The organism is Desulfosporosinus fructosivorans, from assembly GCF_004766045.1.
GTDB lineage: Bacteria > Bacillota > Desulfitobacteriia > Desulfitobacteriales > Desulfitobacteriaceae > Desulfosporosinus > Desulfosporosinus fructosivorans.
In genome coordinates this window covers 173,015-288,357 of record NZ_SPQQ01000002.1, presented here as the reverse complement: position 1 = coordinate 288,357, position 115,343 = coordinate 173,015, and the positions used below count along the sequence as shown (strand labels likewise).

The 115,343-nt window shown below is 41.1% G+C and carries 112 protein-coding genes, 1 tRNA gene, 1 pseudogene and 2 riboswitches (2 of these 116 running past the window's edge); of the genes and pseudogenes, 98 read left to right on the top strand and 16 right to left on the bottom strand.

The window, feature by feature from the left end; genetic code table 11:
* The 13 genes from E4K67_RS05645 to E4K67_RS05585 all read left to right on the top strand — a co-directional run.
* A protein-coding gene (locus E4K67_RS05645; RefSeq protein ID WP_135545449.1) for an SAM-dependent methyltransferase crosses the window boundary here: on the top strand, positions 1-440 show its end. Its footprint begins 754 nt before the window's first position; only the last 440 of its 1,194 coding nucleotides appear in the window; its start codon lies beyond the left edge, outside the window; its stop codon occupies positions 438-440.
* A 344-nt stretch (positions 441-784) separates the two neighbouring features.
* A complete protein-coding gene (locus E4K67_RS05640) occupies positions 785-1,480 on the top strand; it encodes an epoxyqueuosine reductase (protein WP_135545448.1) in 696 nt (231 codons plus the stop codon).
* 307 nt (positions 1,481-1,787) lie between these two features.
* On the top strand, positions 1,788-3,050 hold the full coding sequence (locus E4K67_RS05635; RefSeq protein ID WP_135545447.1) for an aminotransferase class I/II-fold pyridoxal phosphate-dependent enzyme: 1,263 nt from the start codon (positions 1,788-1,790) through the stop codon (positions 3,048-3,050).
* Between the two features lie 318 nt (positions 3,051-3,368).
* Positions 3,369-6,230, top strand: coding sequence for a response regulator (locus E4K67_RS05630; protein WP_158408399.1), 2,862 nt, complete (start codon positions 3,369-3,371; stop codon positions 6,228-6,230).
* 14 nt (positions 6,231-6,244) lie between these two features.
* Complete coding sequence (locus tag E4K67_RS05625; RefSeq protein WP_135545445.1) at positions 6,245-7,345, top strand: HD-GYP domain-containing protein; 1,101 nt, start codon at positions 6,245-6,247, stop codon at positions 7,343-7,345.
* A gap of 354 nt (positions 7,346-7,699) precedes the next feature.
* The gene (locus E4K67_RS05620; RefSeq protein ID WP_158408398.1) at positions 7,700-8,794 is read left to right on the top strand and encodes a GGDEF domain-containing protein; all 1,095 of its coding nucleotides are present in this window, start codon (positions 7,700-7,702) and stop codon (positions 8,792-8,794) included.
* A gap of 16 nt (positions 8,795-8,810) precedes the next feature.
* Complete coding sequence (locus E4K67_RS05615) at positions 8,811-9,434, top strand: C40 family peptidase (RefSeq protein ID WP_135545443.1); 624 nt, start codon at positions 8,811-8,813, stop codon at positions 9,432-9,434.
* A gap of 132 nt (positions 9,435-9,566) precedes the next feature.
* Entirely contained in the window at positions 9,567-10,811 is a 1,245-nt protein-coding gene (locus E4K67_RS05610) for a hypothetical protein (RefSeq protein WP_135545442.1), read from the top strand.
* Between the two features lie 83 nt (positions 10,812-10,894).
* Positions 10,895-11,326, top strand: a complete 432-nt coding sequence (locus E4K67_RS05605; RefSeq protein WP_135545441.1) for a DUF2695 domain-containing protein — start codon at positions 10,895-10,897, stop codon at positions 11,324-11,326.
* Between the two features lie 382 nt (positions 11,327-11,708).
* Positions 11,709-14,456: a response regulator gene (locus tag E4K67_RS05600; RefSeq protein ID WP_135545440.1), complete on the top strand. Its 2,748-nt coding sequence runs from the start codon at positions 11,709-11,711 to the stop codon at positions 14,454-14,456.
* A gap of 9 nt (positions 14,457-14,465) precedes the next feature.
* A complete protein-coding gene (locus E4K67_RS05595) occupies positions 14,466-15,356 on the top strand; it encodes a CheR family methyltransferase (protein WP_135545439.1) in 891 nt (296 codons plus the stop codon).
* 46 nt (positions 15,357-15,402) lie between these two features.
* Entirely contained in the window at positions 15,403-17,382 is a 1,980-nt protein-coding gene (locus E4K67_RS05590) for a response regulator (protein ID WP_135545438.1), read from the top strand.
* 55 nt (positions 17,383-17,437) lie between these two features.
* Positions 17,438-17,902, top strand: coding sequence for a DUF1801 domain-containing protein (locus tag E4K67_RS05585; RefSeq protein WP_135545437.1), 465 nt, complete (start codon positions 17,438-17,440; stop codon positions 17,900-17,902).
* A 208-nt stretch (positions 17,903-18,110) separates the two neighbouring features.
* Here E4K67_RS05585 and E4K67_RS05580 read toward each other — a convergent pair whose 3' ends face one another.
* Complete coding sequence (locus E4K67_RS05580; protein ID WP_135545436.1) at positions 18,111-18,824, bottom strand: 4Fe-4S binding protein; 714 nt, start codon at positions 18,822-18,824, stop codon at positions 18,111-18,113.
* 102 nt (positions 18,825-18,926) lie between these two features.
* On the opposite strand from E4K67_RS05580, the gene E4K67_RS05575 reads away from it, so the two are divergent.
* Entirely contained in the window at positions 18,927-19,622 is a 696-nt protein-coding gene (locus E4K67_RS05575) for a Crp/Fnr family transcriptional regulator (protein ID WP_135545897.1), read from the top strand.
* Between the two features lie 105 nt (positions 19,623-19,727).
* Positions 19,728-20,612 (top strand): phosphatidylserine decarboxylase, encoded by an 885-nt coding sequence (locus tag E4K67_RS05570; RefSeq protein WP_135545435.1) that lies wholly within the window; start codon positions 19,728-19,730, stop codon positions 20,610-20,612.
* Here the strand turns inward: E4K67_RS05570 and E4K67_RS05565 are convergent.
* Positions 20,604-21,548 carry a DMT family transporter gene (locus E4K67_RS05565; protein ID WP_135545434.1) on the bottom strand — a complete coding sequence of 315 codons (945 nt, stop codon included), beginning with the start codon at positions 21,546-21,548 and terminating at the stop codon, positions 20,604-20,606. The two genes, E4K67_RS05570 and E4K67_RS05565, sit on opposite strands and share 9 nt — an antisense overlap.
* A 175-nt stretch (positions 21,549-21,723) precedes the next feature.
* Here E4K67_RS05565 and E4K67_RS05560 point away from each other — a divergent pair, with 175 nt between their 5' ends.
* Complete coding sequence (locus E4K67_RS05560) at positions 21,724-22,752, top strand: 3-deoxy-7-phosphoheptulonate synthase (RefSeq protein WP_135545433.1); 1,029 nt, start codon at positions 21,724-21,726, stop codon at positions 22,750-22,752.
* 180 nt (positions 22,753-22,932) lie between these two features.
* Complete coding sequence (locus tag E4K67_RS05555; protein ID WP_135545432.1) at positions 22,933-23,478, top strand: ferritin family protein; 546 nt, start codon at positions 22,933-22,935, stop codon at positions 23,476-23,478.
* A 61-nt stretch (positions 23,479-23,539) separates the two neighbouring features.
* Here E4K67_RS05555 and E4K67_RS05550 read toward each other — a convergent pair whose 3' ends face one another.
* Genes E4K67_RS05550 through E4K67_RS05540 form a run of 3 tightly spaced genes read right to left on the bottom strand, consistent with a single transcriptional unit; the run spans position 23,540 to position 26,314 of the window.
* Entirely contained in the window at positions 23,540-24,712 is a 1,173-nt protein-coding gene (locus tag E4K67_RS05550) for an ABC transporter permease (protein WP_135545431.1), read from the bottom strand.
* Positions 24,712-25,395, bottom strand: a complete 684-nt coding sequence (locus tag E4K67_RS05545) for an ABC transporter ATP-binding protein (RefSeq protein ID WP_135545430.1) — start codon at positions 25,393-25,395, stop codon at positions 24,712-24,714. The genes E4K67_RS05550 and E4K67_RS05545 overlap by 1 nt, the downstream gene beginning before the upstream one ends.
* Positions 25,388-26,314 carry an efflux RND transporter periplasmic adaptor subunit gene (locus tag E4K67_RS05540; RefSeq protein ID WP_135545429.1) on the bottom strand — a complete coding sequence of 309 codons (927 nt, stop codon included), beginning with the start codon at positions 26,312-26,314 and terminating at the stop codon, positions 25,388-25,390. Before E4K67_RS05540 ends, E4K67_RS05545 begins: the two co-directional genes overlap by 8 nt.
* A 613-nt stretch (positions 26,315-26,927) precedes the next feature.
* Here E4K67_RS05540 and E4K67_RS05535 point away from each other — a divergent pair.
* The 3 genes from E4K67_RS05535 (at position 26,928) to E4K67_RS05525 (ending at position 33,356) form a co-directional block, all read left to right on the top strand.
* Positions 26,928-29,606, top strand: a complete 2,679-nt coding sequence (locus E4K67_RS05535; RefSeq protein WP_135545428.1) for a calcium-translocating P-type ATPase, PMCA-type — start codon at positions 26,928-26,930, stop codon at positions 29,604-29,606.
* Between the two features lie 203 nt (positions 29,607-29,809).
* Positions 29,810-29,956, top strand: a riboswitch (FMN riboswitch).
* Between the two features lie 128 nt (positions 29,957-30,084).
* Positions 30,085-30,738, top strand: a complete 654-nt coding sequence (gene ribB, locus E4K67_RS05530; RefSeq protein WP_135545427.1) for a 3,4-dihydroxy-2-butanone-4-phosphate synthase — start codon at positions 30,085-30,087, stop codon at positions 30,736-30,738.
* A gap of 300 nt (positions 30,739-31,038) precedes the next feature.
* Positions 31,039-31,131: riboswitch (cyclic di-GMP riboswitch) on the top strand.
* Between the two features lie 164 nt (positions 31,132-31,295).
* Positions 31,296-33,356, top strand: coding sequence for a methyl-accepting chemotaxis protein (locus E4K67_RS05525; protein WP_135545426.1), 2,061 nt, complete (start codon positions 31,296-31,298; stop codon positions 33,354-33,356).
* Positions 33,357-33,453: 97 nt separating this feature from the next.
* On the opposite strand, the gene E4K67_RS05520 is transcribed toward E4K67_RS05525, so the two are convergent.
* Positions 33,454-34,602 (bottom strand): DUF2087 domain-containing protein, encoded by a 1,149-nt coding sequence (locus E4K67_RS05520; protein WP_135545425.1) that lies wholly within the window; start codon positions 34,600-34,602, stop codon positions 33,454-33,456.
* Between the two features lie 235 nt (positions 34,603-34,837).
* On the opposite strand from E4K67_RS05520, the gene E4K67_RS05515 reads away from it, so the two are divergent.
* The 3 genes from E4K67_RS05515 to E4K67_RS05505 all read left to right on the top strand — a co-directional run bounded on the left by E4K67_RS05515 (position 34,838) and on the right by E4K67_RS05505 (position 38,108).
* On the top strand, positions 34,838-37,246 hold the full coding sequence (locus tag E4K67_RS05515; RefSeq protein ID WP_135545424.1) for a cyclic nucleotide-binding domain-containing protein: 2,409 nt from the start codon (positions 34,838-34,840) through the stop codon (positions 37,244-37,246).
* Positions 37,247-37,447: 201 nt separating this feature from the next.
* Positions 37,448-37,864, top strand: a complete 417-nt coding sequence (gene mscL / locus E4K67_RS05510) for a large-conductance mechanosensitive channel protein MscL (protein ID WP_135545896.1) — start codon at positions 37,448-37,450, stop codon at positions 37,862-37,864.
* 49 nt (positions 37,865-37,913) lie between these two features.
* Positions 37,914-38,108: a YwbE family protein gene (locus E4K67_RS05505; protein ID WP_135545423.1), complete on the top strand. Its 195-nt coding sequence runs from the start codon at positions 37,914-37,916 to the stop codon at positions 38,106-38,108.
* A gap of 374 nt (positions 38,109-38,482) precedes the next feature.
* On the opposite strand, the gene E4K67_RS05500 is transcribed toward E4K67_RS05505, so the two are convergent.
* Positions 38,483-39,403, bottom strand: a complete 921-nt coding sequence (locus E4K67_RS05500) for an RluA family pseudouridine synthase (protein ID WP_135545422.1) — start codon at positions 39,401-39,403, stop codon at positions 38,483-38,485.
* Between the two features lie 152 nt (positions 39,404-39,555).
* On the opposite strand from E4K67_RS05500, the gene E4K67_RS05495 reads away from it, so the two are divergent.
* The 7 genes from E4K67_RS05495 to queG all read left to right on the top strand — a co-directional run bounded on the left by E4K67_RS05495 (position 39,556) and on the right by queG (position 46,424).
* On the top strand, positions 39,556-40,674 hold the full coding sequence (locus tag E4K67_RS05495) for an aminopeptidase (RefSeq protein ID WP_135545421.1): 1,119 nt from the start codon (positions 39,556-39,558) through the stop codon (positions 40,672-40,674).
* Between the two features lie 56 nt (positions 40,675-40,730).
* Positions 40,731-41,669: a D-2-hydroxyacid dehydrogenase gene (locus tag E4K67_RS05490; protein WP_135545895.1), complete on the top strand. Its 939-nt coding sequence runs from the start codon at positions 40,731-40,733 to the stop codon at positions 41,667-41,669.
* 28 nt (positions 41,670-41,697) lie between these two features.
* On the top strand, positions 41,698-42,579 hold the full coding sequence (locus E4K67_RS05485) for a diacylglycerol/lipid kinase family protein (RefSeq protein WP_135545420.1): 882 nt from the start codon (positions 41,698-41,700) through the stop codon (positions 42,577-42,579).
* A 124-nt stretch (positions 42,580-42,703) separates the two neighbouring features.
* Positions 42,704-44,317, top strand: a complete 1,614-nt coding sequence (locus E4K67_RS05480) for a tRNA nucleotidyltransferase/poly(A) polymerase-related protein (RefSeq protein WP_135545419.1) — start codon at positions 42,704-42,706, stop codon at positions 44,315-44,317.
* 147 nt (positions 44,318-44,464) lie between these two features.
* Entirely contained in the window at positions 44,465-45,112 is a 648-nt protein-coding gene (locus E4K67_RS05475) for a flavin reductase family protein (protein WP_135545894.1), read from the top strand.
* A gap of 19 nt (positions 45,113-45,131) precedes the next feature.
* A complete protein-coding gene (locus E4K67_RS05470) occupies positions 45,132-45,269 on the top strand; it encodes a rubredoxin-like domain-containing protein (RefSeq protein WP_135545418.1) in 138 nt (45 codons plus the stop codon).
* A 147-nt stretch (positions 45,270-45,416) separates the two neighbouring features.
* Positions 45,417-46,424 (top strand): tRNA epoxyqueuosine(34) reductase QueG, encoded by a 1,008-nt coding sequence (gene queG, locus E4K67_RS05465; protein ID WP_135545417.1) that lies wholly within the window; start codon positions 45,417-45,419, stop codon positions 46,422-46,424.
* Here the strand turns inward: queG and E4K67_RS05460 are convergent.
* The gene (locus E4K67_RS05460) at positions 46,405-46,890 is read right to left on the bottom strand and encodes a flavodoxin domain-containing protein (protein WP_135545416.1); all 486 of its coding nucleotides are present in this window, start codon (positions 46,888-46,890) and stop codon (positions 46,405-46,407) included. The genes queG and E4K67_RS05460 overlap by 20 nt on opposite strands.
* Before the next feature lie 138 nt (positions 46,891-47,028).
* On the opposite strand from E4K67_RS05460, the gene E4K67_RS05455 reads away from it, so the two are divergent.
* The 8 genes from E4K67_RS05455 (at position 47,029) to E4K67_RS05420 (ending at position 55,707) form a co-directional block, all read left to right on the top strand.
* Positions 47,029-47,736 carry an ABC transporter ATP-binding protein gene (locus tag E4K67_RS05455; protein WP_135545415.1) on the top strand — a complete coding sequence of 236 codons (708 nt, stop codon included), beginning with the start codon at positions 47,029-47,031 and terminating at the stop codon, positions 47,734-47,736.
* The gene (locus tag E4K67_RS05450; protein WP_135545414.1) at positions 47,736-48,974 is read left to right on the top strand and encodes an ABC transporter permease; all 1,239 of its coding nucleotides are present in this window, start codon (positions 47,736-47,738) and stop codon (positions 48,972-48,974) included. Before E4K67_RS05455 ends, E4K67_RS05450 begins: the two co-directional genes overlap by 1 nt.
* A gap of 477 nt (positions 48,975-49,451) precedes the next feature.
* Positions 49,452-50,366, top strand: coding sequence for a polyprenyl synthetase family protein (locus E4K67_RS05445; protein ID WP_135545413.1), 915 nt, complete (start codon positions 49,452-49,454; stop codon positions 50,364-50,366).
* Positions 50,367-50,476: 110 nt separating this feature from the next.
* On the top strand, positions 50,477-50,644 hold the full coding sequence (comX, locus tag E4K67_RS05440) for a competence pheromone ComX (protein ID WP_135545412.1): 168 nt from the start codon (positions 50,477-50,479) through the stop codon (positions 50,642-50,644).
* A 54-nt stretch (positions 50,645-50,698) separates the two neighbouring features.
* Positions 50,699-53,041, top strand: a complete 2,343-nt coding sequence (locus E4K67_RS05435; RefSeq protein WP_135545411.1) for a sensor histidine kinase — start codon at positions 50,699-50,701, stop codon at positions 53,039-53,041.
* Between the two features lie 16 nt (positions 53,042-53,057).
* Positions 53,058-53,717: a response regulator transcription factor gene (locus E4K67_RS05430; protein ID WP_135545410.1), complete on the top strand. Its 660-nt coding sequence runs from the start codon at positions 53,058-53,060 to the stop codon at positions 53,715-53,717.
* A gap of 335 nt (positions 53,718-54,052) precedes the next feature.
* On the top strand, positions 54,053-54,964 hold the full coding sequence (locus tag E4K67_RS05425) for an ABC transporter ATP-binding protein (RefSeq protein ID WP_135545409.1): 912 nt from the start codon (positions 54,053-54,055) through the stop codon (positions 54,962-54,964).
* Positions 54,961-55,707, top strand: a complete 747-nt coding sequence (locus E4K67_RS05420) for an ABC transporter permease (protein WP_135545408.1) — start codon at positions 54,961-54,963, stop codon at positions 55,705-55,707. The genes E4K67_RS05425 and E4K67_RS05420 overlap by 4 nt, the downstream gene beginning before the upstream one ends.
* Positions 55,708-56,193: 486 nt before the next feature.
* Here E4K67_RS05420 and E4K67_RS05410 read toward each other — a convergent pair whose 3' ends face one another.
* The 3 genes from E4K67_RS05410 to E4K67_RS05400 all read right to left on the bottom strand — a co-directional run bounded on the left by E4K67_RS05410 (position 56,194) and on the right by E4K67_RS05400 (position 59,911).
* A complete protein-coding gene (locus E4K67_RS05410; RefSeq protein ID WP_135545406.1) occupies positions 56,194-57,363 on the bottom strand; it encodes an aminotransferase class I/II-fold pyridoxal phosphate-dependent enzyme in 1,170 nt (389 codons plus the stop codon).
* Positions 57,360-57,857, bottom strand: a complete 498-nt coding sequence (locus E4K67_RS05405) for an Lrp/AsnC family transcriptional regulator (protein ID WP_135545405.1) — start codon at positions 57,855-57,857, stop codon at positions 57,360-57,362. The genes E4K67_RS05410 and E4K67_RS05405 overlap by 4 nt, the downstream gene beginning before the upstream one ends.
* Positions 57,858-57,991: 134 nt before the next feature.
* A complete protein-coding gene (locus E4K67_RS05400; RefSeq protein WP_135545404.1) occupies positions 57,992-59,911 on the bottom strand; it encodes an aconitate hydratase in 1,920 nt (639 codons plus the stop codon).
* Positions 59,912-60,135: 224 nt separating this feature from the next.
* On the opposite strand from E4K67_RS05400, the gene E4K67_RS05395 reads away from it, so the two are divergent.
* From E4K67_RS05395 to E4K67_RS05300, 20 genes are all read left to right on the top strand, one after another.
* The gene (locus tag E4K67_RS05395; RefSeq protein ID WP_135545403.1) at positions 60,136-60,351 is read left to right on the top strand and encodes an FmdB family zinc ribbon protein; all 216 of its coding nucleotides are present in this window, start codon (positions 60,136-60,138) and stop codon (positions 60,349-60,351) included.
* Complete coding sequence (locus E4K67_RS05390) at positions 60,326-60,838, top strand: tRNA (cytidine(34)-2'-O)-methyltransferase (RefSeq protein ID WP_135545402.1); 513 nt, start codon at positions 60,326-60,328, stop codon at positions 60,836-60,838. Before E4K67_RS05395 ends, E4K67_RS05390 begins: the two co-directional genes overlap by 26 nt.
* A gap of 76 nt (positions 60,839-60,914) precedes the next feature.
* Positions 60,915-61,988 (top strand): glycosyltransferase family 4 protein, encoded by a 1,074-nt coding sequence (locus tag E4K67_RS05385; RefSeq protein WP_135545401.1) that lies wholly within the window; start codon positions 60,915-60,917, stop codon positions 61,986-61,988.
* Positions 61,989-62,260: 272 nt separating this feature from the next.
* Positions 62,261-62,470, top strand: a complete 210-nt coding sequence (locus E4K67_RS30495) for a hypothetical protein (protein WP_243454337.1) — start codon at positions 62,261-62,263, stop codon at positions 62,468-62,470.
* 145 nt (positions 62,471-62,615) lie between these two features.
* Entirely contained in the window at positions 62,616-63,062 is a 447-nt protein-coding gene (locus tag E4K67_RS30490) for a glycosyl hydrolase family 18 protein (RefSeq protein WP_243454372.1), read from the top strand.
* Positions 63,063-63,070: 8 nt separating this feature from the next.
* Positions 63,071-63,769 carry a metal-dependent hydrolase gene (locus tag E4K67_RS05375; protein WP_135545400.1) on the top strand — a complete coding sequence of 233 codons (699 nt, stop codon included), beginning with the start codon at positions 63,071-63,073 and terminating at the stop codon, positions 63,767-63,769.
* 239 nt (positions 63,770-64,008) lie between these two features.
* Complete coding sequence (locus E4K67_RS05365; protein ID WP_135545398.1) at positions 64,009-64,200, top strand: alpha/beta-type small acid-soluble spore protein; 192 nt, start codon at positions 64,009-64,011, stop codon at positions 64,198-64,200.
* A gap of 69 nt (positions 64,201-64,269) precedes the next feature.
* Positions 64,270-65,598, top strand: coding sequence for a DRTGG domain-containing protein (locus E4K67_RS05360; RefSeq protein ID WP_135545397.1), 1,329 nt, complete (start codon positions 64,270-64,272; stop codon positions 65,596-65,598).
* 395 nt (positions 65,599-65,993) lie between these two features.
* Positions 65,994-69,506, top strand: a complete 3,513-nt coding sequence (locus E4K67_RS05355) for a DNA polymerase III subunit alpha (protein ID WP_243454336.1) — start codon at positions 65,994-65,996, stop codon at positions 69,504-69,506.
* Between the two features lie 79 nt (positions 69,507-69,585).
* Positions 69,586-70,092, top strand: coding sequence for a pantetheine-phosphate adenylyltransferase (gene coaD, locus E4K67_RS05350; RefSeq protein WP_135545396.1), 507 nt, complete (start codon positions 69,586-69,588; stop codon positions 70,090-70,092).
* A gap of 79 nt (positions 70,093-70,171) precedes the next feature.
* Positions 70,172-70,372 carry a putative signal transducing protein gene (locus E4K67_RS05345; RefSeq protein WP_135545395.1) on the top strand — a complete coding sequence of 67 codons (201 nt, stop codon included), beginning with the start codon at positions 70,172-70,174 and terminating at the stop codon, positions 70,370-70,372.
* A 2-nt stretch (positions 70,373-70,374) separates the two neighbouring features.
* Positions 70,375-71,274, top strand: coding sequence for an acetyl-CoA carboxylase, carboxyltransferase subunit beta (gene accD / locus E4K67_RS05340; protein ID WP_135545394.1), 900 nt, complete (start codon positions 70,375-70,377; stop codon positions 71,272-71,274).
* 1 nt (position 71,275) lies between these two features.
* The gene (locus tag E4K67_RS05335; protein WP_135545393.1) at positions 71,276-72,262 is read left to right on the top strand and encodes an acetyl-CoA carboxylase carboxyltransferase subunit alpha; all 987 of its coding nucleotides are present in this window, start codon (positions 71,276-71,278) and stop codon (positions 72,260-72,262) included.
* A gap of 56 nt (positions 72,263-72,318) precedes the next feature.
* Positions 72,319-72,404: transfer RNA gene (locus E4K67_RS05330), tRNA-Leu, on the top strand.
* 274 nt (positions 72,405-72,678) lie between these two features.
* A complete protein-coding gene (locus tag E4K67_RS05325) occupies positions 72,679-73,107 on the top strand; it encodes a VOC family protein (protein ID WP_135545392.1) in 429 nt (142 codons plus the stop codon).
* A 135-nt stretch (positions 73,108-73,242) separates the two neighbouring features.
* Positions 73,243-73,761 carry an anti sigma factor C-terminal domain-containing protein gene (locus E4K67_RS05320; protein ID WP_135545391.1) on the top strand — a complete coding sequence of 173 codons (519 nt, stop codon included), beginning with the start codon at positions 73,243-73,245 and terminating at the stop codon, positions 73,759-73,761.
* Between the two features lie 260 nt (positions 73,762-74,021).
* Positions 74,022-74,483: a DUF2975 domain-containing protein gene (locus E4K67_RS05315; protein WP_135545390.1), complete on the top strand. Its 462-nt coding sequence runs from the start codon at positions 74,022-74,024 to the stop codon at positions 74,481-74,483.
* Between the two features lie 13 nt (positions 74,484-74,496).
* A complete protein-coding gene (locus E4K67_RS05310) occupies positions 74,497-74,715 on the top strand; it encodes a helix-turn-helix domain-containing protein (RefSeq protein WP_135545389.1) in 219 nt (72 codons plus the stop codon).
* 17 nt (positions 74,716-74,732) lie between these two features.
* A complete protein-coding gene (locus E4K67_RS05305; protein WP_135545388.1) occupies positions 74,733-76,268 on the top strand; it encodes a DUF4153 domain-containing protein in 1,536 nt (511 codons plus the stop codon).
* 129 nt (positions 76,269-76,397) lie between these two features.
* Positions 76,398-76,580: a hypothetical protein gene (locus E4K67_RS05300; RefSeq protein ID WP_135545387.1), complete on the top strand. Its 183-nt coding sequence runs from the start codon at positions 76,398-76,400 to the stop codon at positions 76,578-76,580.
* A gap of 105 nt (positions 76,581-76,685) precedes the next feature.
* Here the strand turns inward: E4K67_RS05300 and galE are convergent, their stop codons facing one another.
* Complete coding sequence (galE, locus tag E4K67_RS05295) at positions 76,686-77,675, bottom strand: UDP-glucose 4-epimerase GalE (protein ID WP_135545386.1); 990 nt, start codon at positions 77,673-77,675, stop codon at positions 76,686-76,688.
* A 251-nt stretch (positions 77,676-77,926) separates the two neighbouring features.
* Between galE and E4K67_RS05290 the strand changes: the two genes are divergently transcribed.
* The 5 genes from E4K67_RS05290 (at position 77,927) to E4K67_RS05270 (ending at position 82,698) form a co-directional block, all read left to right on the top strand.
* The gene (locus tag E4K67_RS05290; RefSeq protein WP_135545385.1) at positions 77,927-78,607 is read left to right on the top strand and encodes a response regulator transcription factor; all 681 of its coding nucleotides are present in this window, start codon (positions 77,927-77,929) and stop codon (positions 78,605-78,607) included.
* Entirely contained in the window at positions 78,607-80,079 is a 1,473-nt protein-coding gene (locus E4K67_RS05285; protein ID WP_243454335.1) for a sensor histidine kinase, read from the top strand. The genes E4K67_RS05290 and E4K67_RS05285 overlap by 1 nt, the downstream gene beginning before the upstream one ends.
* Before the next feature lie 194 nt (positions 80,080-80,273).
* Positions 80,274-81,227: a hypothetical protein gene (locus E4K67_RS05280; RefSeq protein WP_135545384.1), complete on the top strand. Its 954-nt coding sequence runs from the start codon at positions 80,274-80,276 to the stop codon at positions 81,225-81,227.
* A 284-nt stretch (positions 81,228-81,511) separates the two neighbouring features.
* Positions 81,512-81,895 (top strand): DUF4405 domain-containing protein, encoded by a 384-nt coding sequence (locus E4K67_RS05275; RefSeq protein WP_135545383.1) that lies wholly within the window; start codon positions 81,512-81,514, stop codon positions 81,893-81,895.
* Between the two features lie 206 nt (positions 81,896-82,101).
* Complete coding sequence (locus E4K67_RS05270; protein ID WP_135545382.1) at positions 82,102-82,698, top strand: hypothetical protein; 597 nt, start codon at positions 82,102-82,104, stop codon at positions 82,696-82,698.
* A 149-nt stretch (positions 82,699-82,847) separates the two neighbouring features.
* On the opposite strand, the gene E4K67_RS05265 is transcribed toward E4K67_RS05270, so the two are convergent.
* Positions 82,848-83,765 carry a DMT family transporter gene (locus E4K67_RS05265; protein WP_135545381.1) on the bottom strand — a complete coding sequence of 306 codons (918 nt, stop codon included), beginning with the start codon at positions 83,763-83,765 and terminating at the stop codon, positions 82,848-82,850.
* A 234-nt stretch (positions 83,766-83,999) separates the two neighbouring features.
* A complete protein-coding gene (locus tag E4K67_RS05260; RefSeq protein WP_135545380.1) occupies positions 84,000-84,305 on the bottom strand; it encodes a FlxA-like family protein in 306 nt (101 codons plus the stop codon).
* Positions 84,306-84,538: 233 nt separating this feature from the next.
* Here E4K67_RS05260 and polA point away from each other — a divergent pair, with 233 nt between their 5' ends.
* The 6 genes and pseudogenes from polA to E4K67_RS05230 all read left to right on the top strand — a co-directional run bounded on the left by polA (position 84,539) and on the right by E4K67_RS05230 (position 91,384).
* On the top strand, positions 84,539-87,163 hold the full coding sequence (gene polA, locus E4K67_RS05255) for a DNA polymerase I (RefSeq protein WP_135545379.1): 2,625 nt from the start codon (positions 84,539-84,541) through the stop codon (positions 87,161-87,163).
* A gap of 11 nt (positions 87,164-87,174) precedes the next feature.
* On the top strand, positions 87,175-87,996 hold the full coding sequence (mutM, locus tag E4K67_RS05250; RefSeq protein WP_135545378.1) for a bifunctional DNA-formamidopyrimidine glycosylase/DNA-(apurinic or apyrimidinic site) lyase: 822 nt from the start codon (positions 87,175-87,177) through the stop codon (positions 87,994-87,996).
* 377 nt (positions 87,997-88,373) lie between these two features.
* Positions 88,374-88,880, top strand: coding sequence for a hypothetical protein (locus E4K67_RS05245; protein WP_135545377.1), 507 nt, complete (start codon positions 88,374-88,376; stop codon positions 88,878-88,880).
* A gap of 100 nt (positions 88,881-88,980) precedes the next feature.
* A complete protein-coding gene (locus E4K67_RS05240; RefSeq protein ID WP_243454334.1) occupies positions 88,981-89,583 on the top strand; it encodes a dienelactone hydrolase family protein in 603 nt (200 codons plus the stop codon).
* 126 nt (positions 89,584-89,709) lie between these two features.
* Positions 89,710-90,400, top strand: a pseudogene (locus tag E4K67_RS05235) (aspartate/glutamate racemase family protein).
* A gap of 171 nt (positions 90,401-90,571) precedes the next feature.
* A complete protein-coding gene (locus E4K67_RS05230; RefSeq protein ID WP_135545375.1) occupies positions 90,572-91,384 on the top strand; it encodes a metallophosphoesterase in 813 nt (270 codons plus the stop codon).
* A gap of 103 nt (positions 91,385-91,487) precedes the next feature.
* On the opposite strand, the gene E4K67_RS05225 is transcribed toward E4K67_RS05230, so the two are convergent.
* Positions 91,488-92,375 (bottom strand): AraC family transcriptional regulator, encoded by an 888-nt coding sequence (locus tag E4K67_RS05225; RefSeq protein ID WP_135545374.1) that lies wholly within the window; start codon positions 92,373-92,375, stop codon positions 91,488-91,490.
* Positions 92,376-92,600: 225 nt separating this feature from the next.
* Here E4K67_RS05225 and E4K67_RS05220 point away from each other — a divergent pair, with 225 nt between their 5' ends.
* The 29 genes from E4K67_RS05220 (at position 92,601) to E4K67_RS05085 (ending at position 113,808) form a co-directional block, all read left to right on the top strand.
* Complete coding sequence (locus tag E4K67_RS05220; protein WP_135545373.1) at positions 92,601-93,029, top strand: GNAT family N-acetyltransferase; 429 nt, start codon at positions 92,601-92,603, stop codon at positions 93,027-93,029.
* A 142-nt stretch (positions 93,030-93,171) separates the two neighbouring features.
* Complete coding sequence (locus tag E4K67_RS05215; protein ID WP_135545372.1) at positions 93,172-93,681, top strand: hypothetical protein; 510 nt, start codon at positions 93,172-93,174, stop codon at positions 93,679-93,681.
* A 73-nt stretch (positions 93,682-93,754) separates the two neighbouring features.
* The gene (locus tag E4K67_RS05210) at positions 93,755-94,228 is read left to right on the top strand and encodes a VOC family protein (protein ID WP_135545371.1); all 474 of its coding nucleotides are present in this window, start codon (positions 93,755-93,757) and stop codon (positions 94,226-94,228) included.
* 431 nt (positions 94,229-94,659) lie between these two features.
* Positions 94,660-95,145: a GNAT family N-acetyltransferase gene (locus tag E4K67_RS05205; RefSeq protein WP_199242490.1), complete on the top strand. Its 486-nt coding sequence runs from the start codon at positions 94,660-94,662 to the stop codon at positions 95,143-95,145.
* 218 nt (positions 95,146-95,363) lie between these two features.
* Positions 95,364-95,675, top strand: coding sequence for a hypothetical protein (locus E4K67_RS05200; RefSeq protein ID WP_135545369.1), 312 nt, complete (start codon positions 95,364-95,366; stop codon positions 95,673-95,675).
* A gap of 222 nt (positions 95,676-95,897) precedes the next feature.
* Positions 95,898-96,509, top strand: coding sequence for a GNAT family N-acetyltransferase (locus tag E4K67_RS05195; RefSeq protein ID WP_135545368.1), 612 nt, complete (start codon positions 95,898-95,900; stop codon positions 96,507-96,509).
* A gap of 329 nt (positions 96,510-96,838) precedes the next feature.
* The gene (locus tag E4K67_RS05190; protein WP_135545367.1) at positions 96,839-97,468 is read left to right on the top strand and encodes a LysE family translocator; all 630 of its coding nucleotides are present in this window, start codon (positions 96,839-96,841) and stop codon (positions 97,466-97,468) included.
* A 165-nt stretch (positions 97,469-97,633) separates the two neighbouring features.
* A complete protein-coding gene (locus E4K67_RS05185) occupies positions 97,634-98,023 on the top strand; it encodes a YkvA family protein (RefSeq protein WP_135545366.1) in 390 nt (129 codons plus the stop codon).
* 40 nt (positions 98,024-98,063) lie between these two features.
* Positions 98,064-98,702 (top strand): class I SAM-dependent methyltransferase, encoded by a 639-nt coding sequence (locus E4K67_RS05180; protein ID WP_135545365.1) that lies wholly within the window; start codon positions 98,064-98,066, stop codon positions 98,700-98,702.
* 15 nt (positions 98,703-98,717) lie between these two features.
* Positions 98,718-99,446: a hypothetical protein gene (locus tag E4K67_RS05175; protein WP_135545364.1), complete on the top strand. Its 729-nt coding sequence runs from the start codon at positions 98,718-98,720 to the stop codon at positions 99,444-99,446.
* Positions 99,447-99,539: 93 nt separating this feature from the next.
* Complete coding sequence (locus E4K67_RS05170; protein ID WP_135545363.1) at positions 99,540-100,331, top strand: lipid II flippase Amj family protein; 792 nt, start codon at positions 99,540-99,542, stop codon at positions 100,329-100,331.
* 189 nt (positions 100,332-100,520) lie between these two features.
* Positions 100,521-100,649 (top strand): hypothetical protein, encoded by a 129-nt coding sequence (locus E4K67_RS31025; RefSeq protein ID WP_274594835.1) that lies wholly within the window; start codon positions 100,521-100,523, stop codon positions 100,647-100,649.
* 515 nt (positions 100,650-101,164) lie between these two features.
* Positions 101,165-101,518 (top strand): hypothetical protein, encoded by a 354-nt coding sequence (locus tag E4K67_RS05165; protein ID WP_135545362.1) that lies wholly within the window; start codon positions 101,165-101,167, stop codon positions 101,516-101,518.
* 219 nt (positions 101,519-101,737) lie between these two features.
* Complete coding sequence (locus tag E4K67_RS05160) at positions 101,738-102,277, top strand: nitroreductase family protein (RefSeq protein ID WP_135545361.1); 540 nt, start codon at positions 101,738-101,740, stop codon at positions 102,275-102,277.
* Between the two features lie 661 nt (positions 102,278-102,938).
* Positions 102,939-103,337 (top strand): ribosomal maturation YjgA family protein, encoded by a 399-nt coding sequence (locus E4K67_RS05155; protein ID WP_135545360.1) that lies wholly within the window; start codon positions 102,939-102,941, stop codon positions 103,335-103,337.
* Positions 103,338-103,488: 151 nt separating this feature from the next.
* Entirely contained in the window at positions 103,489-105,330 is a 1,842-nt protein-coding gene (locus tag E4K67_RS05150; protein ID WP_135545359.1) for an ABC-F family ATP-binding cassette domain-containing protein, read from the top strand.
* 67 nt (positions 105,331-105,397) lie between these two features.
* Positions 105,398-106,057 (top strand): sporulation membrane protein YtaF, encoded by a 660-nt coding sequence (gene ytaF, locus E4K67_RS05145; protein WP_135545358.1) that lies wholly within the window; start codon positions 105,398-105,400, stop codon positions 106,055-106,057.
* 10 nt (positions 106,058-106,067) lie between these two features.
* Entirely contained in the window at positions 106,068-106,658 is a 591-nt protein-coding gene (gene coaE, locus E4K67_RS05140; protein WP_135545357.1) for a dephospho-CoA kinase, read from the top strand.
* Positions 106,659-107,025: 367 nt separating this feature from the next.
* Complete coding sequence (locus tag E4K67_RS05135) at positions 107,026-107,604, top strand: lytic transglycosylase domain-containing protein (protein ID WP_199242469.1); 579 nt, start codon at positions 107,026-107,028, stop codon at positions 107,602-107,604.
* 33 nt (positions 107,605-107,637) lie between these two features.
* Entirely contained in the window at positions 107,638-107,916 is a 279-nt protein-coding gene (locus E4K67_RS05130; RefSeq protein ID WP_135545355.1) for a metal-sensitive transcriptional regulator, read from the top strand.
* Positions 107,913-108,257: a glutaredoxin family protein gene (locus tag E4K67_RS05125; protein WP_135545354.1), complete on the top strand. Its 345-nt coding sequence runs from the start codon at positions 107,913-107,915 to the stop codon at positions 108,255-108,257. Before E4K67_RS05130 ends, E4K67_RS05125 begins: the two co-directional genes overlap by 4 nt.
* Before the next feature lie 132 nt (positions 108,258-108,389).
* The gene (locus E4K67_RS05120) at positions 108,390-108,875 is read left to right on the top strand and encodes a DUF134 domain-containing protein (RefSeq protein ID WP_135545353.1); all 486 of its coding nucleotides are present in this window, start codon (positions 108,390-108,392) and stop codon (positions 108,873-108,875) included.
* A gap of 35 nt (positions 108,876-108,910) precedes the next feature.
* Entirely contained in the window at positions 108,911-109,288 is a 378-nt protein-coding gene (locus tag E4K67_RS05115) for a NifB/NifX family molybdenum-iron cluster-binding protein (protein ID WP_135545352.1), read from the top strand.
* 133 nt (positions 109,289-109,421) lie between these two features.
* Positions 109,422-110,276 carry an Mrp/NBP35 family ATP-binding protein gene (locus E4K67_RS05110; RefSeq protein ID WP_135545351.1) on the top strand — a complete coding sequence of 285 codons (855 nt, stop codon included), beginning with the start codon at positions 109,422-109,424 and terminating at the stop codon, positions 110,274-110,276.
* A 201-nt stretch (positions 110,277-110,477) separates the two neighbouring features.
* Positions 110,478-110,909 (top strand): MOSC domain-containing protein, encoded by a 432-nt coding sequence (locus E4K67_RS05105; protein WP_135545350.1) that lies wholly within the window; start codon positions 110,478-110,480, stop codon positions 110,907-110,909.
* 107 nt (positions 110,910-111,016) lie between these two features.
* Positions 111,017-111,388 (top strand): NifB/NifX family molybdenum-iron cluster-binding protein, encoded by a 372-nt coding sequence (locus tag E4K67_RS05100; protein WP_135545349.1) that lies wholly within the window; start codon positions 111,017-111,019, stop codon positions 111,386-111,388.
* Positions 111,389-111,501: 113 nt separating this feature from the next.
* Positions 111,502-112,377, top strand: coding sequence for a nucleotide-binding protein (locus E4K67_RS05095; protein WP_135545348.1), 876 nt, complete (start codon positions 111,502-111,504; stop codon positions 112,375-112,377).
* Complete coding sequence (locus tag E4K67_RS05090; RefSeq protein WP_135545347.1) at positions 112,374-113,297, top strand: ATP-binding protein; 924 nt, start codon at positions 112,374-112,376, stop codon at positions 113,295-113,297. Before E4K67_RS05095 ends, E4K67_RS05090 begins: the two co-directional genes overlap by 4 nt.
* A 73-nt stretch (positions 113,298-113,370) precedes the next feature.
* Positions 113,371-113,808, top strand: coding sequence for an iron-sulfur cluster assembly scaffold protein (locus tag E4K67_RS05085; RefSeq protein ID WP_135545346.1), 438 nt, complete (start codon positions 113,371-113,373; stop codon positions 113,806-113,808).
* 68 nt (positions 113,809-113,876) lie between these two features.
* Here the strand turns inward: E4K67_RS05085 and E4K67_RS05080 are convergent, their stop codons facing one another.
* Positions 113,877-115,343 carry the 3' portion of a (Fe-S)-binding protein gene (locus E4K67_RS05080; protein WP_135545345.1) on the bottom strand. 150 nt of this gene lie beyond the right edge of the window, so only the last 1,467 of its 1,617 coding nucleotides appear in the window; its start codon lies beyond the right edge, outside the window; the stop codon is at positions 113,877-113,879.

Below are 115,343 nucleotides of genomic sequence, written 5' to 3'. Positions count from 1 at the left end.
GCAAGGAACACCTAGAGGAATATTTTTCAACAGTAAAAAACCTCCTGAGTGAAGGTGGAGTATCTCTCTTACACTGTATTACAGGATACGAAGAATCGGCAATTAATAGCTGGTTCAATAAATACATTTTTCCCGGCGGATATATTCCTGCTGTGCAAGAACTGGTTTCGCTGATGGCCTCCAATAGGTTCTACCTTATAGACTTAGAGAGTCTTCGTGAACACTACACTCGAACCTTGGAGCATTGGGCCCAAAACTTTGAGAAGTCTCTCCCCATAATCCAGAAAATGAAAGATGAAACTTTTATCCGGATGTGGCGTCTCTATCTCAATTCCTGTGCTGCTTCTTTCCACTGCGGTAACATTGATCTCCATCAGTTCTTGTTTACTAAAGGAGTAAATAACTCGTGGCCTTTGACACGCGAGTATTTATATCCTTGATCATTTAAATTATGGATAATAATAACTAAATGATAATAGGACTATATAAAAATATAGCTTTTCAATATGATAGGGTACGTAGATTGTATGGTAGTGCATATCGTGATTGATGGAATGCATGACCAAACGGCTTTAATCAGTTCATTTTGAATCCTTTTTAGACAGGTGGCGTAAAGGGAAATATATTTTGATTTAAATGGCTTGACGTTAATAAATAAAACCCTCTTTCCGAATTCTAATTGGAAAAGAGGGTTTTTCTATTTCATGAAGAATTTTAAATTTAAGAAATTAAAGAGAAGGTATCTTAATGAATCTGAATTGGTTCAATTAGTGGAGGTATTAAAGTGATTGCATTAGAAATTAAGCAAAAGGCTATTGAACTAGGGGCAGATTTGGTCGGGATAGCAGACTTACGGAGTGTGGAGGGCCTTCCAACCTTACCTCATGGACTTATGGAACCGTACACTCATGCTATCGTTATTGCTGTTGCACTTTCGCCAGATGTTTTTGAGCAAATAAAGAATGAACCAACGCCACTATACCTTCATCATTATCTGGCTGCGAATATTCTCTTAGATGACATTAATCTACGACTGCAAAGGAAAATCATTCAAGAGGGCTTCCGAGCCCTTGCCATCCCCGCTTCACAAACTGTAGATAAGGTTAACTGGATGGGGCATTTATCTCATAAAGCAATGGCTAAGGCTGCAGGTCTCGGTTGGCAGGGAAAAAGCCTTTTGCTTATTACTCCAAAGTACGGCCCACGCGTACGTTTGGCTACATTACTGACAAACGCACCACTTGAGGAGGATCATTTACTACACAATCGATGTGGTAAATGTCGAAAATGCCAAGATGCATGCCCCGCCAATGCTATAAAGGGCGGTTCCTGGGAAGACCATCCTCAAACGAGAGATGAGGCCCTTCATTTTTCGCGATGTGTGGAAAAAGTAAATGAAGATTTTGCGAAACGGCCCGAAATCGGCAAACCCATCTGTGGAGTTTGTATAAGTGTTTGTCCCTGGGGAAAACCGAGATAGTGGACGTCTTTACATCAGATGAATTGTATATGTCAATCAAAAGGCTGTGTAGATAGGGAGCAGTAAACAAGTAAATGATAAACCAAATAGAAATAGGCTAGGTCGTCTTTTGGACGGTCTGGCCATATTTGTTTTATCTTGGTTTTCTTTGTTATCTTTAGAGGAAATGGAAGAATAATGTGGAATATACTATGTATTTAGAAGGGGATTATTTAAAAAGTATCAGGTGGAATCGGAGTTTTTATCCGAACTCTTTAAACAAAATATTAACATTGATAATATTTCTATTTATAAGGAGCTGCTGTAAATGGACTGTGAATTTATTTCTATCGGAGAAGTATTAATGTATCTAAAAAAAGAAAAAATCTCCAATATTGAGGAAAGGGCTAAATTAATTCAAGCTTTTATTGATAAGGAGAATAAAAGCTCTGGTAATGCATATGATCGATATCTGGAAAATGGGGCATCAACTTTTATGAATGTCGTTACTGAACATTCCGGTACTAAAAAAGAATGTATTTTATGGTGTGTTAATCATTATCTTAGTTTAAATAGAAATGCGAATGTTATTGAAAAAGCTTGTTCTGCCCTTCGTCAATTTGGAACTGGATGTGGTACAGCTGCGTCATCATGTGGTATGAGTTCTTTACATAAAGAAATAGAAAAAAGAGTTGCGAAACTTGTAGGAAAAGAAAAGGCTGTTCTTTTCCCTACCGGATTTAGTGCAAATCTTGGAGCGATCTCTTATATAGTTGGTAGCAAGGATTTAATTATTTTCGATAGAGAATGTCATTCATCAATATTAAATGGGATTAAATTATCTGAGGCTAAATGGATTTCCTTTAAGCATAATGATGTAGCTGATTTAGAAATAAAGTTAAAAAAATATGAAAGTTCATATGAAAATATTTTTGTTGTTGTTGAATCTGCATATTCTATGAGCGGGGACTTATCTCCATTGAAAGAAATTACTAGTCTAAAGAAATCGTGTAGTTTTTATTTATATGTTGATGAAGCACATACTTTTGGAATCTATGGTGAAAAGGGACAGGGATATTGTTACGAACAAGGTGTAACCGATGAAGTAGATTTTATTATGTCAACACTATCTAAGGCTACGGCTTCCATAGGGGGCTTCTTTGCGGCAAAACAAAAATATTGTTCATTATTGAGATGGTCAGATGCTTATCTTTTTCAAGCATGCTTAACACCAGCAGATGCAGCTGTAGTTCTAGCATCTCTAGATGAAATCGAAAATGATCCTTCGTTAATAAAAGAACTGCACGCTAAAAACCAGTATATGAGGAATTCTTTAATTTCAAAAGGATTTAATTTAGGAAATAGTAAAAGTCCAATTATTCCTATATTTATTGAAGATCATAATAAATTAAGAATGGTAGTTGATGAACTTTATCAGAAAGGTATTTATTCAACACCGGTTGTTTTTCCTGCAGTTAAAGCAAATGAAGGAAGAATAAGACTTCTAGTAAATTATGCACACACAAAGGAACAAATAGATTACACGGTTGAGGCCTTAGAAAACATAAGTAATAAATATCAAATAATTTGAAAAAGACAACTTAATAGCAAGCAGAATTTGTTAGTTGATCAATATACTTGGACTATTTCAAGACAGAAAAAAGTGTCTTTATGCCGGAATGAAGTCTATTTAAACTGGTTCGTAGGAAGGCCAGGGAGGTGGACTGGAGGTCGGCTCTGAAGCGATTCGAAAGATCGTTTTGGCAATATAACCCTATGGAGTAATGGTTTAAAAAATAAACTGCTCTATAGGGTACCTTTGTTATAAAGAAAAAAATAATTGCTGAGCTGAACTATCCGAGTAGCGAAGAATATTTAAAATATGCTACCTAAGGACAGGGGGTTAAAGATGCGGCTTCATCCATTGAGCTTGAGTTTCAAGGACTTAGAATTAGAAAACGAGTTTAAATATTCCTATGACTACGAAACCCGTGTGTTTAACCGAATTGGTATTTCGCTTTCCTTTCTCGGGTGGTTCGTTCTGAATATATTTTGTTATCTAAACTATCCCCAAAATTTTCTTCACATGACGTTGGCCATAGTCATCCTTTTGTACCCGCTATTCACCCTTATCTTACTAGTAACATCCTCTCCACGTTATATAAAGTATTTTCAACCATTAACTGCATTGGCCAACGGCCTTGCGGGCTTAATGTTTATTTATGTGGGGCATTTTGAGTTAAAAAATGACATTCTCACTATTTGTGGCGAAATTGCGGTTGTTTTATTTGCCTTTTTTATTTTGCGCCTTAGGTTTAAAATTGCGCTATTTACCACACTTTTCTATGTTATTGCTTACCAAGGTTCGATGTTGATACCAGTAGTCCATGAAAATGCCAATATTGCCCTACTCTCCGTTATTGTATGGCTGATTGAAATCACTTGCATCGTAGGTGGCAACAGTTTAGAACGAGCTTCCCGCAAAATGTTCTACCAAAACAAGGTGATTAAACATCAGCAACAAGTGGCAGAAGCGGCAACACGGGCCAAAAGTGAATTTCTGGCTAACATGAGCCATGAAATTCGTACGCCTATGAATACGATCATCGGGATGGCATATTTGGCGTTGCAGACCGATTTAAGCTCTAAACAACAGGATTATATAGGGAAAATCCAGTTCTCAGCTCAGGCTTTGTTGGGGATTATCAATGAAATCCTAGATTTTTCCAAAGTCGAAGCCGGCAAAATGGTTCTCGAGGTAGTAGACTTCAGTTTGGATGAAATACTGATCAATTTGGCCAACATGCTCAATATGAAGGCCAACCAAAAGGGCATCGAGCTACTCTTCCAATACACGGCAGATGTGCCGCAAGGGTTGAGGGGAGATCCGCTCCGACTCGGACAAATTATGACTAACCTGACCAATAACGCTATCAAGTTCACGGACAAAGGTGAGATTGTTGTCAAGATTGAGCTTTTGCTAAAGGATGAGCAAGAGGTCACCCTGCAGTTTTCGGTCAGTGATACCGGTATTGGTTTGGCCCAAGAGCAACAAAACAAGCTGTTCCAGGCTTTTAGCCAAGCGGATGCTTCCACCACTCGCAAATATGGTGGTACGGGTCTGGGGTTGGCTATTTGTGAACGGCTGGTGAAACTGATGGGTGGCAGGATCTGGGTAGAGAGCGAGCTCGGCAAAGGGAGCACTTTTATCTTTACAGCAGTATTCGGCTATGGTCAACCAGTAGAACGCAATCAAACAGTGCTTACTCGTCGGAACAATAAAAATATTAAGGTTTTAGTTATTGACGACAACCCTATTGCGGTGGAGATCTTGATAAATATGCTAGAAACTATGCATTTCTCAGCTGTGGGCGTTGGCTCCGGGGAGCAAGGACTGGCTGCACTTAAGAAAGATCAGGCTAACAGGTTCGATTTGGTGCTTATGGACTGGCAAATGCCCGGTATGGACGGTTTGGAAACATCCCGCCGGATTAAGACCATGGCTGAAATAGACTATAAGCCGGAGATCATCATGATTACGGCCTATGAACTATCAGAACTGGCTGATAAAGCTAGTCAAATCGGGATAATTAAACGTCTCACCAAGCCGGTAACACAATCCCAGCTGTTTGATGCTGTGATGGATGTATTTAGTTCTGACAGGGACAAATCCATTGTGTCAAGTCATGATTGCCAAGTGGGTTTGATTTCGGATCGGTCTGCGGATATCAAGGGGGCCAAAATCCTGTTGGTTGAGGACAATGAAATCAGTCAGCAGGTAGCAATGGAAATATTGCAGCAAATGGGCTTGGAAGTAGATATTGCCGCAAATGGATTGAAGGCTTTAGAAGCTCTGGAAGAGATTGAATACGACGTAGTACTTATGGATGTGCAGATGCCCGTGATGGATGGCTATGAAGCTACGTATAAAATTCGGAGCAACCTCCGTTGGGCAAATCTGCCGGTGATTGCCATGACCGCATATGCGATGAGCGGAGATCGGGAAAAGAGCCTTCAGGCTGGCATGAACGATCAAATAACCAAACCTATCAATCCAGATGAACTTTTGAGGGCCATGTCAAAATGGATCGAGACTTGTAGCTGGCCACCCTCCGGCACCAGCAAATTAAACCACGAGTGGAGCAATACGGACGATCTGCCCTGGCCGGAATTACCTGGTATAATGCTCGCTCCCGGATTGGCCAGGTTGGGTGGCAACCGAGAACTTTATAAGAAGCTTCTCCTTCAATTTCGCGCTGGTAATGTCGATACACTGGATAACATCAAAATTGCTCTAGCCAAAGGTGATGACCTGTCAGCGGGCAGACTGGCACACACCGTGAAAGGGGTGGCTGCCAATATAGGGGCAGATCAATTGGCAACTGCCAGTTCGGAATTAGAGGCGTCACTGACACAAGGAAGTATTGCTGGTACTGATGTTCTGCTCGCAAAGTTTACTGCGTCCCTTACCATTGTAACTGACGGGATAAGAGCATTTGAAGAAGGGTTTGCTTCCATACCGAAGGCAAAAATGATTATGGGTGTCGTCGATGCAGCTATTGTACGGCCCCTATTGATTAATCTAGCGCAAATGCTGGAGAGCGGCTCGCTAAAATCTGTGAAACAAATTTCAGTTTTAGATAGTCATTTAAGTAATACCAAAGTAGAAAAACAGTTTCAACAACTTAAGAAAGATGTGGATATGTTTGATATGGACAGTGCCTTATGTAAATTGAAAGCGATTGCCTTGGCCTTGGAAATTTCTTTATAGATGGGACTGAAAAAATGACATCGTTTGCGGAACAACAAAAGGTACTAATTGTCGATGATACGCCGGAAAATATTTATATCTTGATGGAAATTTTAGGGGATCGCTACGATGTGTCGGTGGCGATCAACGGAGAGAAGGCCTTAAAAATTGTGGCGATGGAGCCATCCATAGACCTAATATTGCTAGATATCATGATGCCAGAAATGGATGGCTATGAAGTATGCGCTAAACTTAAAGCCAATCTGAAAACCGCAAACATTCCCGTTATCTTTGTGACGGCTTTAACCGCCGATGAAAATGAAGCGATTGGTTTAGAGCTAGGGGCTGTTGATTATATCACCAAACCGTTTAATCCAGCTTTGGTTAGGGCTAGAGTGAAAAATCACCTAGAAGTGAAAAACTATAGAGATAAACTAGAAGAGATGGTGCGGGAAAAAACAAGCGAACTAATGATCACTCGTGATGTCACGATTGAAACGCTAGGTTCTTTGGCGGAATACCGTGATCCCGAAACAGGTTGTCATATTAAGCGCACCACACATTATGTCCGTCTTTTGGCCGAAAAACTCCAACACCATCCAAGTTTCAAATCCTTCCTGAGTGAGGAAATGATTGAACATCTCTGGAAATCGGCCCCTTTACATGATGTCGGCAAAGTAGGAGTGCCGGATAGTATTCTGCTGAAACCAGGTAAGTTAACCCCGGAAGAGTTTACCGAAATGCAAAACCATGCTGTCCACGGACGGGATGTTCTTACTGATTCATCATTGAGGCTGGGTCCCAATTCATTTCTCAAGATCGCCCAGGAGATGGCTTACACTCATCATGAAAAATGGGATGGTTCAGGCTATCCCCAAGGTCTTAAAGGCGCAGAAATTCCTGTTTCCGGACGGCTAATGGCAGTGGCCGATGTATACGATGCCCTAATTACTCGACGCGTATATAAACCTGCCCTTTCCCATCACCAAGCTGTAGATATAATTAGGGAGGGTAGGGGAACTACTTTTGATCCCGAAATTGTAGACTTATTTCTTCAATTTGAGGATGATTTTCGTCGTATTGCACTGGAATTTGCTGATTTCACGGATGAAGGTGAAATGCTTAAGAAATGTTAGATAGAGTATTTCTTAACGAGAAAATTTGAGAATTATAATTGGAATTAATTTGGATGATCCCGCCATGGAAAAGCTTCAAACAAATAAGTTATCATTTTCGATTTGCGACAAAATTCTCATAATATATATGGTATTATTTGTGTTATGTTATTATTTATAAAAATAGCCAGAAAGTTATAGATTTATGTACAGACTGTGTTAGGTAGATAGTATAAACGCAGCAAAGACAGCAATCTTTAGTCAAAAAAAGGTTTTTATCATGGCATATTTCGATGTCGAGAAAGAATACATTTGACAATTTGTCGAATATTTATTACCATAGCATGCTTTCAAATGGGGTGGAGGTGTTCATTCTTGAAATTTGCATTAAATCAGATCCCAAATGAGCATCAAGAAGAGTTTCGTGAACACCTATTTTCTATGAATTCTGCGAGAATGATTACTTTGTTTTTAATTATCGCAGCTATAGAGATGATTCTCTTTTTGGGTGAAATGTTTTTTGAAGCTAGTACAGAAGGTATTCAGATAATTATGTTGATTAAATTATTATTTGTTGCTATATGTTTACTTCTTGCATTTCTACTATGGCTATTTAAAAAGTATAAATTGTTTAAGATTTCTAGAGGTATCGTTGTATTTGCCTTATTTGGCACAACAGTATTAGCTGTAGCCAATACTTTAGCAGCCCAAGCCTTGGTTTCTGATATTTCAATCTATATTATGGCGCTTTATATTTCTACAGCTATTATTAGAATTTCCCATAGATATTATATAATTATTAATAGTTTATGTTTTATTTATTTTGCAATTGGTATGCGAATTGTACAACCAAATACACAGTTTGTAAAATGGTCCATCATTAATGCGGTTATCTTGAATATTATTGTAGTTATTATTGCTAGAATGTTATATATGCAGAATGTTACGATCTTCTTAGACAAGATTAAAATCAATAATCAGCTTCGAACATTAAAATACATGGCAGAACATGATGGGTTGACCAATCTTTATAATCATCAGACGATCTCTTGCATTATTGAAAGACAGAAGGAGTTAAGTAGAGCGTCCAAAGGCAATTTATGCTTAGCTGTCCTAGACATCGACAATTTCAAGAAGATTAATGATCAATATGGACACGTTATGGGTGATCAAGTTCTGAAAAGCGTTGCGAAAATAATAAAAGAAAATGTTCGAGAGCACGATTTTGTGGCCAGATATGGCGGAGATGAATTTCTAATATTATTTCCAGGTGTTACGGTAGCTGAAGCTAATATTATTTGTATAAGAATTCTTGATTCGGTTCGTCAAGTTGGACCAACTGGCACTAGTATAACGGGGAGTATCGGGTTAATAGCTTTAACTGAAAATAATTACAATGACTTTGTTGAAAACGCTGATATGACAATGTATAAAGCCAAAAATGGCGGCAAAGCCCAAATTGTAAGTTAGAATAGAGGAGAATGTTATGCGCTACGATGAACTCAAGAATAAAATGAATACAGGGGATTTGATTTTATTTGAAGGGGAATATCCTATTAGTAAAACCATAGAAAAGCTTGAGAAGTGCCCATACTCGCATGTTGGAATGGTCATTCGCGTGGAAGGTTTCGCTGATCCATTATTTTTGGAATCAACGACTTTGACGAATCTAGAAGATCTAGTAACAGACAACCCTAATAAAACTATGGCAGGCCCCAAAATTGTGAATCTCTATGAACGACTTAATCATTATGGTGAAGATGTTAAACCTTATGTTTCTCCTAAGTTTGCCTATAGACCTTTGCAAGTAGAAAGAGTTGGTATGACAGATACAATATTAAACTTACATAAAAAATACTACGGTATTGCTGATCCCAAAGAGACAAAGATGATTTGGGAAGTGATAATTGGTAGATGGTTTAGAATAAAAGCCAATAAGGACAACTTTTTTTGTAGTGAATGGATTGCCCTTGTTTACCAAGAACTGGGGCTTATAAATACAAAGTACCCATATAATGCCTATATGCCAAAGGATTTTACATCTAAGGGCAAGTTTTTGAAGTTGCAAAAAGGATTGTTTGAGAATGAAGTCCCTATGACTTTAGTTTGAAGTAAGGAATTGCCGAAAAGCGCAGCGGGTTGTTTTGCTATAATTTTCTAGTTATGTTATAATTATTAAATTATTATAATGATATCAAACTAGACTTTACGGCTATTTTTTTATTTGAAAGGGAGTGATTATATGCATGGAAATAAAGCTATAAAACTTGGAATTGGTTTTGCGACTGGAAGAAAGAGTTTTCAAAAGGTTCTAAGAACCTACATCCACACTTGGAAGGAATCCGGTCTAGTAGATAATCAAGAGATTAGTTTAAATCTTTTTGTTGCATATGATCTTATTTATAACAAAACGGAAATAACGGATTACACTGATGTAGATCCAGAACTCGTTGAGCAAATTGATGGTAGTACATTTATTGGAAGCGTTGCTATTAAAGAAGAAATTGACTATTTGATTCGAGAAAACGTCATCAATATTAATGAAGTTCGCATGATTTTTGGCAAGGGGTATGCAGCCAAACGTAATGCTGTGCTCTATAACGCAATAAAGCTGAAGATGGACTATCTCGTTTTTCTAGACGATGACGAATACCCGATGGCAGTGACCAATACTCGAAATACTGCAATTTGGGGAGGTCAGGAGGTCCTGACAAACCATCTTAAATATATTACTCAAGCGGACATCACTCACGGAAATCACTGTGGTTATATATCACCAATTCCTTATATTGAGTTTAATGATACGATGACTGAAGAGAATTTCCGTTCATTTATTGAGGCGATCAGTAATGATATCGTTAACTGGGATACCTTGAAAATTGTTATGAAAAACGGCGGGGTAACGTATGCCGATACAAAAATATTGACTAGCGATGAGGCTATAGAAGTACAGGAATCAAACCATGCCAAATTCATCTCAGGAGCTAACTTAGGCATTAACCTTACCAATCCTCGCCGGATATTTCCGTTTTACAATCCACCAGGAGCTAGAGGAGAGGATACTTTCTTAAGTACATGTCTAAGTGAACGAAAAGTTTTGCGCGTACCATGCTACACATTCCATGACGGATTCTCTACATATAATGACCTTTTAGAAGGTGTTCTCCCCCTCCGCTTGAAGTTCATCAAAGCTGACACAGAGCAGGTTACCACCCGCTTTTACAAGGCGTGTATAGGCTGGATTCGTTATAAGCCATTACTGCTTTATATCACTCAGCGGGACCAATATGAAGAAAAGATCGAAGAGATGCGGGAACAGCTCAAGGAGACATTGCCAAAAATCTGCGCTTATTTTGGAAAGCCAGAGTTTATGGAAGTCTTGGCTGATTTAGAGAAATATCATGGAAATGTCGAAAAGCATTATCGTGAATTTCTAGACACGCAACGTATTTGGGCAAAGCTCATGGAGCACTTTGCAAGGCGGTAATTCGCAGAGGGAATTGTAAAATTTGGAAAGTTCCGAGGCGGCAACGCTTAGGGGCTTTTTCTACAGAACGGAGGACAATGTTCATGTCTTTAGGGAATGGTAAAAGGACGGCTAATAGAGAAAAACGTAGAGAACTCCAAGAACAGCTAACCTCTGAAACAGAAGTTTTAAAGGACAAAAAATTAATTAGAGAAGAGGTTAATCATAGAATTGTCTCTGGAATAAAAACAATGCCTCTAGAGTACGACTCAATTTTTAATGAGGAGAAGGCAAGGCAAAACAAGGATTCCGATTTATTGATCCTACTTTTTCAGAGAATGTTCTTTTATAGATTGAATGAGAAACTTTCAGCATTTGAATGCGACCATACTCTCCACTTGAGTGAACAGATTCTAACTCAGATGCAGTTTAGTCGAGGTAAAATGAACGAGGTCTTAGAGGTATTGAAGAAAAATGGTGGGATTTGTGACTGCGAGATCATTTACAATGTCGAGAGTCAATTAATTGGAAAGTGACCCTGAGTCATTTCCATCTCCGTTATCGGTCGAACAACTGGTATTGCATTTTCATAAACATTATTGGTGAATTCAACGAAGAGCCAAGTCCTTATTTAATAGGATTTGGCTCTCTTTGCGATAAAAGTATTCAATTGGACTTTTGACCGGGATTTGATCAACATTCACTCATGGTTTTTAGGATATGGTTTGCTGGAACATTATAGGCTTTGAGGTTAGTTTATATGTGTGTATATAGACATAAAGCGACATATTTACCGAAGAAATTAGGACATTCAATGTTGAATAATTTCATTGGATGTATTAACTAAAATCAATGCGATGAATTCTTTTGAACTGTCTGCGTTAAAGTTATATACATCATTTGTAAGGAGGGGGAGGCTTGAAGCTTAAGACAAAGTTATTCATTGGATTTCCTTTCATAATAGTTATGATGGCTGTACTTTTTGGGGTATCAATCCAGACTTTTGATCTATCAAACAAAAACGTAGAACAATCTCAACGGGAGCGCTATCAAAAGATTGAGTATTCCAACACAGTGCAAAATGAAATCAACAATATTAGCAGGTACACTAGGGATCTTGTCTTACAGGATGCGAACAGTCCTGATTTTTTACAGACTGTTGAATCGATTCGGGCTTCCAGGCGGACGGTTTTATCGGCGCTCGATTCCCTTGAGGCTTCGGCTATCCGTGAGGTAAAGAAAGATCTAATCCGCCAAATAAAAACTGAAAATATCGATTACACTGATTTGCAAGAAAACTGTATTGCTTTAACTTCTGCAGGTAAGAAAGCAGAGACCATCCAGGTTATAAATGAGGCAGCGGTGGAACGGGGTCACGTATTCAAGTTAGTTGAGGAATTGAAGAATCTAGAGAATGTGGCACTGGACGACTTACTTAAGTCGACGGCCGCCGCCAATAATCAATCGCTCGTGGTCTTTTTCTTTTATCTACTGCTAACATTGCTTGTTGGAGCAGGGATAACCCTTTGGATAACACAGAAGGTTACGAGAGACATTCGCAAAGTCACATCGGTTATGAACGGTTTCTCGTCGATTCAGGAGCACATTGATTTGCCACGCATTGATATCCGTGCAAAAGACGAGATCGGGGAAATTGCTGCGTCCTTCAATGCGATGGCCCAGTCGCTGGAAGAACACGCTCGGCATGAAAAAGAATTCATTGAAAAAATAGAGGCACAGAACTGGTTGGAGTCTGGGATTGCCGAAATCACCGCCCTGTGCCAGGGAGTACAAGACTTAAAAATCTTAGCGCAATTTTTGATTACAAAAATAACCCCTATGGTTGAAGCAAGTTACGGCGTTTTTTATATCAAGGAAGGTAACGAGAAAAAGCAGTACCTTAAAAGGCTTGCCACATATGCAGGTAACCCACAGGAAACGACCGGGGAGGTTTTCCGCCTGGGGGAAGGTCTGGTGGGGCAGAGCGCTTTGGAAAACAGAACTATAATGCAAGAGCAAGTCCCTGGCGATTATATCAAGATTACCTCAGGCCTGGGCGCTACAGTACCGAAAAACATCGTCCTGCTTCCTGTGGCGTTTGAGGGGGAGGTAGTGGCTATCATGGAACTGGCATCTCTCTATTCGTTCAGCACCACCCAACAGGAATTTTTGGAACAGGTTGCCAAGAATATCGGGATTACTATCAATCGGGTTGAAGCCCATATGAAGGTCGGAACACTGCTGAAGGAATCACAGGTCTTAACTGAAGAACTTCAGTCCCAGTCCGAAGAGCTTCAATTGCAGCAAGAAGAGCTTAAAACCTTTAATGAAAAGCTAGAGGATCAGTATAAACATTCTGAAAAGAGGGCAGCGGAACTAGAAACCATGAAAACAAGCCTGGAAGAAAAGGCTGTGCAGCTCGAAGAAAGCTCAACCTATAAATCAGAATTTCTATCTAATATGTCACACGAGTTACGGACGCCACTGAACAGTTTACTGATCCTTTCGCAAATGTTGACAGAGAACAAGGAAGGCAACTTGACTCCCAGTCAAGTAGAGTATGTGAAAACTATCTTTTCTTCAGGAAATGAACTGTTGACCCTGATTAATGAGATATTAGATCTTTCTAAGGTAGAAGCGGGCAAGGTATCTATTAACCCTGAAGTAGTAGATCTGAAAGAAATGAAGGAGTATGTCGAACGGTATTTTCTTCCTGTAGCTCGCCAAAAGAACTTGGACTTTATAGTAATTTTTAGTGAAAGTCTGCCGAGTAAAATTACTGTTGACGATCAACTGATACTGCAAATTCTAAAGAATTTATTGTCCAACGCTTTTAAATTTACGGAGCATGGAAGTGTCTCCCTGCGGGTCCGAGAGGCAGAAGAACATGTTTTCACGAAAAACCCCAAATTTAGGGACGCGAAGTGGGTCCTCGCCTTTTCAGTAACGGATACAGGCATCGGAATTTCTGAGGACAAGCAGAACATGATTTTTGAGGCCTTCCAGCAGGCGAATGGGACAACCTCTAGGAAATACGGGGGCACGGGTTTGGGTCTGACGATCAGTCAGAAAATTGCCAGGTTGATGGGCGGATTTATTGACCTCAACAGTACCGAGGGCAGGGGAAGTACATTTACCTTATATCTGCCCAGCCAAGATGTTGAAAAAGAGGTCTCTAGAATATCCTGCGTCGAAGCGGCAGTATCCCTCGATAATTCCCCTACTCCAGGGGCTGAACCGGTTGGGGTCGTTTCAACAGTCTTGCCGGCGACGAATGAATCTCAAAGACGCTTGGAAGGGAAGAAGATACTGGTTGTGGACGATGACATGCGGAACGTGTTTGCCCTCACCACAGCCCTTGAAAATCAAAATATGGAGGCGGTGTTTGCGGAGAACGGCAGGGAGGGAATCGAGGTTTTACAAAGAAACCCGGACATTGATCTGGTTCTGATGGACATCATGATGCCCGAGATGGATGGGTACGAAGCGTTACGCTGCATCCGCCAAATGCTTGAGTACACAAGTTTGCCGATTATCGCCCTGACGGCGAAAGCTATGAAAAATGATCGGGAAAAATGCATCCAAGCGGGCGCGTCAGATTATATCAGTAAGCCAGTAAATCTGGAACAGCTGTTTTCATTAATCAAGATCTGGCTTTATAGATAGGATGGTATTATGGGTACAGAGGAAAATGGGGAAAGTTCGGAAGTGGAAAGCTGTAGTGAATTAGAAAAAATCGAAATACATTTACTGCTCGAGGGGATTTACTCATATTACGGTTATGATTTTAGAAATTATGTATCCGCTTCTATAAGACGTAGAATTTGGTACCGCATCCGAGCTGAGAGGATACAGAATGTGTCTAGCTTGCAGGAAAAGGTCCTTCATGATCCCAGTGCGATGGCAAGGTTGCTCTCGGACTTCTCGATTCACGTATCTGAAATGTTCCGGGATCCGCGCTTTTTTGAGTCTTTTAGGAAGAACGTAGTCCCGCTTCTCAAAGAACTTCCTTTTGTCAGGATTTGGCACGCGGGTTGTTCCACCGGAGAAGAAGTTTACTCCATGGCAATCATTCTGTACGAGGAAGGTTTATACAACAAAACAAAGATATACGCCACGGATATGAACGAAGATTTGTTAAAGAAGGCTAAGGAAGGTGTATACTCTTTAGACAAAATGCGGACTTATATGGACAATTATCAGACAGCAGGCGGATTGAATGAGTTTAGGAAGTATTTTGAAGTCAGTAACGACAAAGTTATCTTTCATCCGTTTTTAACCCAAAACGTGATATTCGCACAACATAACTTAGCTATAGATCATTCATTTAATGAATTTCATGTAATTATCTGTAGGAATGTTATGATTTATTTTGACAAGGTACTACAAAACCGAGTGCACGGGCTATTTTATGAGAGCCTATGCCCGTCCGGTATCTTAGGCTTGGGCGATAAAGAGGACATCGCTTATAACCATTATTCCCATTACTACAAAGCCTTTGATCACGAACAGAAAATTTACCAGAAGGTGAAGTTGCTAGACTCTTTAGACACGATTACAGGTTAAAGTATAAAGAAATTTGGGGATTAGAGTGTGCAGAGATGAGGACAAAATGAATATTTTACTTGTTGACGACCGCCGAGAGAATTTGCTGGCTTTGGAAGCGGTGCTTAAATCGCCAGACTATAATCTCATTTTTGCCAGTTGCGGAGAAGAGGCCTTGAAGTGCTTGCTGAAAGACGATTTTGCTGTTATTCTGCTGGACGTGCAAATGCCGGGCCTGGACGGTTTTGAAACTGCCAAGCTTATCAGGGCAAGGAAAAAGAACAAGGATACCCCGATTATTTTCATAACAGCGATTTACCAGACCACGGAAAATATCGTGAAAGGGTATACCCTAGGTGCGATCGACTATTTGTTTAAACCATTCGACCCGCAAACATTAAAGCTTAAAATAGAGGCATTTGTAAAAATACATCTTAACCAGAAACAAATGAAGCTCCAAAATGAATTGTTGACGCAGTGGGCTTTCGATCTAGAAAAAATGAACGAATGCCTTGAGCTTACCACTTCGAATTTGCGCAGGGCAGAAGCGTTAGCCCGCGTGATTGGAGAAACCTCCACTGATACTGTTATTACTATGGACGGGTTGGGCTATATATTAAACGTCAATCCAGCAGTAACGGAAATGTTCGGATATGGACATGAGGAATTGCTAGCCCAGCATGTCTCTGGCCTCTTTCCTGGTAAAAGCTTTTCAATTCAAAAAAGCTTCCGAGGCGTGAATAATCGCAGCAAGGTCTTAGACGCGACTGCCACACGTAAAGATGGGGTGGCTTTTCCCGTAGAGGTTCAGATCAGTGTGGCTAATATTGAGGGGCAGCAGATTCATGTCTGCTCCGTGCGGGACATTACAGAGCGCAAACTGTTGGAGGAGGAACGAAAAGACCAGAACAATACCCTTCGAAAACTTGTTCAAGAGCGTACTTGCGAACTCTTCCAAGCCAATGAAAAACTTAAAGAGGAAATATTAGGGCGCAAGAAGATCAGTAAACGGCTCATTAAGACCAGCCTGAAACTCACTAATATTCTCGAAAGCATAACTGATGTTTTCTTTACACTAAATCATCAGTGGCAGTTTATCTTTGTCAACAAAGAAGCAGAGAAATATTGGCAGAAAGGGAGAGATGAATTAATTGGACGAAATATTTGGGCATTCTTCCCAGAATATCTCCCTGAGTATTACCCTCTTTTTATGAAGGCCATGAGCAGGAGGGCAGCCTCTCACTTTGAGATTAAGGGCATTCATTCTGATGAGTCGTATGAAGTGCATGTTTATCCGTCTGACGAAGGTTTGTCCGTATACTACCACAACATTTCCGAACGAAGGATGTTCGAAAAAGAAATGGCTCGCCTAGAACGATTGAATCTTGTGGGACAAATGGCGGCGGGAATCGGTCACGAAATCAGAAACCCGATGACCACCGTCCGGGGTTTCCTTCAATTACTGGGGGCCAAAGAAGAATTCCAACAATCCAAGGACTATTTCCAACTAATGATCGAAGAGCTTGACAGGGCAAATTCCATCATTACTGAATTCTTGAGCCTTGCCAAAAACAAGACAGTAGATTTGAAGCCTTTAAGTCTGAACTACATGATTGGAAATCTATTACCGTTGCTCCAGGCGGATGCACTGGTCAGTGACAAGGACATAATAATGGAACTTCAGGATACTGTTGTCTTGCTTTTAGATGAGAAAGAAATTCGCCAGCTCATTTTAAATTTGGTCCGTAACGGGCTGGAAGCGATGCCTGCTGGTGGGAAGTTGACTATTAGAACGTTCATGGATGGTGTTGAGCCCGTTTTGGCCGTCGGAGACGAGGGGTGTGGCATCAAATCCGTGGACTTAGAGAAGATTGGTACTCCCTTTTTCACTACCAAAGAGAACGGTACCGGTTTGGGGCTGGCCACCTGTTTCAGCATTTCTGCCAGGCACAATGCCGAAATTCAAATTGATACTGGGCCGTCGGGCACGACCATTTTCGTGCGATTTAAGTTGCCAATAGATACCCCATTCGCCATGGTGTTGTAGGGCTAAATTAATATACGATATATAGAAATATATCTTGTAATAATAGAGGGATAGCTTGAAGTATAAAGCAAATAGCCCAGAAGAATATATCAGACAATTACCAGAAGATAGGCAGGAAGCGATAGAGAAGTTAAGAAAAACAATCAAGGAGAATCTTCCAAAGGGTTTTGAAGAAACAATGTCTTATGGAATGATTGGTTACGTCATCCCCCATAGTATTTATCCGTCAGGATATCATGTCAATCCCAAGGAACCTCTACCATTTATGAGTATCGCTTCTCAGAAAAACTTTATAGGCCTTTATCATATGGGGATTTATTCTTATCCAGATATTTTAGCATGGTTCCAACAGGAATATCCTAAATATGTTAAAACAAAGCTTGATATGGGAAAGGGATGTATTCGCTTTAAAAAGATGGGTAACATCCCATATGACCTGATTGCAGAGCTTTGCAGGAAGATAACATTAGAGGATTATCTCAGGAAGTATGAGACTGAAATAATAGGTATAAAGAAATAAATATGAGCCAAAGAAAAGAATGCTCAAAAAAACAGGTGGCTAGATGTAAGCTTTAAGCTTATCTAGCCACCTGTTTTAGCGCTATCTCACTTTAATCTAAGCGTGCGACTCCCACTTCTACAAGCGGGAGTGGGATTTCGTACTCCACTTCTGTGGGGATAATAGTCCCTGCCAAAGTCTCGAGGTCAACTTTAGTTGAACGAGTTCACTAATCTTCGAGAACTCTTCCATCGGTCGATATTGTTACCACATTCCAAGGAATCATTTTTCCGCTGTCTGACAAGGCTTTCTTCACAGCTTGAAGAATTCCTCCACAGCAGGGTACTTCCATTCTTAAAATTGAGACGCTTTTGATTTCGTTCTGTTTTAATATAGCCGTTAGTTTTTCTGAATAATCAACGTCATCAAGTTTAGGACAGGCTATCAGAGTGATTTTATTGCGCATAAACTGGTGAATGTTCGGGTATGCATAGGCTGTGCAGTCAGCTGCGATCAGCAAGTGAGCGTTATCAAAGTAAGGGGCGTTTACAGGAACTAATTTTAACTGGCAAGGCCACTGCCCTAGTTGAGATTGAGAATTTTCACTGGAGAGAACAGGTAGGACTTCAAGTTGTTTTTTGGCAAGAAGTTTTGCTTGGGTACCAGGGCAACCGCAGGGGGGCGTAGTTTTTGCTTGAGGCTTGTTTTTCTCCATATGCTTCTTGACAGCCTCCTCGTCATACTCGGCTGTTTCTCGTTCTTCAAGAACGATGGCTCCCGTCGGGCACTCAGGTAGACAGTCGCCTAGACCGTCACAATAGCTTTCAGAAACAAGACGTGCTTTTCCGTCAATGAGTTGTAAGGCTCCTTCGTGACAGCCAGTCACGCAAAGGCCGCAGCCGTTACATTTGGATTCATCTATTTTTACAATATTTCTTTTCATGGTTAGAACCCCCTTCAGTTGATTTGTTTTACTAGGTGCATTATATTACAATGAAAGAACTAAGTCGGTATCTGAGGATACATAATTAAGGGGGTGATGGAAATTCTTGAAAAATATCTCGAGGCAGTCTCGAAAACGAGCTTATTCCAAGGAATTGAAAGAGAAGAGATTCAAGCAATGTTTAATTGCTTGAAGCCTAGGGTGTACGATTATACCAAAAATGATTGTATAGTAACTGGTGGAGAGGCTTATTCTAGCGTTGGTATAGTTCTTAAGGGTGCTGCAACGGTTAGTAAAGAGAATGCTAAAGGGGATAGAATTGTGATGACAATTCTAAAGCAAGGGGATATTTTTGGCGAGATAATAGCCTTTTCTAGCCAAACGACTTGGCCCGCAACTGTTCAGGCACAAGAGGCTTGTGTTGTGCTCTTCTTGCCGAGAGGGAAAATTGTCGGGGAATGTGACAAGATGTGCTCATGGCACAGAATACTTATTAAAAACTTTTTAAGGATAATCTCTGAGAGAGCTATAATGTTAAACAAGAAGGTAGAATATCTTACGATTAAGAGTATGAGAGGGAAAATTAGCACATATTTACTGGAGCAATATAGTAGGCGAGGAGATCTAAATATCACGCTACCTTTAAATCGCAATGAACTTTCGGATTTTCTAAATGTCTCCAGACCCTCCATGTCCAGAGAAATGAGTAAAATGAAAGATGAGGGTATTATAGACTTTCATTTGACCGCAGTCAAAATCATAGATCTAGAAGGGTTAAGACAGATGAGTGCGTTATAAGGCGCTGTTTGAATCTAGGATTGACTTTTATATAGTGTTAAGAAACGACGATGGTGTAATAATGATGAAGATGCACTACAAAAAAATAAGAAAAATGAGGGCAGCATGATCAATTTTTATAATAGAAAAACGGGAAAATACGAGGTTGAACAAGTCGCAGGAGAATCATATATTAATTGGATATACTCCTCCCCTCTGGGAATGAAATTCCTAGAGCTGTTTCTTAAGAAAAAAATGACTTCTAGAATCTTTGGGTATTATTGCGATAAGGCCATAAGCAAGACTAAAATTCAGAAATTCGTAGATGAATTTAAGGTTGATATGTCTTGCTTTGATATTCCAGAAAAAGGTTATAAGACCTTTAATGAATTCTTCTATCGAAAATTCCAGAAGGGGAAAATCCAGATAACGAGTGATAAAAATAGTTTTATATCCCCCTGTGAGGGGAAGGTTCTGGCTTATGAGAACATTGATGTAAAGAGGCTTATCCAAATTAAAGGAATAACCTATTCCTTGGCAGAGCTTATCGGTAGTGATACCATCGATTCAAGCTATGCCGGAGGAAGCTGCCTAATTTTTAGGTTGTGTCCCTCTGATTACCACAGGATTCATTTTGTGGATCATGGTACATGTAGTCCAACCACAAAAATAAAAGGATTTTACTATTCTGTAAATCCAACCTCCCTAAGTCGAATCAATAAGATATTCTGTTCAAATAAACGCGAATGGAGCATTCTGAGTTCGGAAAATTTTGGGGAGATTCTGTATGTCGAAGTAGGCGCTACTTTTGTAGGCTCCATTATCCAAACTTACCCTATCAATGAAATAGTAAAAAGAGGCGATGAAAAAGGCTATTTCAAGTTTGGTGGTTCGACAGTCATATTGTTTCTAAAAAAAGACGTCTGTAAAATTGACAAAGACATATTAGATCAAACGTCAGAAGGCATGGAATGTAGTGTGAGTATGGGAGAAAGAATTGGTTCAAGGTGAGGTCAGTGGATCAATTCTTTCATTTGTACTCCTGGGCCATAGACATAAGCCAATACCAACGAGGACAAAAATAAATCCAATCCAGTGGTAGGAGGACAAACGTTCTCCAAGGAAAATGTAAGCTAACAAAATACTGAACACAGGGGCCAGATTTCCAAAGATGGCGGCTTTTCCGCTGCCAAGTCGACGGATTCCCTCAAAATTAAGCAAGACCGCAATACCTGTAACAACACATCCCATATACAGTAAGACAAACATACTCGTACTCGTGAAATGCCAGCTTTTGTGGAACATTTCCCATAATCCATAGGGTGCCAGAAAAACTGTACCGAAAAAGAGAGAATAGACACTTGTAACGATCGGCGAAAATTTTGCCATTACCCCTTGACCTAGGATTGTAAAGAAAGAAACTGACAGAACATTGATCAGCATAACAAGGTCACTGGGATTTAAGTTCAAAGAGAGTAACCGTGTAAAAGACCCTTGAGCAATAACGATTAAGAGGCCTGAGAAGGAGAGGACAATCCCAAACACTCGTAGCTTTGAAGGAATGATTCCCCAGACGAGAGCCAAGAGTATAATAGTAATGGCCGGGGTTGTAGCGAAAATAATCGACACATTGGTGGCTGAACTATATTGTATCGACCATAAAAATGTAATATAAGCGACCGTTATCCCAAGGAAACCCATAAGTGCAAAGCGGTATAAATCTTGTCTACTTGGCGTTGGATTTTCACGTAGTGAACGTCGAGCCAATGGAAATAACACTATTAACCCGAACAGTCCCCGCAACACAGCTAACGCGACGGGCGGAATATCCCCTGAAATGAGACGAGCGACTACAACATTCCCTCCATAGAGGAGAGAAGAAAATAACAGTACTATATATCCTCCGATTTTCAAGTCTCTTGTTTTAATATTTGATGGTTCAATCATTATTAACCCTCTTTTTCATTAGCACTACAGAAGTATTATTAACTTTAATTGCTTCAATTGCAATAACATAATAAAGATGCTCCTTTGTAAATACAATATACTTTATTGAAGGTATTGCCAGTCCAGTAGAAAAATACTATACTCAAAAATATGACGTTTATGAAGGAGCATGGAAATGAGTATTAAATTTATTAAACGTATCCCGACTGCAGATGAAATTTTAGAGCAGATTCCTTTGCCTAAGCACATTAGAACAATCAAAGAAAAAAGAGATAGAAATATCAGAGATATCTTTGAAAATAAAGATGACAGATTTATCCTAATAATAGGGCCCTGTTCGGCGGATAATGAAGACTCTGTCTGTGAGTATATTGAGAAACTTGCAGTCGTTCAAGAGAAGGTCAAAGATTCGATTTTAATGATTCCTAGAATTTATACAAATAAGCCTCGAACTACGGGCGAAGGCTATAAAGGAATGGCACACCAACCAGACCCAAGTAAACAACCAGATTTAGTCGAGGGAATAATAGCTATCAGAAAAATGCATCTAAAATCATTATGTGAATTTCACATGCCTGCAGCTGATGAAATGCTATACCCAGAGAACTATTCCTATCTTTCAGACGTATTGGGATATATCGCAATAGGTGCTCGTTCAGTAGAAAATCAGCAACACAGACTAGCTGTGAGTGGCGTCGACATCCCGGTTGGTATGAAAAATCCTACAAGTGGAGACCTGTCCGTAATGTTAAATTCGATCATAGCTTCACAACAAGGTCATACGTTTAAATATTCTGGATGGGAAGTTGAAACCACCGGAAACCCCCTTACACATGGCATTTTAAGAGGAGCTGTGGATCCTTATGGTAGGAATATCCCGAATTATCATTATGAAGATTTAATTCGCATTACGAAAGAGTATGAAAAACTACAGCTCTTAAATGCGTCAATTATTGTCGATACAAACCATGCAAACTCTATGAAATGTTATTCTGAGCAGCCAAGAATAGCTAGAGAAGTATTGATGAGTAGAAAATATGATGATCTACTCAAGAAAATGATCAAAGGTCTGATGATTGAAAGCTACCTAGAAGAAGGTAGGCAAGGTGTCGGTGAAAATATCTATGGAAAATCAATAACGGATGCCTGTCTAGGATGGGAAAGTACAGAAAAATTAATCTATTATATTGCGGAAAATCTTTAAACAATAGGCGCTTACTTTGATGGCAAACAAAGGGGCGCTTTCCTTTTGACAGGAAATGGGCGGCAGTTGGTTATGCAAAAATAAATTTATAAGAATTTCATTTTAGTAATTGACTTTTGTTTATAATTATTATAATATAGATACATCGGAAGTTACAAATTTTGAGGAGGAGTTATTTAAATGAAAAAATTTATTTGTTCAGTGTGTGGGTATGCTTTTGAGGGAAATGAAGCGCCGGACCAGTGTCCACAGTGTAAAGCTGCCAAGGAGAAATTCGCTGAGAAAAAGGATGGTATAATGCAGTGGGCAGATGAACACAAAATCGGGGTTGCCGAAGGTGTTGACGCTGAAATACTTCAAGGCTTAAGAGATAATTTCATGGGTGAATGCACAGAGGTCGGTATGTATCTAGCAATGAGCCGACAAGCGGATCGAGAAGGGTTTCCCGAGGTTGCAGAAGCATACAAGCGGATAGCTTATGAAGAGGCGGATCATGCTGCTAAATTTGCTGAGTTACTGGGCGAAGTGGTCTGCGCTGATACCAAAAAGAACTTAGAGCTAAGAGTTGAGGCTGAATATGGCGCCTGCCAAGGTAAAAAAGATATTGCTACAAAAGCTAAGCAGTTAAACTACGATGCGATCCATGATACAGTTCATGAGATGTGTAAGGATGAAGCAAGGCACGGGGCTGCCTTTAAAGGGTTACTTGATCGTTACTTCAAATAAGTCGTAAATTCAAGAGAAGACCCATTCCAATCAAAACGGTTGGAATGGGTCTTCTAATTATCTAAACGTGTCTGAGTGCATCGATAGGATTTAATCTGCTGGCTTTTCTTGCAGGAGCAAAGCCAAATATAATCCCTACCGCTGCCGAAAATCCAACGGCTAGGATAATTGTCCAAGCTGTTATTGTAAACGTAAATTTCATTGCAATAGCCGCAACTAAGGCGATCAATATCCCTATGATCAATCCCAATATGCCACCAAATAGGGAAATAAATATGGATTCAATTAAAAACTGCAATTGAATTTGGGCAGGCTCTGCGCCTAATGCCTTCCTGAGTCCTATTTCTGTGGTGCGTTCTGTAACGGATACTAGCATCATATTCATAATTCCAATACCACCTACAAGCAAGGAAATTGAGGCGATTCCAGCCAATAAGAGCGTGAGCATACCGGTTATATTACCGATAACATCGATCATATTTTGCATATTAAGCACACTGAATGAGTTTTCACGGTAGTTAAAGGCGGAATTCAAGATAGTGGTCAGATCATTGGTAATGCTCTCTGACTTAGTGGCATCACTCATATATACATCAAGGTTGGTAATGTTCCTGACTCCAAGGGTTTTCATAGCCGAAGTATAGGGCATCATTACAGTATTGTTTGTCGACCCCATTATTGAACCGCTCGTCGTCTTTAACACACCTACCACCGTAACTGTATTGCCATTAATCAGCAGGTGTTGATTAATGGGATCTACCCCGAAGAACAGCTCTTTTGCAAGATCGCTACCTATTACCGCAATTTGATTTTTATTGCTAACATCAAGACTATTGACCCCTCTGCCTCTGGCTAAAATGTCTTTTTCTCTTAGGAAATAAACATCGTTTTTACCTTGTACAGAAACGTCTGTTTTGACCTTATTGTTATAAACAAGTGAGGTTTTACCCGATACTGTTGGTGAAACTCCACTGACATTATTAACCTGTGATAGCTGGACCATATCTTTTTCACTAAGCCCTTGCTTTAACCGCGTGCCCAATGCCTGAACGGTAATTTTATCGGCACCAAGCGACGATATCTGGCTTGTAATGCTTCCTGTTGCGCCCTGTACGATAGTAATAAGTGCAATGATTGAGGCTACCCCTATTAACACACCTAGAACCGTTAAAAATGAACGCATTTTATTATGACTAATATTACTCCAAGCCATTTTCATACTTTCTTTAAGCATTAGTTTACAGCTCCCTCGCTTAAACGTCCGTCAAGGATGTTCAAAATTCTTTTTGAATGTTTTGCAATATTTGTGTCATGAGTAATCATAATAATTGTTCTCCCTTCAGCGTTAAGCTCTTTGAAGAGTTGCATAATCTGTTGTCCGGTCTTTTGGTCAAGTGCACCTGTCGGTTCATCTGCGAGCAGGATTGTCGGTTCAGTCACAACAGACCGAGCAATTGCGACTCGCTGCTGTTGTCCGCCTGAAAGTTGGTTTGGATAGTTGTTCAATTTTTCGGCGAGACCCACGCGTTCAAGGATGGCAACAGCTCTTTTATGACGTTCTGCTGGCGATACTCCGGCATAAATCATCGGCAGTTCTACATTTTTGAGGGCGGTCAATCTTAGCAGGAGTTGAAAACTCTGAAAAACGAAGCCGATTTCTCGATTGCGTATTCGTGCTAATTCTTTTTCGTTCAAATCTTCAACGTTATTATTTGCCAGAATATATTTTCCGCTTGTAGGTACATCAAGACAGCCAATAATGTTCATAAGAGTAGATTTGCCAGAACCAGAGGGTCCTAAAATTGAGACAAACTCTCCCTCGTTAATTTTTAGATTGACATTATTTAGCACTACCAGTTCTTCAGCATCTAAATAATAGCATTTGACAATATCCTGCATAGTTAAGATTTCACTCATTGACTCTGGCACCTCCAGAGCCTTCTTGAGGAGTTTCGGTTTGTGTTTCGGGTGTGCTTTGCCGCATTTGTGAACCTGGACCAAAACCAGTGGGTGTTACGATCGGCGGAACTAATACTGTGTCATTGGCAGTTACACCGCTTTTAATCTCTGCGTGCACACCATCATTAAGACCAAGGGTTATTGCGACAGTTCTTGGCGCATTGTTGCTATCTTTTATCAATACGTAAGGGCTGTTGTTTGCGTCAAACTGTATTGCAGTCATCGGTAGAAGGACTACATTAGTAACACTTTGATTTAAAACCTTAGCCTCTGCCGACATACCAACGCGCAGATTGCTATCATTGGCGAGAGATATGGTAGCTGTAAAAGTCGTGACGCCGTTAGCATATTCTCCCTCTTTAGATACAGTAGTAATCTTTCCATTAACATCCTCTTTAATTGAATGGATGGTAACAGTTGCGTCTTTGCCGTTGGAGACGGCTGAGAGGTCGTATTCATCAACTTGTACTTTCAGTTGTAGGTCGGAATAATCAACAATATCAAGCAGCTTTGCACCAGGCATGATCTGTGCATTTTCATCCACATAAATACTTGATACTTCTCCGGCTATCTTTGACTTCATTTCTCCGCCTATTATTGTCGTCATTAAAACAGTATCAGTTGAAACTTGTTCTCCCTCCTGAACCTTAATTGTTTTGATTTGCATAGTCTTATCCGCAAAAACTGTCTGCCGGTTTTTTGCTTCGATGCTGCCTGAAAAGCTGTAATTCGTCGCCAAGTTGCCAGTCGTAGTTTTAACTTCGGTATAGCTTGTTTTTTGGGGCATAGCATATAGTGTAATACCTGATGCCACAGCCAATAGTCCTATGACTGACCATATAATGACCTTTTTATTTCCCGTTTTTTTATTTTTCATTATCTTTACCCCATCTTTTGTTTTTAACAGTTTGCCTATTAATTGCGGTAATATTCCATGGAACTAATTAACGGTGCCCAAAAGAAGTGCTCGCAATTGTAAGTTTAAAGAATATAACAATATACAGTGATAGTAGCAATCCGTAAGCATTATGAGTGTTCTTTCTATCTTTAGTGAGGAATAGTTGTCTTCGCTTTTTTATTAGCGCTGATAATAGCCTCAATTTTCGCGGTTAAACTAAAATTTGACAAGTTGCCATTATTGTTGTACACTAACGTTGTTAAGAGGGAGTAGTTGAATTACAAAGGCAACATACCCGGTAGGGAAGCCTACCTGACTTTGTAAACCTTGAAGGTAACGAGACTTTTGACATGGCCTATTTAGGTCGTGTCAAAAGTCTTTTTTGTTTACTTTCTCGCCAGCGTTCCCACTCGCTATTATGGCTTAAGGACGCTCGGCCTTTAATGGCCAGCGTTCTAATCTCGAACATTCTTGTTCGAGTAAATGGCCAGCGTATAAGTAAGGAGTGGTTGTTAAAGCTTATATAAAGAAACTTAGCTAATGCCAAGCTGAGAAACTATCAAACAGAAAAATATAAGGAGGAAAACTAACCGTGGATTTTTACCAAAAAGAAGCCCAAGTGGTTATTGATGAATTAAAGAGTAATGAAGAACTGGGATTATCAACCGCTGAAGTTGAAGCGAGAATTTTACGTTATGGAAAAAATATATTTACCCCCAAAGAGAAGGGGAATATCTTTGAAAAGATATTTGATAGTCTGAAAGAACCGTTGATCGTCATTCTCTTAATTTCAGGATTGATTTCCCTGGCAATGGGCCATATAGCAGATGGAATAGGAATCTTTGTTGCTGTCTTAATTGCTACTTCGATTGCCATCATTCAAGAGGGTAAATCGGATAAAGCCTTTGAAGCCCTATCGAAGCTAAGTGAAGATGTTCATGTGAAGGCAGTACGAGATGGTAAAATAGCCTATATAGCTCAGAGCGATCTTACCATAGGGGATATAATTCATCTGGAAACGGGAGATAAAGTTCCTGCAGACGCTAGGGTCGTGCATTCTTCGAGTCTCGGAATCGACGAATCGATGCTTACAGGTGAACCTGAAGCGGCTTCTAAGAATTCCGCTAAAATTGAAAGAGAAAATTGTCCTCTTGCAGAACGAAAAAATATGCTCTATTCAGGGACTATGGTACTTGAAGGTAGGGTTGTTGGGATTGTCACTTACATTGGTGACGAAACTGAAATGGGTAAAATTGCGAACGAACTCAAGTCAGAAGAGACTTCTCAAACTCCGCTTCAACAAAAATTAGCGGATCTTGGAAAAAGAATTTCCATTATCGGTTCAATAGCGGCAGCAGCGATCTTCCTCTTCGAATTGTTCACTATGTACCGGCATGGAATCCTAGTCCTGGATAATATCAGCGCAGCTCTGCCTGGTATAAAGGATGCTTTTGTTACTTCCGTAGCCCTGATCGTGGCGGCAGTACCTGAGGGATTGCCAACCATGGTGGCCATTACCCTGGCCTTTAACATGCAAAAAATGGCTAAAAATAATGCCTTAGTTCGGAAACTGATTGCCTGTGAAACGATAGGCTCTGTGAATGTTATTTGTTCTGATAAAACAGGAACTTTGACTGAAAACAGGATGACCGTGATGGATGTTTGGTGTGATGGCTTAGACGTTCCGATCGACAAAATACCCTGTGATGTAATGCTTCAGAATTTTTGTTTAAACTCTACGGCCGATATTTCGAAAAAGGATGATAAGTACGAATTTCTGGGAAATCCCACAGAATGCTCGTTGCTTGTCTGTGCCGATAAGAATAACATCAACTATCTGCATTATCGCAAAGAGTTCAGTGAGCCTGTAGCTGATTATAATTTCACGTCGGCAAGAAAAATGATGTCGACAGCCTATCAAAGAGACAATGGCTTTAGACTCTATACCAAGGGTTCCCCTGAAAAAGTGTTAAACATTTGTAATCGGATTCTCTATAATGGAACGATTATCCCGATGACCCAAGAACACAAAACTGCCATTGAAGAGAGTATCAAACAACTTCAGGATAAAGCCAGACGAGTATTAGGCTTCGCCTATAATGATTTCACGGATGAGCCTCAATGGGAAGATATCTATAACGTGGAAAAAGATCTTATCTACACAGGCTTTATAGGCATCGAAGATCCCCTTCGTTCGGATGTTAAAGAGGCTATTGATCACTGTCGACAAGCCGGCATAACCGTCAAAATATTAACGGGCGATAATATTAATACCGCAAGAGCCATCGCCAATCAACTTGGAATCGTTAAAAAGGACTCTTTAGTTCTGGAAGTCACGGATATCGATGAGATGAGTGATCAAGAGTTAAAGAGTAAGCTCGACAAAATTGTGGTCATTGCGCGCTCAAATCCTACCGCTAAAATGAGAGTTGTCAAACTCTTGAAGGAAAACAATAACTCGGTGGTTGTAACGGGGGATGGTATTAATGACGCTCCTGCCTTAAAAGCTGCGGATGTTGGAGTTGCTATGGGGATAGCGGGTACGGAAGTGTCCAAGGAAGCCGCGGATATCGTACTATTAGACGACTCTTTTTCCACAATAGTTCAAGCTATTAAGTGGGGGCGAGGAATTTATGAAAACTTCCAACGGTTCATTCAGTTCCAGCTTACCGTCAATGTGGTCGCGTTTGTCACGGTTATCGCGGCCGAACTCTTAGGGTTTAAAATGCCCTTTACGACCCTACAGTTGTTATGGGTGAATATTATCATGGATGGACCACCAGCCTTAACCTTGGGTCTAGAACCTCCACGTGAGCATTTGCTTGAAAAACAACCCATCAGGAGAAATGCTTCAATTGTTACCAAGGACATGCTGTTTAAAATCCTTACCAATGGTTTATTTATCGTAACTGCCTTGCTCATGCTTATGGAAACAGAGGTGCTCGGTGGTACCGATGCTCAACAATCGACCATTGTCTTTACTTCGTTCGTCTTGTTCCAGTTATGGAACGCCTTTAACAGTCGGGAATTTGGAGTAGCGAGCATTTTCCCCAATCTCCTTAGAAATAAAGTTATGGTAGGGGTCGTGTTTTTAACCTTCCTCGTTCAGATCTTAGTCACACAATTCGGTGGAGATGTATTTAAAACAGTGCCTCTTGAATTTGATCTGTGGATGAAGATTATCGGATTCACATTTAGTGTTGTGATCTTTGGTGAATTGCTAAAACTTCTGACGAGAGCCTTTCGTGGGATGTTCTCGAAAGATGTATAAGATTAGATTTCTTACCAAAGATTAATGTAGAGACGCTTAAATTAAGGGACTTCGCTATCAGCGAAGTCCCTTTAACAGTTATGATTGGAGGAACAGGCCAGAGTGTTAGAGCAAAAATCATTTGCGCCAGCAATAACTAGGTGATAAATTTGGAAAAAAGAAGCTAGACAAATGTTAGCATAGGGGTATACTAAAGGTAAATGACTTATTCTCAGGGCGGGGTTAGAGGCCCCACCGGCGGTATCCTAGTTAGTCTAGGGAGCCCGCGAGCGCTCTTCTTCATTGAAGGGGTCAGCAGAACTGGTGAAAGGCCAGTGCCGACGGTATAGTCCGGATGAAAGAGGATAAGGCGGTCAGTATAATCGATATCAAATTAACCTCAAATAATGTTGAGGGGATGTTTAGTTGTTTTTATATGGCTGTCTGTCTCATTGCCCTGATTCAAGTAAGTCAACTACCACATAGGAGGCGTACTATAATGAATCAGACTGTTCTTAATCAATTCGGAAACTCAGTCGAGAGAGTAGAAAATGCTCTTAGCGCGTTGCGTAATGGCCAAGGAGTGTTGGTTACGGATGATGAACAAAGGGAAAACGAAGGAGATATTTTTTTTGCTGCCGAAACTTTGACGAATGAACAAATGGCCATGCTAATTCGAGAAGGTAGTGGCATTGTCTGTTTGTGTCTTCCAGAAGAAAAGGTACTAGCCTTAGGGTTGCCCATGATGGTGGTCAACAACACGAGTAGTTACCAGACACCGTTTACTGTATCAATCGAAGCGGCAATCGGTGTTACTACAGGTGTGTCAGCCGCCGACCGTGTCGCAACTGTGAAAGCGGCGATTACGGATCATGCGTGTCCCGACGATCTCCGTCGGCCAGGGCATGTTTTTCCCCTGAGGGCCAAGCCATTGGGGGTGCTGGAACGTCCAGGACATACAGAAGCCAATGTCGATTTAATGCGACTTGCTGGACTAAAGCCCTATGGCGTACTGTGTGAACTTACAAATCCCGATGGTACTATGGCGCGTTTGCCTGAAATTATAACCTTTGCCGAGAAAAACGATATGCCCGTGGTTACAGTCGATGATTTAATTAGCTATCGCAAAGCGAGAGAAGAGCGAGTAAGTTAAATTAAGTGCGCGGATAAAGATGTGACAACAGACAAAACCATTGCGATGATATAATGTGTCATCGCAATGGTTTTTAGATTTTAACAATAAAATAACATTTAATTCATTAGAATTTTACAAATTGATACTATTATATAGTAAGGATATACAATCTAGAGTTGTTTGTGATGGAACTCAGAAATCGGCTGATAAAGAAATTCATCGGACTGGGGGGAGACCTAAGTACAAGCTTAGAGATCTGCAAGTTAGAAGATCAAGCTTATATTAACGTACGAAGTTTTATAAGCAAAAGGTTCGCAGAATCATAAGGAGCAAATCTATCGAAAGGTAGAGACGCAAAGCCACGGGTCTTAAGATAGTACTGATTCTATCAAAGATAGCCGGGTTGCAGAAACGTACATTATAAATGTCCGTCTGCTGAGTGTTGGTAGATAGACATTTTTTGTTTGTGATGAATTAGAGGTTGATTGATACTGGGATCAAAATAAGTTATAAAAGTTGCGAGGGTTAAAAAATAGAGTACTATTGTTTTCAAAGATTACGAAGGAGTTGATGTTATGTTGAAGAAATTATTTAATATCTCTAGTGTTCGTGCTAAGACACTACTTACCATTTTACCCTTAATAATACTAACCCTTGTGGCGATGACGACAATAAGTTATAAATATTCGGAATCACTGCTTAGCAATGAAATACAAAATAAGATGAGTGCTGAGTTAGAGGGAACAATAAAGGATATCGAGAAACAACTAACGGAACATGGTACTTTGATTAAAGGCATAGCCAGTACAGTAAGATCTGCTGATGGTAGCTTTAGTCCAGAACAGTATACTAGTTTACTTGAAAACAATGTAACGAATAGTGACGTTACCTTTGGAAGTGGCTTGTTTTATGAGCCTTACGCCTATAGGCAAGACGTTAAATACTATGGACCCTATGCTTATAAGGATAATGACAAGATAATCTATACGGATGAATATAGTGATGAGAAGTATGACTATCCTAACCAAGATTGGTATAAAACTGGCAAGAACTCAACAGAAAAGATTGTTTGGACAGCTCCCTACTACGATGAAGTAACTGATGTTACAATGATCACAGCCTGCGTACCGTTGCGTGATAAGCAAGGAGCTTTTATAGGTGTAGCCACTGGGGATCTCGATTTTGTCACTCTGCAGAAACTAATTCTTGATATTCAGTTGAATATTAAGGCTGATGTTTACTTAATCAATAAAGAGGGGCAGTATTTAGCGAATCCAGACCAAGAGAAAGTAATGAAAGCTAAAATCACTGAAGATCCTAACCAGAGCTTGAGTGAAGCTGCCAAAACTATGTTTAATGGCCAAGAAGGAACGTTTACCTACTCCAAAGATGGATCAAGAAGGGTTTATTATGCGCCCATTCCGGGATTCGGCTGGACACTGGCTATTGATGTTTCGGAGACCGATCTATTTGCTCCTTTAAGTGCTTTATTGTACCGAATGCTCATGATCTTTGGTGTGGCAATTGTGGTCATAGGGGCGGTACTGCTTCTCTATAGTCGATATATTGTTGAAAATATTAAAATGGTCAACCAGTTCGCGACAGCTATTGTTCAAGGGGACCTTAGTAAAAGTATTGTCGTTCGATCTAAAGATGAGTTTGGTCAGATGACAGAAAATCTTAACACGATGATGGGGAATTTTAAGGGAATCATTGAGGGAATCGTAAACAGTTCACAGCAGTTAGCTGCCTCGGCAGAAGAGTTGACTGCCAGTGCTGACGAGGGCAGTAGGACCACGGAACAAATTGCTGCTTCTATTCAGGAAGTATCTGACGGGGTTAAACAAAAACTCGAGGGTGTCGATGCTACAGCACAGTCTGCTCAATTAGTTTCTGAACATATGCATATGATCACCCGAGATATCCAATCGGTTACTGAAGGTTCTCTCACAACATCCGAAAAGGCTGCTACGGGGAATAGTGTAGTTCGAAAAGCCGTCGACGAGATGCAGGCGATTCGTAGTAAAGTCACAGAGGCTGCAGATGTTGTGAATAGCCTAGGGATAAAATCCGGGGAAATTGGGGAAATAGTAGCACTAATAACCAACATTGCGGCTCAAACAAATCTCCTGGCTTTAAATGCAGCGATCGAAGCGGCTAGGGCCGGAGAGCAGGGCAGAGGATTTGCAGTTGTTGCAGATGAAGTACGAAAACTTGCTGAACAGTCGAGTGATGCAGCCGGAAAAATTAGTGGATTGGTAGGCGAAATCCAAAAGGAAACCACAAAGGCCGTTAAGACGATGAACGATGGAACGGCTGCGGTCCAAGATGGGATTACCATGGTCAACTCGGCAGGTGAAGCGTTCCAAGATATCTTGCAGGGAGTCAACGATTTTTCAAAACAGGCACAGGATGTTGCTGACGTAGTTGAGAAGGTTGGAGCGAATACTGAGACAATCGTTTCCTCAATTATGGAGGTTGCTAACATTCCTAAAGAGATTGCAGGAAGTCTAGAAAATGTAGTGGCAGGGACAGAGGAACAGAGTGCTTCTATGGAGGAAATTCGCCGGGCGGCAACCTCCTTGGCTCAAATAGCAACTGATTTTCAGGGCAGTGTAACAATGTTTAAGCTATAGTAAATGTAAGGGTGGATGTGCTTGTATTGGAGCATATCCACCCTTTTATTGGAGAGAATCCAGCTGTGAAAGACAAATTCTTATAAGGCATAAAAATTCACATATCTTGAGGAATTGGTTTGGGTGTATTATACCCGCGATCCCCGTAAGGCTGAAGCTTAGTCAACCACTTTTCTCTAAGCTTTTTCAAGGCATCTTTGGCATCGAAATAGCCCACTTCTGGTATTTCTAAGATTTCTAACACCTCAAAATTAAAGGCGTCTGCCCCGAATTCTGTCCACTCATTTTGAAGACGTTTGTTTTGATAAGATCCCATATCCAAGGTAAAGCGCTTTCCATTGATCGTTTTAAGGTTCATGGTACTTTCAATAAAAACCTTATCATTCTTGGTGTTCTTAATTTGATAGACTCCTGCCTCGAATTTCGTCTCTTTATACTGTTGCTTGAGTTCCTGTTTGCGATCCATTATAGTCTCCTCCTTATTCCCGGTATCCTTTCTTAGCCAATATTGGCTTCCATCTGGGGTTCGATCAAGAAAGCCATACTCAATTAAATACCTTCTGAGGGTCGCGAAATCGTGATAAACAACTTTCAAGATTTGATTTACTTCTTTCTCGGTATAGGTCCGTCCGTCTTGAAAGCGTTTGACAATTACTTGCAAGACGACTAACTTATTCTTCTCTTTGATAGAAAAAGTCATTAAGGGTCCTTCTGTGCCTTCTGGAAAGAGCGTCTTCAATAATTTATCACTGTCATGCTGAGTAACCTTATAACGGTCATCCACCATTTTGGCTGTTTTGGGAGGAGTTAAATAGGTTGGTTCGTGTTTGTTCTTTTCTTTGAGGAGTTCCATCATGACCAAATAAACCTTTGATTGGCGTTCTTTCTCTTTTAGTGAAAAACGATGATTGCGAATCGTAGACGCACTACCAATACCTAGTTCTTTTTGTACTTCTCCATCACTTTTTCCCTGGTAGAAAAGTCGGATAAGGTTGGTCTGATGCTCGGTAAGACCTGTCATTTTCTTGTCCAGCTGAGTTAAATATTCAAACACCGAATGATGAACCTTATCAATATGGAGGCGCATATATCTGCCCGCTTCATAGAGAACCCCATCCTCGGGATAGACAATCCCTTTCTCGACTTTTTCGCCACATAGCAGGCAGACATAATGATCCTTTTCTTGAACATAGCCAAATTTGAGGTCGTCAAATGATGCATTCCAGAATTGTTCTGAAATATCCATAAATCCAAACACATCCCTATATAGTTTATTAATACATAGACATTGTATATTAATATCTATAAGATATCAATAATTTTTAAGACCGAATTCATGAACACGTATTAACTCTATTCACTATGCTTGTGTTGTTTGACTGGAAAGAAGTTCGTGTTGTCAGAAGGAAACTAATAAGTTATAGTTATTCTTAATAAGAAAGTATTTCTAGGTCAAATATCTTAGCTAGTATGGAGGGGATATGAGTGACGATAAAATTTATAGTCTATCAGATAATGAGTTGTTCTCCGATTTATCATCCCCTGAATTAGCGGAGCTCGCTAGTGACTTTCAATGGGAAGACTATGCTTTAGGCTCCGAGATTATCAAGCAAGGTCAAGAAAAGCATTCTTTTTATATTCTGATCAAGGGAAAAGCAGATGTTATGGTCCAAAAAGAAGGACAGCGTTTGTGGCGTGTCAGATCCTTAAGTCCAGGAGATACCTTTGGCGCATTGTCTTTGCTTAATGGTAAGCCCTCTGAAATAACAATTCTAGCTCAGGGCAGATGTCAGGTTTTGGCCCTGAATGCAGAAAGTTTTGCGCGCATGCTGTTGAGATGGCCGAAACTGTACCAAACATTTATTGGCCGTTTGACCGAAGATCTAAATGAAGCAAATCTCATATTATCTGAAGCTAAATACAAGGAAATTCTACGTTCAACTTTGCAGCTTACCCAATATAAAGACAAATTTTATGGGCTTTGGGGAGGCGCTCGCACGACTGGAGAGGTCGAACGGAAACTGGAAGAACTCGCTCACCCTAAGGGACACTTGCTTTTAACAGGAGAACGAGGCACCGGACGCCAGATGATGGCATGGTACGTCCATCAACGCCAATCAGGTAAAGAAGCCCCTTTTGTAGTTGTGGACGGTCGACGTTTTGATCAGCAGTGGCGCGACTTGATCATGGAGACCCTCGACAGTGAGGATTCATCAGTTCTTCATAACTCAAATCTTTTCGATATAGCTGAGGGCGGAACCTTGTTTATACGGGAAATAAATCTCATATCTCCCAACACTCAGCTTAAACTTGCTCAAGCAATGGACTTTCAAAAAAGGAAATGTTTCATCATCGGAAGTATGAATACTGAACCAGATGCTTTGGGGAAAATTATTATTCCTGAACTGCAAAGGTGTTTCTCGCATACGTATGAAATTACTCCGTTACGCAAGCGGAAACGAGATATTCCTATTCTTGCCCAAGGTTTTCTGGAGAAACTCGCCCAGAAAAATCATCGAAACGTCCCTACTCTAAATCGAGAAGCGATCCAACTGTTGCTCTCTCATCATTACCAGCAGGGAAATGTCTCAGAATTAATCCAGGTTATTGAAAGAGCCTTTTATATTGCAGAGCAGGATGTTATTGGATTAGAACAGATCTTTTTTGGTCCTACGTCCGAAGAAAATGGATTTACAATTAACCTTTTAGCGTGGTCCAAGGTAGAAAATTTGCTAAAGAAGGGGACGTTCCTCGGTGGGTTAAGACTTGTCACGGCAACTCTGTTTACCGCTTTGGTTTTATTATTGCTTTTTACTCCAGAAATTGCGGTTTCCACGAAGATTTTTGCCTTAGTTTGGGGTTTATGGTGGCCGGCACTTGCGCTCATTTCCCCGTTCTTAGGTAGATTGTGGTGTACGGTTTGCCCGTTTTCTACGATTATGGATTTTGTGCAAAAAAGGGTACACCTAAACCGTGCGATTCCAGAGTTTATCATAAAATATGATTACATTCTTGTTAGTTTTTTGTTTCTCATGATTTTCTGGGTTGAAGTGATAACTAATATGCGTTTAAATCCTAGTTACACAGCCTTCTTGTTAATATCTATTCAGGTCTGTGCCATCCTTATCGCGATCCTCTATCCGCGCCATACATGGTGCCGGCACTTTTGTCCGTTGGGAGGGTTTATTGGGACTGCCTCGATTGGTTCAATGTTGGAGGTCCGAGCGGATGCCACAGTTTGTCTAAATAAGTGTACTACCTTCGAGTGTTACGTCGGCAAAGGAAAGGTTCCAGGTTGTCCAATGTCCCAACATCTTCCGTTCCTAGATAATAATTTAGACTGCAAACTGTGCTTTAACTGTGTGCGAAATTGTCCCAATGGTTCCGTGAAAGTTAATTTGCGTCTGGCGGGTCGTGAAGTCTGGCATCTAGTTCGGGTTAACCAGGGATACGTCGTGTTCATCGGGGTAATGTTGGCTATCTTAGTGCCGCTTAACTACTTTGCACCGCTTCAGAAAATATGGCCTGCCACTACCTGGAAGGTGTGGTTTAGTCTGTTCTATTGGGGGGCAGGCTTAGCAGGAGGAATGTTCACTTGGATAATCGCCAAGCCCTTTAAAACAAAAGCAGCATCTCGGCGTATTAAGTTAGTTTTTGCTTGTACTCCTTTAGTCTTGGCTGGGCATATTATGTATCAAGTGGGTTTTATCCCAGGCTTAAGTTCTCTTTTATTTGGGGTAGGATATGAATCGCCCACAGGTTTGCTTTCTTTTTATATTCCCGCCACAGTCCTAGCTTATGGAATTGCGGTCACGTTTGGGTTAGTGTTAACAGGAATAACCATTGCACTCGTTTTTTTGAACACTAAGGAAAAGCGAGCAGCTGCTTAAAATCTTACCACTCCCTCTTTAAAGGGTTTCGTTGGTAGTGTCTTTCTTAGTCTCGAAGCTTCCCCTTATAGGATAGTCGTTTAACTTTAGTTGAACGGGTTCGCTACGATTGCCAAACATTGTGGATTAAGAAGAGGGATTTATGAACTTTATGGAGAAACTAATATAGTGAGTAACAAAAAGGAAGTGTGGAATGTTTTAATGGGTTTTATTAAGGAATTCAAGGAGTTTGCCACTAAGGGCAACGTGATGGATTTGGCCGTAGGTATCATTATTGGTAGCGCTTTTGGCAAGATTATCTCTTCTCTTGTAGCAGATATAATTATGCCTCCAATAGGTCTTATCGTGGGAGGTGTTAAGTTCACTGATCTTAAGCTGACGCTGAAAGCTGCTGGAGAAGATAGCACCGGTAAGGTTAGCGAGGCTGTCACTTTGAATGTTGGAAACTTTATTCAGGCAGCTTTTGATTTTCTCATAATCGCTGCAGCAATTTTCTTGATCGTGAAAGTAATCAATAAGCTTAAACGAAAAAAAGCCGAAGAACCCCCTGCGCCAAAAGGTCCAACTGTTGAAGTGCAACTTTTGACAGAGATTAGGGATCTTCTTCAGAAAAAGTAACTATCAAATACTGAGTTCACAAGTAACAAGCTGAATAGGAGTTTTTATAATGAACGGACAGATTCGAAAGGAAATCAATGCTGGTGTAACAGTGGATATTGTTTTAAAAGCAGATCAGAGAACGGGCAAACTTACGCGAGGAGTCGTCAAAGATATATTGACAAACTCACAGACTCATCCTAGAGGGATAAAGGTTAGACTAACGGATGGGCAAGTCGGAAGGGTTCAAGCAATTATTAAATGACTCTCCTGACAATGAGCAACTATATAAGAGACTTTATAACTTTAGTCTTTTAAAACGAATTATGAATCTTATCATAATCCATTTGCTTAGTTTAGAAATATTCCATCGTACCCTTGAAAAGAATGCCATGCTCAAATCATCTTCTTCCTTCACTAATTTGACTAACTCTTAAGTTGAGGGTCGAAGTTCGAAATCCGAGCTTCGACCCTCGAGTGCATACGCTTAGTAAATTTTCGGAGCAAGTTTTGTTTAAGGAGGTAGGTTATTAAGTAGTTAAGTTAAGTTAAGTTAAGGTAAGGTAAAGTAAGTAGGTTAGTTAAGTAGGTCAATAGTTTAAAATTAGGTTTCCCGAATTCTCGCAAATCAGTAAGTAATTATTTACCAGGAGAGTTTTCGCTATTTAACGATTTAATCAAGTTGCGAAGGTCTTCGGGAAAAGGTGCGCGAATGACCATGGGCAGTCCTGTAGCAGGATGTAAAAAAGCGTACATAGAGGAGTGCAAGGCTTGACGGGAAAGTAAGGTTGTATCACCATTGTAAAGATCGTCTCCAAGCAAGGGGTGATTAATGCCTTCGCAGTGGACCCGTATTTGATGAGTTCGTCCGGTTTCTAGAATAAACTCTAGAAAGGTGGCCTTGGGATAGCGATGGAGAACCCTATAATGTGTTCGGGCGAGTTGCCCATCGGGCTGCGCTTGTCGTTTAATGAAACTATCTGGAGCAAACCCGATTGCGTCATCGATAATACCCTCATTTTCGGGAATAACTCCTTCGACGAAGCCAAAGTATCGTTTCTGGATATGTCCGCGCTCCAGTTGCCAAGCGAGTTGCTGATGCGCAAATTGATTTTTGGCGATGATGACGACACCGGAGGTATTGCGGTCGATTCGGTGAATTGGACGATAGAGGCGAGGTTCTCCCTTGCGCTCCCAATAGCCAACGACGGCATTTCCTAAGGTGTTCGTGAGATAACGGTGTGTCGGATGAACCACTTGCCCCACAGGTTTATTTACCACTAAAAGGTATTCATCTTCATAGAGAATATCTATTGGGAGATTTTCTCCTGGAATGTTAGTTTCCTCTTCGGAAAAAAGCTGAATGGATAACGTTTCTCCTTCTTTACCTCTAGCCGTTAAGTAGGTGAAGTTTCCATTAACCCAAACGCGTTCACCTTGCTTCAAGCGTTGCAATAACCTAAGTGAGAAATGAAATTTATGGAGAAGGATGGATAAGTATTTCTGACCGGAGTCCTCAGCTTTCAATTGGTATTCCCACAGAGTATGGTGAGCGTTCATAATTTCCTCCTTATAATGGAACAGTTTCAAAAATGTCTTGAAGCGGGCTTTCTTCACATAAAAAAGCAGATAAAAAGGTAAATATATAAAGTGTGAAGAATATAATTGTATATTGTCTTGACTAGACTCGAAGAAGATAAGGAGGCCCCAAAGTGAAAGACCCACGTATCGAAAAACTCGCCAATTCCTTAATCAATTACTCGATTGCGCTTCAACCCGGTGAGAAAATCCTGATTGAAGTGTTAGGACAAGACATTCCACTCGCCCAGGCTCTCGTGCGCTATGCTTATCAAGCAGGTGGGTTACCATTTTTGTCTACCCTTAATCATACCTTAATGCGGGAACTATTAAAAGAATTCACGGTTGAGCAGGCTGAAGCGATGACAAGGTGGGATCTCGCCCGCATGAAGGAAATGCAGGCCTATATTGGAATTCGGGCAGGAGATAATGCGAATGAATGGGCAGATGTCCCCGCTGAAGCAATGAAATCTTATTCGTCTCACTACCAAAAATTAGTGCATATAGAGCAACGGGTTCCCTATACCCGCTGGTGCGTGTTGAGATATCCAAACGCTTCTATGGCTCAGTTAGGGAACATGAGCATCGAAGGGTTCGAGAATTTCTACTTTGATGTGTGCAACTTAGATTATTCTAAGATGTCGCGCGCTATGGAGCCACTGAAAGCGCTGATGGAAAAAACGGATGAAGTGCGTATTCTTGGACCAGGGACAGATTTGGTCTTTTCTATTAAAGGAATGCCAGCGATCAAGTGTGATGGGCACATTAATGTCCCGGATGGCGAGATATTTACTGCCCCAATAAGAGAATCAATCAATGGGCGGATCAGTTATAATACCCCATCACTTTTTCAGGGCTTTACATATGAAAACATCGTGTTGGAGTTTGAAAACGGGAAGATTGTTAATGCGACTGCGAACGACACGGAACGTATTAATTTAATTTTCAATACGGACGAGGGAGCACGTTACGTCGGAGAATTTGCTATCGGAGTCAATCCATATATTCACACGCCAATGAAGGACACCCTTTTTGATGAAAAGATTGATGGTAGTTTCCACTTTACTCCGGGATCCTGTTATGATGATTGCAACAACGGTAATAAATCAGCTATTCACTGGGATTTAGTGTGTATTCAAAGACCGGATTATGGCGGGGGCGAGATTTATTTTGATGAGACGCTGGTTCGAAAAGATGGGCGCTTTGTCTTGCAGGAACTTGAAGGCTTAAATCCAGAGAATCTGAAGTCTTAGAGCTTACTAGAAAAACTATGCTGTTTTACCTTAGAAAGCGGAGGGGCGGAGTGGGAATGAAAATTTTGTGCAGTTTGCCAGTGAGGAAGGAGCAACGGGAACAGGTTCGTTCCATTCTAAGTGAGGCAAACTTTTTGGGGGTCAAAGACTTTTCTCAAGTAGATCAAGATGTCGAGGTGCTTGTTAGTTTCGGGCATGATATTTCGGAAGAAACACTGTTCCATTTTCCAAGGTTACGCTGGATTCAAGTCATGAGCTCAGGGATTGATCACCTGCCGCTTCAGGCGATGGCTGGGCGGGGCATTGCGTTAACAAACGCCCGCGGTGCTCACCAAATTCAGATGTCCGAACATATCCTGTGGAGTATCTTAACTATAATGCGTCAAGGGCAAATCTCTATTCACCATCAGGAACGGAAAGTCTGGGATCCAGAAGTGCGTATTGATGAACTGTATGACAAAACCGTGTGCATTATTGGAGCAGGAAGTATCGGCGAGGCGGTGGCCAAAAAATGCCGAGCGTTTGGAATGACCGTTTGGGGTATAACTCATAGTGTGAAGAATCATCAAGCTTACGATCGAATTGGGATGAGCCACGATTTAAATGCTTTCTTGGCGAAGAGTGATATTGTTGTTGTGATTGTTCCATTGACATCGCAAACGTTTGGAATGTTTAATAAAAATTTAATTAGTCAGATGAAAACCGGAAGCTATTTGGTCAACGTCGCACGTGGAGCGGTGATGGACGAGTCAGCGCTCGTGGAAGCGTTAAAAACGGGGAAAATTCGCGCAGCGGCCTTAGATGTTTTTGTCCAAGAACCGTTACCAGAAAGCAGTCCCTTCTGGGAAATGAAAAACGTCTTATTGACACCCCATATTGCGGGGCGTTCACCACATTATGTAGCCAGAACGTTTGAACTCTTTAAGAAGAATCTAAAGGTTTATCCGGATTTTTCTCAAATGACAAATCATATTGATATTAGTAGAGGGTATTAAGTGGAAGAGGAGTCGATTACAAGCGGTCATGAAGAGTAAACGAATACGTTTGGTCTATAATCCATACGCAGGACGGCGTAAATTAACGGCTCAACTAGATACGGTGATCCGTATTTTTCAAGAAAGTGGGCATGAAGTAAGTATCCATCGGGCATCTTCTCCCGAAGATGTTGAAGAGATTGCCGCCCAAAGCGCGGATGTGGATCGCTTAGTTATCGCCGGTGGAGATGGCAGTATTCATCAAGCTGTCAACGGCTTACTTCGCATTCCAACGGAAAAACGCCCCGTTCTAGGCATTCTGCCTGTTGGAACAGCGAATGACTTAGCCTACGCGTTACATCTGCCTAAAAGCATTCCTGAAGCGTGTAAAGTCATTGGCAAAGGAAGCGTTTTTGAGATGGATACTGGAAAATCGAATGAGCGATATTTTATCAATGTGGCCAGCGCGGGACTTTTAACAGATGTTTCTCAAAAAGTTGATACCCGCGTAAAGAATACACTTGGGCAATTAGCTTATTTTCTTAAAGGCATTGAAACACTTCCGTCCTTTCGACCCTTTCATATCGAGTTCGAACATGGCGGAAAAAGCTATACTGAAGAGGTTGTTTTATTTATGGCCGTGAATGGCCTTTCTGTAGGAGGACTCAGAAATCTTGTGCCAAGGGCTTCCCTAACTGACGGGAAGCTTGACATTTTGATTGTTCCAGCAGCTGGCTGGCCAGAAACCCTCCGTCTTCTATTAAGTGTTTTGACAGGAGAAAAGGCAAACTCCGAAAAAATTATTGAATTTCACACTTCTAAATTGAAAATACATACTGATCGACCGATCAAGTCAGATCTGGATGGAGAAGCTGGTCCAGAAAGCACCTGGAATATTGAAATTGGACCTAAGATTTCAGTGCTCTGCTAGATTATCGTTGAACAGATACCATTAGCTCGTCGACAGTCCGACGAGCCTTTTTCTTGTAGAGTAGAAAAGTACGTGTTGGGTAAAATAGGAAATAGCAAATGAGTAGTAATAGTGGAGGGCGTTCATGATTGGTACTGAATTTCAGCAGGAAATTTTAGAGAAGCTTAGTGACGTAAGTAAGGTCTATATAGTTGGAGGGGCTGTTCGCGATGCGCAATTGGGGATTTCTGCTAAGGATGTCGATGCAGTCATGGCACTTCCGCTTCAAAAGATAGAGGGAAAACTGTTAGAGTGGGGTTATAAGCCTCATCTGATAGGTGCGCATCAACAAACGGTCAGTATATTCCAAGGTGAAGATCGAGTGGACATAGCAGATTTCTCAGGAGATGTTGAAGCGAATGCTTTGAGTAGAGACTTTACCATGAATGCTATTTATCAAGATGTGAGGACAGGGGAAGTGATAGATCCGTTACATGGACTTCAAGATTTGCGTGAGGGTCGACTGAAAGCCTGTGGGAGTGCCTCTGATCGCTTTAAAGAAGACCCGCTCAGAATTATGCGTCTAATTAGACTAGCAGTCAGTTATGATCTCTCAATCGAGCCGGAGACATGGCAGGCCGCGGTCGAGCATGTTCCAGACCTTCGGGAGGTTGCGGCGGAACGAGTAACGGTGGAATTGGGGCGAATTCTTATCTTAGATAAAATCGACAAGGCCTTAGGACTTCTCGATGACTTGGGGTACTTTCAGATTTCTATTCCTGAATTGGCTAGGCTAAAAGGACTCGTTCAGAATCGTTACCATACCAAAGATGCTTGGGAACATACCCGACATGTTGTTAAGAATACAGTGCCTCGCATATCCTTGCGTTTAGCAGCCTTATTTCATGACTTGGGAAAATGGGAAACCGCCAGTCGTGAATGCTATGTGTGGGGAACCATTCGTCTGACAGATCAAGGGTATGAAATAGATGGATTTAAGTTGAAAGGAAAAAACATTGAGCGGTGGGTAAACAAGGAAGCAGAAGTCCACGGCGGAAGGCTTGATAACTATCCAGATACGATCATAGTAAAACGTATCAAACCAGCGAAAGCTACACAAAAAAAACATATTGAGATGGTTTTAGATGGGAAACGCCACTTTCTGATGCACGAAAGGGAAAGTGCACGCTTAGTCAAAGAAATCTTACCTCGCTTCCGATGGAGTATGGTACTTCCGGGAGGAAGTCTCGGTGAACGAGAACTCGAATATGTTGTTGGGCATCATATGTTGGGGACACTTACCTTTATGAGCGAACTTAAAGGGGATATTGACCAGACTAAGTTTCGCAATAAGACTCGTCAATTTGCTTGGGAGATAGGCTGGAATGGGCAAGTGTTTGACAAACAGAGGATTGAGAATGTGCTAGATCTGTGGCGAGCGGATTACCTAGGTGGGAAGCAAGATGCTGCTGAAAATATAGAGCGGTTAGATGAGATTCAGAGAGCGATAAGAAATGCCTGTGCTTTCTTGACGGAGCGGGCCAGTTTGCTCGATTGGACACATTTTGAAAAATTCGCACGTGGTAAAGGGCTTGAAGGGGAACTGTTCGGGCGGTTCAAAGAACAGGTACGCCGGCATGTCATGATGGACAATAAGTATAGGCTGACAGACCCTCAATTTCTGGAACGGGAATATGCAGTTTATTGGAAACCAAGTTCGGTAACATCGAAAGCAAAGAGAAATTCTAGAACCATGTAGTGATTTGCGGATAAAGTACATGATCCCACAGGTGGAAGTTGAGTCACTGTGCGAGCTTCCCTTTTTACAGATTTTGAAAAAAATAAACCTTGACTTGCAGGAATTGTAAAGCTATAATCTTTTCCAATGAAAGGGGTTGATACTTTAGTGGAAAAACAATGGCGTTGTACCGTATGTGGATATATCCATAGTGGTGAAAATCCGCCAGAGATCTGTCCGATTTGTGGCGTAGATGCTAGCTTCTTTGAACTTGTTTCTCCGTCGGATGAAGTTAATACTGTAAAGGACGTTAAACCGGTTGTTAAGCCAGTCATTGAGCAACCAGACAATGAAAAAGCGATCAAACAAGCCCTTTACCGGATTTCGTATGGTCTTTATATTATTACTGCCCAGGTGGATGGCCGGGACAATGGACAATGTGCAAATACCTGTTTCCAAATTACCTCAGATCCAGCGAGGTTGGCCATCGGGATTAATAAGCTAAACTTTACGCATGAGTTAATTCAAAAAAGCGGGAAGTTTGGGGTTTCAGTACTAAGTCAAACAGGTCAAGACCACGCACGACGCTTTGGTTATCGATCGGGGCGAGATGCGGATAAATTTGAAGGCGTGGCAGTCCATCGTGGAGAATCAGGGGTCCTTTTACTCGATGATTCCCTTGTAACTATGCAAGCAACGGTTCTAAGCCAGATGGATGCTGGGACACATACGTTATTCCTTGCAGATGTTACCTACGGAGAGATTCTCCAAGAAGGAGATCCAATGACCTACGCTTTCTTTAGGGCAAGTAAGTAAAGGTAAGGGGTTATTATTTATGAAAAAATGGCAATGCAGTGTGTGTGGATACATCTTCGAAGGAAACGAACCACCCGATCGCTGCCCAATGTGTGGGGCTCCTAAGGAAAAATTCGTCCTTCTGCCGGATGAGGATAACAAGTCTGCTGAAGATTAAATCGACAAAGCTGGAAACGAAACATAGTTCAGAAGAATTCTTACGCCACAACCCCCTCGCGAATTTCGTAAGGGGGTTGTTTTTAACTTAATGGGTATGAGGGTATAATGAAATATCAGAGGGGAACTAAAACTCAAGGAGGAACCTATGAACTTTCTTGATCAGATGCAGTGGAAAACGAAGATAAAAAGATGGGGGCAGGAGTTGGGTTTTGTCTCTATTGGGTTTACAACGGCGGAACCGATTAATAGTTTAGTCCCATTGTTAGAAGCGCGAATTGATCAAGGAGTGTCGACTCCTTTTGAAAGCAAGGAAATCAAGTCACGGATCGATCCCAAAGAGGGCTGGCATTGTTGTCAGACGGTCGTGGCCTTGGCCTATCCGTTCCCATATGCATCCATTCCTCAGGAAGGGAAAGGTGTTATAGCTCGCTCTGCCGTTGGGGAAGACTACCATCACTTTATGGAGCAGAAGATAAATCATCTAGTAGAGATAATGGCTAACAATGACTGGCCGGGTACCATACGGCTGCAAGTGGATACTGGCCCCCTAATTGAACGTGCTTTTGCACTTAGGGCAGGGATTGGCTGGATTGGACGAAATCAAAACCTTATTATTCCTGGCTACGGTTCTTTTGTGGCCTTAGCTCTGCTCCTTCTGGACCAAGCGATTGAACCGGATCATCCCTCCATGCTGGACCAATGTGGAACCTGTCTAAGGTGTGTCCAAGCATGTCCAGCGCAAATCCTTGGAAAAGACCCGTTTGCGGCCAAACACTGCGTCTCTTATCTAACCCAGAGTAAAGAGGTGCTCACGCCTGAGGAGTGCGAGCGGCTTGGTTTAAGAGTGTTTGGCTGTGACACTTGCCAGGAGGTTTGTCCGCATAACCAAACAAGAATCGAGGAAGAGCTTGCGTTCTCCTCCGATGCCAAGCTCCAACGTGGCGTCGATTTAATGGTAACTCTTAATTTAACCAAAGGAGAGTTTCAACGACATTTTAAAGCGACAGCCGCTGGCTGGCGTGGCAAAGGAGTTCTTCAGAGAAATGCCTTTTTAGCCCTGCGCAATCTTCAAGATGGAAGAAGTAGAGAGTGGTTGAATGAACGCGAAAATGATCAAACGGTGCCGCCAATTATCACGCCGTATAGGCGTTGAATTTATCGGCAAACTTTTTAATTCCGTCAAGATCAAGCTTGGTAACATCCGAGGTAACACCATCGATCATTTTAATGATTTTGCGTTCCAAGAAATTTAAGTTGGAAAGGATAAACTCCCCACCAAACAAGCCATTGGAAACTGAGAGTTTCCTTAATTCTAGAGGGTAAGCTGTTTCAAATTGTTTATTAGCTTTATCTCCTTCGTACATGCAACAAAGAAAAAGGCCAAGTTTTTTAGTCGCTAAATCAATTTGGTTTTGCTTAACAAATTGTTTGAGTTTTGATTTAACAGAACCAGCGTAAATTGAACTTCCTAGTATTATGGAATTATAGCCTGAAAGACTTAGGTTTGAACACTTCTTTAGATCAATCACGTCGACTTCTCCTTGGAGATGCTCCCTAAGTAATTGGGATGCTTTTTCGGTTGTTCCGTGAGTCGATGAGAAGATTATGGCCGTTTTCATACAATCACTCCCAATATTAATAGTTTGACCATCCAATTATTATATAGAAGATAGGGTTACTTTACTATCAATTCTATCCCCATGAAGGGAAATGTAGAGTAATGACCATGTAAATTAAGAACAAATGGGGATGAATCGATGGAATTACTTAACGTAGATATCAACCAGGCAGGGTATTCTGGCAATCCGGCTGTCATCAAAAATGTGGCTTTATCTGTAAAATCCGGTGAACTTGTAGGGTTGATTGGTCCTAACGGAGCGGGGAAAAGCACTACAATTAAGGCGATCATGGGGTTGTTGCCGCTGATGGATGGTATGGTGGAATTTGCCGGGGAGAGTAAAAACTATGCTTATATCCCAGAACAACCCGTATTATATGAGGGCTTAACACTCTGGGAACATTTGGAGCTTGCTGCCGCTGCCTATGAAATCGAACGAAAAGTATTTGTGCCAAGAGCTGAGGAACTTCTCAAACTCTTCCGCTTGGCGGAAGTCAAGCACCATCTACCTGGTACCTTTTCTAAGGGCATGCAACAAAAGGTCATGCTGGTTGTCGGTTTTCTTTTGGACCCAGGGGTTTTTGTGGTAGATGAGCCCTTTATGGGTCTGGACCCCAGGGGTACAAAGGATTTTCTAGCTTATTTAAACCAGGCTAGAGCCAAAGGATCAGGGGTGTTGATGTGTACGCATATACTGGATACTGCGGAACGAATCTGTAGTTCTTTTATATTGATGAACGCTGGGACAGTAGTAGCCCGGGGAGATCTTAAGGAAATCAGGGAACGATGCCAGTTACCTGAGGGTTCGCTAGCGGACTGTTTTGATAAACTCTTGGAGATTCGCTAATGATTACTGTGACTAGGTTATTTCTTCGGCGAGTTATTTCAGACTGGAAATATCAGTACCAAGTATGGAAAAGCGCCGTAGATTGGATTGTAGCGCTTTATATTGTCATTCCCTTTTCAGCTGGTTTCATATATTATTATCATTCCTGGTGGAGGGCGGTTCCTGGGTGGCTGGACTATATTCCGCTAAATGCTTTAACAGCTATTATTGTCGTATTTGCTTGGTCAGGTACAATCCGTATTTTCGTGGAGAACGCGGATCAGCTCTTTCTCTTACAGCGTAAAGTATGGATCAGCCGGATTATTAAGTATAGTTTAGGTTATTCCATTATCTATAACCTTGTGGTAACCGCGTTGTTGCTGGTTATTCTGGCACCGTTTTTGTTATTGCATTACGGTTTTTCTTTGATAGGTGTCGTCTGGTTAACTATTCTCGCCTTTATCCTTAAGAACTGTATGGGTCTTGGTAAACAGCTTATCGAACTTCGCTTCAAGGGTTGGAGTAAACGGATCCTGACCTCGGTTGTTTTTTTAATAACGGGCGTGTATGTGAATCAAAGTGTGGGTCTTTTGTTAAACCGCAAGGGCCTGTTTTATTTGTCAATGTTAGCACTCTTAATCGTCTTAGGTAGGCTCTTATACAAACGAGTGAAACTGAGGGGCGCTTTCTCTGAAGATGTAGCTAGGGAGCAAACTGCGAAGCTCAGATTAGCTAAGTACATGCTGCAGAGTGCTGGAACCTATGTGAAAAAGCCAAGATTCAATAGAAAACGCCCTCTGTTATTCAGAAATTCCAATTTGATTTTTAAGAAGCGTAACCCTGTGAACGGTTTGGTGGAAATGTGTCTTAAATCTAAGTTGCGTAATGACATAGATATTATGTCTTACTTCAGAATGCTTGGGGCAAGCAGCGTGGCTATATTAATCTTCCCCTCGGACTATGGCTGGCTTCTCTGGTTTGCTTTTTCAATAATGATAACCAACGTCGTTTGGTTGTTTTGGCAAGAGGCTATTAATGATCCCTTTGTCTGTTTATTTCCCTGGAGCCCAGAAACGAAGCTAGTGGCAATGAGGAAAGCTATATTCCTTATGGCTCTGCCAGGGCAACTTATGCTCGGTGTTGTGGTGGCCATTAAGACGCACTCCTGGCTGGGGGGGCTAGTGATGGTGCCTGTCACAGTTCTTATAGGCTATTATATGGCTAAAATGATTTCATTAAAGAGTAAAATAACACCCTAAGCTAAGAGGTTGAATACTTGCATCCCTATGGTATAAAATAGATTGAGACAATAACGATGGTTCATTCTACTCGAATTATCTTGTCGAAAAATCTGAAAGGAATATTTCAAGGACCATGGAGGTCCTTTTTTTATATTCAGAAAGTACAAGTATTGGGGTACCAGAGGGTATCCCTTTACTTGTCGTTCAGGAAAGGTCGTTTTCTTTTTGAATATCTTTAAACTGCATTAGTTAACTTGTTTTAATAAAATATGATTGCGGTGACCACAATGTAATTGCGGTATCTTGCAGTGTGATTTTCTGTGCAAAAGATGCTGAATCATAGTAAAGTAATTAGTAGACGAAAGGAATAACAATCCAAATGATTAACCATTTACTGGAGAAACAATAGATTCTGACATTGACATTAAGGCTCCCAAGGGGGATGGAGGTTTCGCCAGAGTTTGCTTTTGGCGAGGAATAGGAGGGGACAAGCTTATGCAAGAAGATTGGGACATTATTGGAGAAGTAATGTTACAATTAGTAAATGACTATTTTCTAGTAAAAGAGCTTAAAGACTATATGTCAGAATTCATTACATTTAAAATGAAAAGTTGCTTTCCTTTTGGTCAGCTTGTTATTTTACATTATCAAATGTTTACAGGTCAGTCTAAAGACATCTATAAAGCTGCTGCCGCTGTTGAACTGATGATTCTTTCGCTCGATATATTTGATGACTTGCAGGATCAAGATAATTTTTCAACCCCCTGGCATAGAATTGACCAAGCAATAGTAATGAACATAGCTACGGGTTTTCTTGTACTTAGTGCAAAAGCATTAGAACAAACGTCATTTGATCGAGATAGAAAGGCAATGGCCAGTAACTACCTAAATACGCGTGTACTAAAAGCGATCAATGGTCAACACACGGATCTCATGGATTCGATTGAATCCGAAGAGGATTATATCCAAATGGTTAGGGGGAAGTCAGGTTCTCTTATGGCTTCAGCCTGTCTAGTGGGAACAGCTTTAGCTAGCGAGAAACATCATGAGAGTGTCAATAAATATGCAGAGCATATGGGGATCATTGCCCAAATTAAGAATGACATTAAGGCTATCAGTCGTTGGGATGAAAAAAATGATTTGATCAATAAGAAGAAAACTCTGCTTACTTTATATTTACTTAAAAATCAACAACCCCAATATCAGTTTACTAGGGACTATTTTAGCGATAAACTAATGAAAGAAGATTTAATAAAAAACAAAGTTGAAATTCAAGAGTTGATCAATAAATCCGGTGCCCTTGAATATGCTCGTATTATTATGAGGCTAAATCAGTTACAGGCGATTGAACTGATAGAAAGTATAGGTATAGTGCAAGAACGGAAGGAAAAGTTGTTGCAATATATCTAAACCTTCTGTTCCCCGCAATGTAATGGCGGAACCCCGCAGTGCTGTTGGCGAGGTTAAGGGATAGATTCATGATACGATTTAGACAAAAATTATGAAAGGAGAAGAAGGATATGATGCAAAACGTTGTTGAGTATTTAATGCAAAATCCTGATGTCAGAGAGAAAGTGCAAGAAGGTACAGCAAGCTTAATAGGTTTAACTGAAATGGAAGAAAAGGCAGTTCTCGATGTTTTTGAAAGTTCAGGCAGCACTTCTATATCACCACTAGTGTTTTGGTAATAGATTCACGAAGAGTCAGGATAGCTCCTGACTCTTTTTTGGAGGAAATTTGGCATGGGAAACTTTAAAAAAGGTTTTGTGTTACTAGCTTCAACAGGAATCATTTTAATAATCTCCTATTACTTGCTGTTTGTCACTTTACGCATTCCATACATTGGGCTAAGCGTGGAAGAAAATGAAGTAGGTAAATGGCAGATATCTTATGTGGATCATCTCGGATGGGCAGAACAACAAGGAATCAAAGTTGGTGATACTGTATCATTAATAAATGGAGTTCAACCTAGTAATTATTCTACAATTCTACAATATGGTGTCATTGAACAAGCTGAGACATTAGTCATTAATAAAAACGGAGAACCGATATTACATAAGGTGACAAATAATATGACTCCGCAGCAAGTTCAGTATCATATCGTGATACCAACACTAGTGTTCGTTATTTTGTTCATATTTTCCTGTGTCTTATATTTGAAAAAAAGCGATGATAAGTCTGCTCTCATTCTGATTCTCTTTTTTCTTGCTATTGGCTTAAGTTATTTAAGTGCACCAGTTTCATCTAGGATGGACACTCTAGGGATATACATCAACCGAATCACCTTCTCATTAATACCTGTACTATTTTTAGAATTTCTAAATAACTACTTTATTCGGTATGGACTTTCTTTGTTTAATCGTAAGAGTTTATCGGTATTATATTTAGCCAATAGTTTACTGCTTGTTATTACTTTATTTTTTCAGATTTTTGGAAGAAACTTAGTTATTATTAGATATTCCTTTCTTGCAGTCTTCTCAATAAGTATTCTTTTATGTTTTTATATTTTACTCTCCCGTTATTTTCGTTATAGAGATACCATACACAAACCAATATTCAAAATAATAATAGTTGGTTTTACCCTGGCTTTTTCCCCGTTTGTCATCTTAATGGGTTTACCAAGTATTTTATTCGGGGTTGAACTAATACCAGGAGCTTTAGCGGCAGTTTCTTTAGTGTTTCTTCCCGGCGTGTTTTTATATCTGATCACAGCAAATCGCTTATTCGATATTGATTTCATCATTGATCGGATACGCTATTATGCTATTCTAAGCCTCATACCCACTATACTTTTGGTATTGTTCTTGTCCTATCTTTTGAGTGAGTTTACGTTAGTTCAGTGTATGAAACTCGGCATTGTTACTTATATAGGAATTATAGTGTTTCTCTATATAAAAGAAGAACTTGATTTCCATTTCCGTTCGAAATTATTTAGAGAAAAATATAACTTTCAAGCAAGTTTAGATCGTTTTTCTCAAGATATTGCCAAAGTAATGAAAATATCTGATTTAGAAGAACGATTAATCATGGAAGTAACTGAAGTTTTAGCCGTCAAAGCCATTTCGTTATTGGAAACGAACTTTATGGATTATTCATTAACAATAAAGACAGGGAGTCCAGACTTCCCAGAAACAGTTATAACTGATTGGTTAAAAAACAATACTGAATTGATTGCGGTTGGAGAATTGATTGATATTGGTAGTAATGGAGTCTTTCTTATAATCGGCAGTGAGAAAGCCAAAAGCAATCTTGTATGGATTCGAGGAAAATTGAATCGAACTGAATTTAATCAAGAGGAAAGAGTATGGCTTAGAACAATTGCAGTTTATGTGAGCATGGTTTATGAAAATCTGCATTTAATTGAGGGGTTAATAGAGAAATTAGAGGAAGAGGTTACTCAGAGAGACTCAGCAAAGCCTTGGGTGTTGCGCCTTCTATTTAACTTATCGGAGAAGGAGAGGCGTCGTCTAGCCTCAGACTTGCACGATTCGGCACTACAACAACAATTGCTTTGGTATCGCAAGCTTGAAATAATATCAGTCGATGAAAGAATCCCGGCGGATCTGAGGAAACAACTCAATACTATGGCCGAAGGGCTCTTAGATGTAACTCACCAAATTCGTGAAACCTGCAATGAACTACTGCCACCTTTATTAAAAGAGACTGGGATTGTAGAGGCATTAAAGAACTTATTTGCTAATGCTCAGTTACGAACGGATTACGTTGTGAATTTTAAGGCAACAGGTTTCAGTATAGATTTAGATTATGAGCATATATTAGCGCTTTATCGAATAGTGCAAGAGCTATTGACAAACGCCGCTAAGCACTCCAAGGCAACTGAGATTAAGATTATATTAGCTGATAGTCATGGTATTATAACGTTAAACTATCGAGATAACGGTATTGGTATGGATTTTGAAAACTTACAATCTTCGTTTAATCATATGGGCTTGTCTGGGATCAAAGAGCGAGTTTTAAGTCTTGAAGGTAAAACATGTTTTAATTCGAGTCTAGGCAAAGGGTTCGAAGTTTCAATTTGGATGCCACTAGACAAGGCTACTAGTCTAAACGAACAAGTTGTTTAAGGGGGAAAGGGCAAACGTGATTCAAATATTACTAGTTGATGATCATCCTTCAGTTGGTGAAGGAACAAAAAGTATGATTGAGCAAGAAAATGATATGAAAGCGACTGTTGTAACGTCTAGCATGGAAGCCTTAGAGGTCTTGAAAAACCAGATTTTTGATGTGCTGATGTTTGATTTGAATATGCCTGTAATCAACGGCTTGGAATTAACGAGGAGAGTAATCGCAATTAACTCCGATACGCCTATTTTAGTTTATACTGGATACGATATTTCGGCTCACTACAATATTCTAGTGGAAGCACGTGTCTCTGGTTTTATAAGTAAAACAGCATCCCGAGAGCAGCTTATTACGGCTATTCGCTGTGCTTTGCGTGGTGAAGCAGTTATACCCATATCCCTTTTGCACCAACTAAGGCGTAATGAGGCACGGGTAGATGCTTCGGAGAAGGAAGAAAGCGTAAAAAGGATATCAATCGATGAAAAGGAGCAAATGATTCTTCAAGAAGTAGCCAGAGGCAAGAGTAACAGGGAAATCGCGGATATTCTATTAATGAGTCAACGTACTGTTGAGTATAATCTGACTCGAATCTTCGGGAAATTAAATGTTCGTTCGAGATCAGAAGCAATATTTCAAGCCAAACGCCTTGGAGTTATTCCTCATGAGGATTTTATATAGTTATAAATCCTATTGGGTAAGTCCTAAGCAGGGACACCAACAGTTGTAACAGAGGTTTGGAAAAAGATAATCGTTTCTCCAGGAGGCCTGCGATGATTTGCGAGATCACCAGCTAGTCGTACCTATGCGCAAAATTCAAGAAATGCGGCAGCCGTGGTGGTTGAATTTTCCGGCGCTAGATAGTATTATTATAATTCAATTTTTCTGTACGTATGGTCTTTTTTGAGATTTTTATTAGAATTAATCCTCTTCTGACCGGACGATAATCCCAATTCTTTGATTACCATTTCGACGACTCGTTTTAATGAAAATTAAAGAATACTATGGAGGTATAAATGAAATCTATTTTGAAAATCTCTGATCTAAGTAAAAGTTATGGTGGAGAGTATGCTGTCCAAAATCTAAATATGCATATAACTCAAGGCGATATTTATGGATTCTTGGGACAGAATGGATCTGGTAAAACTACAACCATTAGAATGATATTAGGTTTAATTGAGCCAACATCTGGTTATGTTGAATTATTTGGAGAACCAGTAAGCAAAAGAAATTATCAAGTGTTTAGAAGAATTGGTTCGATGGTCGAGTATCCTGGCGCATATGAGAATCTGACTGCGGTGGAAAATCTGGAAATACACAGGAAACTTATGGGTATAAAGAAAAGAGATTCTGTTGAAGAAGTTCTTCATTTAGTTGGACTATCAGAAGCTCGAAATAAAAAGGTCGGAGAATTCTCATTAGGTATGAAGCAAAGGCTTGGTATAGGGAGAACACTATTACATAAGCCTGAACTTTTGGTATTAGACGAACCGACTAACGGTCTTGACCCAGTAGGTATAAAGGAAATTAGAGAACTAATAGTTACTCTTGCAAAAAGAGATAAAATTACTATTTTAGTATCAAGTCACCTTCTAAGTGAAATTGAACAAATGGCTACTAAAATTGGAATAATTAACAAAGGACTGTTACTTGAAGAAATAACTCTCGATTCACTAATAAAAAAGAGCGAGCGATATATTAGGGTTAAAGTTAATGACGCAGATGCTGCTATCGAATGTTTAACTAAAAATTTGAATATTAAAGAATTCACTGTAGAAAACGGTGTATTAAAAGTATATGAAAGACTCCAGGAAGCCGTAGACATTAACAGGCTTTTAGTAACTAATAATATTGATGTAGAGGAAATATGTTTAATCGAAGATAAGCTTGAAGACTACTTCTTAAAACTCATCGGGGGATTGGTATGATGACAATATTATTTGATTTATATAAGATTATAACTACAGAACTTCAAAAATTGAAAAACTGCAAAATTCTTTGGGCGATTCCGACAATCTTTGTAATTCCTAACTTCTTAGTGTTTCTTATCTATGCTATCAACCCAAAATATCCAATAGTAGTGTGGCAAGACTATTTTTTAACCCCTGTAATGCTTATCAATTTACTTGTAGGAATCGGTTTTTTTGCTTTGTTAACAGGCTTCATCTTTTCCAGGGAATATCAGGAGCATATGATAAATAATTTATTTACTTACCCTATTAGTAGATCCAATTTTTTTGTTGGGAAATTAATCGTTATGCTTATAATAATAGCTGTAACGCTTCTTGCTTCATTTGTGCTTTCAATATTATCAGGATTTATTTTAAAGCATGAACCTTTAACTACTATTGTTGTTTTTGAATATTTGAAAGTATATTTGTTAATGATTATAATGCACTTTGCATTGGTGCCAATCGTCGCACAATTAAGTATTTCAAAACGCAATATAATTCCGCCAATCATCCTTGGAATCTGTGCAATGGTTTTAAACCTTATTATACTTAACACACCTTTTAATACAATTTTCCCCTGGACTATCCCCGCAATATTCAGCCCCCACGAGGGAGGAAGATCATTCACTAATTATCCACTTGGAATCTTCACGTTATTGGCTACTTTTGTAATAGGTATTGTACTGAGCTTAAATTCATTGAAAAGAGATGTCCATTAAAAATAGAATCAGGAATAAGATAGGTATGGGGGGCGAGAGCCTTTGGGGGTAGTTCAAATGGTGCACCGGTGCACCATTTGGGCTCTCTTCCTCGTCCGGGACGGAGAGTATCGCTCAGTTGACAGCATTATCTTTAAATCGCACTGCAAAGATACCGCAATATGATTACGGTATCTTGCAGTGCGATTTACGGTGCAGAAGTATTTGAAATATAGTAGAGTAATATGTAGGGCGTATCCGGAATTTGCCGAAGAAGGATGAAATTAATAGATTTTCTGAGGGAGGAGTCTATATCGGACTAGATTTTTTCGTAACAGCCAGCATCTTCTCTGTTTTGGGGTATGGATTATGTTACCTCACTCTTTCCTGTAATTGTAAAAGTAAAACGCCTAGTGATAACTCGGAAAAATTAGCTCGAAGAGGGCGTAGCGGAACTAAAATTTAGTTTCACTACGCCCTCTTAATTACGATAGATTTCCTGCTATTCTATAGTTTGCTCAACCTGCGCTCGACAAAATTTGAAATCCGTACGAGGGCTTCCTGAAGTTGCTCGATGGAATAAGCATAGGAACAACGAATATATCCTTCTCCGGAAGGACCAAAAGCGGTTCCGGGGACAACAGCAACTTTTTCTTCCTTTAAGAGTTCTTCGGCAAACGCCTCGGAGGTCAAATTTGTCTTTGAAATATCCGGAAATACGTAAAAAGCACCTAAGGGTTCGAAACAGTCGAGCCCCATTTGCCGAAAGCCGTGAACCATAAGGCGACGTCGCCGATCATAAGCAGTGACCATGTCGGCTTTTGCTTCAGAGGCAGACCGTAACGCTTCTAAGGCTGCAATCTGGCCCATAATGGGGGCACAGAGCATGGTGTATTGGTGAATTTTGATCAGCCCGCTGATGAGATCCGCATGTCCTGCAACGTAGCCGATTCTCCAGCCAGTCATGGCGTAGGATTTTGAGAAGCCACTGACAAAGAGTGTGCGGTCGTGCATACCGGGTAAGCTGGCAAACGAGACATGTCTTCCGTCATAGCTAAGATCAGAATAAATATCATCAGCAAGAACGAGAAGATCGTGCTTAGCCACAAAATCAGCGATAGGGAGAAGGTCCTCACGACGCATGATCGCCCCAGTTGGGTTATTCGGGTAAGACAGCACTAAGAGCTTAGCTTTAGGTGTATACACTTGGCTTAAGTCTTCCACGCGTAAACGAAAGTCTTCCTTGGCGTGGGTTGGAACGTAACTAACACTTGCCCCGGCTAATATTGCGCATGGGGCGTAGGATACATAGGACGGATCGGGAACTAAGACAACATCTCCTGGTTCGAGCAAGGCTCGCATCACGAGATCAACAGCTTCGCTAGCTCCAGCGGTTATGAGGATTTCTGTAGCTGGATCGTAGCAAAGTCCCAAGGTTTGAGTCAAATGCTGGGAAAGTTCTTCACGTAACTCCAAGAGGCCAGCATTACTGGTATACATGGTCTGGCCCTGTTCTAAGGAAAAGATACCACTTTCTCGTACAGTCCAAGGGGTGACGAAATCGGGTTCTCCGACCCCTAGTGAAATGACATCCTTCATAGTTGCGACAAGATCGAAAAACTTGCGGATCCCTGAGGGCGGGAGAGCTGCGACATGGGAGGCGAGGTAGCGATTCATGGCGAAACCACGAGGCGTTGAATCGTCTCTTCCTCTCCGAGAAGCGCGACCCCGTCTTGCTTATATCTGCGAAGCACAAAGTGGGTTGCGGTACTCTGAACATGCTCTAGAGGAGCTAATTTTTCAGCTACAAAAAGAGCAACGTCTTGCATTGTTTTTCCTTCAATGAGCAGAGATAGATCGTATCCACCGGACATCAGAAAAAGTGCTTTGATTTCAGGAAACTTTTGTAACCGTTTGGCGATTTTATCAAACCCATAGCCCCGTTGAGGCAAGACTCTAACTTCGATCAGAGCGGAAACCTTTTCTTCGCCAGTTCGTGCCCAGTTGATCATGGGTTGATAGCCGACGATGATTTTTTCCTTTTCCCAATTGGTTATACGTTTGCTGATGTATTCAGCAGTCAAGCCTGTTTGCACGGAAAGCTCTTCAGGAGTAAGTCGACAATCTTCGGCGATGAGTTTGAGTAGTCTATGATCTTGTTCATTAAGCATTAAATACACCTCTTTAAATATATAAAAGTCATAACAAAATTAATTATAACACGCTTTTATACAACAGGGCTAGATTCGGAAGTAACATTGCTGTTACTTCCGAATCCAGCAAAGTTAACTGCTCGGTAATTCAGTTAGATTGAAGCTTTCGTCGCATTAAGGAGTCCACCAGCAAGAAGAATTTTAGCTTGACGTTCAGTTAGGCCATGTTTAACCCAAACTGGGTCTGAGCTGTCATTAAGGGTAATAGCAAAGGGAGCGGGGGAATGTACAGCTTGATGCATGTCTAAGAGGTGTAAAATATCCCCGGGCTGCATTCGAGTAAGGTCTTCCTCGTTGACAAAGGTGAGTGGAAGTATGCCAAAATTAATCAGATTGGCACGGTGGATGCGAGCAAAACTTTGGGCCAAGACAACGCGGAGTCCCAAGTACATGGGAGCAAGGGCGGCGTGTTCACGACTTGAGCCTTGACCGTAATTGTGGCCAGCAACAATGATGCTTTGCTTTAGGACCTTGGCCTTAGAGGCAAACTGAGCGTCGACTTTATTAAAGACGTACTCTGAAATGGCCGGAATGTTCGAACGGAGCGGCAGAATCTTGGATCCGGCGGGCATAATATCGTCCGTCGTTACATTATCCCCAAGCTTTAAGATGATCGGTAAGCTGAGCGTATTATCTAGTGCAGGGGCGAGGGGCAGTGGTTGGATATTGGGACCGCGCCGAATTGGGGTATCTGGATCACCGGGAGGTAAGATCATGCTGTCATCGATGCGAAATAAATCTGGGAAATCAACAACAGGGGGGATTCCTAAGGTACGAGGATCGGTTAAATAGCCTGTCAAGGCACACGCCGCTGCAATTTCGGGGCCAGCCAAATAGATCGAGGCATCTTGTGTACCACTGCGACCTTCAAAATTACGGTTAAACGTTCGGACTGAGACCCCTTTCGAGACTGGTGATTGTCCCATTCCTATACAAGGACCACAGGATGATTCAAGTAGTCGTGCCCCGCTATCTAGAAGATCCGTCAAAGCACCATTACTTGCTAGCATGCTTAAGACTTGACGGGAGCCGGGTGAAATAACTAAGCTTACGTTCGGATGAACGTGTTTGCCTTTTAGGATCTGACGAACACTCATCAGGTCTTGATAGGAAGAATTCGTACAACTACCGATGGCGACTTGCTGTACAGCTAGTGTCGCTAGATCAGTAACCGGAACAACCTTGTCTGGGCTATGGGGTTGGGCAACCAATGGAACAAGCAGTGAAAGATCAAGGTTAATGGTTTCATCATAAGAGGCGTCTTCATCAGCTGAGAGAGATACAAAGTCCTCCGCTCTTCCTTGCGCCTTTAGAAAAAGAAGGGTTTGCTCATCGCTAGGGAATACTGAAGAAGATGCTCCGAGTTCTGCGCCCATATTTGTGATGGTTGCGCGTTGTGGTACTGTAAGAGTTTCTACGCCAGGTCCAGCATATTCAATGATTTTCCCAACCCCTCCTTTGACAGAGAGCACGCGAAGGATTTCTAAAATGATATCTTTGGCTGAAACCCAGTCCGAGAGCTGTCCTGTAAGCCAGACCCGGAGGACTTTGGGGCTGGGAAGATAAAAAGCCCCTCCTCCCATCGCCACAGCAACATCCAAACCCCCAGCACCCATGGCCAGCATTCCCATTCCGCCTGCAGTTGGGGTATGACTGTCCGAGCCAAGTAACGTTTTACCAGGTTTAGCGAAGCGTTCAAGATGAACTTGGTGACAAATCCCGTTTCCCGGTCGGGAAAAATACGCCCCGAAGCGTGCCGCTGCACTTTGTAAAAATGCGTGGTCATCGGCATTTTCAAACCCTGTTTGAAGGGTGTTGTGATCTATATAACTGACCGAGCACTCCGTTCGAACTCTTGAAAGGTTCATAGCTTCGAATTGCAAATAAGCCATTGTTCCAGTGGCGTCCTGGGTTAAAGTCTGATCGATTTTCAGTGCGATCTCGTTCCCTTTTTTTAAGTCACCGGAAACTAAGTGAGATGTGAGTATTTTCTGTGTCAAATTTTGCCCCATGGTAATTCCTCCTTTGAATGGTATTAACTTTACCAAAAACAAGACGGAACATCTAGGGTTTTCCTGAAAGTATACAGAATATCTGTTTTTAGAGAAGCAGAGAACAGTCTCCTTACTTCAAGATATGTGACATGTTTCGATATTTTAAGTTGGGTTTGTCATAATTTCAGGTTATAATAGTTTATAGGGTAGAATCTTTGTGGCAGGGAGGAATCATTAGTAATATGCCTATATATGAATTTGGGTGTCCGAGCTGTGGCATTCTGACAACGGAATTGTATAAGATGGGGGAAAATGGTGAGCTGTTGACGTGTGGTAACTGTGGGCACGCTGGGCTTACAAGACAAATCTCCGGATTTGCAAGTCTGGGGGTCTCCGGAGGGGCCGGAGGTGGAAATTGCTCACCAGGATGTCATGGAAACTGTACTGGGTGTCATTGAAAGGGGAACCAAAGTCTTGAACAAGCGTCTGAATATTGTTTTGGTTGAGCCAGAAATCCCTCCGAATACGGGGAATGTGGCTCGGCTTTGTGCTGCAACTGGGGCAACACTACATTTAGTAAAACCGTTAGGATTTAGTATTGATGACAAACAATTAAAACGTGCCGGTTTAGACTACTGGCACTTACTTGATATCATGGTTTATGAAAATTTTGCGGAGTTTGAGGAAAAAAACCCAATAGGACTCCGTTACTTAGCGACCACAAAAGGTGGGCGGGCCTATACAGACATGACCTATGAGTCTGGGGGATATTTGCTCTTCGGGAAAGAAACTAAAGGATTGGCTCCTGAAATATTAGCACGTTACCCAGAGACGGCGTTCCGGTTGCCGATGCGTGCGGAAGCCCGTTCCTTAAATTTATCGAATTCTGTGGCAGTCGTTGTATATGAAGCATTGCGTCAATGGGGTTTCCCCGGTCTTGTATAGAAAGGAGCAAAGAAATGGTATCCAACGTTGAAACTATAGAGAACAGGCGTAAAGCGGGGGCGGTGGAGGAACCATCATGACATATTTGTTAACCTTTCTCATGGCGCTTTTGATAGCTGTGATCGCTACGCCCGTTTCTATGAAATTAGCGGATAGGTGGGGAGCTATTGCTTATCCCGGTGGTCGGCATGTTCACAAGAAGCCGATTCCCCGTCTCGGTGGGTTGGCACTATATGCCGCATTTTGGAGTGCGGCTTTGATCATACAATGGTGGGATAAATCCTTTACAATGGATGCATCTACAATTATGCAAATATGGGGGTTATTCATCGGGAGCACTATCATTGTGATGGTTGGCATATGGGACGATACCCGTGGAATGCGACCCCTAGTTAAGCTGATTTGGCAAATCGCGGCGGCTTCAGTGCTTCTCGCGTTTGGCTTTTCCATGAACATCATCTCACTGCCGTTTATTAGTCCAGTTGATTTTCAGCAACTGGGGCTAGGTGCCATTGGCCTTATATTAATGCTCTTTTGGGTTGTCGGATTGGTTAACACTGTCAATGTATCAGATGGACTTGATGGTCTAGCTGCAGGAATATGTTTTATAGTAGCAATTTTGCTGTTTTGGTCTGCGAATCGGATCGGTCAACTTCCGGCTGCCCATCTTACTTTGGCCTTGGCTGGCGCACTCCTCGGTTTTTTATTCTTCAATTTCCCACCAGCTCGTGTCTTCATGGGAGACTCAGGAAGTATGTTCCTTGGCTACATTATTGGTGGAATTTCTATCATGGGTCTGCTTAAAACGGCTACGATTCTGGGATTGGTTTTCCCACTGCTTGTTTTAGGAATGCCAGTTACCGACCTAACCTTTGCCATTATTCGTCGAAAGCTGAGAGGACAGTCTATGGCGACAGCTGACCGAGGGCATTTACATCATCGTTTGCTGGATGCTGGGTTGAGTCAACGAACAGCAGTACTTTCAATGTATGGGATCAGCGCTTGCTTTGGTGTGGCTGCTGTGCTTGGGGCTAAGGGGCAGTGGATTTGGGCCCTGGCTATGCTTATTGTAGTTTTTGCCTTGCTTATTATCATTCTAATGCGTAGAACAGCAATACTGGCGGTTTTTAGTCGACGAAATTCAAAGTAACTCGCTTTCGCTTAAGATGAACATTGTGACTTCGGTGGCATGCTTACACTTCTTTTTTGATCAATGCATATGATGGTCGGAAAGGGGGTATAAGTATGCCATTACAAGTGTTTGCCTTTAATAATGGCTTAACAGAAAATGCTAGGGGTTATCCCTATCTTAGACGTAACGGGGATATCATCAACCAATGAGGGATTTTTGAAATTCCTATTCAAAATAACGGTACACTCCTTGGGCGTCCAAGTCGACGGCTCATTAATGAGGCCCATGCTATGGGAGTCAAAGTATTCTTGGTGGTTAGCAATCTAACCGCACAAGGTCAGTTTTCCACTGCTCTGATCGGGCGTTTGGTAGGCGATCAAGATTTTGCCAACCTCGTTTGGCGAAACATTAGAAATGTCTTGGTCGAGTATCAGTTTGATGGAGTTAATCTTGATTGGGAGAAAGCGGGCCTGCAGACCGAGCCTTGTTTACCAATTTGATCAGAGATTGGTCTGTGCGGTTTCAAAGGGCAAATTTCCTCGTCTCGATTGATGTGCCAGCAAAAAAATCGGATGACCCGATGAGTGAGTGGGGGGGGCTTTTGATTATAAGGCGATTGGTCAGGCGGTCGATGAGGTGATTATTATGACCTACGAGGAGCATAGGGCGGGAAGTGAACCAGGATCCGTCGCTTCAGTACCATGGGTTACTAGCGTCCTAAATTATGCAATTGCCAATATCCCGCTCCAGAAAATTTATAGGGGAATTTCGATCTATGGGTACGATTGGCCAGAGCAAGGTGCTGGTCGTGTGATCGGCTATCCACAGGCAATCGAACTGGCACGTCGTCATGGAGCCCCATGGCAATGGGATGCAACTCAACATAGCACGTACTTCCGTTATGAGACTATGGGTGGTCGATATGGTCGCCATACTGTTTATTTCGAAGAATCCCGTAGTTTGAAAGACAAGCTGGACCTTGCCTTACTTAAGAGTATTCGTGGTGTAGCACTATGGGAAATGAACCTTAGTTATCCTAGCTTTTGGGATGTACTTCAAACCTATGTTAAGCATCCATCAAGAAAAAAGTAGGTGTAAAAATGCAGATTTATTTTCATGGACATTCCTGCTTTGAAATTGTAGGAAATGCAGGTAGAATTCTTATTGATCCCTTTTTGACTGGTAATCCAAGCACCACCGCTAAACCTGAAGATTTTACTGAACTTGACGCAATATTGGTCTCTCATGGACATAGTGACCATTTGGGAGATGCGATACAGTTGTCTATGCAGACAGGAGCCCCCATAATTGCTGTTTTTGAGTTGGCCCTTTATTGCCAGAGTCAGGGAGCAAAGACGCACGCTATGCATCTTGGGGGAAAGCACCTATTTCCCTTTGGATGGGTCAAACTTACGCAGGCCTTGCATGGCTCCGGAATTGAAGACCCAGAAGGCGGAAACATGATCTATGGCGGTCCACCCTGCGGGTTTTTAATTCAGATCGAAGAAAAATGGCTTTATCATGCAGGAGATACTGGATTGTTTGGCGATATGGAACTTATAGGTCGTCGACATCCCCTTGCGGTAGCAATGCTTCCGATCGGAGATAATTTTGTCATGGGCGTCGAAGAAGCAGTTCATGCCTCCCAATTATTAAGACCTAAAGTAGTTATTCCGATGCACTATAATACGTTTCCTCTAATTGCTCAAGACGTGGGAGAGTTCGAACATCTCCTTCAACGCAGGGCTCCAGAGAGCCAAGTCAAGGCGTTAAAGCCCGGCGAAATGTTCGAGGTGTAAAACATATCTTTAAAAAATATCCCGCTTGATTTAGTCAAGCGGGATATTTTTATGTAAAAAAGGTAAAACTTTTGGTAGAAAGGAGATGAGGTTAATGACAAGAAAACCATGTTCGACACGTTGTCTTTATGCAGTTGAAGGGCACTGTCGATTAGAACACATTCTCGGAGAGCGACGAGGACCGAGCTGTCCGCATTACGAAGAAGATTTTAATATTATGAGTAGGGGGAGGATCTAGTATGAAGCAGTCAAAACCAAAGGTGAAGAGAATAGATCCGCTAGAACCTTTGAAAATGGAAATTGCAGCGGAATTGGGCTTACTTAACCAAATCCACAGTAATGGGTGGCATTCTTTGAGTGCCAAAGAGGCAGGGAAAATTGGAGGGCTCATGACCCAACGGAGACGAAAAAAAAGTGAGTCTCAGGGATAAACATGGTTGAATAAGAATTCTTGTGATATAATTATAGCTCGTAAAGTAATAAGTTGGGAGCGTTTTTAGTTGACAAAGCATCAACAGATTTTGACTTTTATTGAAGATCTTGCAATTGGCAGTAAGGTTTCAGTGCGTTTTATTGCCAAAGAATTAGATGTCAGTGAAGGAACAGCTTATCGGGCTATAAAAGAGGCAGAGTCAAAAGGATTTGTTCGTTCAATTCCCAAAGTGGGAACGATTCGAATTGAAGGGGTCAAAGAACGACAAATTGAGGACCTAACGTTGCGTGAAGTTTCACAGATAGCCGAAGGGATCGTTATTTGTGGCTTTCAGCATCTCGATCGTTCGCCAAATAAGTTCCTTATTGCAGCAATGGAAGTCGCCTCTATGGGACGGTATTTGGAAGGAGACGCGTTGTGTATTGTCGGAAATCGACGCGACGCTCAGATTTTTGCCTTGGAACATAATGCTTCGCTGTTGATCACTGGAGGACAGGAACCCGACGAAGAGGTCGTAGCCTTAGCACGACAAAAAGAGTTAGTAATAATTCAATCCCCCTACGATACCTTTGCCGTCACTTCGATGATTAATCGTGCCCTATATGATCGATTAATTCAGAAAGAACTTATTTTAGTCGAAGATATTATGGTTAAAGATGTTAGTTTTTTGAAGGCAAATATGACCGTTGAAGACTGGCGCGCACTTTCGCAAAGTACGGATCATAGTCGTTTCCCTGTCGTAGAAGAAGACATGACTCTTGTAGGTATCGTTACTGCAGTAGATGTTGCTGGCGCGGATGTTAAAACGTTGATTAAAGATGTGATGAATGTTAATCCATTTATGGTTGGACGAGATGATCCCGTAACCCATATTTCTCGGATCATGGTTTGGGAAGGATGGGAAATTGCTGTCGTTGCAGATCAGGGCAAACTGATTGGAATTGTCAGCTTACAAGACGTTATTGAGGCTTATCAGCAAGTTCAAAAACAACCTCAATTTGGTGAAACAGTGGACAACCTTGTCTTAAGTGGCTTCAGATACGTCGATGATGCAGAACATCTTACTATAGAGGGCGAAATCACCAATTCTATGGTTAATGACTATGGTTCGGCAAGCTGTGGGGTACTCGTTACTGTCATGAACATGGCTGGTTATATAGGCTTGAGAAAGAAGTATCGGTTAGATGCGATTACCGAAAATTTTACGCTTTATCAACTTCAGCCCATCGCAGTAGGGACGGAAATAAAGGTCACTGCAAAACTACTGCTTGTTGCCAAAAAGCATTGCAATATTGAAGTAGAAGTCACGGTTGATAATGTTGTGGTTGCCAAAGGACTAATGACGGCTAGAATTGGGGATAAAAAACTGGTCAGCAAAGAGCCCAGTAAAGAGTGAGCGGATCATAATTTATTTATAATCCATAGGAAAGGCCTTGACCAGATCAAGGCCTTTTTATTCTTTAGGGAGATAAGCATGTTTGCTAACAATATTTGCTATGCTAACGACAATGACTTAAAGATTGGAATAAGATCATTACTTTAATTAGAGTTAGTAGCGCTGTTAGACAATTGGCCAATTTAGCGATACAATTATTGTATTAAGTCAAAACTTATTCATTGTGAGACTCCCACTCAAATGGTAGTCGTAACCTGGACTAAGCTTTTTGTGGGGGCAGCTCTCCAGAGGTCTCGATGTTCAACTTCAGTCGAACGAGCTCATTTACTCCCACGAAAATTTTACAAAACTATATTGTTCTTGATACCTTGATATGGGAAGGAGGGTGATGCCTTGTGAAAACAGACGATATTGATAATAAATATGGCTTTGTTCACCTTCATAACCATACGGAATTCAGTCTGCTCGATGGAGCAGCACGGATCAAAAATTTGGTTAAGCGTGCGGTTGAATTAAAAATGACAGCTTTGGCAATTACTGATCATGGAGTCATGTATGGGGTCATAGACTTCTATAAGGCTTGCCTTAAAGAGGGGATCAAACCGATTATCGGATGCGAAGTCTATGTCGCTCCCAATAAGCGGACAGACCGTGTCCCCGGAAAGGATGATGCCAATCGTCATTTAGTCCTGCTAGCTGAGAATGAGGAAGGGTATCGCAACCTTATTAGGCTGGTATCAATGGCTCACATCGAAGGGTTTTATTATAAACCTCGAGTAGATAAAGAAATTCTGCGCAAGCATTCCTCAGGCCTTATCGCGCTTAGTGCGTGTTTGGCGGGGGAGGTTGCGAGTTGCCTTCTGCAGGAACAATTAGAAATAGGAATAAAGAGTGCCCTAGAGTATGAGGAGATTTTTGGGAAGGGTAATTTCTTTCTCGAAGTTCAAGATCACGGTCTAGCGGAACAACGCAAAGTAATTTCTGAGATGTGGAAAGTCCATGAACGCACGGGGATTCCGATGGTGGCAACGAATGATGTGCATTATGTTAAGCGAGAGGATTCATTCGTGCAAGATGCTTTGCTCTGCATCCAAACTGGTAAAACTATAGCGGATACGTCACGGATGCGTTTTTCCAGTCAAGAGTTTTACCTTAAATCTGAACATGAAATGGCGCTGCTGTTTGGGGAACACCCTGAGCTATTGGAAAATACTGCACAAATCGCAAAACGTTGTCAAGTCGAGTTCCAATTTGGGGGTAACCTTTTACCTGTGTTTGAAGTTCCTGAAGGGTATACGTTAGATGGTTATCTTGAAGCAGAATGTCGCAAGGCTTTTCCAAACTATTACCCCCAAATGACGGAAAAGGAACGGGATCGGTTAGACTATGAACTCCAAGTCATTTTTCAGACAGGGTTTTCGGGCTATTTCCTGATCGTTGCAGATTTCTGCCGTTTCGCTAAGGATAATGGCGTGGCTGTAGGTCCCGGGAGGGGGTCTGCTGCGGCGAGTATGGTTGCTTATTTATTAGGAATTACGTCTGTTGAACCGCTGCGTTTTGATCTTCTATTTGAACGCTTTTTGAATCCAGAACGCATCTCTATGCCAGATATTGACATAGACTTTGACCCGGACGGCCGGGAACGAGTGATCCGCTATGTGACCGAGAAATATGGTGCGGATAAGGTGTGTCAAATCATAACCTTTGGAACCATGGGGGCTAAAGCGGCGATCAGAGATGGAGGCAGGGTTTTGGCTATGCCCTTAGCCCGGGTCGATAAAGTTGCGAAAGCGATTCCTGCGGATTTAGGGATGACCTTGGAAAAAGCACTTAGTGTGTCCCCTGATTTGGCGCGTATGGTCGAAGAGGATGAAGAGGTTAAAAGGCTCTACACCTTAGCCCGATCTCTCGAAGGCATGACCAGACACGCTTCAACTCATGCAGCAGGGATCGTTATCTCTAAGGAACCCCTGATGAATTATCTCCCACTTCAGAGGACGTCCGAGGATTTTGTCATGACTCAATTCCCCATGAAAGTGGTCGAAGAAATTGGGCTTCTGAAGATGGACTTTTTGGGCTTGCGCAACTTAACTATTTTGCAAGAGGCTGTGCGACGGATTGAAGAGACGCATGGATTAAAATTGGACTTACAAACTCTGGCCCTTGATGATCCTCAGACGTATAGCTTATTAGCTGCGGGAAACAGTACCGGGATCTTTCAGCTGGAAAGCGGTGGCATGCGCGCGATTCTGAAGGAACTTAAGCCGACCTGCTTTGAGGATATTATCGCAGTCAATGCCCTATACCGACCAGGTCCGATGGATCAAATTCCAGAATTTATTCGACGTAAACAAGGAAGTAACATCACTTATCTGCATCCAAAGATGGAGCCCATTCTCAAATCTACCTACGGAATTATCGTATATCAGGAACAAGTCATGCAACTTGCCCGTGATCTTGGTGGCTATTCTCTTGGCCGGGCGGATTTACTTCGCCGAGCAATGGGAAAAAAGAAAAAAGAAATCATGGAAGAAGAACGTCAGAACTTTATTCATGGTTTGCAAGATGAAGCTGGGGAATGGATTATCCTAGGCGCGCTTCGGATTGGTTTAACGCCGCATGATGCAGAAGAAATTTTTGATTTAATGGCTAAGTTTGCAGAATATGGCTTTAATAAAGGACATGCTACGGCTTATGCCGTGATTTCGTATCAGACAGCCTATTTAAAAGCAAACTATCCTCTAGAGTTTATGGCAGCCCTCTTGAGCACGGTGATGGGTTCTTCCGATAAAATATCCTTTTATATTCAAGATGCTAAACTTGGTGGGATTCAGGTGCTCCCGCCCGATGTTCAGTACAGTCAAGTTGGTTTTTCAATTGAGGAGCAGGCGATCCGTTTTGGCTTAGGTGCTATCCGCAATGTGGGCGTAAATGTCATTGAGAAAATTCTGGAAGCGCGACAAGACGGACTCTTCGAATCCTTGGATGATTTCTGTATTCGTGTCGACCATAAGGTTTTGAATCGGCGCGTACTGGAAAGCTTGGTCCGTGCTGGGGCAATGGGTTCATTTTGTTCACGAGCGCAGGCTTTTGCGGTAATAGATCAGGTTTTAGACACGACAGGGCGTCGGCAAAAAGATCGGCTTTCTGGTCAATTCTCTCTCTTCGATTTGGATGAAGGCATGGCTTCAGCGACTAGTTTGCCAGACCTTCCCGATTTTCCAGAACGTGAGATCCTGGACATGGAGAAAGAATACCTAGGCCTCTACTTAAGTGGGCATCCCCTTTCTTCAGTTCTTCCTCAGCTACAGACCTTCCTGTCTTCCGATATTCTGACCTGTCTCGAAGGTGAGGAGGAGAAGAAAGTGTCGCTTGGCGGATTGGTCACTGGATTTCGGCAGAACGTGACTAAGAAAGGCGAGATGATGGCTAGTTTTGTTTTGGAAGATTTAACGGGTGGAGTCGAGGTCTTAGTTTTCCCGCGAGTCTATGCGCAGACACGCACTTTGGGCAATGATCAGGTAATCGTGGTTGTAGGAAAGTATATTATTAGGGACGAAGAGAAAAAAATCTTCGCTGAGAAAATTACAGCACTTGAGGATTTAAAGCCTTTTGTAGATAAGAATCCAATCACCCTACCTAAAATCCCCAAGCCTCAGACAGTTGAAAAACGTCTTTTCCTAAGATTTACCACTGAAGAAAGTGACCTGCTGGAAACGACCATGAACATACTACAACGATTTCCTGGAAGTCAACCGGTGTATTTCTACTTTGAAGATACCAAGAAAGTTATGGAAGGAGAACGGGAGTTTTGGGTAAATGATGAAGGTGATTTAGAGGCGGCACTTCATAAAGTCATGGGGCAGGGTAATGTAGTTTGGAAACCAGCGAAAAATTTTGCTAAATAATGACTGAGTTGCAGGATTCTTGACATTGAAGGCGAAATTCATGAAAATATCCTTGAATCGAATAAAAAGGAGATACACTGTGCGTACTGCGATTTATCCAGGAACATTCGACCCAGTAACCAATGGGCATCTCGATGTATTAATCCGGGCCAAGGAACTATTTGACGAGGTGACGATTGCCATCGCTGCAGATAGTAAGAAGACACCCTTGTTTACGCTTGGTGAGAGAATGGAATTACTCTTGGAAGCGACGAAAGACATGCCAAATGTTAAAGTCCGTGTTTTTGAAGGGTTGACCGTTGAATTTGCACGACAATGTGGTGCAGTCGCCATTCTTAGAGGACTACGAGCCTTATCTGATTTTGAATATGAATTTCAACTCGCCTTAATGAACAAAAAAATTGCTGCTGATATTGAAACAATTTTCCTGATGACTCAGGCCGAATTCTCTTTTATCAGTTCTAGTGCGATCAAGTGGGCTGCTAGTTTACATGCCGAGGTCTCAGCTTTTGTACCACCGCATGTCGAAAAGGCATTAATGTCTAAATATGCTAGCCTGCGTACAGATTCAAATGGTGTGGATTAGACTTGGAAGATCACCTTTGTTGCACAATCAGAAGGGCTATGGTATCATAATACGGATTTAATAAGGGGGCTTTTTCAGAATGTGGACAGTCATTTATATTGCACCCAATAAGTTGATAGCGGAAAAATATAAAGCGTTCCTCACCAATGAAGGAATGTTGGTTCAACTTCGGCCGATTGGTTCGGCGCATCTCGGCGACCATGCTTCAGTAGAAATTCTCGTTCCGGAATCGGAAGCCGAAGAAGCGCATGAAATCATTACTGGCGCCATAGGGAGCTAATTATGTTTAAAGATATATTCAGAAAAACTAAGTACGTCACCATTCAATCTGCTCCACAACAGAAACGCAGTCCTTCTGATGTTTCTGAACAAGAACCTATGACTATAAGCAAAAAAGAACTTCCTGATGGTCTTTGGGTAAAGTGTCCAAAGTGTGGAGAAGTTCTCTTCACCAAAAATCTTGAGGAAAACGCACGTGTTTGTACCACGTGTGAGTATCATTTTCGAATTTCCGCGAAGGCACGCCTTGGATTTTTGGTGGATGAAAACAGTTTTGAAGAGTGGGATTCTGAGATGCTTTCTCTTGATCCAATGGAGTTTCCTGGCTATGAAGAAAAGCTCATGGAGGCCCGAGAAAAGTCAGGTATGATGGAAGGTGTGCTCACGGGGCGTGCTTTGATCGAGGGAGTCCCTGTAGTACTAGCTTTCAATGAAACAAATTTTATGATGGGCAGCATGGGCTCAGTCGTGGGAGAAAAGATTGTGCGGGCTATCGAACGTGCGCTTGATTTGCGTTTACCAGTGGTCATATTTTCTGCTTCTGGGGGCGCTCGGATGCAAGAAGGAATTCTTTCTCTTTACCAGATGGCCAAGACCAGCGCTGCTCTGGGTAGGTTGGCTGAACAACATCTACTGTATATTTCAGTGCTCACGGATCCTACGTTTGGCGGGGTCACAGCTAGCTATGCATCACTTGGGGACATTTTAATTGCTGAACCCAATGCGCTAATTGGATTTACAGGGCCGCGGGTCATCAAGCAGACAATGAGGCAAGAACTACCCGCTGGAGCACAAACGGCGGAGTTTAACCAAGAGCATGGCTTGATTGATCTGATTGTGAAACGTGGCCAGATGCGTTCAACTTTGGCAAGATTGTTGCTATACCATCAGGAAGGAGCATAGTATGGCGCAACTGTTTGATTTTGAAAAACCGATTGTAGAACTTGTCCAAAAGATTTCGGAACTCCAGAAATTCTCTGCTGAGAAAGGTATTGATCTTTCACGGGAAGTGGCCACCCTGGAAAATAAAGTGGCTCTTTTAAAGATGGAGATTTACGGAAGCCTTGAACCTTGGCAAAAGGTTCAAATTGCTAGACATTCAGAGCGACCTAATTTTTATGACTATGCGCCACTACTGTTTGAAGAGTTTATAGAACTCAAAGGGGATAGGCTTTTTGCGGATGATCGCTCGATTGCGGGTGGAATTGCACTTTTTCATGGAACGGCCGTGACGGTAATTGCTCAGGTTAAGGGGAAAGACACGAAGGAGAATATTAAACGTAATTTTGGTATGCCACATCCGGAAGGATACCGCAAAGCGGTGCGCTTAATGGATCAAGCTGAAAAATTTGGACGCCCGATATTAACCTTTATTGATACACCTGGAGCTGCCTGTGACTTAGGGGCGGAGGAGCGAGGACAGGGTGAGGCCATTGCCAGATGCCTCTTAGCGATGGCCGGTTATCACGTACCAGTGATCTGCACGGTGATTGGAGAAGGTGGAAGCGGCGGCGCACTCGCCCTTGGGGTGGGCAATGTGGTCTTGATGCTTGAGAATTCCTTTTACTCGGTCATTGCCCCAGAAAGTTGTGCCTCAATTCTTTGGAAGGACACGACCAAGGCCAAAGAAGCAGCGGCTGCTTTAAAGTTTACGGCGCAGGATCTTTTACGACTTGGGGTTGCGGATGAGATAGTGCGAGAACCTCAAGGTGGCGCCCATAACAACCTCCAGCAAACGGCAGAAGAATTATCTCAGGTTATTTCCAGATACCTCGTGCGCTTGCGGACTGAGACTCCTGAAGCTCTGGAGGAAAAACGATATCAAAAATTACGGGCAATTGGGGCCTTTCAAGAAAAAAATACATTAAATTTAGCAAAAGGTCTTGACTAAATCTTTGAATTAATGGTATTATAGCTAAGTCGTCTTAAACCAATGGGCGAACAATTGGGCGAGTGGCGGAATGGCAGACGCGTCGGTCTCAAAATCCGATATATGTGAGTATGTGGGGGTTCAAGTCCCCCCTCGCCCACCAATTGTATGCAAAACCTGTTTTTAACACATAGTTAAAAATGGGTTTTTTTATTTTATTCAGAAATTAAAAATTTGCAAAAAAATAAGCACCTTAGAACGTCGGTTCGATAGGTGGCTTCTATGAAGTGTTCACTCAATAATTGCACCTCTGCTTTGTAAGATAAAAGACCTTTATAGTTGACTCGTATCTTTAAGACTAAATGTGATAGACTAGTAAATACAAGCTTTTCTATTATTTGAAGGCTTAGCAAAAATAAGCTTAAGGAGTTGAAGCAATGGCGATTGAAACATATATCAATTTTAATGGCAACTGTCGCGAAGCAGTAGAGTTTTATGTACAGGTTTTCGGAACAGAAAAACCACAAATAATGACCTTTGGAGATACTCCACCTGATCCAAAGTTTCCTCTTCCAGAGGAGGCAAAAGCCTTAATAATGCATACTCAACTTAAGATTACTGGAAGTACTGTTATGTTTTCTGACGTTTTCCCTGGCATGCCTTTTGTTGCAGGAAACAACATAAGTCTTACCTTAATCAGTAAGGACGTGGATGAGATCAAATCCTTATTTAGTAAACTGAAAGAAGGCGGCACTGTAGGCATGGATCTTCAAGAAACATTCTGGAGCAAATGCTACGGCAGTCTAACTGATAAATTCGGAATACCGTGGCAATTTAGCCATGACGACGGAAAAATGGGAAGGTAATTCTTCCATAAGAATTTCAGATTTAACAGACACGCAAATAATGATAATCCCCTCCAGTTATCAAGAGGCGTAGGAGGCTCAGGACAGGAAGCGGGAGAATGGCCCACTGACTATTGGGAAAATGGTTACAGGAAGATGATCTTTTTTCACCCGGAAATATCCTACAAGGAATACAAAAACGACCTAAACGAGTTGGAAAAGATCTCGGGCGATAAACTTATAGAGTTAGGCATATCCTTTGATAAACCATATAAGGCGGCAGATATCAGCACGATACTACCGAATGTTAAGAAATCATGGTATTGGGTTGACGCTTTTAGATCAAGCGATTTAGACCAACATAAAACTGACGCTCAAGAACACGACGCTAAGTCTACCTATATCAACGAAAATGAAGTGTTAGGAGTACGTATGAGGGAATTCTATGATAATGAGCTTAGAGACTACGCTAGTCTCCTTTGGTTACTAAATACTAGTAAAGATAAAAAATATAACGAAGTCTATAAAGAACTTGTCTCTAAAGGCTACACGGATTCCTCCAATGTTCCTATTTTAGGAGCAATCGTTTATGGCACGAAGGATGAACTTAAGTCACTTATTGGAAATCCTCATATTAAAGGTGCTTCCTTTGGAGTGGTAGTTGATAAATATTAAGTATGAATAAATATACCACACAAACTATATGCTTTTTTGATGTCTGATTGTAGTTGACGGGTCTGTCTCTACAATTAGACATTTTTTTATGGCACAGGTCTAAAATTGAGTTTCCTTAATTGAGTTTGGCCTTAATTGGCCTTAATTGCACCACTTGATAAACAATAATAATATATTGATAAACGATAAAAATATATTGATTAATAGAAAAGTATTGTATATACTTATAACGAAATATGTTTATAGGGGGATTTGGCAACATGATAATTTTAGATCAGAGAGGGTTTTCAGGGTTAGTTAAGCATCTTCTGGACCTCATATTTGTGGGAGGAATAGGTATTTTGTTAAGTTTACCCATTGCTTTGAAATGGTATATGGGATTGCTGTATACAAGAACAAGTGAAAATTATGATTTCTTATTAGGTTTCCTATTCATAACTGGTGTTTTAGGCTTGGCGGTCGTCAATGAAATTAGAAACTTAATTAAGAACATAAATAAGAGAAATCCCTTTATTAGGGCTAATGTTAAAAGTCTGAATCGAATTGCTGTCTCCTGTTTGCTGATTGTGGCTTGCTATATTATTAAAATAATTTTCTATAATTCATTTCTGACCATTATTATAACCATGGTATTTATCATCACTGGATTTTTCTCTATTATCTTAGCGGAGGTCTTCCAACAGGCCGTCATTGTAAAAGAAGAAAATGATTTGACAATATAATGGAGGCTGAAATATGTCGATTATTGTAAATTTAGATGTCATGATGGCAAAAAGAAAAATAAGCTCATCTGAGCTAGCAGTAAAAATAGATCTCTCTCAAGCAAATTTATCAATTTTAAAGACCAATAAAGCAAAAGCAATTCGCTTTTCAACCCTGGAGGCCATCTGTAAAGCCTTGAGTTGCCAACCTGGAGATATTTTAGCTTTTGAAGAGGATGATCATATTTTGTAATGAAAGGGGAAATAACCATGGAAGATATAATGATAGTTCAAGGGGAGGAAGCTAGTAAAACTGTCGTTATAAAGGAAGATATATACCTCATTGTCCGTTCAGTTCTATTAGGGGTGCTTTTTGATTTTCTGTTTTATAAAAAAGCACTAGGGATTTCATACACATTATTTGTAGTCGCTTTTTATGTAGTTTTTTTATGGAGTTTACGTGACAAAGTAGCCTTTAAATTTAGTCTTGGCTGGTTTTTGAGTATACCTATTATCGCGTTATCAGCTACATATTTTATCTTTTCAAATCAAATTTTTGCATCGCTAAACTTCTTTATCATTCCAGTTTTAATAATTGCCCAAACAATCTTGATAACTAAGAAAAACAAACACAGATGGTATGATCCAAGGATTATTAAGGATATTGTCAATGGGATTTTTAATCGTGCATTTAGCTACACTTCAAAACCATTTGTAATCGTATTAAGTTCCCTGCGAATTAGAAAGAGTAATGAAAAGTATGATGTTCTCAAGAAAATTCTTATCGGCTTGACGATTGCTATTCCCCTCTTGATAATTGTTATTTCTCTTCTCGCGTCAGCGGACAGGATTTTTAAGCACTTCATAGATGAGATATCGAGCTCATTTGGAACGATTAACATTGGTGATTTTTCGTTACAGGGAATTATTGCTTTACTAATTATGGTTATTGTATTTAGCTATATATGGAGCTTTTCAAATCCTAATGACCATATACAAGCTCAGGGGCAGCCGAATTCTTTAGAATCTAATAAGCGAAGTTGGGACCCCATAATCTCTATAACTATTTTGATCGCCATTAATTGTGTGTATCTAGTTTTTACACTTATTCAGTTCGGCTATATGTTTGGTCCACTCAATAATGCTTTACCGGCAGAGTTTACTTATGCAGAATACGCACGAAGAGGATTTTTTGAATTATTAATGGTTACGTTAATTAATTTCAGCTTGGTGCTCAGTAGTATAAGATTCACCAGAAAAGACGGTAATTTGGTTGCTAGAACAGTTCAGATTTTGCATTCTCTCCTTATTATCTGTACCGTCGTAATACTAATATCGGCTTTTCTCAGAATGTCATTGTATGAGGCAGTCTATGGTTACACGTATTTGAGGGTGCTCACGCATAGTTTTATGATCTTCCTAGGTGTATTGTTAGCGATAGCATTCTATAAGATTTGGAACGAAGGTATCTCTCTACTTAAACCGTATATTGTAGTTTCAATACTGGCTTATATGCTCGTCAATTTTGTAAACATTGATGTAATAATCGTAAAAAACAATATAGCCCGATATGTTGAAACGGGTAAGCTCGATCCGTATTATTTGAGAAACTTGTCCTACGACAGTATACCATTGGTAGTGAATCTGCTTAAGGATGGGAAAGTGTTTAAGGATGAAAACGTGTCTAATGATCTTAAAAGTTATTTGGCGGGACAACAAAATCTATTATCTATTGAGCAAAGCTGGCAGTCATTTAATTTATCCCGACACAAGGCAAAACAAGTGCTTTCTCAAAATACATTTTAATAAAGTTGGCATTTACAATATCTTCTTAGAATATTCAATGCCAACAAAGTTATTAGAGTTGGCATTGAATATTCCATTAGACGCAAAAGGCACTACGAACACTTCTTTAGATAGTGGGGGTAAATGAAAATGAAAGAAATTGAGAAGAAGTTATTAGGTATATATGATCTGTTTCTAGCATCAGGCGCTATTTACATTGGAGTAAAGATGGTAAATTCAAATAACAACAATATGATCAAACAATTGTTCTCAGTATCCCGGAAAATGCGTCTTATCAATCTCCAATCAAGTTCAGATTCAGGATTACCCTAGTCGGATTTTCGGTGAGTTTGATATCCAAATTAAGTAGTCAATATGGTTCCGAGCGTGAGAATCCTTTACTTGTTCAGTTGAAATGACTACACTAATATTATCCTCTTATAGATATCCATTGGGATGCTTAAGGTGCCAAGCCCAAGCACTCTGAAGGATTTGCTCTATGGAACTATGTTCTGGTGTCCACCCTAGGAGGGTTTGAATTTTCTCAACTTTGGCTACCAGTTTGTCCGGGTCTCCAGGGCGACGAGGGGACTCGAGCACTGGAATCGGTCGACCAGTAACAAAACGCGCAGTTTCGATGACTTCCTTGACACTATATCCTGAACCTGTCCCTACATTATAAACTCCGCTACCTACCCCTGTTGCCAAGCCCTCTAAAGCTAAGATATGGGCATTGGCCAAATCGAGGACGTGGATATAATCTCTGAGACAGGTTCCATCTGGGGTAGAATAGTCTGTGCCAAAAACGCTAATGGCCTCTCTTTGCCCTAACGCCGTCTTCAGGACGAGGGGAATTAGATGAGTTTCAGGAATATGGTCTTCTCCCAGAGATCCGTCTAAAGCCGCGCCGGCAGCATTAAAATAGCGCAGTGCGATCCACTTAAGTCCATAGGCCTTCTCTAGCCAGGCAAAAGATTGTTCAATCATGAGTTTGGACAATCCATAAGGGTTAATGGGATTAGTGGGTGCGCTTTCTGGGATCGGGACTTCGTCTGGAATTCCATAGGTGGCTGCTGTCGATGAAAAAATTAACCGTTTTACACCGGATTGAAGGAGTGCGCTTACAAAGCGGTTCGTCTTGGCGGTATTTTCTTCAAAATAAAGGTCCGGCTTTTCGACGGATTCTCCAACTAAACTTCTAGCAGCAAAATGGATGACGGCACTGACCTGCTCAATCTCCACGATTTTTCGAACAAGATCAGAATCTGCAATATCTCCATGATAGAAGGGAACGTCCAAAGAAACAGACTGTCGATGCCCTGTTACCAGGCTATCAAGAACGATGGGTCTATAACCTTGCTCCGCTAAGGTTCTGACAGTATGACTTCCGATATATCCCGCTCCGCCGGATACCAGAATGGATTCCATAAAATCTCCTCTTTTCACTATGTAATAACTTCTTTTCATCTTGTTTTGTACAATTATAGTTGTTTTGTTAATATTAGTATAGTGTCTTTGCCTGAAACGAATTTGAACATTTACTGGGGGAATACTTAATGTTATGCTTGATTTGGAGTTGCTCGACCTATTCAGCAAACTTTCAGCTTTCCCTCAGAGTCAATTCAGCTTGATATTGGATAATAAGTAGAGCATCGTTAATAGCGTAGGGGGACAACCATATGCAAAAGTTAAAGGGAATTAAGATATTACTGGTCGATGATGAACCAAACATTTTACAATTTTTAGAGATGGGCCTTCAGGAAGAAGGATTCGAGGTGCAAACGGCTCAAGACGGAATGGCGGCAGTAACTCTCGCCAAGCAGTTTCAGCCACATCTCGTGATTCTGGATGTAATGATGCCGGGTATGGATGGATTTGAAGTATGCCGGATGCTTAAAAAGACCGAGAATGTCGCCATCATCATGCTCACAGCCAAGGATGAAGTAGATGACAGAGTCAAAGGATTAACCTTAGGTGCAGACGATTACATGATGAAGCCATTTAGCTTTGAGGAATTGCTCGCACGTATTCAAGCGCGTATCCGCAATCAATTCCCTAATCTGGTCGGAGAGGTTGTGATCGGAGCTTTTCGGATCGATGATAGGCGCAAAGAAATCCTTTATGAACAACGGGTTTTGGAACTCTCTACAACCGAGTATGAACTACTCAAGTTTATGGTGCTTAACCAAGGCTTAGTTTTGAGCAAATCGAAAATCTTGGATAAGGTATGGGGCTATGACTTCGGCGGGGATGAAAATATTGTTGAGGTGTATATCCGCTCGCTTCGTGAGAAATTGAATGATAAGGAACACCGCCTGATTCGAACCTTGCGCGGGGCGGGATATCGGGTTGACGTATAATGAAAACTAACTCACTTCGTTTTCAGTTATTATCCCGTTCGCTACTGCTTATGGCTGTGTTACTGTTAATAATCGGCTTGTTCCAATTTGTTTTGATGCGTGAGTTTATTTATCAAAATAAGGCTTTGAGCTTGCAAAGCCAGGTTCAAGCGGTCCCAGCGGATGCTTGGAACCAACTGGCTAGTGACAGACTAGACAGCATTCCAGATAACGGTCCAGACAAGGGAATGGGGCTGAATCCACGAAATGGGCATAATCGATTCCCTTTTTTCTTTTTGCCAGATACCACTTTTGCGTTTGTTGATGGCGAGGGAAATTTTTCGGAGCTTTCTAATTCCCAAGCGAACGTTGGAACGCCGCCTAAGCTTGCTGAGCAGGATTATCAAGATGCCCTGAGCGCTAGCAGTAGATTGAATTACAAAATTGTGAATCAAAACGAAGGGGGGGAGCAACTGCTCGTTCTTCAGCCCATAGGAGCGAAGGGGCATTTGGAAGGACTGATCCAAGTAAGCGTCAGTACGGAGCCTTTGAAGGACATGCTGATTCGACAACTGCTCATTTTTTTATCTCTCTCATTACTCGCTTTAATTGGAGGTATGTTAGCCTTTATTCCTGTGCTGAGAAAAACGTTAGTCCCTTTGTCGAAAATCGTGGATACAGTGGAACAAATCGATGTCGGCAATCTTGCCGAGCGGTTACCCGTTGAACAGGGTCAAATGGAAGTCGATCGTTTAGCAGTCTCTTTTAATGGAATGCTGGAGAGACTTGAATTATCTTTCGAAGCGGAAAAAGAGGCAAAAGAGCAGATGCGTCGCTTTGTCGCTGACGCCTCTCATGAGCTGAGAACTCCGTTGACCTCTATTCATGGTTTCTTAGAGGTGTTACTCCGTGGCGCTATGGATCAACCTGATAAGTTGCATAAAGCTTTGAAGAGTATGTATACGGAGTCTGAACGGATGAAAAAGTTAGTTCAAGATCTTCTGTTACTAGTCAGGTTAGACCGTACGCCCATGGTCCAACTGACCGAAGGAGAACTAGACGGCATAATTAAGGAGATGGCGCCGCAGTTGAGGGTGTTGGCAGGAAATCGCAAAGTCAGCTTGCGACTCACTTCAGATTTGAGATGTCGTTTTGATGCGGATAAAATAAAACAGGTACTCTTGAACCTTTTCCATAATGCGGTCCAGTATACGGATCCAGAAAAGGGACATATCGAACTTTCTTTGGATAGGGTTGCCGATTGTGTTGAACTTACGGTGAGAGATAACGGTTCTGGCATACCGGATGAACATTTGCCTTATCTGTTCGACCGTTTTTATCGCAGTGATCCTTCTAGGACTAGAAAACATGGCGGGGCAGGATTGGGATTGGCTATAACAAAATCGATCGTAGACCTTCATGGGGGTACGATACGGGTAATTAGTGTCAAAGGAGAAGGAAGCATATTTTCCATAGACCTTCCTGCGATTTAAAAAGATAAAGTTTATTAGAAATGTAATTACGGCTATATTTGCTGATTCGAGGCGAATATAGCCGTTTATGATTTTCAGTAAACATTCAGTTAACCTTCAGCGTGGTTTCAGATTGTTATGACATAATGACAATAATAACTTTAGCATCTACATATATGGTTTAAGTTATTGAAATTGAAGGAGGCTATCAACACATGAAAAGAACAAAATCGATCGCAATAGTTGCTGCAATGACAACACTCTTATCTGTAACAGCTGTATATGCCAATACGACAAGTAGTAGTGAGGTGCAAACTCCAAAGTTCTCGCACTTCCAGTCAGGCCCAGCTCATGGCGGATCGAAAGCCGATTTGAACAGTCTAGTAACGGATGGTACAATTACCCAAGCTCAGGCGGATGCTGTTCAAAATGCTCTAAAACCAGCTAAATTGGCAGAAGCGGCAGACCACACGAGCATCTTGGATAGTCTCGTAACCGCTGGCACGATTACGCAAGCTCAGGCAGACGATATTCAAAGTGCTCAAGAAGCCGCTAAACCCGCAGGCCCCGCAAAAATCTGGGAAGGCCTGGTAACGGATGGTACAATAACTCAAGCTCAAGGAGACGCTATTGAGGCTGCTCTTAAAGAGTCAAAACCCAAAGAGTTCACAAGCGTATGGGAAGGTCTCGTCACGGCAGGCACAATAACTCAAGCGCAGGTTGATGCTATTCAAAGTGCGCAAGAAGCCGCTAAACCAGCAGGCCCAGCAAAGATCTGGGAAGGCCTGATAACCGCCGGCACAATAACTCAAGCTCAAGGAGATGCTATTGAAAGTGCACTTAAAGAGTCGAAAGGCTCAGACCACGCAAGTGTCTGGGAAGGTCTCGTCGCAGCAGGAACAATTACGCAAGCTCAGGCAGACGCAATTCAAAGCGCGCAAGAAGCCGCTAAACCAGCAGGCCACGTGAAAATCTGGGAGAGCTTGGTAACCACTGGCACAATAACTCAAGCTCAAGCAGATGCTATTGAAAGTGCTCAAGAAGCCATTAAACCTGCGGACCCAGCGAGCATTTTGGATGGTCTTGTAACGGATGGTACAATCACGCAAGCTCAAGCAGATGCAATTCAAGGAACGATCACAAATAGAAAAATGCCTTCCGCGCGTTAATATAAGTAATTTTTGAAAACCCATCGTCGACGCTCTTCAGGTTTTAACAGAGCCTACGAAAAGGCCTCAGCTTAATCGCTGGGGCCATTATATTGCTCATTGTTGCCTAGTGACTCTGGATTAATTTACATCTTCAGCAGATTTTCAGGAAACGTTCAACGAACGCTCAGGTGGCATTTAGGCCTGATTCAGGGACGACGGTTATATTTATAGAGAACTAGAAACTAAAGACTATGCTGAGTCATAGTAAAACGGCATGAAAAGCCAATTAAACGGAGGTGTATTTGAAAATGTTATCTAAGTCTGAGAAAAACTATTTTATCAATATCCCACTCACAGTAATGGCGCTTGTTTGCATTGTTACTGGCTTTTTATTGGATTTCAAATTAAATGCTTTTAATGCAAAATCGCTTCATATTTGGTCTGGTTATATTCTGACTGGTATATTGGTGTTGCATTTCTTGATGCATGTAGAATGGATTGCAAATCTCACAAAGACAATATTTCGCAATAAAATGAAAGTGATGGCTGCTTTTGTTACGCTAATAGTTTCTGTTGGTATTTGTTATTCCATTATAGTTTTCAGTCCGCAAGGTAACGCCCATGGTCTTGAGGGCGATGGGAGAAGGTCATTCCAAGCTGAACAATTCGACAAAGATAATCAATAACCTACTAATAGGAGTTATCAAAGCGTGTATGAATAACTGAAACGACTGCCCGACTCATCCCCTCTGGATTTAATACTTGTTAGTCATACTATTGTTGAAGTTATTTTCCCAAGGACGATGCCGTAATTAGAGAAAGGAGGATAGGCGGCCCATTAGCACACAAACTATGTTAATGTCCTTTAGTTTTATTTAAGGAGGAGTTTTGAGTGAAAGACTTGAGTCAAGTGCAAAAATCAATAAAAAGGCCATGGGTGGTTGTGGGGATGTTATTGTCAATAGTAATAATCGGAGTTGGTGGTTGTGGTGCAAAAGCTGTAACATCTTCACCTGCTACATCATCAACCGAAACAGCCTCAACTTCTACAGTGGATGAGTCTGCAACAAAATCTAATCAGACTGCCAACAAAATGACAATCAATCCCGCGATAGATGCCGCTATGGGGATACGTCGTCTCCAAGGTAATGAAGCAACGGTTTTGACGACCGAGCAGAAAGCCATAATTAAACCAATATTGCAAACATTAATCGATACTACAAGCCCGAGTGAAGATTTTCTCCAGCAAAAAGCAGATGCCATTAATGCAGTATATACTGACGCACAAAAAACATATCTGAGTACAAATACTCCGAAAGCTAAGCCCGATGGAAATAGCCAAACCGGGCAAGAACCACCAAAAGACCAACCAAAAGATCAACAGAAGGATCAAACAAATGGACAAAAAGGCACTCCTGATGGCAATCAAACTGCTCCTTCAGGCCAATCGCAAAACATATATGAACAGGTATTAGCATCTTTAACATAATTTCAAGAGTACTATTGATGCTAAAAAGAGATTTTATACCCTTCTCTCGTGTATTGCGGGAAAGGTATAGAATCTCTTTAATTTTTCAATGTATTAAACCAGTTAGGTAGATAATAGCTTGTTTGGCATAGTGTTTTTGAAAACTGAATTTACATTACGCTTTTCAAATTGTAAATTCTCGATTCCGGTCGCGTAGCTAAATAAACGCCTGAGATTACAATGGCGGCACCGATGAGTTTAAATAGAGTGATTGATTCCCCCAAGATAATCACTGACTGGATAATCGTAAAAACTGGTACTAAATTAATAAAAATGGCTGTGCGTGGCGCGCCAATACGTTGAATAGCAACCATCTGGATAAGGTAACCCAAGACGGAAGCAAACACGCTCATATACAGAATGGAGAGCCAACCACTCGCAGTTGCCGAAAATAGATAGGTTGCAGGTTTCTCCCACAAGACGAAAGGAATGGAAATAACAACGCAGATCAAGAAAGTATAAGCCGTAACCTTGAGCGGTGATAGACTATATTGTTTCATATACCGTCGACTGAGAAGCGCATAGACGGCAAAACAACAGACTGCGATCAGCATAATTAAATCGCCTTTGTTAAATTGAAATTGGAAGATAAGCGTTAAGTCCCCATTGGTAATAAAGAGAAAAACGCCACTGAAAGACAATATGACACCCATTACTCTCAAGGGGGTCAATCGTTCACTAAAAAACATGGCAGCTAGAAGGGTTGTAACCATAGGATTAATTGCTCCGATGAGAGAAGAATTAATTGCCGTGGTATATTTTAGCGAAGTAAAAAACAAGGCATGATAACAAAAAGTACCGATGACTCCGAGAAGAATAAGTGCGAGCCATTGTTTACCGCGTGGTAAAAGGTTTCCCCGTTCTTTAATGTAGAAAATCACGAAAATAAACGGTAACGCGAAGAGAAAGCGAAAGAAAGTTAGGGCAAAGGGGGGGAACTCTCCTACGGCAATTTTGCCTGTAATAAACGCGCCAGACCAAAAGATAGCGGTCAGTACCATTAACCAGCGAATTTGTTTATCCGACATTTGAACTCTCCTCCTTTATATCAATTTTGATAATAATGTGAATCGCTTAACTCCTCTCTTAACAATATTTTTCATTTTAACATGTAATGGTTGAAGTAGTAACCCTGAATTTACCAATATGTAGAATAAAAGAAAATCATTATTAATTTGTTTATAAATTTTTAAAGACAAACGACTTTATTCACGATTTTAGCGAATAGAGCCGTTTGTCTTTAAAGCCAAATTGTCATTTTGTTAAACTTGAATATCTAGTTTACTACTCGTAGAAACCGCTTGAATCTGTGTGGCTTGTTGAGTTTCAGTATTGCTATTTTGATTCGTTTTTTTTGAATTTGCTTGTATTTGGGCTTGAATTTGTATTATCTGAGCTTCTAATAATTGAATTTTAGCCTGCTTTGTTTTAGCATCATCTTTACTCTGGGTCACAGTATTTATTTGGTTTTGGAGTTGTTTTACTTGATCTGAAAGTCGTTTTTCGTCAGTATCATTTCCAGAGGAATAAGAACTACTTGATATTGAAGAAACTGATGAAACATTCATAATTTATACCTCCTGCCCTTATTATTTTGAAGTGCTTATGTACTTGTACGTATACTTATATTACTTTAGTATACAAAGCTGAAAGCCAGCTGAATCTAAACTGAAAGTTTGCTGAAAAATATTATAATATCCTGTTAGATATTTGTTTAGGCTTTTTAGAATATGGTCCTCAATCGTTTGTGAGAAAGCAGTCGGTATGGTATAGTTGATGCGAAAGAATGGGGGGGTTAAAGATGCCAAGAATGGTGATTTTAGACGGAAATAGCCTTGTGTATCGTGCATTTTATGCACTTCCGACGTTGACTACGGCTGATGGGCGTCCAACGAATGTATTACATGGTTTTCTCACCATGCTTTTTAGATTAGAACAAGAACAACAGCCAGATTACTGGGTAGTGGCTTTCGATAAAACCAAGGCAACTGTGCGGATTGAACAATATGCTGGGTATAAGGCTCAACGGAAAGAGACCCCAGAGGGGTTGCGTCCACAATTTGATTATTTGAAAGATGTCTTAACGGAATTGGAAGTACCCATGCTTGAGTTAGCTGGGTATGAAGCGGATGATCTTATTGCCGTAGTAGCCAAACAGGCTGAAGCACAAGGGATGGAAGTTCAGGTTTACACAGGAGACAGAGATGCACTGCAACTCATCTCTCCTAAGACGAATATCTATTTGACTAAAAAAGGAATCAGTGAGGTGGAATGCTATGACGAACATGCTCTATGGGAACGTTATCAGCTCCGACCTTACCAAATCATCGATCTGAAGGGACTCATGGGAGACTCCTCAGATAATATTCCCGGGGTTCCTGGCATCGGCGAGAAGACCGCGCTGAAATTACTCTTAGAATTTGAAACAGTCGAGGGCGTTTTGGCAAACGTCGATAAAGTCTCTGGGAAAAAAGTACAAAGCAACTTAAAAGAATTTGCTGATCAGGCCATATTAAGCAAGAAATTAGCAACGATGTTGACAGAGGTTCCGTTAGTGTTCTCGTTAGACGATCTTGTTTACCGCCGTTCACAAGCGAATAAAGTGCTTCCCGTTTTGCTAAAATATGATCTGAGGAATGTGACCCGCTTATGGCAAGAACGTCATAAAGATAATGGGGAACCGATCGGAGAAAGTCCAGATGTTTTGCTGGAAGATTGGCCGGAACGAAAACTAACGGATGCGGATTGGCTTGCACAGATTGATCAGTGGCGAGAGAGGAAAGATCCGCTCACGTTAGCTTGTCGCTATGAAGGAACAGGTTTACAGGGCGGACACTGGCTAGAATGGGGGATTGCTACTCTAGGTGAGTCGTTTACATTTGCACGTGAGGTAGTGTCCGCGGAGGTTCTTAAAGCTTGGTCAGAGTTGATGGGTGATGATCATGTTCCCAAAACCGTGGCAGATAGTAAAACGGTGGCCTTGTTGCTGGCTAATGAAGGCACTTGCTTAAAAGGCGTTGTGCTCGATATGAGCTTAGCGTCCTATCTTATTCAATCTTCGCGTCCTAAATTCGCTCCTCTGGATTTAGTCAAAGAATATGTCGCGAATCAAGCTGTTTTCGAGAACGTTGCGACCGAAGCAGCAGCTCTAGCTCAAGTTGCGCCCAAGTTTGAAGAGGAAATTCATTCCCTAGGACTTGCCCACTTGCTCCATGAGATTGAAGAACCGCTAAGTTTGGTACTCGCGCAAGTTGAACGCCACGGAATCGCTGTTGACGCAGAAAAGTTGTCTAGTTTCGGTGAAGGGATAAGTATTACTTTAAAACAACTTGAGAATGGCATTTATGCTTTGGCTGAAGAAACCTTTAATATTAATTCACCAAAACAGTTGGGAATAATTCTTTTCGAGAAGTTAGGCTTGCCGACTGCTAAGAAGACAAAGACGGGCTATTCCACGGATGCGGAGACCTTAGAAGAACTTCGCTTAGCTCACCCTGTCGTAGCAAAAATTCTCGACTATCGGCAGTTGAATAAATTAATGTCTACGTATGTAAATGGTCTACTCGCTCAAGTGAAGGACGGACGGATCCATACTACGTTTCAACAAACGGTGGCAACGACTGGGCGTTTGTCGAGCACAGAGCCAAATTTGCAGAATATCCCGATGCGACTTGAGCAGGGAAGACAGTTGCGAAAAGTCTTTCACCCTACAGAACCGGGATGGGTACTGCTATCCGCAGATTATTCGCAAATTGAACTTCGAATTCTAGCTCACTATTCTCAAGATCCTCTGCTGTGTGAATCTTTTTCGCTGGGGCAAGATGTCCATACTCGAACGGCAGCGGAAGTCTTCGGTATCTCCCTTGATGCAGTCACTTCGGAGATGCGTCGGAGCGCCAAGGCAGTTAATTTCGGCTTGGTTTACGGACTAACGGAGTTTGGTCTGTCGAGAGATTTAGGGATTCCTCGTAAAGAATCGAAGTTTTACATTGAGCAATATTTTAAACGCTATAGTGGGGTCAAACAATATTTGGAAAACGTCGTTGCAAAAGCTAAACAAGAGGGACAAGTCCACACCTTGTTAAATCGTCTGCGCCGTATTCCAGAATTGCTAAGTTCAAACCGAGTGCAACGTCAATTTGGAGAACGAATTGCCATGAACACGCCAGTACAGGGGACCGCAGCAGATATTATGAAGTTAGCGATGATTAAGGTGGCAGAAGGCCTGAAACCATACAGAGCAGCGATGCTGCTTCAAGTGCATGATGAGCTATTGCTTCAAGTTGCTCCTGAAGATTTGCAGAGTGTAGCACGTGTACTGATCGAAGCTATGGAAAACGCATTCCCGCTCTCAGTGCCAATGACGGTGGAATGCAAAGTCGGGCCGAATTGGTACGATATGCAGTCTTTTAAACCGATGGAATGAGGAGATAAAATATGCCAGAACTCCCTGAGGTCGAAACAATTCGACGGACATTAATCGAACACGTTAAAGATCTAAAAATTGAGGGAATTAAGCTCATTTGGCCCTCTGCTGTTTGCGGATGGGAAGATAAGGCATTTGAAGATTTAGTCACTGGACGACGGATCAGAACGATCGACCGCCGTGGCAAATATCTTTTAATTCGACTGGATGAAGATTTAACGTTAATTGCGCATATGCGCATGACAGGACGCTTGAATTATTATCCAGATCTGCGGGAACCTGAGAAACATACCCACGTAGTCTTTCGCCTGGAACATGGAGAAGTGCATTTTTCAGATGTGCGGAAGTTTGGACGTATCCAAGCTATACCCACCCCTCTTTGTTTCAGCGGATCCTCCTTAGGAAAACTCGGTCCTGAGCCATTGGAAGCGGACTTCACACCCGCAGTGCTAAAAGATCGTTTCGGAAAGAAAAAAGTCTTTTTAAAGGCGGCTTTACTAGATCAGACTGTCCTCGCGGGAATGGGTAACATCTATGTGGATGAATCCCTTTTTCTCGCTGGATTATCTCCCGACCGCAGGGTAGACACCCTATCCGAGGAAGAATTTTCAAAACTTCACCAGGCGATTCAAAGTGTCCTACAGGCTGGAATTGATGCCCAGGGCACTTCCTTTCGAGATTATCGGGATGCCAATGGGGAAAAAGGAATGTTTGAAGAGGACTTACAAGTATACGGGCGAGGCGGGAAACCCTGCCATGTCTGTGGGCAGACGTTAGAACGAGTACGTCTTGCTGGACGAACGACGGTGTATTGTGCGAGGTGTCAGAGGTAGATAAGAAAATAGGTAATCAATCTAAAAATAATAATTTGAGGCTAGGGATTAATCCCTAGCCTTTTGTAGTATCAATCAGCACGAAATCTTTCCATTTCGGCATCTAGCAATCTATGATGCGGGTACCACTCCACTTGACGGGAGTTTGACAATTGGATAATTTACAATAAGTTGGAAGGTATTTGACGCCTGATGACGAAGTTCATCCTAAATGAATACCTTCTTGAGGTATTACTCTTCGCCTATAGTCTATTTAGACTTAACGAATTTCGTTCATTAGAACGTTATACCAACAACTTTAGAGGATAGCAGTAGATTAAGAGAAAGGGGTTGAAGCTTTGAGCGGCTTTGGTTCTATTTTTTGGGGTTTTCTATTTATGTTCGACTTCAGAATTCAAGGCGTGGACATCTTACCTAATTTTGTCGGATACCTGTTGATGTATTCTGGATTGGGGAGTTTGGCTTCATACAGTTCTGAGTTTGGTAATGCTAAAAAATGGTCTATACCACTGGCGGTTCTTTCGTTATTTAGCCTATACCAAGTTCAGAACACGGTAGGGCAAGTCACCATCAATCCCTTATCGCTAGGATTTTATGCCGTCGGAATCATAACCATGGTATTAGATTTGCTTCTCGTATATCACTTGTGTCGTGGCATAATTGATCTAGCAAAAGACCAATCCAATCATACCCTTCAAGAGTTGGCGCACCAAAGGTGGAAATATTACTTGTATTACAAGGTTATATTTACCATCTGGTTTCCCTTATGTTTAATAGCTCCGTTTCTACTAGCCATAGGCTTTATACCGATTTTTATTCTTTCAATCGTAGTTTTGGTCCTAATGATGGCACTAATGAAAAAAGCCCAGGACACTTTTGAATAATAATAGATTATAAGAAGTATAGTTTCAAGGTTGAGTTCACAAAACGTGCTTCGAACAGAAGGTTTGAAAAATAATAGGAAAAAAGAGTCGAGGAATATGTATGCTGAATATGCACGGTAAAGAATCCGCAATAATCATTTTGCACGAAATATATGGAATTAATCCGCATATTCAATGGATATGCGAACAGTATTTAGCGGCTGGGTTCGATGTTTTATGCCCTGATTTTGTAAAGCCGAGCGATTATTTCGCTTATAGTAGAGAAGAGGAAGCTTACCAGTATTTTTTTAAACATATTGGTTTTTCTTCAATGGCACATGAAGTTAAAACAATGCTCATAAAAGCTAGAAGAGATTATAAACATGTATTTCTACTAGGGTTTAGCGTAGGAGCAACTACAGCCTGGATATGTAGTGAAACAGAAAATATGGTAGATGGAGTTATTTGTTACTATGGTTCGAGAATAAGGGATTATCAAAAAATTACCCCTAAATGCCCGATATTATTAATCTTCGCGAAAGAGGAAAAGTCTGCTAATGTTTCGGAATTGACAAGTGTACTTGGACAAAAGCAGTTCATTAGTATACACGTGCTAAATGGGAATCACGGCTTTTGTGATCCTTTTTCGAAACAATATAATGAGCAATCGCAACAAATAGCCCAGTATTTAGTAGATAAGTTTCTAATAGATTTGGCTTTCTAAGTAGAAAACAGCATCGTCTAACGTCTAGGTATATCAATACTTAGACAAGATGAAAGTGATTGCTAAGTCGGGAATACTCGGAACAAATACGCGACAGGCATAGCTGGAATTTTTGGAGGGAAATTGATGAAGATAATAGGTTTAATCGGCGGGATGAGTTGGGAATCATCATCAGAATATTATCGCATTATTAATGAAGAAGTTAAGCTAAGGCTAGGTGGTTTTCATTCAGCTAAATGCATTCTTTACAGCGTAGATTTCGAAGAAATAGAAACTTTTCAAAGGAAGAGCGAATGGAGAAAAGCCGCACAGATATTAAATGATGCTGCTCGAAGTCTTGAGTTAGCAGGGGCAGATTTTATTGTCATTTGCACGAATACTATGCACAAAGTTGCTAGCGAAATTCAGTCAGGTATCCGAATTCCATTACTACACATTGCAGATGTCACTGCACAACAGGTTCTTCTTAGTGGAATCAAAACTATTGGCCTTTTGGGAACTCGTTATACCATTGGAACATGCTTTCTATAAATCACGTTTAGAGGTCCAAGGTATAAAAGTTTTAGTTCCAAATGAAACGGATAGAGTAGTAATAAATACAGTAATATATAATGAACTTTGTTTAGGAAAAATCTTAGAGGAATCAAGAGCTATATATAAACGGATAATTCAGGATTTAGTAGAACAAGGTGCGGGAGGAATAATCCTTGGTTGTACGGAAATTGGTTTATTAGTCAAAGCTGAGGATACTACTGTGCCGTTATTTGATACAACATTACTTCATGCAAAAGGGGCTGTAAAATTAGCGTTCGAATAATTGACCACGATAAAGATGCTTCTATTTCTAAGCGTAATCTGGGGTTGCCATCCATTGTACAACTAGGTGTTCTAGTAACCTAGCCGAGCTAATTGTAGTATGGTGCTATGTGAACACCCAGAACGTTATCTGGGTTACGCTAACGGAGTGGAATTTGAAGGAGGCTTATTTTTGGGAGCTAAGTTCTTGTCCCGTAGAGCATTTATCTTGGGAGGGATTGCAACATTATCCTACCTATGTTTCGATATCCATTCAATTGCAGTAAAACGATATACCATTGCGATTTCAAAACTGCCAACTGAGTTTCAGGGATTTACTATTCTCCATCTGACTGATTTACATAGTAAGGATTACGGAGATGCTCAAAAGCATTTAATTGAATTGATTAACCGACAGCAATTCGATGCTGTTGCAATAACAGGTGATTTAGTCGATAAAAGTAACTCTATTATGGAACCAGCAATAGCCTTAGTGAAAGGGTTACAATCCAAACCTGTATTTTTTGTTCCTGGAAATCATGAGTGGTGGACAAACTACCAAATCAAATCACCATTGGAAGATCATGGGGTACATATACTGGAAAACAGGCATTTTAAATATCACATAGGCAGTTCTCATATTTGGATAATGGGTGTCGACGATCCTTATCTAGGAAGAGATAAGTTAAATATGGCACTTGCAGATGTCACGGATTCTATGCCTAAAGTTTTATTAGCACATGCTCCTAACATATTTTCTAAGGCTGTTGAAGCCAATGCTGATCTAGTTTTAGTGGGGCATACGCACGGTGGTCAAGTCAGACTTCCCTTGATTGGTGCAGTGGTAGCACCAGGGGAAGGACTATTTCCCGAGTTTGATTACGGTCAATTTACTTCAGGTTCTACGAATATGATAATAAATGGTGGTTTAGGAGAAAGCGTTTTACCAATTAGGTTTTATAACAGACCCGAAATTGTACTGGTAACATTAGTTTCCTCTAGTTAGCATTTGGGGAGGACCCTGGGAAAGGGACAACTCAGATATCTGGAGGTTTGCAACATCGGAAGAATATGAAAGTGGTGACCCGATGTCGCAAAACCTCAGAACGTTATTTGCAAAGACTTAAGTTTTTAAGGATAGGTATCCATATTTCGCTCTTAAAAGTTGGCGAAGTCATATCTTTATTCTCGTTCCATAAGATTTCTGGCCCTTCCGCTTGTTCATAGTTGGAGGATGGAAACCATTCGGAATAGATGCGTCCCCAGACATCTTGCAGAGTATTGGGAAACGGTCCGACTGCTTCGAATACAGCCCATGTTGAGGCAGTCACTTCAAGTTGCTGCAGGTTATCTGGACATTCGTTCGTTGTTGCCACCCCTATATAATGATCAAGCTCTCCTTTTTCCTCCATTCGATCTTCAGAAAAGTTCGTGGATGCACTAAGCAGTCCTAACGGCTCGACGTTAGAGAGATTCTTGAGTCTATTTATCGTTTCAACATTTAAAGTTTGCCACATAGATGCAATCTCTGTATTAACTCCGTGGAAAATTATTGGCACTCTTTTTTTGATACCAATTATACGAAATGCCTCTTTTTCTTCGATTCGATAGTTCATTTCATTTCCTCCTTTAATTGATAATTGAAAGGTCACTCGTGGATAAGATTTCAGTAATTGCCCGTTACTCCTAGCTTCTGTTGGTGCTGCACCATGCAAACTTCGAAAAGCTCTTGAAAAAGAATCTGGTGAGTTGTACCCATATTTAATTGCAACATCAATTATTCTTAGCTCACTATTATTAAGCTCAAATGCTGCCAGAGTAAGACGTCTGCGGCGGATGTACTCCGAGAGCGTAACACCAGCAAGGAAAGAGAACATTCTTTTAAAATGATATTCTGAGCAAAAAGCTTGCTTCGCTACTTCTTTAAAGTCAATATCACCAGTAAGATTATCTTCAATATAGTTTAATGCTCCATTCATCTTTTCAAGCAAATTCATTGACATGACCTCCCTTCACCAATAGAATAGCAGAAATTCAATGTGTCTATCCGATATTTTGTGCACAATTATGTAGTGTTAATGCATTATTACGCAGCAAAAATGAATTAGGTCTGGGTTCTTACAGCGAGTGACGGTTACCGATACCTCTCAGTGACTACGAGAGACCATGCGGGAAGCCAAGTCCCATGCCGGCGCGTTAACTGAAAGGAGATAGTAGCAAGGATGATAGTTCGAGATATGATTAAAGAGGATATTCCTCAATTAGCACTTTTATATAAACAATTTTGGGGTGAGGAATCCTCTATTGAGACTATGTATGTAAAGTTCTATAAGTTTCAAGAAAATGGTTCACACATACTACTAAGTGCAGTTGAAGATAATCAATTAATTGGTTCTGTAATGGGCGTGATCTGTGAAGAACTTTATGGAGATTGTAAATCATTTTTAGTGCTTGAAAATATGATAGTTGATAAGAAGTATAGAAATCGCGGAATCGGCAAGGCCCTGATTATGGAACTTGAGATAAGAGCTGCAGAGAAATGTAACCAAATAATCCTCGTAACAGAGACAAATCGAATTGATGCATGTAGATTTTACGAATCTGTTGGATATAAGCCTGAAATACATAAGGGATTTAAAAAGAAACTATAAATATTAACAAATACGGTTAACCATCGGAACATTAGGCGACAGAAATTTATTTGGGGTCTGTTGAAGGAATGATCTGGGGGGATAGACAATTAGAACACAGGTCAGAATTTATAAATCTATATATCAGAGTATCGTTTATATCATGTTTGGCGGATTATTTGTCTTAACAGCTTGCTCTGCGTTGGATACTTCATCAACAAATTCGGCACAGCAGTTTGTTGTGGATACCGGTACTGGTGATCAGGGACCAGTGCTTCGATTACTAACCCAGGATAGAAAGGAAAAGATTGAAATCTTCGACGGACAGTTTACTGATGGAACGAAGATTTTAGAATCGGTTGTTTACGAGCTGCGATTTAATAAATGGAACCAGATAACAATGGGGCAATCACCATATAAGTCAAACGACCCAGTAAGGATATCTGGTGGAGGCCAATTTGGAATAATCGAAGTCATTGATCCAAACATCATTTACATGGACTATGAAACGCAAAAGGATAAGATAAAATTGAGTATTATTCAGGTAAAATCTCGTAGATTTGTTGCTTATCAACATGTCCCAGGAAACAAGGAATATTTTCAAATTCGAGGTGTTAGTAAAGACGGCGAAACCATATGGCATCTCTTCCCTGAGGGGTATTGGAAACAGTGAATATAATTGAAATTGGACGGGAGGCGCGACATTGTGTCGCGTTTACGGATAAATAAATTATGGAGGATGAGAGATGAAATATGTATGTCCTTTGATTGTAGTGAAAGACATAAAAATATCGAGAGACTTCTATGAGAGATTAGGACAGAAAGTAAAATATGATTTTGGTGAAAACGTGACTTTTGAAGGAGACTTTGCGATTCATTTACAAGATCATTTTGAAAAGTTGTTAGGGGTAGGGGATAGCAACCTACTAAAGAAATCTAATAACTTTGAATTATATTTTGAGACAGAAGAAATTGACAGGGTTTATGAAGAATTAAAAGAAGCGAAAGTAGAATTTATACATGAGATAAGAGAACAGCCATGGGGTCAAAGAGTAATGCGTTTCTATGATCCAGATTTTCACATTATAGAAGTCGGTGAAACAATGGAGTCAGTTGCTATTCATTATTTCAGAATTGGTATGAGTATAGAAGACATTTGTAAGAAAACTTCATTGCCCCAAGAATTCGTAAAGAAAGCTACAGGTTTTTTGGAAGATTGAACTTTGATATTAACATTAAGGTTCCGTAGAAATGGTCATGAAAGAGAATTTTAATCTTTTGATTTGCCTGTGTCGCTTCAGGTGTTCTGTGTTGGTCCGAGGGGCTAGAGAGTAAGAGGTGTTTCATTTTCTTCGTACAACATCGGAAGTTCGTTTTATCAGGGTCGCATGAGATACAAGATACAGAATGAGAAGAAATAGAAGGGATTTCTGATTAATTAATAGAAGTAATTAATCATGTCTGAGTATGTCAAGGAGCTGATCACTTCTTATAACAGGGGATTCCTGACACTTTGTCAAGATGAATGCAATATGGCGCGTCGAGAATCCCCAAAACGCTATGTAAAATAGCGCTATTGGGGATATAAAGTGAGATAGTCTAAGAATCGTTCTCTGCAATAAAATGAGTGGAGGTGTAGCAAGTGAATATTATGATTAGGCGTGCTGTAGGTGTAGAAAGTGACATGCTAACATCAATTTCATTTGCAGCTAAACGATATTGGAAATATCCCAAAGAGTATTTCGACGTGTGGAAGGATGAATTGACAATAACCGTAGATTACATAAATCAGAATGAAGTTTATGTCGCGAAGGTTGAAGGGGTGGTAGTCGGATTTATTTCAATAGTCAAAGTTAAAGATGATTTTCAGGTGGAAGAATTCTTGATAAGAAAGGGCTTTTGGTTGGATCATATTTTTGTTCATCCAGATTTTATTGGGAAAAGAGTGGGTTCTGAACTAATATCATTTGCTAAGGAATTGTGTAGAAAAAAGAATATTGCTTGCTTACATATTCTTTCAGATCCAAATGCAATAGGGTTTTACAATAGAGTAGGTGCTCAATTCATCGAGGAAGTTCCTTCAAATATTAAAGGGAGATTTGTTTCATTATACAAGCTCCCAATTATAAGCACTTGAATGTATTCCTCTGGAAAGCGCTACTTTACACAACAAGGTATTTACGACACTTAGAGGATGATGAATGTAGTTGGGACGCCTCGGGAATACCTAAACGTTATGTAAAATGGCATTCCGGAGTGTAATGTTGGGTCACAAAACAACGCGTGATTGGAACCTATTTTAGGTCCAAATCAAATATATCCAATTCAGGTAATCCGACAAGAGGAGTGAGGTCTATGGAAATGCTTTATGGATTGCTAAGAACGCTTATTGGATGGCCTGGAATTATTACATCTATCGTTCTTGTATGTATCGGAATATATTCTAAGAGGATTTGGTTAATAATCTTAGGAGCGATTTTTGCTATACCAATATCTTGGTATTTGGGCTCCACTCCGAAATTTAGATATATTATGTATGCTCTTCCCATATTCTTTGTTGGCTCGGCATTAGCTATAAAATATGAGAAAAGTAGATTAGCGTGGATTTTCGTATTACCGTATGTCAGTATTATCGGTTGGCTAGGATTAACAGTTTTAAGCCAATAATAAAACTTAAAAAAATCTGCAATTAGGAATTATCGAATAAAAGTTTTCCATTCTTAATTGCTAATGAAAGCGACGGTAGCACAACAATAGACATGTTCGTCTATGCCCAAAAGATTAGTTAAAGATGTCGAGGGCGTGTAACAGAGTGTTCATGATACTTTGCCGAGATTAATATAATATGACGCGTGAAGAATAGTTATATCATATAAAAGGAGCATACCAATGGATATTATTAAACCATTTGATAAAACAGTGAAAGAATTGGTTATTAATGATTTTATTTTAGAAAAGGGAACAATAAATGATATCGATGAATTAGAAAATTTATATGATAAATTAAACGATTATTTCGAATTAGGTACGAACTATCCAGGTTGGGCAAAAGGGTTATATCCAATTAGAGAAACGGCTGTTAATGGAATCCAAAATAATAGTTTGTTTGTATTGAAAGTAAATAATGAAATTGCAGGTTCTATAATATTAAATCATGAACCCGAGACTGCCTACGATCAAGTGACTTGGGGGATCGAAGCAGACTATAAAGACGTTATCGTGATACATACGCTTGTTGTTCATCCAAAGTATATGAAGAATGGTATTGGGGAAGAATTAATGAATTTTGCAAAGAGATATAGTATTGAACAAAGAATCAAAACAATTCGTTTAGATGTTTCCATTCACAATACACCGGCTATCTCATTGTATGAGAAGTGTGGATATAAATACGTTGAAACTGTTGATTTAGGGTTAAATGTTCCAGGATTAGTTTGGTTTAAACTATATGAATTAGCTTTATTGGATACAAATGTAAGAGTTAATAACGATTGTGGTTAGTCGCATTGAAATTTGAAAGATCGCTAGACTGTTTATAAAGAAGACATTTGTAAGAAAACTTCAATGCCTCAAGAATTCGTAAAGAAAGCTACAGGTTTGTTGGAAGATTGAACTTTAATACTTAACAGCAAGGTCCGTACGAATGGCCATAATATTTGTTTATAGAAAAAGGTGAATGTTGGAAGTCATCCCAACCGTGGTTGGCTCGGGCCGTTCAACTCCAGATAACAACGTATCCTAAAATCTGAGGGAATATGCAGGTAGTACCTAGACTTCGGGAATACGCGGGACGATATATAAAATTGCCATGCAAGAATGGATTTGAGGATGTGGATTTACCTTTTTTAATTAAGGGTGTAATTATCGGTTTTTCAATTGCTGCGCCAGTTGGCCCGATTGGAGTTCTTTGTATAAGGCGGACATTGACAGAGGGGAGATTATCTGGATTCATATCAGGAATAGGTGCGGCCACAGCTGATGCTACCTATGGAATGATCGCCGGTTTTAGCTTAGCAAGTATATCGAATTTTTTAACAGGTCAACAAATTTGGCTAAGGCTTATTGGAGGACTCTTTCTTTGTTATTTAGGAATTAAAACATTTATAACAAAACCATCAGATGAGTCTGTATCGTCTAATAAACAAGGGTTAATAAGGAATTACCTTTCCACCTTTTTACTCACAATTACAAACCCAATGACGATCATTTCTTTTGCGGCTGTCTTTGCTGGATTGGGAATAGGGACAATTCAATCTAATTATTTGTCGTCGTCAATATTAGTGATAGGGGTATTTGTTGGATCAGGTTTATGGTGGTTGATGTTAATTTCAACTGTTCATGTACTCGGAAAGAGATTTGACACTACAAGGTTGCTATGGGTAAATAAGCTATCAGGAATAGTCATATTGATATTTGGTTTTATTGCACTAGCAAGCATCTGGGGGCGCAACTTTATATAACCGAGGGTTTGCGACACTTTGTAAAGATGCAAGTGGTTGGGATGCGTCGCAAACCCATGGAACGTTTTGCGCCATTTGGGTTAGGTCTTCATTTATTCATGTGGAAATACAGAGGCAGGGGTAGGTCAGCGGATAGTTTTTAAACAAAGGGGTTGCGTTCTTCCCATGTCGAATATATTGGAACGTCTTAAACATAAGGCTAAGCACTTAAAAGCAGAAGTTATGGCCCTGTATTTTGCCTATAGAGATCCAAGAGTTCCTTGGTATGCAAAACTGTTGATTGTTATTGTAGTGGGATATGCGTTGAGTCCAATTGACCTAATCCCCGATTTCATTCCAGTTCTTGGTTATCTTGATGACCTAGTTCTTATTCCCTTGGGTATTGCCATGGTATTAAAGATGATTCCAGGACCAGTAATGGAAGAGGCAAGAATGAAGGAATCTACACTGACGACGAAACCAAAGAATTGGTTTGCTGCAGCAATTATAATTGTGATATGGACTATCATATTTGGATTGGTGCTATTAAACGTGGCGAGTTGGATTAGAAAATAGTAATTCTTAAACTACACCATCGCAGGAAAGGATGACCAATTTGGATAAAACGAAGAAGACGATAGAGGCATACGATAAGCATGCGGATTCATATCAAAGCAAGTTCATGGATTTCGAGAGTTACAAGACTAAATTAGAGGGATTTTGCGATATTTTATTGCCCAGGGCAAAGGTTTTAGATGTCGGATGTGGTCCCGGAAATGCTGCAAAGCTCCTGGTCGAAGCAAATAAAGGATTTGAGATATTGGGCATCGACCTTTCCACAGAGATGATCAATCGTGCACGAGCAAATGTCGTTTCTCCAAATGTAAACTTCTTAGTTGGAGATATTAGAGACATGAATTTTAAGGGTAAGGTGTATGATGCAGTCATAGCGTCTTTCTGCCTACCCCATTTATCAAATGAGGAAGCTGAGAAATTGGTTAACGATATAGGTGTAGTATTAAGTAAGGGTGGTTTCTTATATTTAAGTTGTATGGAAGGTTTAAAGTCGGGTTTCGAAACAACTAGTTTTAGTCCTAACGACTACATATTCTTCAACTACTACTCGGAAGATTTTATTAGACGAATACTAGTAAAGAACAATTTAAAAATACTAAAAATTCAACGAGATTTATATCCCGAAAGCGACGGCAGAACGACAGTAGACATGTTCGTTTATGCCCAAAAGATTAGTTAAAGTAGGGGTTATAATATGAACAAGACTGGTAAACGCTTGCTATTGGTTATGGTGTTATGTACGTTGATGATATCAATCCTGCCTACAACAGCCTTGGCAAATTCTGCGGAACCGCCATCATTGGTTATACTCATTAACAATCCGCCAGATGACCTTTCAATTGTATTGATATCCAATGAGAATCAGCCAGAAGCGATAGTTCGGTGGGTTGCATGGGAAGGATATTACGTTTTTTATTCGAGAGATATGCTGGCCGGTGGCAAGTATACGTTCAAAGTCACCACAAATGGGGAGAGCTTTGTATGTACGCTTGGTGCACCCTTGCAGCGTTATAACAACGTGGTTACCTTGGACCTATCCAATCGGGAGCTTACGCTCGGCAAATATCCGTCTCGCTCGGTGCTCCTGGTGTCAATACGGTTACTGCTTACGCTTTTACTTGAAGGCATCATTTTCGGGCTCTTTAGGTTTAGACAAAAGAGAAGTTGGCTTATATTTCTTGCTATCAACCTTGTTACACAGGGTGCATTGAATATCTGGTTAAATAGCGGAGGTTCGTTGATGCCAAGCTATTTGATTTTCAGTTTAATAATAGGAGAGGTTTTTGTATTTGTGGCTGAAATGATTGCGTTTCCCATTTTCATTACGGAGCATAAAAAGAGCCGTATCTTGATTTATGTTTTTATCGCAAATCTTATAAGCTTAATTACAGGTGGTTATATTATCTCGGTTTTGCCGGTTTAGACACGATACCCGTAGTATAAACGGGGCCGTCAACGTCGTGAATACTTCACGGCATTAGATGAAATCGTCATTCGGAGAAAGGAGGGTGAGTCAGTGGAGAGAACGTTAATTGAATTGATTATTCTAACGTCTATAATTCACCTTGTCGATACCCTTGCATATTCTGTGAGGCTGAACTCAGTTAAGAGTGGGCAAGTTGCATTATCCTTTTCTCTATTTAATCTCATCGCACTAGTTTCGCGTACCGCAAATACTTTACAAGCGCCATTGATTGCAGGGATTATTGGAATAAGTATTACTCAAGGTTTAAATCCAATAATGGATATGCGTAGGGTGATTTTTGCTGCAACGATTGGTACTCTAACTGGTGTGCTTTTGATTCCATCATTCCTAAGGATTTTTGAGAAAGCAGTAAACCGCTTAGAAATAACTGGTTCTGTCCCATCACTTGTGGTTGAGGCCTTACATTTAAACAATATCAAACGAATAGTAAAAAGTGTCACAAAACCATCAAAGACGATGTTAGAAAGATTAAGGTATCGTGAAATCCCAAAGCGACTACTTATATTAAATGTATTAGTCACAGGAATATATACGATTGGCGTCCTTTCAGCAAGTTATGCGGCGATATTGGTTTCTGAGGAACATAGACTTACGGTTGTTGCATCATCTGGAATGATCAATGGGATTGCGGCAATTTTACTAACGCTTCTCATTGATCCAAAGGCAGCGATGATTACTGATCAAGCTTTAAGAGGGAAGAGACCATATGGCGACGTTAAGGCCCTGGTAGTGATGCTCATTACTTCCAAGGTGGTTGGTACTTTGTTAGGCCAGGTGCTATTCTTACCAGCCGCTCGGCTAATTGCTTCTTTTTACAGGTAGTGAGGCTTCATTGATCCAAAGTGATATTAACATTAAGGTTCCGTACAAATGGCCATTACTATATGGTCATTACTATATGGTCATTACTATATGGTCATCAAAATAAGGTGAATGTTGGAGGCCTCCCATCTGTTTTGAGGTTGCTCAACTTTCTAGGATTAATCCTTTCGAGGCAGGGGGCGGGTTGCATTGGTAACTTTACAAATTGCTACGTCCTCTGATATAGAATCATTAGCTCAACTCTTTGAAGAATTGGTTGTCGAACAGACCGAACTTTGTAAGATGAAAGAGAATTCCACAAAGTTCTGGGAACTTTAAAAAAACGAATTGGGAGGATTAGTATGTTACTAGTGGTGATAGGAATAACTATTGCTTTTTTCATTCTGCTTTATAAAAGAAATGATAACTACAAATTCTCAAAGACAATGTTAATTCTTTTCGGAGTATCAGTTTTAGCAAATGTTAGCCTTTCCCATAATCATATTTATAGCCTCATACCAGGCATTCATGACGGGATCGGAATTTCTAATACTATTGCATATTCGATAATAACTGATAACGTCCAGTGGAGTGCAGATCTCTTTAAACGGGTTTATAATTATTCGACTATTGTATCAGGGATATTATTGATTCTTTTATTACTGTCATTTATTAAAGAAAGTTATCGCACAAACGCAGGCTAAATAAAACCAGCATTTAGATTTTCTATGTAGAGCACAACATCGTCTAACGTATGTGAAACCGCTGGGTCATTTGTTCTTTGTGAAGTAGGATTGCGATATTTTAAATCCAGAAACAAAATAATTCTGGATGCAAAGTTAAGGGGGATCACGATGTCTGCTACTTCGTCGCTACAAGAAAGGGATAACTTTTCACATGTAAACTTTCATGGTCCACTTTCGCCGAATGAAGGTAAGAGGGTTTCTAATGCAGAAGGGCTGGAGATTAGGCGGATGTTATCTTCAGTTCAGGTAATTGGCACAAATGAAGTAATCCCAAAAGATGATTCCAAGATTATTATTCATTTAATTAATGATCAAGAAATAGAGATTAAGGCAATTGGAGAATCCGATCTTCAAATCATCGATAATATGGGAGCAAAATATCACGTCCGACAGCCTGGACTTAGGAGCGTTTTGGACCGATTGAGTAATAACATAGGCACTGAAGACGGACTCATTCCTTGATGCTAGGAGTTCAAGAAGTTTCGGCATTCCTTTGCCGCGACATAACATAACATAACAGTTTGTTCCTGACACTTGGAGAATGATAATGCATAGAAGAAATTAAGCCTAGCATAGTGATCCTTTTATTGGCTCATTGACGACTCTAAAAGAATAATTCAACCTAAAGGATATAGCGTAGCAATTTCAAATATTATATTTTAATGGAGGGAATCAAATAGTATGATTAAAGAGATTGAAATGCGTAGAAGTATTAGAAACTACATGAATAGACCAGTTGAAGATGAAAAAATAATTAAAGTACTTGAGAGTGCAAGGTTAGCTCCATCTGGTGACAATACACAACCGTGGCATTTTATTGTTGTAAAATCAGAATTGATTAGACAGGAATTAGCTGTTATATCTAATAACCAAAAATGGATGCTCTCAGCGCCAGTTTTTATCGTTTGTGTGGCAGATATACGTTCAAGGATAGAAGAAGATGTAGATATATCGTTAAATGAAAATAGTCCACAAGAAGAACTTAAACAGATAATCAGAGATACATCAATTTCCATAGGACATATATTACTAGAAGCTGACAACTTAGGATTAGGTACTTGTTGGGTTGCATGGTTTATTCAAGAAGGAATCAGACCAGTTTTAAATATACCTACTGATAAATATGTAGTTGGGATTATCACTCTTGGATATGCAGATGAAAAGCCAAAAGCTCGTCCACGAAAGAAACTCGAAGAACTGGTCCATTATGAAAATTGGTAAAATGGTAAAAATGCATGGCGCATAACGTGATTCTTGTTGCCGATGCGTCCAAAGCACATGCAATGCGAAAGACCCGCCGTCTGTGGCGGGTTCTGAATCTGGGGACATTGCAAGACTCATTTTGACTATGCGAATTCATCCTTCCCGAAGAGATTACATACGGTCTAATCATAAAACATATCTTAAAGAGCAAATTTTATATTAGAGTCAACGGTTTTTATCTACATAGATAAAAATAGAGGAAATCAGAACCCTCCGAGTTATTAAATTTTACTTAGGGGTGAAATATGCTGGAATTTGTAGCTTCAATTATGGCTGAAATTGGTATAGTACTCGGAAGTTTTGAAGAAATACAAAGAAAACGATGGTTTAAATTATTCGGATTCATCTTCATCATAATAGTTATATTATTAATACTTGGGTTACTGAAATGAGAAAAAACCTGTCTTGAAAGTATTCCTCACAAGATAGACATTTCGGGTGACCGAGGGTTTGTAACATCGGGGAGAATATGATGGTAGTAACCCGACGCCGCAAACCCTCGGAACGTTAGACGACAGACCATGGGGAAAGGGCGTCCTTGCCAGGATGTGGCGGGGAATGTTGAGAAAGTGTGATCCATACTTCTTCACAAGCAAATGCTGAAAGGAATTCATCGATAATGTTAGTAACAAGAAAAGGGTTGATTTACCTCAGTTTTGTCATAGCTGTAATTATTTTAGGCTTAAGTTCCAGACATTATGCCATATATCTACCAAGGTGGGTCAATATATATCTAGGAGATTGTCTTTGGGCACTTATGATATTTTTTATGGTAGGGTTAATATTTAGATCAAGAGGTACTAAATGGGTTGCTGTGGTTGCACTGTTGTTTTGCAACGCTATTGAAGTAAGTCAGCTTTACCATTCGCCGTGGATCGACAATTTAAGGGATACTAGGATAGGTGGGCTTGTTTTAGGTCGGGGTTTTTTATGGAGTGATTTAATTTCATATTCGATTGGAATCGCAATAGGCACATTAATAGATAAATTGATTCTTTCATATCTAAGGAATCGGTAAGTTCCGGGGAGTGAAGCAGAAGAACCGTCCCCGTGCTTCCCTGTGCTTCTTAGCGTTTGTTAGTAGGCAGTGGGTATGATATAGTTAAACGAATATGCAATAGTAGCGGGTGCATGGTGCGTTCGTTAAGATAAAGGGGAAAACTAGAGAGATGAGTGTTTTATTTTGCCGAGATTGCGGCGTTGATATTTCTGGAGAACCGCTTTTTCGACGGATCAGTTTTGCTTTAGAACAGGGGGAAAAAGCCGCACTGGTCGGTCCGAATGGTGCTGGTAAAACTACACTGATTCGTGCCTGTTTAGGGGATGTGCGTTTAGAAAGCGGAGAAGTGCAAATTCTCGGTTCGTACGGATACCTCCCTCAAACTCCGATAGTAGAGGATGAGGGGAACGTTTTTCAGTGTGTGATCCAAGAACGAGCTGATTTGTTGCAAATGCAGGAACACTTGCGTGAGCTAGAAGAAACGATGGCTCTAAATCCTAGTGAGAAGGTCATGGAGCAATATGCTGCTTTGACTGAGTCATATGAAAGCCAGGGTGGTTATGCCCTTGAGGCCTTAGTCCGGAGAATCTTGGCGGGACTTGGGCTGGAAGCAGAGATGAATTCCTTGGTCACTACATTGAGCGGGGGGCAAAAAACAAGGCTGGCTTTATGCAAGTTGTTGCTCAGATCGCCCGAACTCTTGATTTTGGATGAGCCGACAAATCATTTGGATATTGCGGCTCTAGAATGGCTCGAAGGATATTTGCGAGATTATCCGGGAGCGTTGCTTATCGTTTCTCATGATCGTTACTTTTTAGATCGCACTGTTTCTAGAGTTTTTTGCTTGGAAAACGGGGGACTAAAAGGGTATACTGGAAATTATTCTGAATACGAACTTCTTAAGATTTTGGAAAATAAGACAATTGGCCGTGAAGCTGAACGTTTAGCCTATAAAATTGCCAAGCTTGAGGAGTATGTTCGCAGAAATAAGGCAGGGGTTAATTCCAAACAGGCACGTGGCAGAGAGAGCCAGCTTCAGAAACTTAAGCCGATCCAAGTCACAAAGGTAGACCATGGACTCTCCATTACACTGCAAAGCGGAGGCCGTAGTGGAGATCGTGTTCTTTTGATTGAAAATCTTTCTATTACATACGGGACACGTACTCTCTTTCAGAACGTCCAATTAGATTTGCGACGAGGGGACCGGGTCGCCTTGCTCGGCAAAAATGGAGTTGGAAAAACGTCGATTTTAAAGGCGATTCTCCAGCAGGCTCCTTTTGCGGGAAATATACGTTTAGGTGCGAATGTAAAAGTTGCCTATTATTCCCAAGAACATGAAAATTTGGGTAGTTCGGGAACAGTAATTGACGAAATTCGGGATGTCTCAAGGTTGAAAGACCCGGACATTAGAAGTCTTCTCGCACGTTTTGGCTTTAGAAATGACGAGGTATTTAAGCTCATTTCTGTGTTGAGCGGAGGAGAAAAGAGTCGTTTGGCTTTATGTAAACTCTTCCTCGAACAGGGTAACTTATTATTATTGGATGAACCGACCAATCACCTTGATGCTGAAACACGTGGAGTGCTTGAAGAAGCCCTTCAAGATTATGATGGAACAGTCCTCGTTGTTTCCCATGATCGCTACTTCCTGGATAAAATCGTTTATAAGATAGCGGAACTGACGACTTCGGGACTTTCCCTTTACGAAGGAGATTACACGGGTTTTAAGGAATATAAACAACAAGAGGAAGCGATTGTTGGACCAGCTGAGCGAAGTGCAAAGCCGAGTTATAATGACCAACAAGAAACACGTAATATGGCAAGAGAAAAAAAGCGGATGAAACAACTAGAACTGGAAATCGAAGAGTTAGAGTTGACTCTTCTTGCTCTAGAATCAGAACTCGCTTTAGCAGGTACAAATTATGAATTAGCTATGAAACTTCATGCAGAGTCCGAGAGTGTGAAGAAACGTCGAGATAATGTTTTAGAGGAATGGATTGCTGGAAACGAGTAGTTCATTTCACCAAATAGCGTTCAAACCCATATATTATCCTGAAGTCGCAAGGTGGAGGGATACATATATGGGGGTAGCTATGCTTATGGCAGTTGCTTTAAGTTTGGATGGTTTTGGCGTCGGATTAGCTTACGGGTTACGTCGTATTCGTATACCGATGGGTTCTCTTATTGCTATTGCATTGTGTACAGTTTTTGCTATGGGTATATCTATGCTTTTGGGAAGTTGGGTCACGTTATGGCTTGAATTTATTCCGGCTCGTTTATTGGGAGCTACTATATTGCTCGCTCTAGGCGTTTTCCAACTGACCAAAGCAATCTGGAACCGTAACCGAGAGATTTTCCCTGAAGCGGTTCCAGCAATGGCTGTAGTCGCTCAAAAACCTGTACTAGAACCAGTTTTTCGATTTCAGTTAAGCTTTTTCGGCTTAGTGATCCAGGTCTTAAGGACACCAGATATAGCGGATGTCGATGGCTCTGGAGGGATTAGCCTTCGGGAAAGTTTACTCCTAGGGAGTGCTCTAGCAGTGGATGCTTTTGCCAGCGGGATCGGAGCCGCGATGGCGGGAATGACGCTATCAGTCATAGGCGTCGTTGCATTAACTCAAATTATGATGTTGCGCTTAGGTCAACAGATGGCCGGTAAAATTCCAGAAAACTGGACTGCCAAAGCGGAATATTTACCAGGTGTTGTTTTAATTGTGATCGGACTGGGCAAATTGATCTGAGGTGAGGTATATGATCACGATCGGACTTACGGGCGGAATAGGAAGTGGCAAATCCACGGTTGCTTCGTGGTTTCAGAAGCACGGGGTTCCTGTATTGGATGCAGACAAAATAGTGCATCATTTGTTGAAGTCGGATGCGTCGACCATATCAAAATTGGTCCACGCATTTGGGACTGAGATCCTTGGTGAAAATGGAGAAATTAATCGTGCGAAACTTGGTGTTCGAATTTTTCATAATGAGGATGCACGAAAGCTTCTTGAGAGTATCGTGCATCCTCGAGTGGTAGAAAGTATGAAGGGCGAGCGAGCAGCGCTTCGGGAGGCAGGAGCAAGATTGTGCGTATGGGACGTACCTTTGCTCCTTGAAACTGGGTTTCAGAAATTTGTTGACGAAGTTTGGGTTGTGTGGGTGCCACGGGACCTTCAGATTTTACGCGTTCTTGCGCGGGACAAGTTAAGCTTGGTTGAGGTGGAAGCTCGTATTGCTGCCCAGGGGTCGTTAGATGACAAGCGTCGGCTAGCCGATGTAGTTATTGATAATTCCGGAAGCGAACTGGAGACGGAGCGTCAACTAGAAGAACTATGGAGGAAATACAGATAATAATCACCAAGAATGAACTGAAGTCTAACCTGGAGATTCCGGTGACAAAAATATCCAGGCGATAGTCTCCACTGGTGATTATCGCCTAAGCCGCTATTCCAATAGGAATCCCTAGTGGAATAGGATTAGAATCGCCGAAGCTGCAATTCCTGATTGGCTTAAGGCCGAAATCATCTGCCGCCTTTCCGAAAAAGAACACCAGCGGAGATAGAGGAGTCTATCCCACTAAAAACAGAATAAGAGGTCCCACTTGTAGAAGTTGGATTAACAATTTGGATTGAATTAGCAAATTAATTATGAAAATAAATAAATACTGGACTGAATTCATACATATACAGATATCCTATAAATGAGAAGAGGGAGATTGATGGTAAGAAAGCAAAAGAAGCGTTGGACAATGGGCAAAAAAATAGTCATGTTTGTCATTGCAATTTTAACGGCTTTTATTATATTTAATATCCCTATGTTAGAAAAGGTTATTTACCCTTACCCCAATCGTGCGATTATAGAAAATTATGCGAAACAGTACGGAGTGGATCCTTTGTTTGTTATATCTGTAATCCGAGAAGAAAGTAAGTTCCTTTCACATTCAGAATCCAACAAAGGTGCAAAAGGGTTGATGCAATTAATGCCTAGTACGGCACAATCGATCGCTGAAAGTCTTGGAGATAAAACATATAGTGAAGGTGATTTACTTAATCCAGAGAAGAATATTCAATACGGAACCTGGTATCTCGCAAGTTTACAAAAAGTATTTGCCAATAATACGACCTTAGTGACCGCTGCCTACAATGGTGGAAGAGGACATGTTCAAGAATGGATTGATAATGACCTGATTGACCCTAAGAATATTCACATACAGGATATACCATTTAAGGAGACACGAGATTATGTGGGTAGGGTCTTGAAAAGTTATGATAAATACACTAAGCTTTATAGTAAATAGTTCTAATTATAAATGAGATAGGAGATAACCCTAGTGAAAGAGGTAGACCCGGAAGAAGTAAAACAGATTCTTACTCGACTTAAGACAGTGCGAGGTCATATTTCAGGAGTTGAACGGATGATCGAGGAAGACAAGGGCTGTGAGGAAATATTATTGCAACTTGTCGCTATCCGTGCTGCTGTGCACAAAACTTCTGTTATAGTTGCACAACGTTATGCGAGTTCTTGTTTGATCGACGCAATCGATCAAGGGGAAGATCGTCAGGGCGCTCTTAATAAAGCAATTGAAACACTTATGAAACTCAATCAATGAAAAATGTCATCATGTTTACCTCTCAAACCTGTTCATCTTGTAAAGTTGCAAAGAATTTCCTTTTCCAGAATAAGATTCAGTTTGAGCAAAAGGACATTAATGTTGATGCTAAAGCAAGAGAGGAACTATTTCGGAGAAATATTAGTGGAGTTCCTACTTTTCAGATTGGAAAGGATTTTGTCACGGGTTTCGACCCGAAAAAAATCCTTAAGCTTGTCGACCATAGGCTTGTTGAATGCAAAAAATGCTCGACGAAAATACGCGTTCCAATTAACAAGGGTACCATTAAGATCAAGTGCATGCAGTGCGCACACGAATTTAGCGTAGACACACAAGTATAGATCAGTAAAGCCCTATCCTTTATCGGATAGGGCTTTACTGATCTAATTTTAATTAATTCCAGTTTGTATTTGATTTATCACACAACTTTAGATATACTGTAATTGAGCATATGCTCAAAAGGAGCTGATGCAATGTCAAGGCGGCGTTGTTGTGGCCTAATCGATGATACAATAGTCAGCCAAACGTTTATTCCCCAGGGACAGTCACGTTGGCCTGAGGTATTGATTCAGCTCGAAGAATTAGAGGCCATCCGTCTTAAGGACAAAGTGGGTTTGGATCAAGCTGAGTGTGCAGCGTCTATGGGAGTTTCCAGGGCTACCTTCCAGCGGATCTTAGGGGCAGCTAGGTTCAAACTTGCGACTGCTTTAGTCGAAGGACGACCTATTATTATACGGGGAGGAAACTATCTGATAAAAAATAGGGTGTTTGAGTGTGCTGATTGTGGTCATGTGTGGGAAGTTGAGCCTTGCACAGTGGGCGGTAAACACGGATTTGAAATTGCCTGTCCAAGGTGCGGGAACATGAAGAAGAGACGACTAGACAACGGAGTTGTGCATACCTGTGGTAGCCAACCGGGAGAACAAGGCCATGGTGGATGTTGCAGAGGAAATTCTTAAAGCGAGAAAAAATTTATTAATTGGAGGTATATATTATGTCTAAAAAGATAGCAATTCCAACCAACGGTGAGCTCGTAGATGCCCATTTCGGGAAAGCTGCTGGATTCACAGTGTTTGAAATCGAAGGACAAGACGCTCGATTTGTAGAATTACTTAGTGCAACAGGTCTTCAACATCAGCATGAAGGACTAGCAAGTATGTTCAAACGCAATGGGGTAGACGTACTAGTTTGTGGAGGTATTGGCGGAGGAATGATCAATGGCCTCAAGTCAATAGGCCTTGAAGTAGTGACTGGGGCCTCAGGAAACGTGGCCGAAGTCGCAAAGACTTATGCTTCTGGCAATCTTGTGAGTACTGGGTCAGTTTGCCAAAGTCATGACCACGGGCATGATGATGGGGGATGTAGTCATTAAATTGAGTCCTAAGACACGAAGCACGGACATCCATAGACAAACTTGACAATGCAAGAATTTGGGGAGTAAGATGAATTTGGGTTAGTAGCCCAAGGAATTGGTAAATGATGTTGATTGAAAGGGAGGCACTACCGTGAGCGAGTCGTGTAATAGTTGTTCGGCAGCAGGGACATGTACCACTGATAGTTGTTCTAGTGAACCTAAAGTTTCAGAGGCTCAAAAAGCGAGTCACGTTAGTAAAGTGATTGCAATCATGAGTGGCAAAGGAGGCGTCGGTAAATCCTCGGTTACAAGCATGTTAGCCGTGAGCCTAATGCGTCAAGGTTATAAAGTAGGGGTTTTAGACGCTGACATAACCGGTCCTAGTATTCCCAAAATCTTCGGAGTAACAGGAAGAGCTGGCGTCAGTAAGACTGGTATCCTTCCTTCAAAAAGCCGGGATGGGATTAAACTAATGTCTCTAAATCTTATGATAGAAACCGAAGACGATCCAGTGATTTTGCGTGGACCATTGATTACCCAAATCGTCAATCAGTTCTGGACAGATGTAATTTGGGGGGAGTTAGATTATTTGTTGATTGACTTGCCACCAGGGACGGGAGATGTGCCGATTTCGGTCTTCCAATCGTTTCCACTAGATGGAGTTGTTATGGTGACAAGTCCGCAGGCCTTAGCGAATATGGTTGTGCGAAAAGCGGTTAAAATGGTGCGAAACTACGAACCCCCAATCTACGGGTTGATCGAAAATATGGCGTATCTACAATGTCCAGATTGCACAAAGAAGATTGAAGTATTTGGGAAACCAAAAGGTGAGGAAGATGCATTGCGTAATTCAATTCCTTTCTTAGGAGAACTTCCCCTCGATCCAGCGTTGGCTGCATTATCGGATGCTGGTAAAGTTGAAGATTATCAATCTGAAGCCTTCGATCAGATTGCTAAACGATTAGCAGAACAGATTAAGATACACGACAATAAAAAGCTAGCTTAAGTCTATAATAGTAAGGCCAGGACTGCCCTTCAGCATTTATCCTGGTCTTGCTTTCTATGCTTCAGTTCTACGTTCAACTAAAGTCAGTAGAACGTAGAACTGAAGCGGGAAACTCTACTCGGAGTATGGGATACCTCCACACTTATAGAAGTGAGAGTTTTACGATTAGATAAGTCAATAGTTAGAAGAGGAGATTTAGAAATGGGAAACGTATTATCTATCCACGTCAGTGCCGAGCGGGGAATTATAAAAACTGATGTCGCGGAAGTTAAAGTCCTCGAAGGTTGGGGGCTTGAGGGAGATGCTCATGGGGGAGACTGGGATCGACAGGTTAGCGTTTTTCCGATTGAAGCCATGGCCAGGGTGCCTGAGGAGAAGAGGGCAGAAGTTTCTGCGGATGGGTATACTGAGAACTTCACTATCTCTGGTTTGTTGTTAGAAGACTTTCCTGCTGGATGTGTGCTGAAACTAGGGGAAGCCGAAATCGAGATTCTCTATATTGGAAAAGAGGTATTTAAAGAAAAAGGTCGACCGTATATCGTAAGTCGAGAAGGGCGATTTGGGCGTGTTCTCCGTGGTGGTAGCGTCCGTATAGGGGATTTTGTAGAAGTTATTTTTTTGCCGGAAACATAAATAAAATTATTGAGTTAATATAAATTATATTTAAGTACTTAGTAGCAGAATTTTCGTTACTAAGGTTTCTCAATTTGCGACTTAAGGTAGAGAAAGGATGAAGTACGATGCGTATTGCCATTTCGACAGGGGGACGCGACCTCAACCAGTATGTGGATGATAGGTTCGGACGGTGCCCGTATTTTTTATTTTGCGATTCAGAAAATCCTCTGGGAACAGCAGAGTATAAAGAGAATCCAGCGTCGTCAGGAACTGGTGGTGCAGGCATCGCTGCCGCAGAGTACATGGCGAAGGAAAAGGTAGAAGTATTAATAACGGGTAGTTTGGGTCCGAATGCTCTACGAGTGATCGAGGCTGGAAATATACCTGCTTATACTGTAAGCGAGAGCATGACTCTTATCGAAGCCATTATGGCTTGGAAAGAAGGACTTTTAGTTAAGATCAGTGAAGCTGGAGTGGCTCATGCTGGGGAGCGCTAAGGTTAAAAATACAAAATGAAGAAATGGCTTACTACATAAATGCAACTAAGTTGACCGCCGGCGCCTAAAAGGCTTGGCGCTAGCCAAGTTTTCTTTACATAAGGAGGGAAGTTATGAGGTTAGCTGTACTCAGTGGCAAAGGAGGAACCGGCAAAACGACTGTAGCGGTGAATTTAGCGTTAGGTTGGGCTCCTGATCGCCCAACAACCTATGTTGACTATGATGTGGAAGAACCAAATGGTTTCATATTTTTGCGTCCGCAAATACGAAACTCCTCAACGGTTTTCCTGCCTTATCCGGAAATTAATGGGGCGTGCACGTTGTGTGGAAAGTGTAGCGAGGCTTGTCAATATCATGCGTTAGCAGTTGTCGGAGGCCAAGTATTGGTTTTTCCAGAACTGTGTCATGGCTGTGGTACTTGCGGCATTGTTTGTCTTGTTGGTGCTGTGGATGAAGTGAACCGTCCACTCGGGGGAATTGACGAGGGAGAACGGGATGGGGTGCAATGTTTACAAGGCGTTCTAAAAGAAGGAGAATCCCTAGCTGGCCCTGTGATTCGGAGCTTGCGTCACTACGAGAAGCAATATTCTACCCAAATGGAAGAAATAATAGTGGCGGATTGTCCTCCGGGAAGTTCCTGCAGTGTGATTCACTCGGCTGAAGGAAGCGACTTAGCACTTTTAGTGACGGAGCCCTCGCTCTTCGGTCTGCATGATTTAAAGATAGCCGTTCGCCTAATGCGGGAAATGGGTTTAGAATTTGGGGTAATTCTAAACAAAGATGATGGCGGTCCCATCATTCAGGAGTATTGCACTCTTGAGGGGATTACCATTATAGGAAGTATTCCCTTTGACTTGGAAATTGCGAGGATCTACTCACGAGGTCAGTCCTTAATGCACGAACGTAAGTGGGCAGATTTGTTCAGAATGTTGGGTGAGCGTATTGTGACGGAAGTCAAGCAGAGGAAGATGGGAGCTGAAAGAGCATGAAGCAGATGGCCATCATTTCAGGTAAAGGCGGAACTGGGAAGACAACCGTGGCAGCAGCGTTTGCTGAGCTGGCTGAAACAACGATCGTCGCGGATTGCGATGTCGAAGCTCCTAATCTGCATTTGGTCATAGCGCACCAGGTCAAAGTCGAAAGAGAATTCGTTGGTAATCAGATGGCACGTATCGATACAGCGCTCTGTAGCCAATGTAAGCGCTGTGAGGAAGTATGTCGCTTTGAAGCAGTCACAGAAAGGTTTCAAAAAGGAGAGGGTATTCACCAAGATAAGTTTGTTCCTTATATCGATTCAAAACGTTGTGAAGGATGTGCTGCCTGCGTCTATGCTTGTCCCACTCAAGCGATACAGCTTTATCCCGAGGGGACGGGGAAAGTCTTTCTGTCGGAGACCCAGGTAGGAGATTTTGCGCATGCAGAGTTGTACTTAGCGGCCGACGGTTCGGGTAAATTAGTGGCTGAGGTGCGGCGTTTGGCTCGGGATGAGGCACGACGCCAAAACAAGGACGTGCTAATCGACGGATCCCCAGGGATTGGATGTGTGGTGATATCCACAATCACAGGTTGTCAGCAGGTACTTGTAGTGACAGAACCTTCTCAGTCAGGTAAACATGACTTGGAGCGAGTGATCAAAGTAACAGGGCATTTTAAAATTCCAACGCAAGTTATTATTAATAAATGGGATATCAACCCTGAGGTTTCACAGGAAATAGAGGATGCCTGTACTAAACTCGGTGTAGCAGTCATTGGAAAAATTCCCTTCGATCCGATGGTTCCCCAAGCGATCGCTTTAGGTCACCCAATTACTCGCTATGAATGTCCGGCGGCGCAAGCGCTTCGCGAAATCTGGGCTAAAATTCCCATAGAATTGACGGAACCTTCTGGGGGACAATTACAATTTCTTTAACGGGTGTCAGAGTTAAGTACTTTTGGCTGAAGAAACTTATTGGATAATTAACTACCGTAGGCGGTGATTTCATATGTATTCAGAGAAGGTTATGGAGCATTTTAAGTGTCCACAAAATGTTGGCAGCATGGAGGATGCAGATGGAGAAGGAACAGTAGGGGACCCAAATTGTGGAGATTCGTTGACCATCTATGTCAAAGTACAAGCTGGAATAATCACGAGAATTAGTTTTCTGGTTTTCGGTTGTACTGCTTCTATTGCAACCAGTAGTATGATAACCGTTTTAGCTATGGGCAAGAGCCTTGACGAGGCGATTAAAATATCCGAACAGGATGTCATTGATTCCTTGGATGGGTTACCTGAGAAAAAACAACATTGTTCTAATCTAGGAGTAAGTGCTTTGCGAAAAGCAATCTATAATTATTTAGAAAAAAGAGGTATCTCTAACCCTCAAATTGGGAGCGAGTTCTCTTCAAAATCATACTTTAACGTTAAAACAGTGAGAGTATGAAACTTGTTATTTTTTAGGTCCTTGTTTAAATCTGATTTAAACAAGGACCTAAAGTTATCATAGATTAACTATTCTTCTAAAAACTCCATAAAAGGCTTTTTCATACTTACAAGTGCATTTACCATAAGCTCTACTAAACCACCATACTGAACATTAAATTTGGACGTCGCCTCGTAGAATTCTAGAATGTCTCGAATAGCTCCTTTACAATTAGAACAAGGTGCGCATACATATTTAGGAATGTTCACATCTTCAATACTACCCTGAAAAGCTCCAAGAATCTGGTTAAACTTCATGCGAGAAGCCACTTTATTCCGCCATTCAGAAAAATTGAGGGAATTGGTTATGGCGAACCCACCACCACCACCACAACAGTAATTGTCGACTCCATGGGGAGTCATTTCCCTAAACTGAGGACAAATAGCTTTCAAGACATTCCGTTGCGGTTCAACAATTCCCATTCCCCGAACATAATTGCAAGGATCATGAAGCGTCACAGGGAAATTATTTCTACTAGGATCTAACTTTAAACGTTTACTCTGCACCATATCCCAAAGTAGAGGCAGACAACTCTCAACAGGAACTTTATCCTCTCCGTACACCATGCGATCTCCGACAAGTGCCGAAGCCTTATGGGCGTGGCCGCACTCTGCGATGACAATTCGGTTGACACCTAAGTCCTTGGCGACTTTCATCTGCAACGTGGCTAACTGTTTTGCTTGGAAATCATCATACCAGATGCCGTAGTTTACATTGTCATAGCCCGCAATTTCACTACTGAGTGTCCAGTTTAGACCAGCTTCCTCGAAGAGAATGGCAAAGGCAATGGGGTTTTCTGGCCAGGCCATATACTCACCCGCATTATGCAACAACAGGATATCGGCTCCTTTTTTGTCCATCGGAAATTTGATCTTTAGGCCATACTTTTCTTCAATATCTTCTTCTAGAAACTCTATAGTATCTAAGAAAGCAGGTTTGCTTACTCCTGTCGAGGACCCTGTTTTTATCTGAAGCATGGTCCCTTTTGTGTGCAGAGGAAGCGGAGCAATGCCCATTTCTTGGCTGAAGATCTTACGAATCTCTTTCGTGAGAATGGAGTTATCTAAGCCCAGCGGGCAGGTCTGAGCACAGCGGCGGCAAAGATTGCAGCGATAGGCTAATTCCCCCAGTCGAGCAATCGTTTCCCAGTTCACATCAACATCTGCTCCGACAAAACGTCCTAACAGCTTGCCACTTGTAGTAAAATACTTTTTAACAATTTTTCGAAGAACTTCAGATCGGTATATTGGACGGTATAACTCGTTGTTGCCTGAAGCTTCGTAAATATGACAGGCAGCTGAACACGTATCACATTTTGCGCAATATTCAAAGGATAATAAGAACGGTTCAAGTATTCCATTGTTGGCATCAGAAAAACTCTTTTCTAAGCCAGATAGGAACTTTCGGACAAATTCAACTTCTTCCTCTTTAGTTTTTGGGCGGATTAAGGTGTCGAGACCAACATAGCCGTCTAAAGAAGTACAGAATTTTTCTTG

Coding starts and splice junctions, on each gene's coding strand:
- E4K67_RS05480 (WP_135545419.1), top strand. CDS start 42,704: ATGATTGGTACTGAATTTCAGCAGGAAATTTTAGAGAAGCTTAGTGAC.
- E4K67_RS05565 (WP_135545434.1), bottom strand. CDS start 21,548: ATGATTGAACCATCAAATATTAAAACAAGAGACTTGAAAATCGGAGGA.
- E4K67_RS05090 (WP_135545347.1), top strand. CDS start 112,374: ATGAAGCAGATGGCCATCATTTCAGGTAAAGGCGGAACTGGGAAGACA.
- E4K67_RS05505 (WP_135545423.1), top strand. CDS start 37,914: ATGAACGGACAGATTCGAAAGGAAATCAATGCTGGTGTAACAGTGGAT.
- E4K67_RS05445 (WP_135545413.1), top strand. CDS start 49,452: ATGCAAGAAGATTGGGACATTATTGGAGAAGTAATGTTACAATTAGTA.
- E4K67_RS05335 (WP_135545393.1), top strand. CDS start 71,276: ATGGCGCAACTGTTTGATTTTGAAAAACCGATTGTAGAACTTGTCCAA.
- ytaF (WP_135545358.1), top strand. CDS start 105,398: ATGGGGGTAGCTATGCTTATGGCAGTTGCTTTAAGTTTGGATGGTTTT.
- accD (WP_135545394.1), top strand. CDS start 70,375: ATGTTTAAAGATATATTCAGAAAAACTAAGTACGTCACCATTCAATCT.
- E4K67_RS05590 (WP_135545438.1), top strand. CDS start 15,403: ATGAATATTTTACTTGTTGACGACCGCCGAGAGAATTTGCTGGCTTTG.
- E4K67_RS05165 (WP_135545362.1), top strand. CDS start 101,165: ATGTCTGCTACTTCGTCGCTACAAGAAAGGGATAACTTTTCACATGTA.
- coaE (WP_135545357.1), top strand. CDS start 106,068: ATGATCACGATCGGACTTACGGGCGGAATAGGAAGTGGCAAATCCACG.
- E4K67_RS05395 (WP_135545403.1), top strand. CDS start 60,136: ATGCCTATATATGAATTTGGGTGTCCGAGCTGTGGCATTCTGACAACG.
- E4K67_RS05300 (WP_135545387.1), top strand. CDS start 76,398: ATGAAAGAAATTGAGAAGAAGTTATTAGGTATATATGATCTGTTTCTA.
- ribB (WP_135545427.1), top strand. CDS start 30,085: ATGAATCAGACTGTTCTTAATCAATTCGGAAACTCAGTCGAGAGAGTA.
- E4K67_RS05385 (WP_135545401.1), top strand. CDS start 60,915: ATGACATATTTGTTAACCTTTCTCATGGCGCTTTTGATAGCTGTGATC.
- E4K67_RS05210 (WP_135545371.1), top strand. CDS start 93,755: ATGAAATATGTATGTCCTTTGATTGTAGTGAAAGACATAAAAATATCG.
- E4K67_RS05500 (WP_135545422.1), bottom strand. CDS start 39,403: ATGAACGCTCACCATACTCTGTGGGAATACCAATTGAAAGCTGAGGAC.
- E4K67_RS05315 (WP_135545390.1), top strand. CDS start 74,022: ATGATAATTTTAGATCAGAGAGGGTTTTCAGGGTTAGTTAAGCATCTT.
- E4K67_RS05200 (WP_135545369.1), top strand. CDS start 95,364: ATGGAAATGCTTTATGGATTGCTAAGAACGCTTATTGGATGGCCTGGA.
- E4K67_RS05310 (WP_135545389.1), top strand. CDS start 74,497: ATGTCGATTATTGTAAATTTAGATGTCATGATGGCAAAAAGAAAAATA.
- E4K67_RS05635 (WP_135545447.1), top strand. CDS start 1,788: ATGGACTGTGAATTTATTTCTATCGGAGAAGTATTAATGTATCTAAAA.
- E4K67_RS05450 (WP_135545414.1), top strand. CDS start 47,736: ATGATTACTGTGACTAGGTTATTTCTTCGGCGAGTTATTTCAGACTGG.
- queG (WP_135545417.1), top strand. CDS start 45,417: ATGAACTTTCTTGATCAGATGCAGTGGAAAACGAAGATAAAAAGATGG.
- E4K67_RS05100 (WP_135545349.1), top strand. CDS start 111,017: ATGCGTATTGCCATTTCGACAGGGGGACGCGACCTCAACCAGTATGTG.
- E4K67_RS05225 (WP_135545374.1), bottom strand. CDS start 92,375: ATGAATTTGCTTGAAAAGATGAATGGAGCATTAAACTATATTGAAGAT.
- E4K67_RS05265 (WP_135545381.1), bottom strand. CDS start 83,765: ATGTCGGATAAACAAATTCGCTGGTTAATGGTACTGACCGCTATCTTT.
- E4K67_RS05405 (WP_135545405.1), bottom strand. CDS start 57,857: ATGCTTAATGAACAAGATCATAGACTACTCAAACTCATCGCCGAAGAT.
- E4K67_RS05175 (WP_135545364.1), top strand. CDS start 98,718: ATGAACAAGACTGGTAAACGCTTGCTATTGGTTATGGTGTTATGTACG.
- E4K67_RS05625 (WP_135545445.1), top strand. CDS start 6,245: ATGACATCGTTTGCGGAACAACAAAAGGTACTAATTGTCGATGATACG.
- E4K67_RS05545 (WP_135545430.1), bottom strand. CDS start 25,395: ATGAGTGAAATCTTAACTATGCAGGATATTGTCAAATGCTATTATTTA.
- E4K67_RS05365 (WP_135545398.1), top strand. CDS start 64,009: ATGAAGCAGTCAAAACCAAAGGTGAAGAGAATAGATCCGCTAGAACCT.
- E4K67_RS05490 (WP_135545895.1), top strand. CDS start 40,731: ATGAAAATTTTGTGCAGTTTGCCAGTGAGGAAGGAGCAACGGGAACAG.
- E4K67_RS05470 (WP_135545418.1), top strand. CDS start 45,132: ATGAAAAAATGGCAATGCAGTGTGTGTGGATACATCTTCGAAGGAAAC.
- E4K67_RS05410 (WP_135545406.1), bottom strand. CDS start 57,363: ATGAATCGCTACCTCGCCTCCCATGTCGCAGCTCTCCCGCCCTCAGGG.
- E4K67_RS05095 (WP_135545348.1), top strand. CDS start 111,502: ATGAGGTTAGCTGTACTCAGTGGCAAAGGAGGAACCGGCAAAACGACT.
- E4K67_RS05460 (WP_135545416.1), bottom strand. CDS start 46,890: ATGAAAACGGCCATAATCTTCTCATCGACTCACGGAACAACCGAAAAA.
- E4K67_RS05630 (WP_158408399.1), top strand. CDS start 3,369: ATGCGGCTTCATCCATTGAGCTTGAGTTTCAAGGACTTAGAATTAGAA.
- E4K67_RS05485 (WP_135545420.1), top strand. CDS start 41,698: ATGAAGAGTAAACGAATACGTTTGGTCTATAATCCATACGCAGGACGG.
- E4K67_RS05135 (WP_199242469.1), top strand. CDS start 107,026: ATGGTAAGAAAGCAAAAGAAGCGTTGGACAATGGGCAAAAAAATAGTC.
- E4K67_RS05550 (WP_135545431.1), bottom strand. CDS start 24,712: ATGCTTAAAGAAAGTATGAAAATGGCTTGGAGTAATATTAGTCATAAT.
- E4K67_RS05290 (WP_135545385.1), top strand. CDS start 77,927: ATGCAAAAGTTAAAGGGAATTAAGATATTACTGGTCGATGATGAACCA.
- E4K67_RS05610 (WP_135545442.1), top strand. CDS start 9,567: ATGCATGGAAATAAAGCTATAAAACTTGGAATTGGTTTTGCGACTGGA.
- E4K67_RS05580 (WP_135545436.1), bottom strand. CDS start 18,824: ATGAAAAGAAATATTGTAAAAATAGATGAATCCAAATGTAACGGCTGC.
- E4K67_RS05515 (WP_135545424.1), top strand. CDS start 34,838: ATGAGTGACGATAAAATTTATAGTCTATCAGATAATGAGTTGTTCTCC.
- E4K67_RS30495 (WP_243454337.1), top strand. CDS start 62,261: ATGGGAGTCAAAGTATTCTTGGTGGTTAGCAATCTAACCGCACAAGGT.
- E4K67_RS05285 (WP_243454335.1), top strand. CDS start 78,607: ATGAAAACTAACTCACTTCGTTTTCAGTTATTATCCCGTTCGCTACTG.
- E4K67_RS05455 (WP_135545415.1), top strand. CDS start 47,029: ATGGAATTACTTAACGTAGATATCAACCAGGCAGGGTATTCTGGCAAT.
- E4K67_RS05345 (WP_135545395.1), top strand. CDS start 70,172: ATGTGGACAGTCATTTATATTGCACCCAATAAGTTGATAGCGGAAAAA.
- E4K67_RS05125 (WP_135545354.1), top strand. CDS start 107,913: ATGAAAAATGTCATCATGTTTACCTCTCAAACCTGTTCATCTTGTAAA.
- E4K67_RS05205 (WP_199242490.1), top strand. CDS start 94,660: ATGATTAGGCGTGCTGTAGGTGTAGAAAGTGACATGCTAACATCAATT.
- E4K67_RS05595 (WP_135545439.1), top strand. CDS start 14,466: ATGGGTACAGAGGAAAATGGGGAAAGTTCGGAAGTGGAAAGCTGTAGT.
- E4K67_RS05555 (WP_135545432.1), top strand. CDS start 22,933: ATGAAAAAATTTATTTGTTCAGTGTGTGGGTATGCTTTTGAGGGAAAT.
- E4K67_RS05185 (WP_135545366.1), top strand. CDS start 97,634: ATGTCGAATATATTGGAACGTCTTAAACATAAGGCTAAGCACTTAAAA.
- E4K67_RS05420 (WP_135545408.1), top strand. CDS start 54,961: ATGATGACAATATTATTTGATTTATATAAGATTATAACTACAGAACTT.
- E4K67_RS05425 (WP_135545409.1), top strand. CDS start 54,053: ATGAAATCTATTTTGAAAATCTCTGATCTAAGTAAAAGTTATGGTGGA.
- galE (WP_135545386.1), bottom strand. CDS start 77,675: ATGGAATCCATTCTGGTATCCGGCGGAGCGGGATATATCGGAAGTCAT.
- E4K67_RS05115 (WP_135545352.1), top strand. CDS start 108,911: ATGTCTAAAAAGATAGCAATTCCAACCAACGGTGAGCTCGTAGATGCC.
- comX (WP_135545412.1), top strand. CDS start 50,477: ATGATGCAAAACGTTGTTGAGTATTTAATGCAAAATCCTGATGTCAGA.
- E4K67_RS05155 (WP_135545360.1), top strand. CDS start 102,939: ATGTTAGTAACAAGAAAAGGGTTGATTTACCTCAGTTTTGTCATAGCT.
- E4K67_RS05605 (WP_135545441.1), top strand. CDS start 10,895: ATGTCTTTAGGGAATGGTAAAAGGACGGCTAATAGAGAAAAACGTAGA.
- E4K67_RS05215 (WP_135545372.1), top strand. CDS start 93,172: ATGTTTGGCGGATTATTTGTCTTAACAGCTTGCTCTGCGTTGGATACT.
- mscL (WP_135545896.1), top strand. CDS start 37,448: ATGGGTTTTATTAAGGAATTCAAGGAGTTTGCCACTAAGGGCAACGTG.
- E4K67_RS05375 (WP_135545400.1), top strand. CDS start 63,071: ATGCAGATTTATTTTCATGGACATTCCTGCTTTGAAATTGTAGGAAAT.
- E4K67_RS05320 (WP_135545391.1), top strand. CDS start 73,243: ATGATCTTTTTTCACCCGGAAATATCCTACAAGGAATACAAAAACGAC.
- E4K67_RS30490 (WP_243454372.1), top strand. CDS start 62,616: ATGACCTACGAGGAGCATAGGGCGGGAAGTGAACCAGGATCCGTCGCT.
- E4K67_RS05260 (WP_135545380.1), bottom strand. CDS start 84,305: ATGAATGTTTCATCAGTTTCTTCAATATCAAGTAGTTCTTATTCCTCT.
- mutM (WP_135545378.1), top strand. CDS start 87,175: ATGCCAGAACTCCCTGAGGTCGAAACAATTCGACGGACATTAATCGAA.
- E4K67_RS05245 (WP_135545377.1), top strand. CDS start 88,374: ATGTTCGACTTCAGAATTCAAGGCGTGGACATCTTACCTAATTTTGTC.
- E4K67_RS05615 (WP_135545443.1), top strand. CDS start 8,811: ATGCGCTACGATGAACTCAAGAATAAAATGAATACAGGGGATTTGATT.
- polA (WP_135545379.1), top strand. CDS start 84,539: ATGCCAAGAATGGTGATTTTAGACGGAAATAGCCTTGTGTATCGTGCA.
- E4K67_RS05280 (WP_135545384.1), top strand. CDS start 80,274: ATGAAAAGAACAAAATCGATCGCAATAGTTGCTGCAATGACAACACTC.
- E4K67_RS05540 (WP_135545429.1), bottom strand. CDS start 26,314: ATGAAAAATAAAAAAACGGGAAATAAAAAGGTCATTATATGGTCAGTC.
- E4K67_RS05305 (WP_135545388.1), top strand. CDS start 74,733: ATGGAAGATATAATGATAGTTCAAGGGGAGGAAGCTAGTAAAACTGTC.
- E4K67_RS05085 (WP_135545346.1), top strand. CDS start 113,371: ATGTATTCAGAGAAGGTTATGGAGCATTTTAAGTGTCCACAAAATGTT.
- E4K67_RS05160 (WP_135545361.1), top strand. CDS start 101,738: ATGATTAAAGAGATTGAAATGCGTAGAAGTATTAGAAACTACATGAAT.
- E4K67_RS05220 (WP_135545373.1), top strand. CDS start 92,601: ATGATAGTTCGAGATATGATTAAAGAGGATATTCCTCAATTAGCACTT.
- E4K67_RS05520 (WP_135545425.1), bottom strand. CDS start 34,602: ATGGATATTTCAGAACAATTCTGGAATGCATCATTTGACGACCTCAAA.
- E4K67_RS05120 (WP_135545353.1), top strand. CDS start 108,390: ATGTCAAGGCGGCGTTGTTGTGGCCTAATCGATGATACAATAGTCAGC.
- E4K67_RS05400 (WP_135545404.1), bottom strand. CDS start 59,911: ATGGGGCAAAATTTGACACAGAAAATACTCACATCTCACTTAGTTTCC.
- E4K67_RS05525 (WP_135545426.1), top strand. CDS start 31,296: ATGTTGAAGAAATTATTTAATATCTCTAGTGTTCGTGCTAAGACACTA.
- E4K67_RS05390 (WP_135545402.1), top strand. CDS start 60,326: ATGGAAACTGTACTGGGTGTCATTGAAAGGGGAACCAAAGTCTTGAAC.
- E4K67_RS05560 (WP_135545433.1), top strand. CDS start 21,724: ATGAGTATTAAATTTATTAAACGTATCCCGACTGCAGATGAAATTTTA.
- E4K67_RS05435 (WP_135545411.1), top strand. CDS start 50,699: ATGGGAAACTTTAAAAAAGGTTTTGTGTTACTAGCTTCAACAGGAATC.
- E4K67_RS05240 (WP_243454334.1), top strand. CDS start 88,981: ATGCTGAATATGCACGGTAAAGAATCCGCAATAATCATTTTGCACGAA.
- E4K67_RS05150 (WP_135545359.1), top strand. CDS start 103,489: ATGAGTGTTTTATTTTGCCGAGATTGCGGCGTTGATATTTCTGGAGAA.
- E4K67_RS05105 (WP_135545350.1), top strand. CDS start 110,478: ATGGGAAACGTATTATCTATCCACGTCAGTGCCGAGCGGGGAATTATA.
- E4K67_RS05325 (WP_135545392.1), top strand. CDS start 72,679: ATGGCGATTGAAACATATATCAATTTTAATGGCAACTGTCGCGAAGCA.
- E4K67_RS05195 (WP_135545368.1), top strand. CDS start 95,898: ATGGATATTATTAAACCATTTGATAAAACAGTGAAAGAATTGGTTATT.
- E4K67_RS05570 (WP_135545435.1), top strand. CDS start 19,728: ATGATCAATTTTTATAATAGAAAAACGGGAAAATACGAGGTTGAACAA.